Source organism: Pseudomonas sp. c313, from assembly GCF_055407145.1.
Genome location: NZ_JBUZRD010000007.1, coordinates 111803 through 227145 on the forward strand (window position 1 = coordinate 111803; position 115343 = coordinate 227145).

Sequence of the window (115343 nt, forward strand, 5' to 3'; positions counted from 1 at the left end):
AACAGTGTCGATCCGGGGTGTACATCGAAGAGATACTGTCCCTCATATCCCTGCGACGACAGTTCACGGCGAACCATGCACTGCGGTTGACACGTCCAAGTGTCGCAGGTGCATCCCGCACGCCTGCTTTTGTTACACAGCAATAGAGAATTTACCTACAGCGACGGCGCATAGGGGGATTTGCAACATTTGTTCAGATTTAGAATATCCACCGTTGGTTTTGCAAACGTACGCTGGCTTGTTGAAACTGCGGGGGCGCCTCTACGTTACGCAACCCTGCGTATCCCAGAGAGTCACCTGACTCACTGGGCATGTGCAACTCATCGAATGGAATGGGTTGTACCGGATTGCAGGCATCAACCGTTTCCGGGCCTAGGCTTGCCGCGGTGGCCATCATCAACATTGTTCCCCACACACTGACCTTCTGCATGACGACCTCTCGTCCCGACATAGCATAAAACCTGATTGCCATTGATCCTTTTCCTGAAGGTCTTGAGCCGGTATCTTTCCAGCTGGGTACTCGCGAGATTCAACTGCCTAACGGCTATTTGATATCAGCGTACCGAGAGATCCAGGGATCAGAGAATTTGGCCATAATTGTTCAGATTCAATGGTCGGCATCTGCGCAGTAGTGCCCCTCATGAAATCGAGCCGACGCCTCTGCAGTACTCTTCAAGAAGAAAGGACCCTCCCATGCGTGTCGCTATACTGGATGACGAACCTGCCGAATTACGGCGGGTGGAACAGACACTGCGACAAATCCCAAGCGCTTCGGAGCAGCCATGGACGCTGCATTGCTTCGAGCGCGGTGAAGACTTGCTACGCCAACTGCGCCGAGAAACCTTTGACTTGCTGGTGCTCGATTGGCAGCTGCCTGATCTCAGCGGCCTGGCGATCCTGCGCTGGACCCGCGAACACCTGGACGCACCACCGCCAGCCATAATGCTCACCAGCCGCGATGCCGAAAGCGACATCGTCCAAGCGTTGAACAGCGGAGCGGATGATTACGTCAGCAAACCCTTTCGTCCCAATGAACTCAAGGCACGGGTCACAGCGGTCCTGCGGCGCCACGGTTTACAGAAATCCGCAGCAAGCGAAGTATTAACCTTCAATGACCTGACGTTTGATGACGCAGAGTTGACGGTCACACGGGGCGGGAACCCTATCAACTTGACCGAGCGTGAATACCGACTGGCACGCTGCCTATTCGCTAACCTGGCGCGGCCACTGTCTCGTGAATACCTCTATGAGCGGTTTTGGACCCATGAGGAAATGGTGTCTTCACGGCCGCTTGATACTCATATCTATCGGCTGCGTAACAAGCTGGGATTGACGGCTGATCGGGGATGGCAGTTGCTGACTATCTACGGATATGGCTATCGGCTGGAGAGTGTGGCAGCCGCTAGCGCTTAAGAAGAAGGCACCTTCTCAGATGTTCCACGTGGAGCATTTAGAAAATTTGCGATTCTTTGCTCAATAAAAAAGGCCAACGCTAAGCGTTGGCCTTTTTTTGTTTTGCTTCGCAGCTGTAGGTTCGCAAAATAGATGATTCCGGACGCCCAGCAAACGCTGGAAGAAAATCATCTTTTCTGTGAGTGCCTGGCGGAGGAGTCACAGAAAAGATGAGAAAAGCCTACTGGATTAACAAAATAGATGAGCTCTCGGAACAGACACAGCTTTCTCAGCTTGGCCGCTCATCAACAAGGTTTTCGCTCTCAACAGAGGGCACCATAAACTCTGGCAGTGGAGCGCGCATGCCGGTGATGCCGTAAGGTGGGTGCCCATGCCGCCAAGCTTTTGAGCTTGGTCCTGCCAATACCATTGGTGGTGGGATAGGGTCGTGTAGACCTAAGGGGCCCGGCCTATTCTTTAAATTCAGGCAAGAAAATGCCCAACTTCACCATAGCTAGTGTTCGGCCGATATTTTGCCAATGTGGGGGCTGCTAAAGTATCCAGCTTGCTGTTACCGGCAAAAGACCAATGACAGACATCTTTGGGGTCACCTCAAGAGTTCTAATAGCACGCAGCAATTCAATCAATTCAGCATTCACTACATCTCATTCCTAGCAGGACTTCGCGCAATCGAAGTGGGGATAGGGATAGCCGCGAGAAGCTGGAAACCCTGCACCTCCCGCAAATCATCAAAAGCGATCTTCATAATGACTGCCCCGCGCACTGGATGTGCGCACAGGCTGGTTGCATAACCACTATCTGGCAGATTAATATCATACTTCGTGGTAACGTCTCGCCCATGAATTGTGGAGTAGTCCATGTCCTCATCGCTCAAAGCAACTCACGAAATAAAATATCTGGACGAAATCAAAAGTCTTTTCGCTATTGATTTTGAAGGACTATTGACCAAGGAAACATACAGCCATCCCCTGCGCTCATATCATTTGATCAGGTCAGAAGCACGGTGTCAGTTTCTCAAGAAAGGCAGCCGGTGCGGACAGGAGCATTCACATGGTTTCGCAGTGGTATGCAAAGGCGGGCAGCACGTTTTAATCGGTAAATGCTGCGCCTTTAATCACCTAGGTATCGATGACGATCAAGTTACAAATACGTTTCGCGAATTGTCCTCCGCAGAACGCATGTCCATTCGCAGCCACAGAATAAGTGAAATGCTTGGACAGAGGTCTGAACTTATTTCTCGTATTAAAGGTGCTCTCAAACAGCTGCGTTCGCTACAGCTAGACGTATATAAAATACACGACGCATTTCCACCTTCGGTTATCGAAAACCTAGTTGAGCGCTGGCGTCGTGATTCCCTCCAGGTGACATGGGAATACCAGATCACCAAAAAGGACAAAAATGCGAAAGGCAAGGATGCGACCGAACGCCGGTGGTATCCGCATATATGCGGTTTTATAAAAGGACTAGGTCTTTGGCTGGACTTGGATTCACAAAAATACCAAGAAAAATTGTATGCATTTCTACATCAGGTCGAAGCCCTACCTACAAAAAAAAACCTATCCAAGGCTGAGCTGAACGCCTCTGAGGCCGTTTTCCGAGAGCTTGGCGCAGTCTCAGTTATTGAACGAGAGATCGGTAATCAACAAAAAATGCTCGTTGATTTCCTTGAACCCACCAACCTGCTCTTGACCGTGCAGCTGGTTAAAAACCAGGCGCTGAGAGCAAAGAATGTCGAAGCGGTGCAGCAGCTCACTTCGACGTTGCACGGAATACGCCCTGACCGTTTTGTGGCGATACTTGATCAAGATCTAAAGCATCACTACGGTGCGACAGGCATACGTATCGCATCGTAATTAGAAGTACCGTCACTGCGCCAAACTAGTTAAAGAGATTTGTTTTTACGTGCATTCAGGGTTGGCGAAGTCGTGACATTGGCAAGAATTGGCCAGATGTTCGGAGCTGCGATATCAAGGCGCCGAACGTAGCGAATATATACCCGCTATCTAATTTCCAGTTGTAATCATCCGTGCCGATAACGGATGTGAAGATAATCAAAGAGGAACCTCATTCATGGCATTCGAATCACAAGACAGCGCTGCGCTAAATGCTGCAAGTCAGGCTGGTATAATTATGAAAGGCAACGACATCGTTGATCCTTCCCATATCCTCTCCACTATGATTTGTCCGCGAACTCTAAACACCAGCGAGCCAGCTACCATCTTAGCCAACGCAATTGAAGCTTTGGACAGGTTTGCGGCCGGAACGACTGTTTGCGTAGAGGTTGAGGGGTCGCAACCCGTCCCTTCATTCATTAAAGAAGCAATAGACAAACTGAATGGCTTCCCAGCAAAGGTTGTGGTCGTTTGCGACGGAGCCTCTACACACGCACCAGGTCCGCTACTAGACGATGACTTGTGCCAAGCCGTAAAAGATTCGAGCCCCGGCGGCGCATTGTGGCACCCCATAGCGAAAAAACCGGTCTGGTAATTTGCTTATAACGAGAATCGTTAGATTGTTTTCCTGAGTTTCCGCTTATACACAGGCATCTCTCGGACCGATAATAAAGGTTAGCCATCCACTCTCACGTAGAGGCGGATGCTAGCCAAGGGGGTAGCTGGAGGTTAACCGGAGCAACCACTGAGGCCTCAAGAGCTCCGGCCTATCTATTTACAAACGCTTCGACATTTATAGGATTCTGCGTTAAACCTACTTCGTAGCCTACGAAACGTCTGAAAACTGACTCCGAATACTAAAAGTTAGTCCCCAGCCTTCTTGGCCATACTCGATAGGCGCCAACCTTAATGCTTGAACGCCTTAAAGAGCTTCAGCCCGTCACGAATGAGTTGAAAAAGAGCTGAATATATTTATTGATTAGGATATTCGCCACTGTCCTCTAACCCCTTGAGAGCGACCTTACTCTCTACATCTAGGTAAGAATCTAGGTATTCGTGAGAAATCAGCGAAGCATCTTTACCAACTATACGTACGGCTTGACCCCTACTATCTTTACGGCGATGGCTAAATGCGAACAACGTAGTATAGCGAGTCGGGGAAACACCTTGAAAGTTTTCAAATAAAACTTTCCCCGAGGAGGACTCGTCCACTGAAATGGCATCGGAATGCAACTTCATCGCTAGGCTTTTCTCATAGGGCTCAATATACACTACACGCGAGATCCCAGAAGCAATGATATGTCGAGCACAATTATGGCACGGATAAGTAGTTGTATACATTACTGAACCCAGAGTAGAAACTTTTCCACTTCGAGCGATATTAAGGATTGCTTCCATCTCTGCATGAATCGCCCGAGAATACTCAATAATCGATCCAAGTGCAGTGATCTCAAGGATTTGAGTGGCTAATTTTGACGCATCTGCCGAACTTAAAAGAGATTTTTCACCGCTAATCTTTGCGGTTTCCCCGACAGCTTTGGCTGGTATGAGTACAGGCGAAGCTTCATCCACCATTTTTGTACTAAGCTTCGCACTGGTTTTTAATTTGGATAGTATCGCAACAATATCTTTAGCTAATCGTTGCTTCGTATCATCGTTGTAGCACTTTTTACCATGTACTACACAGCGTTGGTCATTTTCGGAATCTTCGTTGTAGAGCCCCCCGCCTCCAGCAGGAACGTCATTCCAACCGACAGAGATAACATCACCCGAGATATTAGCAATGGCGGCGCCGACTTGGCGGCTTAGGCATGCTGATTTTAAAGAAGCTGCATAAGCTGCGTACATACCCGCTTCGTCCCGGGTAGGTGTAATCCCATTCTCACCGTGGACCAATCCGACAAATCTTTTGCACGGCTTAGTAATATTGCCAGAGCTCTTCAAGCTATGTTTGACGAAATAATCGGATTTGTGGATCGTCTTTTCCAACTGCTGCCCATGAGTGACATTATCTTTCCGGTCACGCTCAACTAAGTTCTGCGCGTCGACGGGGCTCAAACCCTCCGATTGCAGATATTCTAAACGAGCATTCTGAGGGCTCATCACGCCTACGAGAAAGAAAGCATTTCGATAGGTGAGACGAAACAGTTCTACTTCTGCCGGGTGTTTAAGCTGATCGACGATATAGACCGCCCGAGGAGGGACTGCATCACCGCTCTCGTTCATTTTTACTTGACGATTGGCAGATATAAATTTTATGGCTTGAGTGGCTAACGTATCATCTGTGAACTTATCACGGATTGCATTACCAAGATCCTGAAGTGCGGTATAGCGTGAGAAAAAATCAAGAGCCTCAATCGATCCAATATCCGGACCAACCTCAGAAAGATTGTCATGCTTTGCTGCAAGCTCTTTGATCAGACTACTTACCTTGACAATAGTCACCTCGTAAGAGAATGCACCAAATTGATCTTTTAGTTCGGAAACTACGTCTTGCAAATTGCAACCAACTGCGCCGCACACTCCAATCACAATTTCATTAGTGCGACGAGACTTGATTTTTTCTTTTAAGTTTTGGTCCCTGTCAGCGTAATTGCTTTCTGACATCCCTGTGTTAACAATACTCTTAACTATCCCTGTCGCCATTATTTAAAACTACCAGTCAAGTTTTTTAGCGCGCTCAGCAATTTGTATGATCGCGTGTTGGTATTCTTTTTGCTTTCTACGCTGCGTGAACGCGTCCGAGAAAATTACGGAGCGGTGAGGCTCCTCACCGCGGACGACCTTGGCCACAGGTTTTTCAGCGCGCTCTTCAGTTCTCATCGGCGAAGTTTCCTTAGTTTTAGTGTCCAACTGAGCTTTCGCTATACCGACATAAACTCAAGATTAGACCATACAGAAATTTTATCTAGTCTAGCTTAGCGTTTACCGGTAGGCTGGCGCCGCAGCGCCAGCCTACCGGAAAACGCTAAGCTGTCAATGGCCGCTCATCAAACACCGCAAACGGTACCACAACCGAACCCAACACCAGGTCTTTACTAAGCCATCACACGTCAAAGTGAATTGACGGCTACAAGCCGCTTTCTAAACCTGTTTTTCAGCCGCGGTTTTGGTGCTGTGAAACCTTCGCGAAAACTCGCGTTAATCGACAGAAGATTCGTATTAAGTACCTCGACTGGGGATTCCATGCGCACTTGGACAGTGATCTCTCACTGATCCGACCCAAGCTCAGGCAGGCAGCAACACAGGATTATTCACTACCATCGACCTCTTTTCTCGAAGCTAAGAGGTCGTCGTGGAGCGTATATCCATGCGTAAAATCCGAGAGGTACTACGGGGGATGCGGACAAAAACTTGGACTGGTTATGCTGCGAAGCCCAGGCTTTCACGATACTCAATGGGACTGAGCGCGCCGAGGGAAATCTTTATACGTTTTTCGTTGTACCAGCGAATGTATGAATCCAAGGCCTGAATGAACTGCTCGATGCTCGTTGACTGCCAGTTGCGAGGATAGAACAGCTCCGTTTTCAGTCGGCCGAAGAAACCTTCACAAGCCGCGTTGTCAGGTGAGCAGCCTTTGCGCGACATCGAACGAATCAGCTTCGCATCAGCGATGCGCGATAACCAGCCGGGCCAGCGGTAGTGAGCACCTCGATCGGAGTGAACAACAGGCCGTTTATCGTTGCTGGCCACCGTTTCGACAGCGGCATCCAGCATAGTGTTCACAAGCTCGGCGTCGGGACGCGTACCGATCGACCAACTGATTACCTTCCCATCGAAGCAGTCGATCATGGGGGACAGGTACACCTTGCCAGCCGGGATCTGGAACTCCGAGATGTCGGTCAGCCATTTCTCATTCGGAGCTAGGGCCGTGAAGTCGCGGTTGAGGAGGTTTTCCGGCGCCGGACTGATCTCCCCGAGGTAGGAACCGTATCGACGCCGTTTCGGCTTGGCGACGACTAGGCACTCCTGCTTCATCAAGCGCTGCACCACCTTCTCTGAAAGGCACACACGCTGCCTGCTCAACGAAGCTCGCATCCGACGGTAGCCATAGCAACGATGATTGCGCTCGAATATGTCCGCCATGGCACGACGCACTTCGGTGTATTTTTCCGCGACCTGCATTCAGGCTCGATGATAGAAATAGGAGCTTCGGGCCAAGCCCAAAGCGTCAAGCAGCTCTAGCAAGGAGTACCTCTGCCTTAGGGCATCAGCCAGCAATGTCTTCTCCCGATTGCTCAGGACTTGCCGGTTGATGCCCGTCTCTTTTTTTATGAGTTCATTCGCCCTCATCAACAGGTCATGTTCAAGCTGCAAACGGCGAACATCGAGCTGGAGAGATTCGAGTTGCCGCTGCAACTCCTCTCGTTCCGGTGACGATGAGGGTTTAAGCCGACACTTCATGGATGGGGATACCTCTGGGCCGAGTAGCTGGTTTTTCCAGTTGTACAAGGTCGGCCTGCACACGCCCAGCTTTTGAGCCAGGGCTTTCGCACTTTCTTTTCGCGTGCACAGCGCGATGACCGCTGCCTGCTTCACCGCTGGCGGCCGGGCTAACCCGTCTGATCGACCGACAATACGCGTATACAACTCGGGGGGCATTTCGTAAATCCAGGCACGCAACGAATCCCGCGCGGGGTAGCCCAACGCCTTGATGGTAGCGGCGATGTTGCGACCGTATTCGAGATAGTGCCCGACAGCCTTTTCCCTTTGGGCCAGTGAGTACTTCGACGTCGAGTTCTCGTAGCCACGCGGCAGGTCGAGGCATCGTTCATACGATGCGTGCCAGCTCTTCAAAGAGTTCTTCGTCGGATAGCCCAACTGACGAATCGTTGTCCCGGTTCGCTTGCCCAGTTTGATGTAGAGCTTGACCGCTAGGATACGGTCTTCGTATGAATACATGAACTACCTTCAGGTAGTCCAAGACTTCCGCCGCATCCCCCCAAAAGCTCACCACTCTTATCGTTGCTATTAGTCATAAACATAACCGTTTGCCTATCCCTTATCGTAAGGGGGAAACGGTGTCCTGTCTTTCATGGGGCTCGTTCACTGCACGACCCGGTTGCCCTTGCTTCAACAAAGACAGCTCTCCACCTGCACGACTCCAAATCTCCATTTCTGACGGACCAGACGGATACAGTTCTGATAGAACGCTTTCCAAAGCACGGGGTGTTGCCGCTGACCGAAAACTGACCCAGTGGGTCAATTCGGCGTCGGCGTCAACAGCATCTCTCGAATAGTTCGCCTTGATCAAATCCTGAGCGCAGACGGGGGGCTAAGTAAGCTCGATGTCGGCATGAGCTAGATCTCATAATGCCTATCGGCCAAGCCTGACCCAACTTCTTGGGCCAAGTTGTCTGTCTGGATCTCTCAGTCCCAAAGCAGAGCAATTAGATCCTTGGCTTTGGGTGTGCCTAATAGCAGTTTGCTATGCCGGCTCTCTAATGGAGCCTGTCGCCAACGGTTCATGGTGCATGAGTAGATCGAACCTCACGTAAAACTCGACCGGCCCATCCGTCACCTTGAAACATTCTGTCAACGCCGATGGTACTGGGACAAGAATACGATTGTTGGCGACTATGGTCGTCGTGGTTAACGCACTACCACCCGCATCACCGGCGTTTCGCAGCCCTCGAAGCTCGATGTCGTAATACAGGCTTATTCCCGAATTTGCTCCCGAGAACAAGTAGACAATGCGACGCCCAGCCCATGCCACTTGGGTCGAGTGTGGCCATTTGAAGAACTCAAGCTCTTGCTGGAATAATCGATCAGACAGTGCCAAGAACATTTTGTAATTGTTGAGATGTGGCAGCTCTTGATCTGTCGTCAATAAGCGCTCATCAATGCTGGTGTCGAGTCGCAAAATTGGCGAGCCTGCGACCGGAGCCGCGACGGCTTGACCAGTCGCTGCAGGTACTGCCGCGCTTATGACATCTGGTAAAACCTTCTCAACCGTTCCTACTTGGCGCGGGGTTACATGCTGGGTCTGCACGGCCGTCGCTGCCACAGCCGCTTTCAGAACCTGGGTGATTTCAACCTTGCCGCTCAAATAATCGGCAATCAGTGGTTCTAGAGCGCCGTTATCCTCGCGATCGAGCCGGTATAGCTCTCTCTTGCGCTCCAGCGAGCGCTGCAGGGCATCAAGTCCAGACCGCTGAGAGCTGGGCACGAAAGACTGAATATGCGAGTAGATATGTACCCTTACCAGATCCTTGGTGAAGCTCTCCAAAAGGTCAAAGGATGTATGGATGTGGCTGAGTATCGCTCGCAGGGGCGCCCATTTTCTGGATAGCGTGAGTGTCACCTGATCGCCAAGAATCTTGGCGATCAGGGGCACGCCATGAGTGATATCTGCCCAAATGATCTTCACATCGTCGAGCATATAGTCGTTCCGCAGTACCTTCGCCAGAGCGAACGTCAAACTCACCTCATCACGCGTAAGCTCGCTAGGCCCGTACTCTTTCGTCACCGTTGCATGATTGGGGATGCTCGGGACTTTCAGGATCTGGCTCAGATACCGCCGCTGCAGTTCGCGACGAGGTTGATTTTGGCTGATCCGAAGCAGCGGTATATCTGAGCCTGAAAACATTTTGATCAGATCAGGGTCGGTACCTTCATAGGACTGCATCTCAATATTTGCAAAATGAGTCTGCAGCATGCCCAATTCGATCTGATCCTCCCCATCTTGCACCTGGATTTTTATCCGCGTCGCTAAATCAGTCCTGTTTGAATTCACCGCATACTGTTGAAACGCGGCCAAGCTGTCCGCTATAGGGTGGACTGCGAGTAGCTCAGTGAGATGAAGCTCCAGTGGGGGAAAGATCCTCGAAGCCTCTGCAATCGACTCGCGAGTTAACGCCTCACGGCCTGCGGTAGGCACCAGAAACGGCAAATCCGCAACCCCGCCTAATTGATAGGTGCTGGCAACAGGGAGGGGCGCAAGACCAAAGCTGGAACGCAATCCCATTATAGAACCCATGCCATTGCGAAGGCACAGCGATCCCTTGATTGGAGTACCGTCAAGGCAGAACTCAGTGCATACGACGCCAACGCCGATATTGCCTGAGATGTAAGCTTCCAGTTCGAATGTCAGCGCGTCCGCTTGCACTTTGGTTTTGCCGATGGACTGCCACCCACTGATGCCAATCGATGCCATTTGATCCTGTTGACTAACCAGCTCATCGTTGATGAAAACCGGAACAGGAAGAAATTTGACGAACTGACCTACGTACGCTTTCAATCCCAGCAAATCGAGCTGCGTGTTCCCATCCAGTGTCGCCAGGATGCTCGTACCAATCGGTGTTGACTCGTCGAGCTCCTCGAAAGTGATGCAGTCCTGGCCAATCTTGAGGTTTTGTTTTTGTGCTGTGGTGCGATAGCCAACCTCGTCGGTTGATGTGCGAGTGGTGACGCTGAGTTCAGCGCACACGCCGAAGTTGGCCATCGCGCCTATGCCAAAGGTACCAATTACGCCTGCTTTACGTGCGCTCTCTGTATTCTTGCCAGAGGAGCCAGCTCTCCAGAAGTTGTCTCGCAACACGGATTCGGACATCCCGATCCCGTCGTCGGTTATCGAAATCGTCCCGGGAGCCACCTTGACCTCGATCAGGTACTCGGTAAGCGGCCGGCCCTCTAAGTCGGCCCGCATGAGAATGGCGTCATAGCTGTTCTGAACATTTTCTCGCACCATGGCGAATGGCGAGTCGTAAATCTGCTTTGAGAGAATCTCAAGCACACGATCAGTCTCAACCTGAAAAGGAATACTCGTCGACATGTTCACTTACCTTTCAGAGTCGCTTCAGATATTTGGATACGCTGCTGAACAGCCAGCTCTGGGCATTCCCGCGCAAAGCTTGAAGAAATCAGCGCCCGAAGCGAAGCCCAATCACACAAGGCTTCGTAGGCGTCACATAGCAATAAAAAATCTGCAGTAGAGGAGGGAGGGCTAAACAGGTTGATAGCCTCTTTCCAGTTCTCTGATGCCGCTAATGCAGTAGCAGCAATCTGCCTAGCCCACGGATCACTCAGGTGCATCCGAACCAGTTCGAAGGCATCTACAGGCTGGCCTTGATGGATAAGTTGGTCTGCCTTACCGGCAGCGTCGAAGGCTGAACGCCCCTGCGCCTTCCGCTGTGCGAGCTTAAACTTCATGGAGCTGCCGCCGAATTCGGCAACATGACCTCGCTCCCAGATAGGCGAGCTGAAGTCCGAGTTGGTCATGGCCCTTACGTGAATCGTACCGACCCCTTCGTCTTGGTCCAGCACAACGAGGTTGTAGGCCCTCATCCGTCCACTGGGCAGCGAGTGGGGGCCACCGCAAAGTGTGCCAGCGCTGATCACGGATATATGGCGATGACTGTCTGCGGAGAAACGGTTTTCAAGGAGTTCAGGGCGGTGCTGGTGGCCATGCATTCCGATGGAGCAGTTCGCATCCATAAGGTGCCGCAGAAATCCGGACTCGATATAGTCATTCTCCTTGGGCCCACCCTGAATGCTGTGGTGCCAAACGCCTATGATCAGGCGACCATCCTTGACTATGGGATTGGCTTCATCCATCGCCCGCGTGATGGCTTCTACCGAAATATGGCCTGTGCGATTATAGAGATCGTTGTCATGGCAGCTCGAAAAACCCACGATGCACACCCCGAGCTTTGGGAAGTCGTGTGTCGAGTATTGCTCCTCCGGCACGAGTGAAAACTTTCGTCCCCCGTTGTAGAAGCGCTCGTAAAATTTCGCATACGGTTCAAGGCGCTGGTTGTAGAGCGTCAGGTTTGCAATCCTCAGCACCTCAAATGCATCGAGGTTTAACCTTAAAGTTGACTCGGGCTCCATCAGCTCGCGGGCAAGTTTTTTCTTCCCTTCGGCATCCTCGGGCATGGCAACAGGTACCAGAGCCCTGCTGACGTGAGGCATGCTGATGTCATGGTTGCCTGGTACCAGAATGACGCGCTCCCTGTCGCCACCAAAAAAACGATCAGCCAGCCCTGTTAACGTTTCATACGCTTCGTCGTACTGTTTTGCGAGCTGGGTATCACCGTCAGTATCGGTGCCTCTAACGCCATAAACGATATCGCCGCTGATAACCGCAAGGTCAGGCTTGGGAATCCCTTCATTAGCAGTGTACCGATCCATATCCCGGCCAAGCGAGGACAGCAACGTCGCTGTCCGGATACGGCTCTCAGCGTCCCTGTGTAAGTCCGACAAATGCATGATGGTGGTCGTAGGCATAACATTGATCCGCGATTCTAATTCAGGGGATGAGTCACAGAGTTGCAGGTTGCAGACGGTATTTTGTCGTCCGGGTTGCAGACGGGACTCGAATCTCATGCCTTCGGAGTGTTGCAATCCTACCAATCAGCTCGGTATGAACGAATGCAATATTTGGAATATTATAATCGCACGACCCGGCTCACAAATTCTGATGAGATTTCGGGGTCGAAAGGCAACGTCGTCCCTAGCGTATCCCGCTGATGCCAATGTTTGAGGACGAGGTCAAAGCTCTTTTGCTCCGCGCTATGCGAAACAACGGAATCGAGATGCCGGCGTCGGATCTTCCTTACCAAGCTGAAACTTATGAACAGCTCATTCGTGTCGTGCGTACACCACGAGAGATAAAGCGAATGATTGGGACAGCTGAAACCCAACCCCGAATCGCAAGTCTGCAGGTGGGAATTTGGTCAACAGCCGTTACGTCCCCGCGGCGCAGTTCATCACGCAAGAAACTGCCCTGACTCGTCGATGAAAAGCTCCCCTCGCACAGCTTCTACCTGGCGGATGAACCACACGGCGTTTTCATTCTTCAGATGAACCGTGTCCTTGAGTAGGTTGATCAAATCGTAACGTGGGTGCGCTCTGAGGCAATTGCCGACATAGCGATAATGGTTCAGGTTTATTTCATTCTCTAGCACTCGCTCGATCAACACGGCGTGCGCGCGACGGTGTAGCGGGTTGCTCGATTTACTTAATTGATACAGTAATTGTTCTTGGTTGATGTCTTCGCAATCTATGGCCCTGATCACAGCCGACTCAGGAAAAGACTCAAAGCTTTCGCTGAACACTCTCGGGATCAGCGCAGCTAGCTTGGGGGTCGCAACCATCTCTTCGAAAAGTTCGGGATGGTAGGATTTGACGCTTTTAAGGGCCGTTAAGACCTCTTCCTTTCGACCATCGTCAGCTGAGCAATGGTTAAGGACGAAATCGATGGCCAGTTCAGGAATCCTTGCCAGCATACCTGGAGCAAAATGACTGTCCCAATGGCGATACGCCACATGGGACACAACATAAACATCAAAAGGAAATGAGTGCGCGCCGGTATCGATCTGGATTTGCGAATGTGTTTCTCGTTGCCAGGCTGCATAGAGCCGGAGCACTTGCTCTAGGTAAATCTGCGGAAGTGAAAAAGACGCACGGCTTAAAAAATCAACGATGCTGCGCATTCCGCCTGGTTTTGCTTTGGCGACTGCAGCTAGGGCATCTTGGACTGCTTTAGGTTGCATCTGTCCTTTGAAGCGGCTCCAAATTTCAGGGATGAGCGTATCGGGCGCACTATCTAGATACGCCATGTGCTCCAGAGCAGGAATTACATGAACATTGTCGAAGGTGGGCGGTAAGTCGGCGATCAAGGCCGGCAGCATTGTTACCCCGTGGCGTGCAATGAGCACTCGCCAGCCGATGTGGTGATGGCCTGCTGCGATCCATTGTCTCGCAGTTTCATCATCAATATCGGGCGATACGACTTCTTCCAATTTGTGGTGGTGGGTTTTACCAGGCCGGGCGAAGGCGACTTTTTGGAATTCCGCGACCCATCTGTCCCCCAGATCTACGATCACGTACGCCAGCAGCTTTGAGCGTCCGGGCTCATATTGCCAAATTCTGCCAACAGAACGTCGAACGCTCGATCCTCGCCGCAGTCCAAAATCACCTGATTGATGTCGAGCCAGCCGCTGGAGCCTCGCGAAATGACTTCATCAATGATGCGGCCATAGTTTTGCGCGATCGTCATTGCCAATGCTGCGTTGGAGCGTCGCTTGGCGGCGAGCTTAAGCTTCCAGGGAGCATCTCTGTACAGATCGTCAAGTCGATGGATACCCCATCGCGGTATTTCATGGCTGCAGGCAAGCGCGGTGGCCAGTGCTTCTTCCCAGGTGATTTTGCCAGCTGACGCCATCTGCTCCAGCCAATCAACCCAGTTAGCACCGCCTGTTCTGGCAATGGCGTCAAGGAGATACTCCGTCCCTGGTGAACCTAACCATTCGCAGACGATGCCTCTCTGGGCAAACAGGTCCGTGATTTCCAGTGCGTGTACCCATATTGGCTGGGCCGCTTTTTTCCGGTATAGCTCGCTTAGAATATCCAGAGCTTGACGCAGGTACTGTGGTCTCTGGCTTAGCAAACTAGCGAGCGCAGCCCGACCTCTAACCGCCAGGCGAGGGTCCGAAAACGCTCGATCCAAGGCAGATACAATGGCCGGGTGTGGTTGCTGCAACCCAGTACTGGCATCAAACTCGGCTGCGAGACCACTACATTAGATATAGAAGGAAGCAGCGTCAGAGGGGACCAGGATCACCCAGCTCAGAAAATCGAACGCTACGAGCTTCATTCAACCAAGTTCGCTATCGTGCTGTAAACGGATATCGAGATCACCTTGCGAGGAAGACCAAGTCTCCCTCACTTACGCTCGACCCTCATATGGGGAGCATACTTTCCACCTGTGGAGGAGCGTAGATTTTCCATATAGCTTTCGAGCCCAGCTCTAACGCATGCGTAGTCATTAGGCGCAGCCCGCCCAAAAATGATGCTCAATGCAGTGTCAACCTCAGGTCTCGCTCGGATTTTTTCCGACACAACGGCGAGGCCCACACATTCCAAAATGAGAAACAGCGCTTCCTCAAGGCAAATCAAACGGGCCCAAAGCGCATCGATCACAGGCTCATCATCAACCTGGGCGAGAGCGACGAATGCTCTCTTGTCGCCACTGATTACTGAATCCTCTTCGGCTTCATGCAGCGCAGCAAACAACGCTGCTTCTCCAGAATCCAAATCAGGTCGATTCAAGCCGAGTATGGGATTCGCAGTATCAGCTACCACGATTACTTCCGATGCAGCGGCGATCAATTGGTTGGCGAGTTCAAACGCTTCAACCGAGCCCAATCTGGATAAAGCGGAAGCCGGGTTGGCCAACTTGAGTTGGAATCGAAGCTGAGGGAGGACAGCGAATCCTTCAAGCCCGCATCCCAGAGCCATAGCCAGCTCATTTAGCAGATGGTATTGGCAGATTTTGCGGGCCACGTCGCTGTCGAGTAAGTACAAGGAATACCTACCCCCCAAATCCTTGGATGAACAAAACATGTTCCTGGTTTTCTTCGCTCAGCGATTCTAAGACCGTGTTAGCCCTGAATTTTTGCTCCACAAGCTCAATGGCACCAATCGGGTTGGGTATAAAGTTGAGTGCTTGGTTGGCTCTGGCCCAGTCATCATGCTCCTTGGCGTAAGAAAGAATCAGATGACCCGGATCAATCGCGTGCGCTCGACCAACCGACATCGCGCTCGATGCGAGCGTCGCAGCAGAATCTGGACGACCCATTTCACGTACGGGGTTGGGGTGCCCGTTTCTCAATAAAGCGAGAGCAAATGCATCAGCCTCACGCTCTTCGCCATCCTTTCGAACCACCTGGCTGCCCAGGAGGGTATCGGTAACACCAGAAATGTCCTCATCAATAAGGACACCATTATCCTCAAGGTGGCCGCATAGAATGTGAGCCAACTCGTGGGCCAAAACAAAGAGCTGCCTGGAGTGCTGAGCGGTATTGAAGCCCAAAATGATTGCAGGCCGACCGTCTACGTTCACCGTCATTCCGGTCATACGTTTTGTGTTTTTTGGCATTCCTTTTAAAAACAGAACTGGAATCCCACAGAACCAACATAAGTCCAAAAGCCCCTCAAAATCGACAAAGGTTTTTTTCGACTCAGACAGCACCAGCGCACGAATAGCCAATGGATCTGCTTGTGGAGGTTCATACGGTATAGACGTGCAGAAAATTGCTAGCCTCGCTAGAGCTATGCCCAAGCTGGCAGCTATGTTCAATTCTTCTTCATGGGTGTCACTACGCCGTTTGTAGCGCGCCTGTGGCGCTGCCATTTGGATCTCCAGCGCTCCGTCTTGACCAAACTGAACGTTCAGACCCAACCGCTGCTTCAAGATCATCGCGAACTGGAAAGCGCCCGCACTCGTTTTGAAAAGACTGTTATCCCACCAATCAGGCAACAGTTTCTCTACATAGGGACGTGGGTATCCAGCTGCTTTCAAGCTATCAAACGCAGATTTCACCGTTATTGGAGTCGTGGCCTCACGCATTGCATCCTCCTATAACGCATTTTTCGAAAATCATTTTCCCATACTCGCTCGACGATGGGCGAAAAGCAGGTCCGCTAAGCGACGAGCGTGTTCTTCACTTCCGTCCCAGACAACACCTAGGGCATCCATTAGGACATGGGAAGTTGCAGGATTGACGGGATCAACCACAATTGAAACATTCGCATAAATGCATAGCTGACGGATGGTTTTCGTTAGTCTCTTGGGTTGACCGAACAGATTGCGATAGATCTGAGACTGAGAAATTCCTGTGAGCTTAGCTATCCCGGCACTGGATGTCACACCTTGGTCAGCAAAGAATTTCTGAAGATCTGAGACTACCTGCGCTGTAGATTTATGCATATTCATGCAACAATATTAGCATATTTGCATAAAATTGAAGATGCTCAGGTATCAATCAAAAATGCCTAATTGGGTTATGCTGACCCGCTTTTTTGGCGCCCTGCCAAATTCTGGGACATGAAATGCGCGAAGCCGAGATAAAACGAGCTCTGGCACTGCACCTCAACAATTTGCCGGAAAATCTTCCTGGCTCATTCCTTGAAGAGGTCGAGCTAAGCGGCGGTGAGATACGTGCCGATCTCGTGCACGTGATGGATATGCACTGCTATGAAATCAAAAGCGAAGCGGACACTCTCAAACGTTTGATTGGTCAGGGGGCTCGTTACGCACGAGTTTTCGATCGAGTTACGCTGGTAACTGCAGAACGACATTTGAAGAAAGCCCTGCCGATTCTTCCCTCTTGGTGGGGAATTCTCGTCCTACCGGACGAAACCACAGACAAATTCAAACAAATCCGATCAGCCAAACCGAACAAACGACACGAACCTGATGTGCTTGCCACACTGCTCAAGCGTGATGAGGCTCTTCACCTCCTCGATAAGCTTGGCCAGCTACGGGGATGGAAAAGTAAAAGCCTTTACCAGATTCAAGCCCATATCGCCCAGATACTGAGCCTTGATGAATTAAGGCACCATGTTCGAGAGTATCTTCTTAAGCGGGTCGGTCTTTCTCGATCTATCCACTGCCAAGAAGAGCTTATCGTCGAGCTCGAAAACCTCACGACGGATCTGCCCCCTGCCGACCTGTACGAAAAAGCCTGCACTCTTTCTATCTAAAAGGAGGGGAACACCCCTCCTTCTATATGTAAAGAACTCACCCTTTGCGCGGAAAGCTTCCAGCAGGCATAAGTCAGGAATCTGACCACAGTGCGACAACACGGTTCTTAGCTCTCGGGGAATGCGCTAAACGTATCGATCTTCGCGCCGTGTAGGCCAGGTCAGTACTGCTCCTTCACCACTACCGCAATGTGATGACTCCAACCTTCCGTGATGTGGTAATGACCACAGCGTTTCTTGGTAAGCAGTACAGTGGGGTCTGCGCGCTCAGCCAAGAGCTCGTCACCAAATGAATATGTCGGTCCTTTAAAATCAGCCGCATAAGCGTTGACCATGATTTCAGAAATAGCGACAGAGTCCGTTTTTTTTTACCGTCGGCACGCAGAATGAGCCAATCATTATTCCGCGTATAACGGATTGCCACTCGTGCGCCTCGCCGCGTTAACGCCTCTTCAGTCCAAACGGGAGAAAGAACTCCGTAATCGCTGAAGCCGATTTTCATGCCAGGAGCTGCGGCATTGAGGTCACTCCAGAACGACCAATCTCGCCGGTTAAAAACACCCACCCCTGTTTTTACCGCCGCTAGGCTTTCAGGGTAGGCACCTGATGCGACATGGATGCTGGTGAAGCCTAGCTGTTGAAACAGCGACAACTCGGTGGAAAACCGTTGAGTATCTGCGTTTGTCCATGTTTGCGGAGCGACACCGAGATCGATGATCAAACTCATCCGCAATCCATGAGCAGTTAAGGCGTTGTATGCCGTCGTAACATTGGCCAGGTGATCAGCGGTGATTGATAGCGCAGCTACCCGTAAGCGCAGTGCCGCTTCACCAAAAGAGGCTGCCAAGGTCTGGAGTGGTACACCAAGCCCTAGTACATCGTAAGGATTGAACACAGGAACGATCGGGAGGCCCAGCCCGTTTGCCGAGGCCAGAAATTCATGGAACTCACGCTTTCGGTTCGCCGTTAAGACTCCTTTAGGATCGGCATAATCGACCATTGCCGAACTGCCCCACGTGCCGTGAAATGCGCCCATGAGATTAATGTGTTGGGCAGAGTCTCTGACTTCTACGCAAGGAAGCACGTGCCTCCCTACGTCAGCAGCTACTTTTTTTAGCGCCTTCTGTTCGTAGGATTGCCATTTAATGATGGGAATATACGGGGGATGGTCAGGGAAATTTATCGCCATGCTATTACCGCTCCTTGGTGCACCTTGGTGGCAAAGAAATATCACGGCGCGCTAAACATTGCCATCGTCTGATCGTCTATTGCTCGCCCCCAAATCTAATTCTTGTGACAGTCGAATTGCACTGCTAATCAATCACGACGGCAAGAGCCCCCTATAGCCCACTTTTGTCGCTGGCAAGCGGCTCCATGTAGGCGCTTATGTGGAATTGCCCCACCTGCTGGGGCAAGATTGCCTCAACTTAAATAAGTAAATACTCAGCACAGAGCAAGAACAGAAGTTTGTGTGAAGAAGCTTTAAGCACGCCCTGATAGCAGACACATCTCACTCAACCCCCTTTGAAGCTCCGCTTGAGTCTCACGGGAGCTGAGCCCAAATTCGGGCGCACAGGCAATCAGTTTTTCCGCCAGGCCCTCGGCCCAGCCTTGCACATCATCATCCAAGGCGATCCAGTGTTGAAGCTGTGAGCGAGCAGCGTATCGACAAATCTGATCGTACCTTGTCTTCCCGTCCCACTGGATTTCGTCTACCCAGCCCTTATCCATAGAGCTGTGCCAAGTGGCGCCGATTACACGCTCTTGGAGCTCACGAGGCAGATAGCTAAGCGTGCGCTTATAGCCCAGATGCCGCACCCAACTGGTGCTTAAAACCAGCGAGACTTCCGGGAAACCATTGAGTAATTCCGCAAGAATCGGTGCCCACATGAAAAGCGCGCCGTCGGCCTTCAACGTAGGCCCTTGGCGCCTCAAATAAACCGCGTCGGGGTGCAAGACGCCGTCAAAATCTAGGAATAGTATGTGGGTACTCTTTTGCACCGAAGCTTCTCCCGTGGGGCCCATGTCTAGATCGACTTCGATGGGCAAAACATTTTCTCCCATTTCCTCTTGCCATGCATGTGCATCGATCTCAGAGCCCGACCGGCGTCCTAACGGCGGAACCGCGTCACATAATGTTAAGCGGCTCGTGCTGGAAAAGCTAAGGAGGAAAGGAGCCAGGCTATGAATGTCATTCAGCAAGCTGCAGACCTACTTCAGAAGTCTGAAAAGGTAGTGTTCTTCACGGGTGCAGGCATCTCTGCTGATAGCGGTATTCCCACGTACCGAGAAAAGCTATCTGGAATATGGTCAGGCTACGACCCTAGGGACCTGGAGACGGCTAAGTCCTTCAGACAGAATCCAGCGTTAGTCTGGGGTTGGTACCTGTGGCGACGGCAACGAGTTGCTCAGGCAGAGCCAAATGAAGGCCATCATGCAGTATCCCGCATGGCTAGCTCACACCGCCAAGTTTCTGTTATTACCCAGAACGTTGACGACCTTCATGAACGAGCAGGCTCGCTAAATGTAGTGCATTTGCATGGCAGCCTTGCAATACCAGAGTGCTATGCCTGCCATCGACACACCCCAGTGCCACCAGATCAAAAAGCATTGCCAGATGCGGGCGCACTGATCGAGCCTCCTCGGTGTCAGCGTTGTAACGGCAGAATGCGTCCTGGAGTAGTCTGGTACGGCAAGGATTTACCTCCCAAGGCTTGGAAGACAGCCGTGAATTTGGTGAAGAGTTGCGATCTTTTGATATCAGTGGGTACATCTGGGATCGTCATGCCCGCTGCCAACATTCCGGACCTTGCGTTAGGTTCCGGAGCATCAGTCATTCACGTGAACAAGACGGACGTCTCAATGGGCGAGCAAAATGAATACATGCTTGTGGGGACCGCAGCGGTAATACTGCCGATGCTTCTAGACAGCATAGCGCCGGGCACGCCGAGAGGTTCGAGCCTTGAAGCTACATGAGGGCGTCATCGACGCTGAGCGTCAGATTTCAACACCCGTCAGCCCTGCTTCTAAGAGTGAGGTCTCAAAATTGAGGACCTCAGGTGTAATTCTCTGAAGGACCACTTCAGAAAGAAGCATTGAGTTGGCTTGCACCTCTGCTGTTGGCCAGTGGAGAGGCTGGCCGGGCAAGCTCTCAGGTCTTGGTAGTTGGCCCCAGTTCTGCGAGTCCGGAGTTTCAAAACCGGCATTCTGAGCCCGCTGGAGCCAGTAGCCTTCGAAGTAAGTCGCGTTACTTTGCGTTCCTGCCGCCCAGGTGAGCACAACAGCTTGAACATCGACTTGCTCAAGCGCCGCCCACCGGAATAGCGCGTAGGAGCCGCGCCCCTCTCGTTGACTGCGAAAATGTTCTCGAAATCGTTTGGGTGGATTGGCAGCCTGTCCCACGTAGCAGGCTTTTCGCTTGCCGTCCTTGCTATGAGCAGTGAGCGCGTAGATCCAGAACCCGTCCTTAATCTTGAGAGGTTTAGGACCTTTCACCTTGGGTACTCTCGGTGGGCGGTCATTGAACTGGAAGTGAACTCGCAGCCGTTTACCACTCTCGCACTGAAAGCCAGAGTAATCGCTACCATTTCTCGTGACTGTCAAACCGTGGCTGGCCGCTACCTCCATCAGGTTCTCGCGGCTTTTGATCTCCCCCGAGTCTATCGCCGCTTGCATTAAGCTCTTCAATGCCAGTACGTGTTCGATTTCTTCTCGACTCATATCTGCTCCCTAAAGTGCTCGATGACCTCGCTACGAGCAGGCAATGCGTGAATTATTGTCCACTTCTGGCCAAAATCGGAAGCTAGTGACTGACAGCTATCGACCCAAAGGAGACGCTCAGAAGCATCTCTGGTCTCTGGGCCGTTTTACTTATCAGCAGAGTTTGTCGCCGATAATGGCCGCGCGCTCCATCTTCCGATGGCAAGGCGGTTATTGCCAAAAAATTACCGATTGCTGCCAGTCGCTACAGGCAGCATTTTTTAAAACTAAAGGTTTTCACGTTTCACAAAGAAAGCTTATTTCTCTGATTAGTTCATCATATAGCGTCTCGATTTCGCTAACAGTTAAATCTTTATTGGTTCTGTGAGCGTGAACCCAGTCAATTAAGTTTTTACTTTTGTCAATATGAGCAGTCCCCTCGTAATCGAACGCATAGGGAAGAACTAACATATCTGTTCTGTCAGACAGATGATCGACCGCTCTGGCCCAAGTTATATTGGCGGTGATTGCAAGTCTTCGATAAGACTTCCACCCTGGGAATAAACTTCTTTTGCCAATGTCAAAAACGCCATGAGGGCCAGACATGATTGATTTAAGTGTTTTTTGGTCGACAGGGAATATATCTTCATGTGACCAATGGCAGCGCTTTACAAGGTTGGAGGCTGTTTGCTGCTCTTGCCAGTAATAGCCTTTATTAGTTGCAAGTAGCTTGATCAAGTCGAGACTTGTATTTGGGCAGCCATCAATCAAAACTGCTAGCGTATCCGGCGATGAAAGTTCGGATGTAACAACGTTTTTTTGAGATCTATTATCCCTTTGGCGAACCTCAAAATCCACTAGCTCTTTCCGTTCAATACATTCAAGAATCGAGGCGAGGGACAAGGTTTCTCTGTTTTCGATATCTACCAAAAATTTCATCAACGCATTGTGATGTTTGTTCTCAAAACCTTCCTTGGTTGCATAAAGGTAATAGTATGCAGCTGCGTACGGCTGCTCAAGCTCATCCATGCTGTCAAATTTAACCCTGATGAACTCTAGCAGGGCCTTCGTTACCTTCCCAACAGCTTCGGTTTTCATATGAGGTAGGATTTTTTCTCGATTGTAAGTCAAGAAATCCATGGCTTGATATCCATAGAAATCAACCTTACCTGATACAAGAGTAGACCCCATGTTAAAATCAGTAAATTTTTGGCCTCTAAATAGAGTTCGTAGACCATCATAATCGCCATCACTAAATCTTATATGGCTAAGACAGATGTTTTCTGCGCGTGCAAAAAAAACATCTGCCCTTACAGTAGAAAGAGAGTGCTGTGCTGACGATATTTTTATAGGGCTACCATCATTAAATTCTTGGATTGCTTGAAAGATTTTTATTTGTTCATAGATTTTAAGATCAGACCCAGATTCAGTGAAATCATAATCGTTCATTTTTTTAATCAAATTGCTGCGGTCTTCACCCCAAGGAATTGAAATACTTTTCGGGAAGTCCTCAATTGTTATACCAACAGCAATTGTAGCACCGTAATCAACGGTCTCGCCGTCAAGGATTTCAATAACTACTGAGCTGCCTTTGCCCAAGTTGAACGTCAGCTTGAAAGCTTCTTGCGAATTTCTGCTTTTAGTAGTAATGGTAAAGCTATCAGAGAGTAAGCTAATGCTTTGTAGACCAATCCCAAAATTACCAGAAGGCTTAAACCACTCGGGCATATCTCGTATTAATCTTGAACGATTGCTGTTTTTGTTCGAGTTCCCAACTTTAAGCATTCTCTCAATATCTAGTTTGCTAATTCCGGTGCCTGAGTCTTTAACCGTTAACGTGAATGTCTTGGGGTTGGAATCGTTGGGCAGGAAGTCGATAATAATTGGTTTTTCGTCATAGAGGCTGAATAGCTCCATAGATGAAGGTTCGAGATTGGCTATTTTTTCTTTATGGCTTTCCCAAGTGGCTATTATTGTTGAGTCTACAGCGTTCTGTAATATCTCACGTATGCTGTCAACTTTTGAAGTGTACAGTCCTGTGCTTCTGAGTAATTTTAGAATTGCCGACTGATCCAAATCAAATGTCGGTTTCTTACCTTCATTAATAATCAGATATGGTTTTTGAAGTGATACTTTGGGTGGGGATAATGTTGGAAGTCTTCCTAATTTTTTGCTTGGTACGATTTTTGGCCAATGTTGAGATTGGCTGTGATACTCCTTCTCCAACCATTTAAACCAATCATGCGCAATTTCGTACGAGTCTGTGGAAGGGCATACAACTTCAATTTTTATACGCTCAGAGTCTAATCGAAAATGTTTGATGCCTTGATGTTTTTCTAAATGAACATGACTGCTGGCAGGCAATGATGTGCCGCACATTCTCATCATTACAGGACAAAATCGGTTGTCGTCCACGTCTAACAAATCAGCCATTCTTAACAAAAATGCGACATATCGAGGATGACAATCTTCCGTGGCCATACCTGCTTCTGAGAAAGGAAGTTCCATCACTTCATCGAAAGGCTGACCGTGAGCATTGCAGATTGCTGCTAAAGCTCCAAATAAACGCTTAGGTAGTAGTTCATTTCGAGGAGACGATAGTCCAATTTCCTCAAATGGATTTCTTATAATATTTGCCGCGTTTTCTGGATGCTTTCTTCGATACCATTCTGCCAGGATTTGTCGATACTCATCAAAAAAAACGTGAGCATCAGCGCCATTCGGAAGAGTAGCATCTCCGTTGATCCACTTTACTGAAAAGTCATGAAGTTCGTGCTCTGGTGTATTTGCTATGTCCTGAACGAAAGTATTGAATTCCGGTGAATTCATATCTTGGATTTGTTTATGTGTTATCACCATTCCAATATCATGGCTATAGGCGGATTCTAGAATCAACCACATATCTGTTGCTGTTAAATGGAGGATGCGCTCTCCCAGCATTCGTTCAATGTTTACGATTATCTGTTTGGAGTGTGACGCGTCGTGCCTACTGTAATGTGGAAATAGTGAATTTATATTTTGAAGGGCCTTCGAAATGAGTTCCTTGTCGAATCTCCACTGTGACGCTAAAAGCTTAAGGTGGTCGTGTTTGTCACATGCTTCTTCGAATATTTTTTCTAAACTTAATAGTCGCATCCGTTCGTCTCGTTAATATAATTATGAGGTGTTCACGTGTTTTTACTATATACGCTTTATCACGGATTGTATCACTTCACTATGGCAGTTCTTCTATCACACTGGGTGTACCTACCGGAAGATACCAAAAAATGAGCTTCCGGTGAATGGAACAGATCTAGTGTTTGTCTTAAGGGCGCCATCTTATGAGCCCCCTCCACGATAGCGAAGTCATCGCAATTTGGTGTGCATTTTATGAAACCCCAGCGACATAAATTTACGCTGACGATGAGAAATGGAATGAGTTCATATTTACAGTCGATCTATCCCCATTCGCACAATTTTTGCAAGCTGTATGACTGCTTAAGAGGGAGACGTGTCTGGCAGATAATTACGTTGCGGAGTCGATGTTTAGGTATCAACAGTCTGCTTCTGGCCGATTGTTGCCCGTCACGAAAGGCTGACTCCGCCCCAAAGCCGACCCATCGCTAGCAGCCTATTTTCACGAGCGACTACCAGTCTTCAGTTGAGGAGCTAAACACAGTACTAAATGCGCCTAAGCCTAGTTTTCTTGCTTCCTCTTCAATTCGGCCAGCCAGTAGAACGTCGCGCTTAGTAGGAAAATGACGCAAAAGGAATTGAGCGTTTTGTCTAATGCGCTCGGGCACTTCTGTGTCGCATGCAAGCTCCGTTAGGAAAGCGTGAGTTTGTGCGACAGATCTGGTCCGTTCAAATGGCATCGTCATTTAATCCTCCAACGGCTGTGATCATCAGTCCAATAAAAGGCAGCTAGCTTCAGACAACACTTTAACGATCCAGCCCAGCTTCTCGTCCATTAGGGGTTAGTCGCTAGCGACTCCTCTTGGCCGATTGCTGACTACCGTGAAGGTCTGAAAAGATTTCTGGTGGCCAGCCACCCACGTTGCAGATTAAGAGGCGACTCCTACGACCGGCGTAGTCGCAGGATCGCATCTGTTAGCGCCTGAGCATTTGTGTCCAGCGTTGCCATAGCCATGACAGAGTTAAGAGCGACTTCCTTTACACCATTCTCTGAAAGCCACTTCGTGAGCTCATCTATTGCCGCTCCGATCGCATGCTGGTTGTGCAGAAGCAGCGTCAGTGCATCCGCCGTGGCGATGTTGGATTCAAAGTTATCTGGCATGGGATCCGTCCTGGAACGAGGGGTTTGGAAAGCCTAGTTCATGCGGCCGGTTCAGAGTGGCCAAACGCTCATTCAGCAAGCCTATTTTTCGCACCAGAGCAGTGCGCCAGTCCCATATCAATCCCATGTGGCTGTTTTCACAACCGAGTCTCAGAGTGAAGCTGTCGAAGATAAAAAAGCTACCAGCTTCTTACTCCGTCGCCAAACATACTGCCGACAGGGTGCATCTGAAAGAGTCGGACCAACGATGGGGACAAATCGTTTTTTCCGCAAATGAGATAAGGTATTCACGACGGATATCCCTAGGATCTTCGCCACTTCCGGAGCAAGAATATAGTTACGTTTGAAGTGTTGAACTGCTCCAAGCGTTATGACCTTTGCCGCCCGCCTAGAGCATTGAACAGTTTCGCTACGAAGCCGGCCGAGACGGACGAGGGCGTAACACACTTCAGATTTTACACCCAGCATCTTCGCCGCTTCGGTGATGGACATACTCCGTGTGTGTGATGACGTAGCGTGTGTGATAGATTTTCGTTCAAGCTCGCCAGGATCAATAAGCCATTTGCCAAAACTCAAACGTTCACATTCGGTTTTGCAAAAAACTGAAATTTCCCCTGACTTAATCGCTTTAGCTAATTCTACCAAACCACCAGATGACGGAAGGTAGTATTTTGCGACTTGCGATATAGTTTTGAAGTCATCGCGTAAAAATAGTAGAAAATTATCAGGAGCTAGAGCAGCTACAGAAGCAGAGTCGATCAGCCACCTTTCACCAGCTTGCGGGACTCCACCGACAAACTTTAATAGCCTAGCGGCTATGAGTTGTTGAACACGTTTTTTGCTCAGGCACAACAAGCGAGATACCTCACGCAAGTTTAGGGGCTCACGTGCAACTGAAGAGAGATTCCGTGCCTCTTCAATGTCTACAACCGTAACTGTTTTACCACAAGAATAGCTAAATTCACGAGAGTCGAGTTCACCTGAAGAATGCATTCTCCGAAGAAAGTTTTTGGGGAGACCCGTTATTTCCGCTGCTTTATTATATGGAAGCCAGCGATGCTCAAGCAGCGTACATTCGCTCAACCTCCTATTCCTCAAAGCAAGTGGGCCCGTCCAGTTTTTAACAATGTAATTCTCGAATTCAAGACGAACAAAATCATAACATGGGTCAGTCAGTAATAAAAAAACATCACTGTAAATTGGCCCAAATGCAGCGCCTAATTTTGATGAAATATTGGATTGCCGGTATTGCATCAGATCAGTAAGCAAATCATGAAATGATTTAGGCCAGCCCATCAGAATTTGTCCAGCCGACTTGGCTAGAACAGGAACTACGTTTTGAGAAGCCATTGACGCCACTGTCATATTCATATGCAATTTACGACTTAACGCTCGCACACCAAAACGAACAGCTAAAAAATGAAGCTGACCATATGTTAAGGAGTTTATATCTATCGACTTTTCATTAGCCTTAGAATTCAAACGCGTTTTGAGCTCTTTCGAAAGCCATAGTTTCGATTCATCTACATCCGTAATAGCTGCTTTTTCTGAAAACACGGATGACCCACATTTTTCACAGGCTTTTGTATTCAGTATTTTGGGAGTTACCCTTGCTTGGCAAATAGAGCATTCATACAGAAGTTCGACTGCATGGGTTGTACAGACCGTATATAAATTAAGATCCCATAGCTCACGCCAATAACAACTAGAAGCAAGGCAATCTGGACAGTACTTAGAGTAAGCTAAAGACCAAACTTTCTGAGTGTTGAATTTTGGACTTCTGATTTCCTTAACAACATCATGCCAGCTTGAGGGCCTAGAACATTGCCCCAACCACGTACTTACTTGCTCATCTGTAAGACCTTTAAATCGCTTGACGAGCTCACCATTCCATAAGCCATTAAAAACCCCTAAGCGATACAGGTAACCCAGCAAACTTTCGTCATGCTCCGGGACAGGATTTATCAACAGGCCAAACATAGAATATTTCCTTAAACCCTATTGGCGACAAATCGTTAAACTTCAGTGCCAGAAACTAAATTCCTGGCACTGAATTCAATCAAGCTGCAATGATGTCAAAGTTCTCAAAAGGCTCACGCTGGCCAGTTAAATCTCTGAAATCAAATGCAAGATCGAATGGATTACGCTCATTCGGCGCAGAACTCCAAACCTCATCCTTAAAAGCTTCAGAAAGTATTTCTAAGTTAATACCCTCAGCATGTCGATACTGAACCAGCCATACAGAGCGATCTAAGACTTTTATTAGATAGTCAATCAATCCAAACGAACCTAGGTAGAAACGTTGAATCATTTCATTAGTTGAAAAATTAATGGACTTCACCGGCAGTAAATCGCGTATTACCCGGAGCAGCGTCGCAAATTGGGCCCAACAGGTTTCCGTGATCATGAACCGGTTATAATCGACTATGGCGGAGAATCTTCGTCGTAGTTGTTCGTTCGCCAAAAGCAGGTTTTCAGTTCGTTTTAGGCCAACCAGGACAAACGTAATGCTTGTTTCGTTCATCAGACTCTTGATCCAATCCGCCGCCTCGTATGCATCACGCTTGTAATCCACGAGATGCTGAGCCTCGTCCAAGACGACGACCTCAACGCCGAGACTCCCCAAAAGCAGAACAATCCTCGAAAATTTCGTTTCCGCAGAATGGCTACGGGAATCTGCGTAAGGATCGTTCATTGCGGTCAGCAAAGCCGTTGCCAAATTCTTCTTGGTTGGAGAGGAGGGAATTTCCACACTGAGCACAGCGCGGTGGCCAGGTTTAGGAGGGTTGGTAGATTCTAGCTCCCTGACATACTCCGTGATCAATGTGCTTTTCCCCACACCGCTTGGCCCCTGGATAACAAGTCCCTTGCTGGCACCAGTGCGACGTGTATCTCCATGTACCTCCATAAGTCTAGTCAGGGCCCGCTCCGCTTGCGGACTGACGATGAAGTGATGCCTCAAAGAAAACTGGATGTGATCTTCCTCACGACTGATCATTACTCAGTCCCCCCTAGGTTGACGATGAACAACTCTGAATGTGGGTACATCAGTTGTAATAGGCACGTCCAACCATTCCATGCTGGCCGGAGCAATTGGCAACTTAACCTTGGGGAGCTTCCAACCGTTTTTATCTAACTTGGCACGAGTTACTGATCGACGTAGCCGTAACTTCTGAGAATGGCGAGCGTAGTCAACATCTATTTCTAAATCGCGATAGCACTGATTGATCTTTTCAAGATTAGGTTTGTCCTCGCCTTTCGCACGCAATGCATTTTTTGCCGCTTTCCATAGATCCCGGCTCACTCCGAGCATGCGTTTATCTTTAATCGGCACTTGTAGAAAGACATTTCTAAAACGATCGTGTACCCAAACATTGCTTAGCTCGTCACGAAATCGGACACTGATTTTTTCTTTAGGAGCCATCCGCATACTCAACTGAGCAAGTTCAGGTGAATGATAACCGTGACCATCTATCTCAATACCGTAGTGATGGATACACACAGACCTTCGGCGCGCGAGAATGCACTCAAGTTCATCTAGATCAACAGGCAGTTTGATCAGTCGATTCTCCTCGGCCGAAGCCCAAACTTGAGAAGGCGTCCTTTCGTCAAGAGAACGATGAGGGGTTTGATGATATCCGTCGACAATCCATTTAACGACGCCGTGTTCTAGCTGAGCTAATGTCAAACAAGCATGCTTGTCCGATTCGTAATCTCCCTTTTCTTGAACATTCGAAAACGTTGTTCCAGGAAGGTTATGAATCAACCCAGTATTGAGAGTGCGAAAGAATCTTTCGACCGAGCCCTTCATCTCTGGACCTCTAGATCGAGGATACATAATCTCAATCCCAAGTTCGTTAAACCCAGCAATCAGATCGTCTGCATGGAATTCAGCCGCGTTATCAGGTACGACTCGCGAGGGTAGTCCATGTGCTCGCCACTCATCCTTTACCTCCGGAAAGCGTTTCAAAAATTCCGCTTTTGGGCGAATGGAGCGTTCGATGACACGAAGAACGGTCTCAGTGTTGGGCGCAGCTAGATGAATAACGTACCCCATAATCATCCGCGAGAATTTATCCAGTACTACAGTAATGTAAGGACGTCCAATAATTAATCCTGTTTCTTCGTCCACCAACAGTACATCCAAAAGCGTATGATCGATTTCCCATCGATCCAGAATGTCCATGACCACGAGTACTTCGGTTGCCATCCGATGTTTTTTTTTCGCTGCATGTTTGCCCAACCGATGTATATCAACCTCATAGGGGTCGAGCTTTGCGATGTACCTACGAATGGTCATACCGCTTGGTTTATTTAATTGACGTGAGGAAAGGCGAGTGGCATTTTTTTCATCCACACGTTTTTGATACTCGATGATTACCTTTGAGATATCTATACGTTCAGGCTTGAGGTAAATATCCTCAATCACACCCATCAATATCTCCTCTAGCTCATCACATATTGCCTTATCCCTCCCTTTTTTCGAATGTTTCGGAACCAGCTTTACAACGTCCCCGCCGGAAAATATTGAGTACCATCTTCTAATTGTTGATATTGACGGCGCACGAATATCTTCCAAGCCTTTTGCTATTACGTTTATTTTTTCACGTAAAATACTTAAGCTAGGTAACATGGTTTTCCCTTCTGTAAGGCTTTCTAAATACGTACGGCGACGTAAAGCCTCTTTACTGTGGCTGGTTGGAAAACAAGTTAGATCCGGAGCCACATTTTTGACAAATGGAATTTCTCCGAGATAAGGTTGATCTTCACAGATTTCTATCTCTCGGCGCTCATAACCGATATAGAATTCACTTTCCTCAAGCTTTATTGGCTCTCCGAGTTCATCAACAAAGAGTAAGCGTCTGTTCACAAGGCGTCGCTGTAAAGTCATTCTCGTGTGGTTTATAACCACAACCAACCTCAACTTAAGCGAAAATATTTGCATGGCGATGTCCTCCTGACAGAAAGACCTGTGACTCTTCGACCAAGGGTTCTTCTAGATTTATCCCAATAACGCATAGTCCCAACAAACGCCAAGCTTCCATTCGCCCGAATATTGAAATCAGGTCGTATAAAACCTGAGGTTTGTATTTGCTAAGTTTTAAGCTAACTTCCGCGCGCTCCGCCGGCGACAACAATGGTCCACGCCGGTGATATAGGATTTTTTGCAGATTTGTCGCCAATGGCTCTCGCCAAATAAGCTCGTCCGTTACAACCAAAAAATTTCGATTGGTGGCGGGAAAATGTATAGAGGCTGCACTGAGCTTTTGCTTAACACTAAGGATTGAAAGCTTGCTTGCTGGTTTGACTTCGATCCACCACTCGCTCCCATTTCCTAGAAATACACGCAGATCAGGGATGTAATCTACGAATGTATCGCCCAAAGGCAGTCGCTCCCTAGAAGGTTGCACTTCATAGCGGAGTACGAACGGGGAAAGCTCCAGCAGGCGGAACAAACCGCCCTCCAACTGGGACTCCCAGGCCACAGAATGGCCATTTTTCAGGGAAGGAAAATACCCCCTGAAATGACATGAGCTGCGGGTAACTACTTTACGTACTGCCATCGCACACCTCCACAGACGTGCACCATCGCTGCACCTAGGAAGCCAGGTACAGACCGTTGCTCGAGATCCACATCGATAGGCAACACTTTCCCGTCGAGCGGCCTCGATAAAGTCGAAATGATGGGAGGGGATTGACAGGCGCTGAAAAAAAGCCGAAATTGCGGTTCTCAAGCCAGCAATATCGCTTCAAATCTGCGCGGTCAAAACCCTTTGGTTTTGGTCGCGTTTTACATTTCACGCCTCCTACTTTTCATATTTTCTCTTCTGTGGGCTTGATAGCTTTTTAATTTAAGCTCCTTTTCATTTATAGAGTTTTGCTCTAAACCTGTAGGCTTCAACTGTTGCCAAGTCACGGTTCATGCGAGCTCCTTTAAATAACGTCTTGATTTACCTTAAAAAGACGTATTTCTAACGACAATATCGCCTTCAAATAGTATTCCACGGTACTCGTAAAATCTACGTTTTGCCAACCAAAATCCTGCACTTTTTTAGTATCAGACAGGCAACTTTTGCATTCATCCTAAGTTTGCAATGTATAATATTACTCAAAATAGCTAACTGTCTGCAGATGCTGTTTTTCAAACAAACCGAGCGCTTTTACGAGTTAATATTTTCATCTTATATATCCTTCAGTGAACTCATTGGCCTATGTAGCCAACTGATTCGGTCAGGCTTTAACTCAATCTAGATCACTAATTCTCGAAGATATCTGCTCGTTTTTTGACCTGTGGTTTTTTTACTTATTTTTGGTTCCGATACTTACCGAATCGATAGTTCCAGCTTTTAACGGAGCAAAAAAAAGCCCGCTTTCTAAGCGGGCTTCTGTTTAATGGTTACCAGACAAACCGATAGGTAAACCATCTATTTGTGAAAATAAGCAACTATTCTGTGATCCTACAGCAGCCTGATTAGAAGTCCAGGTTAGACACCGCCAAGGCATTGCTCTCGATGAAGTCACGACGAGGTTCAACCGCATCACCCATCAGGGTGTTGAAAATCTGGTCCGCGCCAATGGCATCTTCGATGGTCACGCGTAGCATCCGGCGCTGGCTAGGGTCCATGGTGGTTTCCCAGAGCTGATCCGGGTTCATTTCGCCCAAACCTTTATAACGCTGAATGGTGTGACGCTTAGTACTTTCCGCCATCAACCAGTCCAGGGCTTCCTTGAACTCCTTGACCGCTTTCTTGCGTTCGCCACGCTGAATATAAGCGCCGTCGTCCAGCAAGGTGCTCAGTTGCGCGCCGAGTGTGACAACAGTCTTGTAGTCATTGCTGCCGAAGAAGTCGCGGTTGAAGGTGACGTAGTTCGACAGACCATGGGAGATCAGTTCGACCTCTGGCAGCCAGACGTTACGCTCACGGTCTTCACGCAGACTGGCTTTGTAAACCAGGCCGGATTTTTCCACGGTGCGCAGGCGGACTTCGTACTGAGCCAACCAGTCCTGCATCGCTGCATGATCGCCCAGCTGTTCGAGGCTGACTGCTGGCAGATAGATGAAGTGCTCGGTCAGCTCCTGAGGGTACAGGCGCGACAAACGCTTGAGGGTCTTCATCACCATGCGGAAGTCGTTTACCAGGCGCTCCAGCGCCGGCCCGGAGATTCCCGGAGCTTCGTCGTTCAAGTGCAAGCTGGCATCTTCCAGGGCCGACTGCGTCATGTACTCTTCCATGGCGTCGTCATCTTTGATGTATTGCTCTTGCTTGCCTTTTTTCACTTTGTACAACGGCGGCTGGGCGATATAGATGTAGCCACGCTCGATCAGCTCCGGCAACTGACGGAAGAAGAAGGTCAGTAGCAGGGTACGGATGTGCGAACCGTCGACGTCAGCATCGGTCATGATGATGATGTTGTGATAACGCAACTTCGCGATGTTGTACTCATCGCGGCCAATGCCACAGCCCAGAGCGGTGATCAAGGTGCCGACTTCCTGAGAGGAAATCATCTTGTCGAAGCGGGCTTTCTCGACGTTAAGGATCTTACCCTTCAACGGCAGGATGGCCTGGGTGCGACGGTTACGACCTTGCTTGGCAGAGCCGCCAGCAGAGTCACCTTCCACTAGGTACAGTTCGGAGAGGGCAGGGTCCTTCTCTTGGCAGTCCGCCAGTTTGCCCGGCAGGCCAGCAATATCCAGCGCGCCTTTACGACGGGTCATTTCACGGGCTTTACGCGCCGCTTCACGAGCCCGCGCCGCGTCAATCATCTTGCCGACAACCAGCCTGGCTTCGTTCGGATTTTCCAACAGGAAGTCGGAGAAGTACTTGCCCATTTCCTGTTCCACTGCCGTCTTCACTTCTGAGGACACCAGCTTATCTTTGGTCTGCGAGCTGAACTTAGGATCAGGAACCTTGACCGAGATAATCGCGGTAAGGCCTTCACGGGCATCGTCGCCGGTGGTGGCGACTTTATGTTTCTTCGCCAAACCTTCCGCTTCGATGTAGGTGTTCAGGTTACGCGTCAGTGCGGAACGGAAACCCACTAGGTGAGTACCGCCATCGCGCTGTGGAATGTTGTTGGTGAAGCACAACAGGTTCTCGTTGAAGCTGTCGTTCCACTGCAGAGCGATTTCCACGCCGATGCCGTCTTCACGCTGTACGTTGAAGTGGAACACTTCGTTGACCGGAGTCTTGTTGGTGTTCAGGTATTCAACGAACGCACGCAAACCACCTTCGTACTTGAACAGCTCTTCCTTGCCGCTGCGCTCGTCCTTAAGGACGATGCCGACACCGGAGTTGAGGAAGGACAATTCACGAATCCGCTTGGCCAGGATGTCCCAGCTGAAGTGGATGTTCTTGAAGGTTAGGTCAGAAGGACGGAAGTGGATCTGGGTACCGGTGGTTTCGCTTTCGCCAACGATTTTCATCGGCTCCTGCGGAACGCCGTGAACGTAGGTCTGTTCCCAGATCTTGCCGCTACGACGCACGGTCAGCACCAGCAGTTCGGAGAGGGCGTTCACCACGGAAACACCTACACCGTGCAAACCGCCAGATACTTTGTAGGAGTTGTCATCGAACTTACCGCCGGCGTGGAGCACGGTCATGATGACCTCTGCTGCCGAAACGCCTTCTTCTTTATGCACATCTACCGGAATGCCGCGACCATTGTCGCGCACGGTGATGGATTCGTCCGGGTGGATGATGATGCTGATGTCGTCGCAGTGACCGGCCAAAGCTTCGTCGATCGAGTTGTCGACCACCTCGAACACCATGTGGTGCAGACCGCTGCCATCATCGGTGTCACCGATGTACATACCGGGACGTTTGCGTACGGCATCCAAACCTTTAAGCACTTTAATGCTGGTCGAGTCGTACGTATGTTCTTCGCTCATGCCTTACTCCCGATGGTCGTGGGTCTGGGTGATACGGCCTTGTTCCACGTGGAACAAAGCAACTGGCGTTTCCGTCTGCCAGCCTTCCCTCAATAATTCATGGTCTACACAGGTGATAAACACCTGGCAGCGTAAGTCTTCCAACAAGCGGCATAGCGCGCGGCGGTGCTGCTCGTCCAGTTCGGACGGCAAGTCATCCACCAGATAAATGCACTGGCCTCGCCGAGCCTGGCTGACCAGATGCCCTTGGGCGATACGCAGCGCACAGACCACCAACTTCTGCTGACCGCGAGACAAAATATCTGCGGCGTTATGTGCACCTAATCTAAGGCGCAAATCAGCCCGTTGTGGTCCGGCCTGGGTGTGACCAATTTGCTGATCCCGCTGTAGAGAGGTGGCGAGCACTGCACTCAGTTCCCGCTCTTTGTCCCAACCACGGTAATAGCTCAGCGTTAAACCTTCGAGCTCTAGCAACTCACTCAAGGTTTGTTCAAAGACTGGTTTCAAGGCTTTGATATAGGCGCGGCGGTATTCATCTATTTCAGCGCTGGCCAGGCACAGTTCCCGGTCCCAGGCCGCTTGCGAAGCGGCGTCAAGTGTACCATGCCGCAGCCACGAGTTCCGCTGCCGCAAGGCCTTCTGCAGGCGCTGCCAAGTGGCCATGAAGCGCGGTTCCACGTGGAACACTCCCCAGTCGAGGAACTGCCTGCGGATTTTTGGTGCACCTTCCAGTAACCGGAAGCTGTCGGGGTTGATCAATTGTAGGGGCAGTATTTCCGCCAGTTGCGCTGCACTGCGAGCATTTTGCCCATCAATGCGGATCTGAAATTCCCCCTGACGATCACGGGATATCCCCAGGCTGCTGTGACCGCCTTCCGCCAATTCGACCTGGCCAAATACGGTACACGCCAACTGCTCGTACTGAATCACCGGCAACAGGCGCGCACTGCGAAAGGAACGGGCAAGCCCCAGCAAGTGAATGGCTTCCAGAACGCTGGTTTTGCCACTGCCGTTGGCGCCATGGAGAATATTGATGCGGGGAGAGGGGGAGAGGGTCACCGGGTGCAAATTGCGCACCGCGGTGACCGAGACGCGACTGAGGGACATCTAGCTTCTGCTGAACATGATTACAGGCGCATCGGCATAACAACGTAAGCCGAGTCGTCGTTGTCGGATTCTTGCACCAGTGCGCTGCTGTTGGAGTCGGACAGAATCAGGCGAACCTGTTCGGTAGTCATCACGCCCAGCACGTCCAGCAGGTAGCTGACGTTGAAACCGATTTCCAACGAACCACCGTTGTAGTCGACGCCTACTTCTTCTTCCGCCTCTTCCTGCTCCGGGTTGTTGGCCTGGATCTTCAGCTGACCGTTGGCCAGTTGCAGACGAATACCCCGGTATTTCTCGTTGGACAGAATCGCCGTACGGCTGAACGCTTCACGCAGGGCCTGGCGATCGCCGATCACCAGCTTGTCGCCGCCTTTAGGCAGCACACGCTCGTAATCCGGGAACTTGCCGTCAACCAGTTTGGAAGTGAAGGTGAACTCACCGGTGGTTGCGCGGATGTGGTGCTGGCCCAGCACGATGCTGACATTGCCATCCGGCTCAGTCAGCAGACGCGCCAGCTCAAGGATACCCTTACGCGGCACGATCACCTGGTGGCGATCCGGCTGACCAATATCGGCCTTCATAGAGCACATGGCCAGACGGTGACCGTCAGTGGCCACAGCGCGGATGATGCCTTCCGAGACTTCCAGCAGCATGCCGTTGAGGTAGTAACGCACGTCCTGTTGGGCCATGGCGAAGCTGGTGCGCTCGATCAGACGGCGCAGCTTGCTTTGCCCCAGGCTGCAAGTCAGCGAACCAGGACCTTCTTCCACGGTTGGGAAATCGTTCGCCGGCAGGGTGGATAGGGTGAAACGGCTGCGGCCGGCCTTGACTACCAACTTCTGCTCATCAACCTTGATGTCGATCAGCGCGTCGTTAGGCAGGCTCTTGCAGATATCCATCAGCTTGCGCGCTGGCACGGTGATCTCGCCGGGTTCGGCGGGTTCTTCCAGCTGAACGCGACCAACCAGTTCGACTTCCAGGTCGGTACCGGTCAACGACAGTTGCTGGCCTTCGACAACCAGCAATACGTTGGAGAGCACCGGCAAGGTCTGTCGGCGCTCGACGACGCCTGCGACCAGTTGCAGGGGTTTCAACAGGGCTTCGCGTTGAATGGTGAAATGCATGGTCTAGTCCCTTGCCTTAATAAGCTGCGCTGGTGTTCATCAAGTTGTCAGTGTACGCAGCAGGTTCTTGTAGTCCTCGCGAATATCCGCGTCGGATTCCTTAAGTTCGTTGATCTTGCGGCACGCATGCAAGACCGTGGTGTGGTCGCGACCGCCAAACACATCACCAATTTCCGGCAGGCTATGGTTGGTCAACTCCTTGGAGAGCGCCATCGCCACCTGACGTGGACGTGCAACAGAGCGCGAACGGCGCTTGGACAGCAGGTCGGAAATCTTGATCTTGTAGTACTCGGCCACTGTGCGTTGGATGTTATCCACACTGACCAGTTTGTCTTGCAAGGCCAACAGGTCTTTCAGCGATTCACGAATCAGCTCAATGGTGATATCGCGGCCCATGAAGTGCGAGTGAGCGATGACACGCTTGAGCGCGCCTTCCAGTTCACGCACGTTGGAACGAATACGCTGGGCGATGAAGAACGCGGCGTCGTGGGGCAGATCGACTTTCGCCTGGTCGGCCTTCTTCATCAGAATCGCGACGCGGGTTTCCAGTTCCGGCGGTTCTACTGCAACGGTCAGGCCCCAGCCAAAGCGCGACTTCAAGCGCTCTTCCAGGCCTTCGATCTCTTTCGGATAACGGTCGCTGGTCAAGATGACCTGCTGACCACCTTCGAGCAAGGCGTTGAACGTGTGGAAAAACTCTTCCTGGGAACGTTCCTTGCGGGCGAAGAATTGAATGTCATCGATCAACAAGGCGTCGACGGAACGGTAGAACCGTTTGAACTCGTTGATAGCGTTGAGCTGCAACGCCTTGACCATGTCGGCAACGAAGCGCTCCGAGTGCAGGTACACGACCTTGGCATTCGGGTTCTTCTTTAATAGATGGTTACCCACAGCATGCATCAAGTGCGTCTTACCCAAGCCAACGCCGCCATAAAGGAAGAGTGGGTTGTAACCATGCTTGGGGTTGTCGGCCACCTGCCAGGCGGCTGCACGGGCCAACTGGTTGGATTTACCTTCTACGAAATTCTCAAAGGTAAACGTCCGGTTCAGATAGCTGGTGTGCTTGAGCGCACCTTCAACCTGCACCGTGCGCTGTTCTGCGCGAATCGGTGCCTGTTGCGAACTGGCACCTGCCATCGGATCGAAGCTGTCACGGGACGGCTCTTCGTTCCTCGGCGCGTTTTTTTGCGAAAACGACTTTGATGGGCCAGCAACAGGAGCTACCGCTGTGTGGTTGACCGGTGCAACGGCAGCCTGAGCTTGCGACGCAGCAGCAGCCAACGGCGCATTCGGCGCGGCACGAGGTACCGAGCTGCGTTTGCTGCCTATTAATAAGGAGAGAACCGGGGCTTGCCCGTTGCCATGTTCATCGAGCAATTCGAGAACGCGGCTCAGGTACTTCTCGTTGACCCAGTCGAGAACAAAACGATTGGGTGCGTAGACGCGCAACTCGTCGCCTTCGGCTTCGACCTGTAGCGGACGGATCCAGGTGTTGAATTGCTGGGCAGGCAGCTCATCGCGCAAAAGCTCCACGCACTGCTGCCAAAGTTCCACTGACACGGAGATCCCCTAAGTTGAAAGCCGGTGAGGCAAAAACAGCCGCCATTGTAGCGGCCAGCCGCCTACTTATCCACATGTAGGTTGCTCACAGGACGCCAAGAATCAATGCCTTAACCGTAAAAAAGGCGACCAATGGTCTGTGCATAAGCTCTGTGGATAAGCGCCCCTAAGCCCGTTGTACAAGTGGGGGGGAAAGTCTGTGGGTAACTGGCCTGTGGATAACTAGCCATTCCACACACAGCTTATCCGACAGTGCAGCACAGGTAGAGCACCGTTTCTCCCCCGTGTTGTCATCCTCTGTACATCAAGTAAACCGTGGCCTTAAGGTGGTTATCCACAGAAGATGGCGTCCCTAGCTTTTATAAGCTTTACAGAAAAGCTTTAAATAACTTCCTTCTTTATTTTTATATCTATGGCATTGCTCACGAAAGCCGAACGACTCGGAATAGGTCCGGATGTGTCCAGATATCTAATTGAAGGAAAAGCGGGTTGGAAATTGACCTAGAGGCTTGCTTTCTCTAGAATCGCCGGTCTCTTAAAACGGGGGCCATTCCGGCCCGTTGTGGACGAACCAGGTAACACGCCATGAAACGTACTTTCCAACCAAGCACCATCAAACGCGCCCGTACTCACGGCTTCCGTGCTCGCATGGCTACCAAGAACGGCCGTGCTGTCCTGTCGCGTCGCCGCGCCAAAGGTCGTGCGCGTCTGGCAGTTTGATAATCCGGTACTGGTGGTGAGTCAGGACTTCAGTCGGGAAAAGCGTCTGCTAACCCCCCGGCATTTCAAGGCAGTCTTTGACTCCCCCACCGGCAAGGTTCCGGGGAAAAATCTCCTGCTCCTTGCGCGTAACAACGATCTGGATCACCCCCGTCTCGGGTTGGTGATTGGCAAGAAGAGCGTAAAGCTCTCCGTTGAGCGCAATCGCCTCAAGCGTCTGATGCGCGAATCGTTTCGCCTCCACCAGGACACTCTGGTTGGTTGGGATATTGTTATCGTCGCGCGCAAAGGCTTGGGGGACATAGAAAACCCCGAATTGATTCAGCATTTCGGCAAGCTCTGGAAACGTCTGGCTCGTACTAACAAGCCAGCACCAGCAGTCGGCACCGAAACTGTAGGGGTAGACAGTACTGATGCGTAAACTGGCACTCGTTCCGATCCAGTTTTACCGCTATGCCATTAGTCCGCTGATGGCCAGCCACTGTCGTTTCTACCCCAGCTGCTCCTGCTACGCGTATGAAGCCATAGAAAATCATGGCCTTCTGCGCGGTGGCTGGCTGACCTTTCGTCGTTTAGGTCGCTGTCATCCGTGGAATCCCGGTGGTTATGACCCGGTTCCACCTATCCCTACCTCCCGTTCTTCTTCGATGGCCGAGTAATCATGGATATTAAACGCACGATCCTGATCGTCGCCCTGGCAATCGTGACCTACGTTATGGTTCTTAAGTGGAACCAGGACTATGGTCAGGCTGCCCTGCCGACTCAGAATGTTGCTACCAATCAGGCTGCGCCGGCTATTCCGGACACTCCGTTGGGTAACAATGCTTCCGCCAGTGCCGATGTACCCAGCGCAAATTCCGATAGCAGCACCCCTGTAGAAACACAGGTGATCACCAGTAAAGACCTCATTCACGTCAAAACGGATGTGCTGGACCTGGCTATCGATCCACAGGGTGGTGACATCGCCCAGCTGAAGCTGCCGCTGTATCCACGTCGCCAAGACCATCCAGATGTTCCGTTCCAGCTGTTCGATAATGGCGGCGAACGTACTTATTTGGCGCAAAGCGGCTTGACCGGCACTGACGGTCCTGATGCTCGTGCTACCGGTCGTCCGGTTTATTCGACCGAACAAAAGACTTATCAACTGGCTGATGGCCAGAACCAGTTGAACGTCGACCTGAAATTCAGTCTCGATGGCGTCAACTACATCAAGCGTTTCAGTTTCACCCGTGGTTTGTACGATCTGAAAGTCACCTACCTGATCGACAACACCAGCGCCAAAGCCTGGACCGGCAATCTGTTTGCCCAGCTCAAGCGTGATGGCAGCTCCGATCCTTCTTCCAGCACCGCCACCGGCACTGCGACTTACCTGGGCGCCGCCCTGTGGACAAGTAACGAGCCGTACAAAAAAGTGTCGATGAAAGATATCGACAAGGCTGCGCTGAAAGAAACCGTACAAGGTGGCTGGGTCGCCTGGTTGCAACACTACTTCGTGACAGCCTGGATCCCGAGCAAGGGCGAAGCCAACCTGGTTCAAACCCGCAAGGACAGCCAAGGCAACTACATCATTGGTTTCACTGGCCCAGCGGTGACCGTCGCTCCAGGTGCCAAGGCTGAAACCAGCGCTACGCTGTACGCCGGTCCGAAAAGCCAGGCTGTGCTCAAAGAGTTATCCCCAGGTCTGGAACTGACTGTGGATTACGGCATTTTGTGGTTCATTGCCCAGCCGATCTTCTGGCTGCTGCAACATATCCACAGCATCGTTGGTAACTGGGGCTGGTCGATCATCTTCCTGACCATGCTGATCAAGGGGATTTTCTTCCCTCTGTCGGCCGCCAGCTACAAGTCGATGGCGCGTATGCGTGCCGTGGCCCCGAAACTGGCCGCTCTGAAAGAACAACATGGCGATGACCGGCAGAAAATGTCGCAAGCCATGATGGAGCTGTACAAGAAAGAGAAGATCAACCCGCTGGGTGGATGCTTGCCGATTCTGGTGCAGATGCCGGTGTTCCTCTCGCTGTACTGGGTTCTCCTGGAAAGCGTGGAAATGCGCCAGGCACCGTTCATGCTGTGGATAACTGACCTGTCGATCAAAGACCCGTTCTTTATCCTGCCGATCATCATGGGCGCGACCATGTTCATCCAGCAGCGTTTGAACCCTACACCTCCGGATCCGATGCAGGCTAAAGTGATGAAAATGATGCCAATCATCTTCACCTTCTTCTTCCTGTGGTTCCCGGCTGGTCTGGTTCTGTACTGGGTGGTCAACAACGTATTGTCGATCTCTCAACAGTGGTACATCACGCGTAAGGTCGAAGCGGCTACCAAAAAAGCCGAGGCGTAACTTACTCTGTGGATAACCACTCAAGACGCCCCCTAGTGGGGCGTTTTGCATTTTGTCACTTTTGTCCGGGTACCCGTTGATGAGCGCTCCTCGTGAAACCATAGCCGCCGTCGCCACCGCTCAAGGTCGTGGCGGTGTCGGTATCGTTCGTATTTCCGGGCCGCTCGCCGGCATCGCGGCTCAAGCCATCATTGGTCGCGAACTGAAGCCTCGGTACGCCCATTACGGGCCGTTCTTCAATGACGATGAAGAAGTGCTGGACGAGGGTATCGCCTTATATTTTCCGGGCCCCAATTCCTTTACCGGTGAGGACGTCCTGGAACTGCAGGGTCACGGCGGCCCGATCGTGTTGGATATGCTGCTGCAACGCTGCCTGCAACTGGGCTGTCGCCTGGCTCGGCCGGGTGAGTTCAGCGAGCGGGCGTTTCTCAATGACAAGCTTGACCTTGCACAAGCCGAAGCAATTGCCGACCTGATCGAAGCCAGTTCTGCCCAGGCCGCGCGCAATGCCTTGCGCTCGTTGCAGGGGGCATTTTCCCTGCGTGTGCATAATCTCACCGAGCAGTTGATCAGTTTGCGGATCTACGTCGAGGCGGCGATTGATTTTCCGGAAGAGGAAATAGACTTTCTGGCCGATGGTCATGTCCTGGCGATGCTGGACAAAGTTCGTTATGAGTTATCCACAGTCCAGCGTGAAGCGGGACAGGGTGCGTTGCTGCGCGATGGGATGACAGTGGTGATTGCCGGTCGTCCCAATGCCGGTAAATCCAGCTTGCTTAATGCCCTCGCTGGCCGGGAAGCGGCGATCGTTACTGAAATTGCCGGCACCACTCGGGATATCTTGCGTGAACATATCCACATCGATGGCATGCCGCTGCACGTTGTTGATACCGCTGGCTTGCGCGATACCGACGACCAAGTGGAAAAAATCGGCGTGGAGCGGGCACTCAAGGCTATCAGCGAGGCTGATCGGATATTACTGGTAGTGGATGCGACGGCTCCAGAGGCTGTGGATCCTTTTGCCCTGTGGCCAGAGTTTCTTGAACAACGGCCGGATCCGGCGAAGGTCACGCTGATTCGTAACAAGGCTGACCTCACCGGTGAGCCCATAGCGCTGGAAGTTAGCGAAGATGGCCACGTGACCATCAGCCTTAGCGCCAAGTCCGCAGGTGATGGCCTGGAACTGCTGCGCGACCATCTCAAAGCGTGCATGGGCTATGAGCAGACCTCGGAGAGCAGCTTCAGTGCTCGCCGTAGGCACCTGGAGGCGTTGCGCCATGCCAGCACGGCCCTTGAGCATGGTCGGGCGCAGTTGACCCTGGCTGGGGCTGGAGAGCTGCTGGCCGAAGATTTGCGTCAGGCACAGCAGCTATTGGGCGAAATTACCGGGGCATTCAGTTCCGACGACTTGCTCGGAAGGATCTTTTCCAGCTTCTGCATCGGTAAATAGACCCTCGTTACTCACAGACAGGCCATTCGCGCCTGTCTGTTCTGCCCGCTTCAGGGCATTCAATTCCTACTTCTGACAAGCGCTATCGGTTGCGATGGCTTTTTCGTGGGCGCGATTTGCTGCACCAAGCGTTTTTCTGTGGATTAAGCCCTGTGAATAACAGCCCCTGTACTCGGTTGATAACCGGGCTTGAAAACTGAGGAAAACCACGCCTGTGGATAAGTAGCTGTTTAATCCACAGGCTTAAAGCACTTATCCAAGTGCCTTATCGGCACCTAACCACAGACTTTTGAATCCTTGTACATGACATAAATAAAGGCCTGTAGAAATCTATCCACAGAAAAGTGCCTCAGTATTAATAAACATAAAAATAAAGATTTAATATATTTCTCTCTTTTAATTTCTATTGTCTGTGATTCATCCACAGCTGGTTAAATTTTGTGCAAAGGGTTCTTTAGGAAGGGCTAAGTCCCTATACTTGCCGGCAGAGTTAGAAAACCTGAGCTCAACCCTTTCCTAATTACCCAACTGAAGCAGGCACGAGGTGCGTGGTGGATTTCCCTTCCCGTTTTGAAGTGATCGTCATCGGCGGCGGTCATGCCGGTACCGAGGCAGCACTGGCGTCAGCACGTATGGGGGCAAAGACCCTGTTGCTGACGCATAACGTGGAAACCCTCGGTGCCATGAGCTGCAACCCCGCCATTGGTGGGATTGGCAAAAGCCATCTGGTCAAGGAAATCGATGCCCTAGGCGGCGCGATGGCCATGGCCACCGATAAGGGTGGTATTCAATTTCGCGTGTTGAACAGCCGCAAAGGCCCGGCCGTGCGAGCCACTAGGGCTCAAGCCGACCGGATTTTGTACAAGGCCGCTGTCCGCGAAACCCTGGAAAACCAGCCCAACCTGTGGATATTTCAGCAAGCCGCTGATGATCTGATCGTTGAACAGGACCAGGTACGTGGTGTTGTTACCCAAATGGGTCTGCGTTTCTTCGCAGAATCTGTTGTATTGACCACGGGTACCTTCCTCGGCGGACTTATCCACATCGGGCTGCAGAACTATTCAGGCGGCCGCGCCGGTGATCCGCCTTCAATTGCCCTTGCGCAGCGTCTTCGTGAGTTGCCATTGCGGGTCGGGCGTTTGAAAACCGGTACACCACCGCGTATCGACGGCCGTTCCGTGGACTTCTCGGTGATGACCGAGCAAGCCGGCGACACGCCGATCCCGGTGATGTCGTTCATGGGGTCCAAGGAACAGCATCCGAAACAGGTCAGTTGCTGGATTACCCATACCAACGCCCGGACTCACGAAATCATTGCCGCGAACCTCGATCGTTCGCCGATGTATTCCGGGGTGATCGAAGGCGTTGGCCCGCGCTACTGCCCGTCGATTGAAGACAAGATCCACCGCTTTGCCGACAAGGAAAGCCATCAGGTCTTTATCGAGCCGGAAGGTCTGACCACTCACGAGCTGTACCCGAACGGGATTTCTACTTCCCTGCCGTTTGACGTGCAAATACAGATCGTGCAATCGATTCGCGGCATGGAAAACGCCCATATCGTGCGTCCGGGCTACGCCATCGAGTACGACTACTTCGATCCGCGTGACCTGAAATACAGCCTGGAAACCAAGGTCATCGGCGGTCTGTTCTTCGCCGGGCAAATCAACGGCACCACCGGTTACGAAGAGGCTGGTGCCCAGGGTTTGCTGGCCGGAGCCAACGCGGCCCTGCGTGCACAGGGCAAAGACAGCTGGTGTCCGCGTCGCGATGAAGCGTATATCGGGGTGTTGGTCGATGATCTGATCACCCTGGGTACCCAGGAACCGTACCGAATGTTCACGTCCCGGGCCGAATATCGCCTGATCCTGCGCGAAGACAACGCCGACCTGCGCCTGACCGAAAAAGGTCGCGAGCTGGGTCTGGTGGATGACGCGCGTTGGGCTGCGTTCTGCAAAAAACGCGAAAGTGTCGAACTGGAAGAGCAGCGCCTGAAAAGCACCTGGGTTCGCCCTGGCACCGAACAAGGCGATGCCATTGCCGAGAAATTCGGTACGCCGCTGACTCACGAATACAACTTGCTGAACCTGCTGTCCCGTCCGGAAATCGACTACGCTGGTCTGATCTCGGTGACTGGCGGTGGTGCAGAAGATCCACAGGTCGCCGAGCAGGTCGAAATCAAGACCAAATACGCCGGTTACATTGATCGCCAGCAAGACGAGATTGCGCGTCTGCGGGCTAGTGAAGACACCAAGCTGCCTGTGGATATCGATTACACGAACATCTCGGGTCTCTCCAAGGAGATCCAGGGCAAGCTGGGGATAACTCGGCCGGAGACCCTGGGCCAGGCGTCCCGTATACCGGGCGTCACCCCGGCAGCTATTTCGCTGTTGATGATTCATTTGAAAAAACGCGGCGCGGGCCGTCAGTTGGAGCAAAGCGCTTGAGTTCGTTGGTCACCCTGCAACACGCCGAAGAGTTATCCACAGGTGCTCGCCAATTGGGCGTTGACCTGACAGAGGCCCAGCACGAATTGCTGTTGGGTTATCTGGCCCTGTTGATCAAATGGAACAAGGCTTACAACCTGACGGCGGTGCGCGATCCCGACGAAATGGTTTCCCGGCATTTGCTCGACAGCCTCAGCGTCATGCCGTTTATCGAAAACGGCCGCTGGCTCGATGTCGGCAGTGGCGGCGGTATGCCTGGCATCCCTATGGCGATCCTGTTTCCCGAGTCGCAAGTGACCTGCCTGGACAGCAACGGCAAGAAAACCCGCTTCCTGACCCAGGTCAAACTCGAACTCAAACTCGACAACCTGAAAGTTATCCACAGCCGCGCCGAAACCTTCACGCCTGAACAGCCATTCAACGGAATCGTTTCGCGGGCGTTCAGCAGCATGGAGAACTTCAGTAACTGGACCCGCCATCTTGGCGACCGCGATACCCGTTGGCTGGCAATGAAGGGCGTTCATCCAAGCGACGAGCTGTTAGCATTGCCGGCAGACTTCCACCTCGATAGCGAACACGCCTTGGCCGTACCCGGTTGCCAAGGCCAACGCCATCTGCTGATACTGCGCCGCACGGCATGATTGGGAACACAAGCAAGAATGGCTAAGGTATTCGCGATAGCGAACCAGAAAGGTGGCGTGGGCAAAACCACCACCTGCATCAACCTCGCAGCATCCCTGGTTGCTACCAAGCGTCGGGTGCTGTTGATCGATCTCGATCCACAAGGCAACGCCACCATGGGTAGCGGTGTGGATAAACACGGCCTGGAAAACTCGGTCTACGACTTGCTGATTGGCGAGTGCGACCTGGCCCAGGCCATGCACTATTCCGAGCACGGCGGTTACCAACTGCTGCCGGCCAACCGCGATTTGACGGCGGCGGAAGTGGTGCTGCTGGAAATGCAGATGAAAGAAAGCCGTCTGCGCAGCGCCTTGGCGCCGATTCGCGAAAATTACGACTACATTTTGATCGATTGCCCGCCGTCGCTGTCGATGCTGACGATTAACGCATTGGTCGCCGCCGATGGGGTAATTATCCCCATGCAGTGCGAGTACTTCGCCCTCGAAGGCTTGAGCGATCTTGTGGATAACATCAAGCGCATCGCTGAATTGCTCAACCCGAACCTGAAAGTCGAAGGTTTGCTGCGGACCATGTATGACCCGCGCCTGAGCCTGATGAACGACGTGTCAGCGCAGCTCAAGGAACACTTTGGCGACCAGCTTTACGACACGGTGATTCCACGCAATATTCGCCTGGCCGAAGCGCCAAGCTATGGCATGCCCGCGCTGGCGTACGACAAGTCATCTCGTGGTGCTCTTGCTTACCTCGCCTTGGCGGGTGAGATGGTTCGTCGCCAACGCCGCAACTCACGCACCGCTGCAGCCCAGCCAACTTAAGGAATCCTCATGGCCGTCAAGAAACGAGGTCTCGGACGTGGACTGGATGCACTGCTGAGTGGTCCGACTGTTACTTCACTTGAAGAACAAGCGGTGCAGGCTGACCAGCGTGAGCTGCAGCACCTGCCGCTGGACCTGATCCAGCGCGGCAAATACCAGCCACGCCGGGACATGGACCCCCAGGCACTGGAAGAACTGGCCCAGTCGATCAAGGCCCAGGGCGTGATGCAGCCGATCGTGGTGCGCCCGATTGGCGGCGGCCGCTTTGAAATCATCGCCGGCGAACGCCGTTGGCGCGCCAGCCAACAGGCCGGCCAGGAAACCATCCCGGCGATGGTTCGCGATGTGTCGGATGAAACCGCCATTGCCATGGCGTTGATCGAAAACATCCAGCGCGAAGACCTAAATCCCATTGAAGAGGCGGTGGCCTTGCAGCGTTTGCAGCAGGAATTCCAGCTGACTCAGCAACAGGTCGCCGACGCGGTGGGTAAATCTCGCGTTACCGTCTCCAACTTGTTGCGCCTGATCGCGCTTCCGGAAGTGATCAAAACCATGCTTTCTCACGGCGACCTGGAAATGGGTCACGCTCGTGCTTTACTCGGTTTGCCGGAAAATCAGCAGGTTGAAGGGGCGCGACACGTTGTCGCACGAGGGCTCACCGTTCGTCAGACCGAGGCCCTGGTTCGCCAGTGGCTCAGTGGTAAACCAGAACCTGTCGAAGCCGCCAAACCTGATCCGGATATCGCACGCCTGGAGCAGCGCCTGGCGGAACGCCTAGGCTCTGCGGTACAAATTCGCCACGGCAAGAAAGGCAAAGGTCAATTGGTCATCGGATATAACTCTCTCGATGAGCTTCAGGGCGTACTTGCCCACATCCGCTGAAACATTTGCTTATGTAGCGCACAGTCGGAAATCACTACCTGGCTGTTGAATAGGGGCAGAACCGCCCCTATACTCTGCGCGCATTTTGTCGGCACAAATGATGCCAAGTTATTGATTTCCGGCAGCCGACTATTGGGGAGCAAGAGTGATGGAAAACCGCACGCCAAACACGTTGCCGTTCCATCGCTTGGCCGTTTTTCCGGTGTTATTGGCCCAATTTGTCATTTTGCTGATCGCCGCATTGGCGCTTTGGTATTGGCATGGGGTCGTAGCCGGATACTCAGGACTCTGCGGAGGGCTGATAGCCTTGCTGCCCAATATGTATTTTGCTCACAGGGCCTTTCGGTTTTCCGGCGCCCGAGCAGCCCAAGCCATCGTCCGGTCTTTTTATGCCGGTGAGGCGGGCAAACTGATTTTGACGGCAGTGCTCTTTGCGCTGACGTTTGCAGGTGTAAAGCCATTGGCGCCGCTGGCTGTATTCGGCGTCTTCGTGTTGACCCAACTGGTCAGCTGGTTTTCGCCCCTGCTGATGAGAACAAGATTTTCGAGACCTTAGGGCGTTTGAGGCAACCATGGCAGAGACAACCGCTTCGGGCTATATCCAGCACCACTTGCAGAACCTGACCTTCGGTCAGCTACCCAATAGCGGCTGGGGCTTTGCTCACACCGCAGCAGAAGCCAAAGAAATGGGCTTTTGGGCTTTCCACGTCGATACCCTCGGCTGGTCGGTCGCATTGGGTCTGATTTTCGTCCTGATTTTCCGCATGGCGGCAAAGAAGGCGACTTCCGGTCAGCCAGGTGCTTTGCAGAACTTCGTTGAAGTATTGGTCGAATTCGTCGATGGCAGCGTGAGAGACAGCTTCCATGGCCGTAGCCCGGTGATTGCACCGCTGGCACTGACCATCTTCGTCTGGGTGTTCCTGATGAACGCCGTCGACCTGATACCGGTCGATTGGATTCCTCAGTTGGCCATCCTGATCACCGGCGATGCGCACATTCCATTCCGTGCCGTATCGACCACTGATCCTAACGCCACCCTGGGTATGGCCCTGTCGGTGTTTGCGTTGATCATTTTCTACAGCATCAAGGTCAAGGGCATCGGCGGCTTCATCGGCGAACTGACCCTGCACCCGTTTGGCAGCAAGAACATTTTCCTGCAAGCGCTGCTGATCCCGGTGAACTTCCTGCTGGAATTTGTCACCCTGATCGCCAAGCCAATCTCATTGGCACTGCGACTGTTCGGCAACATGTACGCCGGCGAACTGGTCTTCATTCTGATTGCTGTGATGTTCGGCAGCGGTCTGCTCTGGCTTAGCGGCCTGGGCATTGTTCTGCAGTGGGCGTGGGCTGTGTTCCACATCCTGATCATCACCCTGCAGGCGTTTATCTTCATGATGTTGACCATCGTTTACCTGTCGATGGCGCACGAAGAGAACCATTAAGACCAGTCTCGACTAGTCTGATGTCCTTCCCGGTGAAACGGGAAGGTGGCCCTTCAGGGCTATGAAACGATTTGTTTTACCGCTTTAAAATCTAAAAAACCTAAACCATACGACGTAAAAGTCGGGAGGAAAGATGGAAACTGTAGTTGGTCTAACCGCTATCGCTGTTGCACTGTTGATCGGCCTGGGCGCCCTGGGTACTGCCATTGGTTTCGGCCTGTTGGGCGGCAAGTTCCTGGAAGGCGCCGCGCGTCAGCCAGAAATGGTTCCAATGCTGCAAGTTAAAATGTTCATCGTCGCCGGCCTGCTCGACGCCGTGACCATGATCGGCGTTGGTATCGCTCTGTTCTTCACCTTCGCGAACCCCTTCGTTGGTCAACTCGCTGGCTAATCACTCGAATTTTCGAGTTGATTAGAGTGATGGACAACGAACGAGCGAGGTGTTGGCGTGAACATTAATGCAACCCTGATTGGCCAGTCCGTTGCGTTCTTCATTTTTGTACTGTTTTGCATGAAGTTCGTGTGGCCTCCGGTCATCGCGGCTTTGCACGAACGTCAGAAGAAGATCGCGGATGGACTGGACGCTGCCGCCCGAGCAGCTCGCGACCTGGAATTGGCCCAAGATAAAGTGGGTCAAAAACTGCGCGAAGCAAAAGCTCAGGCAGCCGAAATCATTGAGCAAGCCAAGAAACGCGGTAACCAGATCGTTGAAGAGGCTGTTGAAAAAGCCCGTATCGACGCTGACCGTGTGAAGGTTCAGGCTCAGGCCGAGATCGAGCAGGAACTGAATAGTGTCAAAGATGCGCTGCGTGCCCAACTGGGTGCTCTGGCCGTCGGCGGTGCCGAGAAGATCCTGGGTGCCACAATCGATCAAAACGCGCACGCGGAGCTGGTTAACAAACTGGCTGCTGAAATTTAAGCGAGGGCGATCATGGCAGAATTGACCACGTTGGCCCGACCTTACGCTAAGGCAGCCTTCGAGCACGCCCAGGCCCACCAGCAACTGGCCTCTTGGTCAGCCATGCTCGGCCTGGCTGCAGCAGTGTCGCAAAACGACACCATGCAGCGCGTGCTCAAGGCCCCGCGACTGACGAGCGCAGACAAGGCCGCCACGTTTATTGACGTGTGCGGCGACAAGTTTGATGTGAAAGTGCAGAACTTCATCCACGTCGTTGCCGAAAATGACCGTCTCCCGCTTTTGCCGGAGATCGCCGCTCTGTTTGACCTGTACAAGGCCGAACAAGAGAAATCGGTAGATGTTGAAGTCATCAGTGCTTTTGCATTGAACCAAGAACAGCAAGACAAACTCGCCAAGGTTCTCAGTGCACGACTCGACCGGGAAGTGCGCCTGCAAGTTGCGGAGGATGCCACCCTGATTGGTGGTGTCATCATTCGCGCCGGCGACCTGGTTATCGATGGCTCGATTCGCGGCAAACTCGCGAATCTTGCCGAAGCATTGAAATCTTGAGTTTGAAGGGGCAGCAGAGCAATGCAGCAACTCAATCCTTCCGAAATAAGTGAAATTATCAAGGGCCGCATCGACAAGCTCGATGTGACCTCCCAAGCCCGTAACGAAGGCACTGTCGTCAGCGTATCTGACGGCATCGTGCGGATTCACGGTCTGGCCGACGTTATGTACGGCGAGATGATCGAGTTTCCGGGCGGCGTCTTCGGTATGGCTCTCAACCTGGAGCAAGACTCTGTAGGTGCCGTTGTATTGGGCTCCTACCAGACTCTGGCCGAAGGCATGAGCGCCAAGTGCACAGGCCGCATCCTGGAGGTTCCGGTTGGTAAGGAACTGCTGGGTCGCGTTGTCGACGCACTGGGTAACCCAGTTGACGGCAAAGGTCCGCTGAACAACACCGAGACCGATGCGGTCGAGAAAGTTGCTCCAGGCGTGATCTGGCGTAAGTCGGTAGACCAGCCTGTACAGACTGGCTACAAGGCTGTTGATGCCATGATTCCTGTCGGCCGTGGCCAGCGTGAGCTGATCATCGGTGACCGTCAGATCGGTAAAACCGCTCTGGCGATCGACGCGATCATCAACCAGAAAAACAGCGGGATCTTCTGCGTCTACGTAGCTATTGGTCAGAAACAATCGACCATCGCCAACGTGGTTCGCAAGCTGGAAGAAAACGGCGCCTTGGCTAACACCATCGTCGTGGCCGCCAGTGCTTCCGAATCCGCTGCACTGCAGTTCCTGGCACCGTACTCCGGTTGCACCATGGGCGAGTACTTCCGCGACCGCGGTGAAGACGCGCTGATCGTTTATGACGATCTGTCCAAGCAAGCAGTGGCTTACCGCCAGATTTCCCTGCTGCTGCGCCGTCCACCAGGCCGTGAAGCTTACCCAGGCGACGTGTTCTATCTCCACTCCCGTCTGCTGGAGCGCGCATCCCGCGTTTCGGAAGAGTGGGTAGAGAAGTTCACCAACGGCGCAGTGACCGGCAAAACCGGTTCCCTGACCGCACTGCCGATCATCGAAACCCAGGCTGGCGACGTTTCCGCGTTCGTTCCGACCAACGTGATTTCCATCACCGACGGTCAGATCTTCCTGGAATCGGCCATGTTCAACTCCGGGATCCGTCCTGCAGTGAACGCCGGTGTTTCGGTATCCCGTGTGGGTGGTGCCGCTCAGACCAAGATCATCAAGAAGCTCTCCGGTGGTATCCGTACCGCTCTGGCTCAGTACCGTGAACTGGCGGCATTCGCCCAGTTTGCTTCTGACCTGGACGAAGCGACCCGTAAGCAACTTGAGCATGGTCAGCGCGTTACCGAGCTGATGAAGCAGAAGCAATACGCACCAATGTCGATCGCTGACATGGCGCTGTCGCTGTATGCCGCTGAGCGTGGGTTCCTGACCGACGTTGAAATCACCAAGGTCGGCAGCTTTGAACAAGCGCTGATTGCTTACTTCAACCGCGATCACGCCGAATTGATGGCGAAGATCAACGTGAAAGGTGACTTCAATGACGACATCGACGCTGGCATCAAAGCCGGTATCGAGAAGTTCAAGGCCACCCAAACCTGGTAAGCCGCAGCGGGGGCCGTGAGGCTCCCGCTTGCTAACCTGATAGGTGTTACATGGCAGGCGCAAAAGAGATTCGCAGTAAGATTGCGAGCATCAAAAGCACGCAAAAGATCACCAGCGCCATGGAAAAAGTGGCGGTCAGCAAAATGCGCAAGGCACAAATGCGCATGGCTGCTAGCCGTCCCTACGCGGATCGTATCCGCCAGGTTATTGGTCATCTGGCCAACGCCAACCCGGAATATCGCCACCCGTTCATGCTCGACCGCGAAGTAAAGCGTGTCGGTTATGTTGTGGTGAGCAGTGACCGTGGTTTGTGCGGTGGTTTGAATACCAACCTGTTCAAGGCCCTGGTCAAGGACATGGCGGTAAACCGCGAAAACGGCGTCGAGATTGATCTGTGTGTGATCGGTAGCAAGGGTGCGGCCTTTTTCCGCAACTTCGGCGGTAACGTCGTTGCAGCTATCAGTCACCTGGGTGAAGAACCGTCGATCAATGACCTGATCGGCAGCGTCAAGGTGATGCTGGATGCTTACCTGGAAGGCCGGATTGACCGCCTGTCCGTGGTATCCAACAAGTTCATCAACACCATGACGCAACAGCCTACCGTGGAGCAGTTGATTCCATTGGTGGCGACCCCGGAACAAGAACTCAAGCACCACTGGGACTACCTCTACGAACCAGACGCCAAAGAGCTGCTTGACGGCTTGATGGTGCGCTACGTGGAGTCGCAGGTGTACCAGGCGGTGGTCGAGAACAACGCGGCTGAACAAGCTGCGCGGATGATCGCGATGAAGAGCGCTACCGACAACGCCGGTGATTTGATCAGCGATTTGCAGCTGGTCTACAACAAGGCGCGTCAGGCTGCGATCACCCAAGAGATCTCGGAAATCGTCGGCGGCGCTGCCGCGGTTTAACGGTTCAAATATTCAGAGGATCCAGCTATGAGTAGCGGACGTATCGTTCAAATCATCGGCGCCGTTATCGACGTGGAATTCCCACGCGACAGCGTACCGAGCATCTACAACGCTTTGAAAGTCAAAAGCGATGCCGGCACCACCCTGGAAGTTCAGCAGCAGCTGGGCGACGGTGTGGTTCGTACCATTGCAATGGGTTCCACCGAGGGCTTGAAGCGCGGCCTGGAAGTCACTGACTCTGGCGCTGCCATCTCCGTACCGGTCGGTAAAGCGACCCTGGGCCGGATCATGGACGTCCTCGGTAACCCGATCGACGAAGCCGGTCCAATCGACACCGAAGAGCGCTGGGGCATTCACCGTCCTGCGCCATCCTTTGCGGAACAAGCGGGCGGCAACGACCTGCTGGAAACCGGCATCAAGGTTATCGACCTGGTTTGCCCGTTCGCCAAGGGCGGTAAAGTCGGTCTGTTCGGTGGTGCCGGTGTAGGCAAAACCGTAAACATGATGGAACTGATCCGTAACATCGCCATCGAGCACAGCGGTTTTTCCGTGTTCGCTGGTGTGGGTGAGCGTACTCGTGAGGGTAACGACTTCTACCACGAGATGAAGGACTCCAACGTTCTGGACAAAGTGGCACTGGTTTACGGTCAGATGAACGAGCCGCCGGGTAACCGTCTGCGCGTAGCACTGACCGGCCTGACCATGGCCGAGAAGTTCCGTGACGAAGGTAACGACGTTCTGCTGTTCGTCGACAACATCTATCGTTACACCCTGGCCGGTACTGAAGTATCCGCACTGCTGGGCCGTATGCCTTCCGCAGTAGGTTACCAGCCGACCCTGGCCGAAGAGATGGGTACTCTGCAAGAGCGTATCACTTCGACCAAAAACGGTTCGATCACCTCGATCCAAGCGGTATACGTACCTGCGGATGACTTGACTGACCCGTCGCCAGCGACCACCTTCGCCCACTTGGACGCTACCGTCGTACTATCCCGTGACATCGCCTCCCTGGGTATCTACCCAGCGGTCGATCCACTGGACTCGACTTCGCGCCAGCTGGATCCGAGCGTGATCGGCCAGGAACACTACGACACCGCTCGCGGCGTTCAGTACGTGCTGCAGCGTTACAAAGAACTGAAGGACATTATTGCGATCCTGGGTATGGACGAGCTGTCGGAAACCGACAAGCAGTTGGTATCTCGCGCTCGTAAGATCCAGCGCTTCTTGTCGCAGCCGTTCTTCGTGGCTGAAGTCTTCACCGGTGCCTCGGGTAAATACGTTTCCCTGAAAGACACCATTGCTGGCTTCAAAGGCATCCTCAACGGTGACTACGACCACCTGCCAGAACAAGCGTTCTACATGGTCGGCGGCATCGAAGAAGCGATCGAGAAAGCCAAGAAACTGTAATCCTGGCGCCCGGCAACGGGCGCTACTCAGGTTGAGGCAAGCAGATGGCTATGACAGTCCATTGCGATATCGTCAGCGCGGAAGGGGAAATTTTCTCCGGTCTGGTTGAGATGGTAGTAGCGCACGGCGAACTGGGTGACCTTGGTATTGCCATGGGTCACGCACCGTTGATCACCAGCTTGAAGCCAGGTCCGATCACTCTGACCAAGCTAGGCGGGGAAAAGGAGGTGTTTTACATCTCTGGTGGTTTCCTCGAGGTTCAGCCGAACATGGTCAAGGTACTTGCCGATACCGTGCAACGTGCCGCCGACCTGGATGAAGCCTCCGCTCAGGACGCCGTCAAGGCTGCCGAGAAGGCCCTGAATGAAAAAGGCGCAGATTTCGACTACGGTTCTGCTGCTGCACGTCTGGCCGAGGCGACAGCTCAGCTGCGCACCGTCCAGCAGATCCGCAAGAAGTTTGGCGGCTAAGCCGTCACGCCTCATGTGTGATTGATTAAAAAGGGTAGCCTCGGCTACCCTTTTTCTTTATTTGCAAAACACTTCTTTGGTCTGAAGTCTGACCGCCCAGGATTGGTAGCCATTCATGTCTCTCGAAATCGTAATTCTCGCCGCAGGCCAAGGTACTCGCATGCGTTCGGCGCTGCCCAAGGTGCTGCACCCGGTCGCCGGTGACTCCATGCTTGGCCATGTTATCCACAGCGCCCGGCAACTGGCCCCCCAACGTATCCATGTAGTGATTGGCCATGGAGCTGATGTGGTGCGTGAGCGGCTGGCGGCGGACGATTTGAATTTCGTATTGCAGGACAAGCAACTGGGTACCGGTCACGCCACCGCCCAAGCCGTGCCTTTCATTAAGGCTGACACGGTGTTGATCCTTTACGGCGACGTGCCGTTGATCGAGGTGCAAACCCTACAACGCCTGCTCAAGCACGTGGTGCCCGGTCAAATGGGCCTGCTGACCGTTGAGCTGGATGACCCAACTGGCTATGGTCGGATCGTGCGCAATGCCGATGGCAAGGTCACTGCGATCGTCGAGCATAAAGACGCAAGCGAAGCCCAACGTGTCATCACCGAAGGCAACACCGGTATCCTCGCTGTACCTGCTGATTGCCTGGCGGACTGGATGAGCCGCCTGTCCAATAACAACGTCCAGGGTGAGTACTACCTGACCGACGTGATTGAAATGGCTGTTAGCGATGGCCTGCTGGTTGCCACCGAGCAGCCCCACGACCCCATGGAAGTGCAGGGCGCCAACGACCGCAAGCAACTGGCCGAACTGGAGCGTCACTATCAGCAACGTGAAGCCCGTCGCCTGATGGCGCTTGGTGTCACCTTGCGTGACCCGGCGCGTTTCGATGTGCGCGGCGATGTCACTGTGGGCCGCGATGTGCTCATCGACATCAACGTGATCCTCGAAGGCCGTGTGGTTATTGAAGATGACGTAGTCATCGGCCCGAACTGCGTGATCAAGGACAGCACCCTGCGCAAAGGCGTGGTGATCAAGGCCAACAGCCATATCGAAGGCGCAGTGATGGGTGAGGGTAGCGATGCCGGCCCATTTGCCCGTCTGCGTCCAGGCAGCGTGCTGGGTGCCAAAGCCCATGTGGGTAACTTCGTCGAACTGAAAAACGCCAATCTGGGTGACGGCGCCAAGGTAGGTCACCTGACCTACCTAGGTGATTCGGTGATCGGTGCTCGCACCAACATCGGCGCTGGCACCATCACCTGCAACTACGATGGCGCCAACAAGCATCAGACGACCATCGGCGAAGACGTGTTTATTGGCTCCAACAACTCTCTGGTGGCCCCAGTGACCATTGGCGATGGTGCCAACACCGCTGCGGGTTCGACCATCAATCAGGATGTGGATAAGTCCCAACTGGCCGTAGCCCGCGCCCGTCAACGCAACATCGACGGCTGGAAACGCCCGGTCAAGACCAAGAAGACCTGAGTTATCCACAGCCCCGCAAACCTGTTGGTCCGGTACGTCGGTCCAACAGGTTTTTTTATGCCTTGTGCTTGACGATTTCTCTCCAATAGGTTTTTATTGCCTTCGTTATCTTTCGAAACGAAACTTATCATCACCATGTCGAAACGAAATACACCCCAACGACGCCACAACATTCTTGCCTTGCTCACCGAGCGGGGTGAAGTCAGCGTGGACGAACTGGCCAAGCGTTTCGAAACTTCGGAAGTGACCATCCGCAAGGATCTCGCTGCGCTGGAGAGCAACGGCTTGTTGCTGCGACGCTACGGCGGTGCGATCACCATGCCCCAGGAGTTGGTGGGTGATCCCGCCCAGCCTATCTCGGTCTACAAACGCGCCATCGCCCGTGCGGCTGTGAATCAGCTGCGTGAACATGCGCGGATCATCATCGACAGTGGCAGCACCACCGCCGCCATGATCCCCGAACTGGGCCATCAACCCGGCCTAGTGGTAATGACCAACTCGCTGCACGTGGCCAGTGCCCTGAGCGAATTGGAACACGAGCCGGTGCTATTAATGACCGGCGGCACCTGGGACCCCCATTCGGACTCGTTCCAGGGCCAGGTCGCCGAGCAGGTATTGCGCTCCTACGATTTCGACCAACTGTTCATCGGCGCCGACGGCATCGATCTACAGCGCGGCACCACCACGTTCAATGAGTTGCTGGGGCTGAGCCGGGTTATGGCCGAAGTCGCCCGTGAAGTGGTGGTCATGGTCGAGTCCGACAAGATTGGCCGCAAGATCCCCAACCTGGAACTGCCCTGGAGCAGCGTCCATACCCTTATTACCGATGATCGCCTGCCGCTTGAGGCCCGCGACCAGATTCAAGCCCGCGGCATTACGCTGATTTGCGCGGCAGTCATCTAGGAGAGAAACCATGTGTGGAATTGTTGGCGCAGTCGCTGAACGAAACGTCACCGCCATTTTGCTTGAAGGCCTCAAACGTCTTGAATACCGTGGCTATGACAGCGCTGGTGTGGCGGTTTTTTCCAACGCCGGCAAGCTTGAGCGCATGCGTCGCCCGGGCAAGGTTGCTGAGCTGGAACAAGCCCTGGCCGGCGAGCCTCTGGTCGGCCGTCTGGGCATCGCCCACACCCGTTGGGCAACCCACGGCGCACCGTGCGAACGCAACGCCCACCCGCACTTCTCCGGTGACCTGGCGGTGGTTCACAACGGCATTATTGAAAACCACGAAGGGCTGCGCGAACAGCTCAAAGGCCTGGGCTATGTGTTCACTTCGGACACCGATACCGAAGTCATCGCCCACCTGCTGAACCACAAACTCAAGGACCACAGCGACCTGGCCACCGCCCTCAAGGCTACCGTCAAGGAACTGCATGGCGCCTATGGCCTGGCCGCGATCAGCGCCAGCCAACCGGATCGCCTGGTCGCCGCCCGCAGTGGCAGCCCGCTGGTGATCGGCTTGGGCCTGGGCGAAAACTTCCTGGCCTCTGACCAATTGGCCCTGCGCCAGGTCACTGACCGCTTCATGTACCTGGAAGAAGGCGATATCGCCGACATCCGCCGCGAAAGCGTGGCGATCTGGGACGTTAACGGTCAGCCGGTCGAACGCGAAGCCGTGCAGTACCGCGACGGTGCCGAAGCCGCCGACAAGGGTGAGTTCCGCCACTTCATGCTCAAGGAAATCCACGAGCAACCATCCGTGGTGCAACGTACCCTGGAAGGCCGCCTGAGCCACAATCAGGTACTGGTCCAGGCCTTCGGCCCGCAAGCCGCTGAACTGTTCGCCAAAGTGCGCAATGTGCAGATCGTCGCCTGCGGCACCAGCTACCACGCCGGTATGGTCGCCCGTTACTGGCTGGAAGAACTGGCCGGCATCCCGTGCCAGGTGGAAGTGGCCAGCGAGTTCCGCTATCGCAAAGTGGTAGTGCAACCGGACACCCTGTTCGTCACCATCTCCCAGTCCGGCGAAACCGCCGACACCCTGGCCGCCCTGCGTAACGCCAAGTTGCTCTCTACAAAAGAAGGGGGCTACCTCGCCAGCCTGGCGATCTGCAACGTCAGCATCAGCTCCCTGGTGCGCGAGTCCGACCTGACCCTGCTGACCCAGGCCGGTCGTGAAATCGGCGTGGCGTCCACCAAAGCCTTCACCACCCAGCTGGTCGGTCTGTTGCTGCTGACCCTGTCCCTTGGCCAGGTTCGCGGCACACTCGCCGAAGGCGTCGAAGCCACCCTGGTGGAAGAGCTGCGCCGCTTGCCAACCCGTCTGGGCGAAGCCCTGGCCATGGACAGCACCGTGGAGAAAGTCGCCGAACTATTTGCCGACAAAAACCACACTCTGTTCCTCGGCCGTGGCGCGCAATACCCGGTGGCGATGGAAGGCGCCCTCAAGCTCAAGGAAATTTCCTATATCCACGCCGAAGCCTACCCGGCCGGTGAGCTAAAGCACGGCCCGTTGGCCCTGGTGGATGACGATATGCCGGTGGTCACCGTTGCGCCAAACAACGAGCTGCTGGAGAAGCTCAAGTCCAACCTGCAGGAAGTCCGCGCCCGTGGCGGCCAACTGATCGTCTTTGCTGATGAGAAGGCAGGCATGACCAATGGCGAAGGCACCCACGTCATTAACATGCCGCACATCCACGACATCTTGTCGCCAATCCTCTACACCATCCCGTTGCAACTGCTGTCGTATTACGTCGCCGTGCTCAAGGGCACTGACGTTGACCAGCCGCGCAACCTGGCGAAATCGGTGACAGTGGAGTAAGCCATTCAGGGATTACCCATACCCTTGTGGGATGCAAATAAAGGTTCATCCGTATAAATAAAGTATCATCCGTATAAATAAAGTTTCATCCTGAGCCTGCATCCGCTATGTTGAGGTCATCGACACAGCGGGGGCAGGCTTTCTCATGTCTGGAACATTCAAGGGGCTGACCCAGGCCCAGATCGATAGAAGGCTCAAGGACGGGCGTGGCCAAGGCCAGGGATCAGACTACAAGCCGTTCATCTACACTAGGGACGTGTCCTCGCTGGGGCGCTCCCACCGCCTGCCTGGCAGCAAGACCCGGCGTTTACACCATCTTCTATCCGATCTTGAACTGGCCATCTTCCTGACCTTGGATCGGTCTCCCCATGTCACCGATATCCGTGAACAGTTTCCGATGCGGGTCGAAGATACGGTGCGCATCGCCGAGGAGCTTGGCCTGCCCCACGGGCGTTACAAGGGCACCCCGCAGGTACTGACCAGCGACTTTCTGGTGGATTTCGAAGATCCTCAGCGCCCGAGCATCGCGATTCAGGCCAAGTACAGTACCGACCTGCAGAAGCCTGAAGTTATCGAGAGGCTTGAGCTTGAAAGGCGCTACTGGCAGGAAAAAGGTATTCCCTGGGCCATCGTCACGGAGCGCGAGGTATCCAAGGTGGCATTTGCCAATATCCAATGGCTCTATCCTGCCCATGCTGAAGACGACATCGCTCAGGACGATCTCGCCCATTACCAGCAGCTGTTTCTGCTCGAGTTTCAGCGTCACCCAGACCGGAAGCTGACCGCTATTGCCCAAGGACTGGATACCTCCGGCCAGCTGGAGGCCGGTCAGGCGCTCTATTGGCTACGCCAGTTGTTGGCCCGGCACTGTTTCCTTTTCGATCTTGACACTCCTTACCGGGAGCTGAAGCCGAAAGACCTTGTTGCCAACTCTCATCAAATGCATCAGGAGCTGAGCAGTGTTGCCCGTTAATCAGGTGTTCAGGATGGGGGAACTGCGAAAGCGCCTGCTTTGGTCCGGTACCGAGCAGGCAATCTGGATTGATATCGATTCGGACACGGCGTTGCCCGAACCGATATCGATTGCAGAGTTGGAGCGTCTGCTCATGGAGCGGGAGCTGGAGAGCATTGCCGATCCCTTCGAGGAGACAGTCCTACGGGAGGTGGAGGAAGGTTCCCTTGATCAGCAGAAGCGTGATGAAGCTTGGGCAATGCTGGCGAATTTTGTGCACGATCCCCAGCTTTTCGTGCGGCGCCCCAGAGGGTTCATTGTTAGAGGCATCATGGAGCGCCATGGTGTCACCAATCAGACGGTGTATAGGTTACTGAGGCGCTACTGGCAGCGAGGCATGTGCAAGAATGCCCTCTTGCCGGACTATGTCAACTCGGGCGCCCGTGGCAAGCGCAGAAAGCCGAACCAGGCCAAGCTGGGCAGGCCCAGAGTGGTGATGGAGGGGAAAGGGAGCAATGTCACGCCGGACATCGAGCGCATTTTTCGCCGTGTCATCGAGGAACGCTTGCTCAAGGAAAAACATCCGTCCATTCCTGATGCCTACGCCTCCGGGCTGAACCTGCTCCGTGCTGTTCTGCCGGAGCTGCCGACCTCCGAACTGCCTACATTGGGGCAGTTCCGTTACTTCTATGGGCGCGAATATCACTTCACCGACACCTTGCCATGCAGGGTGTCCGCAGTGGATTTTGCCAAGGACTTCCGACCGCTCAGCAGTACATCGACGACCGAGGCACTGGGGCCTGGATACCGCTACCAGATAGATGCCACCATCGCCGATATCTATCTGGTTTCAGAACATGATCGCAGCCTTATCGTCGGCAGGCCTGTCGTTTACATGGTGATCGACGTGTTCAGCCGCATGGTCGTTGGTATGTACGTCGGATTCGAGGGGCCCTCCTGGGTCAGTGCCATGGTGGCATTGGCCAACACGGTCGCCGACAAGGTTGAGTATTGCCGCCAGTATGGCGTGGAGATCGATGCCAGCGACTGGTCGGTCAAAGGCTTGCCGGATGTGGTGCTGGCCGATAAGGGCGAACTGAATGGCACCAAGGTGGAAGCATTTTCCCAAGCCTTCGGCGTTCGCATCGAGAATGCACCGGCCAGGCGAGGAGATGCCAAGGGGATCGTCGAGCGTTATTTTCGGACGGTGCAGGAGCGTTTCAAGCCCTATGCCAGCGGTGTGGTCGAGGACACCACCAGCCGGAAGCGGGGTGGCCACGACTACAGGCTTGATGCCAGTCTGACCTTGCCCGAGTTCACCCAGATCATCATTGCCGGCATCCTCTACCACAACAACTTTCACACCTTGAGCAAATACGACAGGACCTCTGGTATGCCGGGCGATCTGCCAGCCATCCCGGTCATGCTGTGGAACTGGGGCTTGGCCAACCTGACCGGCCGGTTACGTACTGCGCCCGAGGAGCTGGTGCGGATCAATCTTTTGCCCCATGAGTCGGCCACGGTTTCGGAGCTGGGAATCAGGCTGTTCGGCTGCTTCTACACCTGCCAGGAAGCAATCAGGGAGGGTTGGTTTCACCGAGGCCAGGGGCGCCGGCCGACGGGGGTAACGGTCGCATACGATCCGCGTAGCGCCGACCACATCTACCTACGGCCGTCCAATAGTCTCAAGGACTACTGGGTTTGCGATCTTGCCGACCGCAGTCGACGCTTCAGGGGGATGACCTTCTGGGATGTCTGGCTGCTGTCCAGAGAGGAACGGCGTAGCGATACCAACGCGGCGGCGGAAGCTTTGGTAGAGAGAGGCAATCTTCTGAAGCAGATCGAGTCCATCGTTGCCCAGGCAGAGGATGCCAGTCCCGTCAAAACGGGTATGACCACGAAGGATCTGGGAACCCAGATCCGCGAGAACAAGCAGCAGGAAAAGCGCCAGGAACGCCAGAAAACAGCATTCAAACCGGAGAAAGCACAGCAGGAAAAGCCAGCCGAGGTGATCCCACTGCGGGGCGAGAAGCAGGAAGATTATGCCTTCCCAGATCTCAGTGACCTGATATTCAAGGAGGAAGAGGGTGACTGAAGAATTCCAGCGCGGAGTCATTCCCCTGGCGCGTTACCAGGAGCAGCAGCTTCCCGAGTATCAGGACAATCCGCTCATCAGCGCATTGCCTCCGATTCCTGATCTGCAGGAGGTGGTCGGTCTATTGCAGCAGCTTCCCGGTTTCGAGCCGCAGGAGGCGCTTCTGGATGGTCGGCTCAGGGCACATGCGATTGCCCGCCTGTTGCACGGCTTCTTCCAGCCGCTGAGCCATCACTTGGAGCTGGAGAGCAAGATCAGCCTGATGATCCGTCAAGGGTACATCGGTCGGAATCCGGTCAGCGGTGCTTGGTATGCGCACCTGCAGAATGGCTATCGCCGTGTCGAGGAGGAGGATCTGGATGCGGCGGTGTACCAGAGTGTCTCCTCTACGGCCAACAGCCTGTCGCTGTTCGGCTGCTCCGGTTGCGGCAAGACGCGCACGCTGGAGCGGATTCTGGGCATGTACCCCCAAGCTCTCCATCACCCTGATTACAACATCACCCAACTGGTCTACCTGAAGATCGACTGCCCAATTGACGGTGACTTGGATGAGCTGTGCCTGAGCTTCTTCAACGAAGTAGACAAGATCCTGGGTACCCACTACAGCCGTAGCCACGGACGCAAGAAGCTGGGTACCAAACGTCTGCTGGCATCCATGTGCCAGGTGGCCAATCTGCACACGCTCGGAGTGCTGATCATCGACGAGGTTCAGAACCTCAACGAGGCACGCTCCGGTGGTGCCGAAAAGATGCACAATTTCTTCGTGTCGCTGGTGAACACCATCGGTGTTCCGATCATTCAGGTCGGCACCCATCGGGCCAGCAAGTTCTTCCAGCGCACGTTCCGGGCTGCTCGGCGGGTCTCCGGGCTGGGTAGCATCCGCTGGGATAGGTTGCCTCGGGACGAGCACTGGAAGCGCCTGTTGAAGCGGCTCTGGAAGTACCAGTGGCTGCGAAATGCAGCGCCGCTGGACGACGAGCTGGAATCGACCATGTACGACCTCACCCAAGGGGTCATGGACATCGTCATCAAGCTGTTCGCGCTGGCGCAGATCCGGGCGATAGTGACAGGCGTCGAGTGCATCAAGCCGCTGTTGCTGCGCAAGGTTTTCGAGGACGAGTTCAAACCGGTCCATCCGATGCTGGCGGCCTTGCGGAGCGGTAGGCCCGAACTGATCGCCAAATATGACGACCTGCTGATGCCAGAGATCGAGGGACGGTTGCTGACCCTGACGCGCGCTCTGGGTAACGTCCCCCAACCGAAACCGCCGGCCCCTCCGGCTGATGACAAGGCGAAGCGGCTGGCCACCCTGCTCGAAGATATGGAAATCCCGAGGGACATCGCCATTCCCATGGCCGACGAATTGTTGGCGGAGAATCCGGACATCCCGCTGGCGGCCCTGATTCACAAGGCCACGGCCTACCTCGCGCAGGACGCTCCCAAGAGGCCCGGCATTTCCAGAGTTAAGCGGACGGAGTGGGGATGCCTGTCCGAGGAGGATCTGCGCCGACGTTATGCCGATGGGCCGGAAAGCGAGGCCTATGACAAATTCAAGCAGGCTGGCTTGATCCTCGATCTACGGCCTCTGCTGAAGGCAAGCTGACATGTACTTCCCCAGGCTCTACCCGGATGAACTGCTTTACAGCGGTATTGCCCGGTGCCGGGTACATCTGGGGATCGGCAACCACAAGACCTTGCTGCACATGCTGTTCGGTGACAGCAAGGTCGCCGCGATCACCGATCTGCCCACACACCTGACTGCGTTGGCGAACAACACGGGCTTGGATGCGGAAGGCATGATCCTGAATCACACGCTGTTCCCGCTCTATGCCCCTTTCATTCCGCCGGAGCGCCGTACCGATCTTTTTCAGGCCATGCTCGCTTCCAACCGGCCGACGATTGGTTTGTCTGGGGCCTCGACGGCATTGGTCAAGTGGCCCGATTGGCTGCGTTACTGCCCGATCTGCTTTGAAGATATGGCTGCACGCTACGGTGAACCCTACTGGCAGCGTAGCTGGCAGATCCAAGGGATAGATGCCTGTCCCGAGCATGGCTGTCAGCTCCTGAACTCACCTATCCTGTTCCGTCGAGCGCAGCGACATGAGTTTCATCCAGCCTCCCCACTGTTTCTTCCCCCTGATCTTCGCGTGAGTCCTGCGGGCGAGGAGGCTATCAGGCTCGCCAAGGCTGCTATGCAGCTGCTGGCGCTCGAAGAGGTGCAATCGCCTGGCTACGGACGCTGGACCAACCTGTACCGGTACCTGGCAACAGAGTGCGACGCCAGGCGCGGCCGTCAGGTCAGGGCTGAAGTCATCTGGGAGAAGATCCTGGCATCCCATCGCAGGGACTGGCTTGCTGCGAACGGTCTGCTGACATCCGGAGAGCCTCCGCCCTGGTTGTTGGCGATGTTCAGGAAGCATCGCAAGGGATTCAGTGCGCTGCAGCATCTGATCGTTTGGACCAGCCTGCGCCCCGGCCAGCACGCTGGCGAACTGATCGGCGAGGCGAAGACTCGCCAGGTTGACCGTTCCACCGAACAGTTGGTGCCGCTGCTCCCTGCAGAGTTTGAGCAAAAGCAGCAGTACCGAGCCATTTGGCTGCAGACACTGGACAATCACGGTGGAGCCAAGGCTGCCAGGCAAAACGGAGGAGAGGCATGTTATGCCTGGCTCTATCGTCATGACCGAAGCTGGCTGATGGCTGCGAATCAGGCTAGACCGCGCCGACAGGGCAACAACAGCCATGTTGACTGGCAAGCGCGGGACAGAAAGCTGGTACGCCTGCTGATCCGAATTGGTAGAGACAGTGAAGAAGACCTGAGCCTGCCTCGCAGGAGTCGCAATTGGTTCCTGAAGCAGCTCCCCCATCGTGCATCAGTCGAGCATCATCTCGCTCAACTGCCCCTGTGCCGCACTTTCCTGGATCGCTATGCCGAGTCTGTCGGGGAATATCAGATCCGTCGCCTGACTGCAGCAATGCTGGAGGATGTACAGACTGGCATAACGTCCAGGCGCTGGGAGCTGGAAAAGCGTTGTGGGTTAGAAAAGAGCAAGATGGCACCTCTGACCACTGAATTCATTCGATTGGTAGGAAGTTGGATTGAATAGGACAGTATTTCGTCAGATCCCGAACGGATCCAGGTTGCTGGCCGTTGGAAATTTTTTCAGGGCCCCGACTTCGGCGGCCGAGTGGCGCTTGGCGGCTCTCTTTGAGCGTAACGGTCAGCTGCAGCTGCAGCGGTTCGCACCGGAGATGTCGTGTGTCTTGGCCGTTGGTCGCGAGTTTCTTGGCGAAGAAGGGGCTCCTTATCGTCCCAGTGGTTTCAAGAAGACGGTGGTGATTCCTGCAATAGATACCTGGCGGGAACGGCAGTTGGGTGAGTGCCCACGTCTGGCCAGAAGGCTTGCTGCAAATCCTGAGATATCTGGACAGCGATGCTTTGTGTTCGAGGTCGATGGTCTGACCGTCTGGTTGCCGAAATTCGAGCTGGCGCGAAAAATGTTCTTTCACGCTGCCTTCATCGTTCGTGCAGCCTTCGCACCGAATGGCTTGGACATGGCCTTCACGCTCTACAGAGAGGGCGATGTTGTTCATATCCATACGCCCCCGAAGACAGGTGCGCCAAGTCAGCTTCTTAAAATCAAGGGCTACAGAGACCATTTCAGTTGGCTGCTGCTGAATCAGGATGTGAAGCGATCCTTCGAGTCAATCTGGCAAAGCCTCAATCACAGGCAAGAGCGGGTACCGCAAGGTTCGGCGTATGCCAGGTGGCAGTTCGACTTTCAGGCACCCCCTTCCCTCGCGGGTACCACCATGGACGTGCGAGGCCCCTTTGATCCGGAAAGCAACGAATTGCTGGTCTGGGAGATCGAAAAGCTTCAGGGGCTCCGGTTTAGCCATCGCGGTGATATTTTTTTCCACCACCCTGCTCTCAAGTTACCCGTCAGGGGAGATAGCACAGGCTGTGTATCCGTGCCATCGGGAGCCAAGGAGTTGGAGGTGGATGCTGACGAAGAGCCGACTGCTGCCAAGGAGCAGAGGTTGATTCACCTGCCCGTTGAGGGAGTCACGTTTGATGCTCAGCTGCACACCAAGATCGCCTACAACGGGGAGCGTGCCAACGGTTACGGCAAGAAGCTCGACGACGAGCAATGCCCGAGCAGAGAAAGCCAACTCTTTGGCGTGGCTGATCCTGTGAGCGGGGGCAGCATAGCGCCAGGAGAGTTCCAACAATTGGGTGAGGGAGAGGGTGATGGGGACGAGCATGAGCGGCTTGCAGATCGCTTCTCGCTGCTCCGAGAGATTCTTGAACAAATCACCCAAGAGTCTGGAGTTGCGCTGGTAGCACTGGAGGTGAGGCCTCTGCCGCCCGTTCCACGTTGCAGCTACCACATGATCGATCACGAAAAATCACGCTGTTATCTGCTGGCAAGGTTCAAGCTGCAAAACGGCGATCAACGCTACCTTCTAGAAATAGATACCTCAGACAACCGGAAGACCATGTCAACGCGGATCATGGGCTTCAAAGCAGGTGTTGAGGCAGGAAAATGCATAGACAGGATCTTGAGGGATACAGTGAAAGGCTCGTTGCGCTGGCCAGGCACCATGGCGAAGTACTGTGAGCCTTTGCACTCTGTGCATCACCCGAAAGAAAGCTCATCTGGGGCCAACCATGCCAGGGTGTTCGACTGGAAGCAGCGCATACGCGCTGCCCTGAACTGATCGCAAACGCTGTTAAACGGCGAAAAATCTTGTCGCGAGCTGCGTGTAGTCAGTAGAGATAGGACGGCGGATGTGAATCCGCCTCCTGGGACACGATCACGTTCGGATAAACACCTGCGTATATCCAAGGTCAGTAAGCGTCCGCCGAACTCACCTTGCGCGACTCAGGCCGGCGCCCACTGATGCGGCAGCAGTTGGCCGACCTCACTCGCCCGCTGCGTCGGCAGGCGTGTCAGCACGTCCTTGAGATAGGCATACGGATCATGCCCGTTCATGCGGGCCGACTGGATAAGGCTCATGATCGCCGCCGCGCGTTTGCCGCTGCGTAGCGACCCGGCAAACAACCAGTTCGAGCGCCCCAGGGCCCATGGACGGATCTGGTTGTCGGGTAGTCAGACGCGGTTGCCCGCGTCCAACCCCCTAAGAACCGTGCATGCGAGTTTCCCAGCACACGGCTCAAGCCTCCGCTAAGGCACCTCTAGGCACCCGGTTGTACGTCATCGGCATAGGCAAATTGCACATCCCTCGGGCAGCGCAGGTGGTATATCTCAAGATTAGCCGCCGCGTCCGTTCCGCCATGACCTAGCTTCACAATATGGCGACTATGCCACGGTGTGTCTTTGGTCACCGGCTTGAAGCAGACGCAGCACCGACCGCCCTGTTGCACCCAAATCCGGTACAGCTTGGCTCGACCTTTCGCGGAAGTGAGCATCCTCTTGCCCCAGCGGGACTCGAAGTATTCATCCCAAGCGGGGTCGTGTGGGTTGGCAGCGGCCTTGATCTTGATATGTCGCACAATTGGCGTGTCCGAGGCGTCCAATAACGTGTACTGACGCTTCCGACCATCGGCGGATTTTTCAGCACATGAGAACACCCATCGACGCCCCCCTTGTACTTTGAAATACCGATCCTTCACCCATCGGCGTGTCTTACGAGGGTGGCGACGTACCGCCCATCGCCAGAGCATTTCCCACACTGCACTGTCCACCTGGTTGAAGACCTTCTTGGCGACGACATGACTGTGATAGTTCGCCCAGCCCCGTAGAACCGGGTTGAGCAAACCTATCAGATTGGTCTGCCGTATCGTTTTGTTGGCCTTGATCAACTCTCGTAGCTTGGCAAGGTGAGCGCTGATATTCGCCTTGGAAGGCTTGATCAAGAGCTTGCCGTTGTACTTGCGCACGTTCCAGCCGAGAAAGTCGAACCCGTTTCCGCAATGGGCTCCAAAGCCAGCAGATGGAGTGCCTGCATGGCCCTGCATTTCATGGCGGGTATTCCGAGAGGTCTCGTCTTGCCGTTTTTCTTCGGGATAAGAACTCGCCGAAGCGGAAGCGGCGAGTAGCCTCGCCGCTTCAACGACTCTATCGCACCGATCTTGGCCCTAGGCGTATTCCAAGTAACCTTGTCCACACCTGGGGTATTTTTGCCTTTGTTTTCAGACACCCGTTTCACGGCCAATGCCTTACCGCTGAACGAGTGAGTCAGCAGCCATTGCAGGGCTTTCACCTTGTTATGTCTGCCGTCTTGTACAGCCTTCACAATACGCGCTTGCAGCCCTCTGACACGACGTTGTACGGCAATCCAATCGATGGCTTCCCACGACGTGCCGGAAGGTGCACACGCCAATGCTGCTGCGTTCATTTGCTCTCCTTCCGTTGAAAGGGTTCTACCTACTCTCGTGTGAAGAGAGACCATGAGGACGTCTGCCCGCTTTCGCGTGAAGTGATGTTTCAACTCCTATCCAGCCCATTACAGGATGGCGTTCGCTTTTTCCCCGTTCCTTCGCCCGCACCGCCATGGGCAGTTTTTACAAACGGCTTTCCCTGGCGGGAGCGATACGGGATTTCCACGTTCCGCTTATTGAAGTGCGTCGGGTTAGGTGCCTGCTATCGACCGGGAGGCATGTGGGTCACGAATGCGTAGTCGAAAGACGCGATTCCCACCTCCGTTACCTTTTGGTTCGAGCGTATAAGCCATTTCCGCTCGTTCAACTTAACGATCGTTGCGCAGATTCACATGTGTTCACCATACCAACTATCTAGCCCTTGTCCGGCCATGGCTGCCAGAAGGGTACGCCTCTCACGATTGGTACCCCGCACCTTGCGATGCCTCGTTCCATTGTCGAAGGCGCTCTTGATTCAGCCTTCTAGATTCACCCGGTGACACGGGTGGTTCCCACCAAGGGGAACAACTTCATTAAGCGACTTCGTGTCGCACTTCGACCTGGTTGTTGTCGATGGGCACAGTTCCATCTTCCAGGTAGCGCGTCAGCGCTACCCAGCGTTTTAGGCTGTAATCCAAGGCTTTCGCCGTGGCCGATCCGTTGGGCACAAGATCACGCTGGGCCAGCATCCAGTCATGCAGTGTATCGAGGATCGGTGAAGCCTTTTCCTGTCGTATTCGCCAGCGTTCTTCATCGCTCATGTCCCGTGCCTGCCGCTCGATTTCGTATAAACCGCCCATCGCGTGCAGTGCCTGTTCAGCCAACTGGCTTTTGTTCGCCGCGTGAAGATCGAAGAACTTGCGGCGGGCGTGGGCCATGCAGCCAATTTCGGTGATGCCTTGCTCGAAGCTGGCCTTGTAGCCAGCGAAGTCGTCGCAGACCAGCTTGCCATTCCACTGACCAAGAAAATTGCGCGCAGGCTCGCCGGCACGGCTGGGACTGAAGTCGTACACCACGGCCTTCAGATCGGCGAAGGGCGTGGTGCTGTAGGCCCAGACGTAAGCCCGATGGGTTTTCTTCTCGCCTGGGGTGAGCATTTGCACCGGGGTTTCATCAGCGTGGATCACGCCTTGGGCCAGCACGGCTTCGCGCAGGGCATCGACCAGCGGCTGGAGCTGAACGCCGGTTTGTCCGACCCACTGCGCCAGTGTCGAGCGGGCGATGGCCAGGCCGGCACGGGCAAAGATTTTCTCCTGCCGGTACAGCGGCAGGTGGTCGGCGAATTTGGCCACCATCACGTGAGCCAGGAGGCCGGCGGTGGGGATGCCCTTGTCGATCACCTGGGCCGGCACAGGGGCCTGGATCAGGGTTTCGCACTGGCGACAGGCCCATTTGCCACGCACGTGCTGCTCAACGGTGAACACGCCCGGCGTGTAATCCAGCTTTTCGCTGACGTCTTCACCGATGCGTTGCAGCTGGCAGCCGCAGGCGCACTGGGTGTTCTCCGGCTCGTGACGAATCACGGTTCGCGGAAATTGCGCGGGCAGCGCTGTGCGCTTGGGTTGTTGGCGCGGTTCGGCTGGAGCAACCGGGGGATTGACGGCTTTCAGCTCCGCCTCGATGGCGGCGATGTCAGTGTCGAGCAGGTCGTCCAGCAAGCTACCCTGGTCAGGGCTCAGTTGCTCGCTACGCTTGGCAAACTTGTGCCGTTTGTACCAAGCGATTTCGTGTGTGAGCTGCTCAATGATGGTTTGATCACGGTGGATTTTCTTGCCCATCACGTCGACCTGCGTCAGCAACTGCGCGGCCAGTGTGCGCAGTTGCTCAGCTGTCAGTTGGTCGAGATTGGGCGAGGAGTTCATGCTGCTGATTGTGCCAGAACAGACGCTCTGCGCAGATACACCGATGGGCTAATGGCCGGTGCTACAGCACTGTGATCGCGCCGCCCGCACCGACCCGCTGCCAGGGCAGCCCCAGTACCAACGCCTGAAGTTGCTCGGTGTCGAGTTCAACTTCCGAGCCGTGGCGGATGCCTGGCCAGTGAAACTTGCCCTGGTTCAATCGCCGCGCGGCCAGCCAGATACCCACGCCGTCATGCACCAGGACTTTCATCCGGTTGGCGCGGCGATTTGCGAAGAGATAGGCGCAGTGCGGCTTCGCCGCACCGAACACCGCCACCACGCGGGCCAACGCGGTTTCAGTGCCCGCGCGCATATCCATGGGTTCGGTGGCGAGCCAGATACTATCGATACGGATCACTGGGCGAGCCCCCGGACAAAGCGGGCGCATCCTTCAGGATCGGAAGCTGGCCATTTCACTGTGATCGATTGCTCGCCCAGCGGTAGCTCGATAATCACAGCTGGTTCAACTGGTCGTTTGGGCGTAACTCTCGCAGGAACGAACGCCGGCAACGCCGCTGGCAGTTGATCTCGATAAAGCGGTAGCCACTTGCGAATGACGTTGGCATTGATGCCGTGGCGGATGGCAACGCTGGAAACGGTCGCACCGGGTTGCAGGCACTCCTGAACAACCTGGGCCTTGAACGGTTTGGGGTAAGAGCTTCGTTGGCGCATGGAAATCCCGGCGATAAGGGCTATCGCGTCCGCTTAAAAATACGCGGACACCATCGCCCTTAATGCTGGAGTTCGGAAGGTGAGTTGGCCGGACGCTTACCAAGGTCAGTCGAAACGATATTGACTTTCAGATGGTTCAAAGCCTCTCCCTGCGCACTAGGATCTGCCTTGAAATTGAACGCATTTAGGTAGGATTGGCCGGGGGTTCGATCCGCGCGCCAGTAGGACATGCCCTGGTCCAGGCGAATCCGGACTTGGTGCCCCGATTCGAAAGTCAGGCGCAACATGCGCCCATGTTCGATCGCAGCCTCGCTATAGACGTCTGCGTTGAATCCAACGTACTCGAGAGCGGCCAAAAGGGCTGCGTCGCGCTGTTCGTGATCTGCCCAGTCATGCCAGAGAAGGCTCGGCCCCTGGAAGTTCGCTTGGTAGTGTTGGCCAGTGACTGCGACTTTCGGATTTGCCGCCGCGTTCGCGACCGTCTTCTTCAGCGCATCAAGGACCTCGACCAGCAGGGCGACAGTGAACGGATTGCGAATGTACCGATCCGTGTACTCGATGCTTTCCAGGGTATCGTTCCCGGCCAGCACTGCTTTCAGGGCAGGGGCATGCTCGGTGAGCAGCACCCACCGCTTCGGAAGGGAGAAGAATATCGGTCAAATCGAGTTCCCAGCCGCGACTCGAAAGCACTGGTTCGCGGATGCTCCCCGGCAGGCAAACCGCTACGCAGTCAGTGGCGCGCCTTCACTCAGCAAAGATCGCAGGTGAGCAAGCCCAAAACCATCATCGCTAGTGGATGATGAGCAGACATTTACCTACCCATCACTCCATTACTTAGGAGATGCGGTTAGACATACTCAATGAAGCTGCACCGCCGAATTATCTTCCTGAGCCTTGTTTTTCAGGAAGTTGTCGAACAACTGATTGGCATTGCCCAGCGACATCAGGTGAGCATAAATCCAGCCCAAAACTCCTTTCTTGTGCAATTCTAGTACCTGCTCGTCAGTGAGTTCGGCAAAGCGCGTTTCATCAACGGCCTGAAAGTCTCGCAGCACAAAGCTCTCGCCACTGGAGTGAGTTAGCTGCAAAGTCCGGGGAACAAGCAACTGCAGCTCGTTCAGGGCCTTGACCAGATCACGAGTGCGCTCCATTTCATGGGTGAAGTTTTGCAAAAACTGAATCATTTCATTGAGGTATTCGGTGTTCTCGCCCTCGCCGTTGAACAGCTCACGGCCTTCTTCCTCATTCCAGCCGGCGTAAGCGGCATCGAAACAGACGGTGAAGTTGTCCGTCTCGTCCTGGGCGAGCACGAACGGATAGCGGCGTACAAACGCCGGCACATAGGTGTTGGCCTGCCACTGGCCGGATGCATCTAGGTAGCTGTTCTGGCCTTCGGCCATACCCAGCAGGGCAATCGGCATCAGCTGCTCGTCTGAACCGATGAAGACGATCGGGTAATGTCGCGCCGCCTGGAAGAATTCCAGGCCCGCCAGCGGCACCAGATGGGTACTCGCTGCAAAAGCGCAGTCGGTCGCCGGCTTGATTTTCAGGCCCTTGTGCTCGTCGCGGTTGAGCGCCTTGATTTCCTTATAAAGCAGCATCGTGGTCATTACCTCTTGTCTCCCTATTTTGATTTTTATCGAATGATCAATTGCGCCAGAACCTGGCCGCTATCCTGATCTGGTGTTACATCTTTAAGAGTGTTGGCCGCGACCAGGCTCAGGCTGACATGCCGCCCCCAATTGAAGTTCAGCCCAATACCCACGCTCATCAGGTCAACATCAGCCGTACCAAGCTCCATCGCCCGACCGTAATCGAAGAACACGAATGGTTGTAAATTGTCATTGAAACGCCAGTAGGCTTCAGTGTTAAGGGTTATTCCCTGGGGCGAAGCAATCACCCCGGACTCATAACCCCGCACACTGCTGATGCCGCCAAACTGATACAGCAGCGCGGAAGGAAGACTCTCTGTGTCGGTGGCGAACTGCCAAGACAATCGGCTAACCAGTTGATAGTCGGTTTGGATGTCGCGGCTCAAGTAGCCAAGACCATTGAGCAACTGGTAGCTATCACCTTCGCCGTTCACGGCATTGTCCGCCGAAGCCTGGCGCAGGCGTTGCTCATAGCGGCCATACCAGGGCCCGTCACGGTATTCGACCTGCCCCTTGAGGATCACATCATCAATATCCACCTCGCTTAGCAGCAGGCCATCTATGGTCGATTCGGAGGTCTGGTGGCTGTAAGCCATACCACCCAGCAAGGTCCAGTTCTTATCGACCCACCAGGGCTGGTCGTAACCCAGTCCGTAGGAGGTCGAATCACCCTCGATATTCAACGCAGCGAAGGGGCCCTTCTCAATGCTCATGGTGTTGGTGCCGGCCTCGAAATAAACAACACCGTTGTGACGGTTGATTGGACGGCTGTAGCGCAGGCTGCCATATTCCGAACCAGAAGTGGCGACCACTACGGCATTCAACGCATCGGCGACGCCGGTCGGGGAAAACCAGGTCAAACTGCCGCCATACTGCTCGCGGCCAGTGCCTTCGCTGCCGTAGTTGTTGAGAAACACTGACCACTGCCACGGATCGGGTTCGAAGGCCTGCAGATCGACCCGGGTGGTACCAAAGCCCTGACCCGGCACCAGACTGGCACTGACCTGCGGCCCCGGTGAAGTGCTGTTGAAACGCGAAATAGCAGCCATCAGCGCAGGGCTGTCCAGTGTTTCCCCCGGCGTCACTTCGATGCGTTCCCGATAGAACGCTTCATCTACGTACTCAGGCGCTTTCTGCCAGCCGAGCGAATCAATCTTCGCCTCGACCAGTACGATGCTAAGCACCCCATTGCTGATACTTTGCGGTGGCACCACAGCACGCGCGGTCAGTTGTCCGGCCGACTCGTAGATCGTATTGATCTTTCGTAACAGCTCGTTGATGTCTTTGAAGCTAATGCTACGACCCACATAGTCACTGGCTAATGCCTGCAACCGCGCCTTATCAATGAAGACCGAAGGGTTGAAGTGAATACCGTGTAACACAAAGCTTTCATCACCCGAGGGCAACTCCTGCGATGGCGCTATCTCACCCTGCAGCGCCGGCACCTCAATACGCCGGGCACGCTCCTCAATTTCACGCTGACGCTGGATCTGCTCCTGCTGATTACGCTGCAGACTTGGATTGATCTGCCCCGGCACACCCGCGGGAATAAGTGTGGCCGCCTGGGCCTGCGCAGCGACCAACAGTCCGACAACGCTCAGCCCGGCCCAGTGACCCTTGATCAAATTTCCCACTTGCTAACCTCTTCACTGGTCGACGGCTGTTCTGGCAGGTCGAGATTGATGCGTAGCTCAGCAGGTTGGAGCTGCCAATTGGCGACCCAGCCACCGCCGGGGACGCGCAATGCAGCAGCATCAAGTAGCGATGCCAGTCGCGCTAAGGTGAACCCGTTGGAGAGGAACTGCTCGCCATAGCGTGCCGCGGTCATGCCCTGGTACTGAATGCCACCGGCGCCTTCGTGATCTTCCATGAAGTTCGGCACAAGTACTTGGTGCGTGTAGGCACGGTGCAGTACATAGGCGTTGGTAGTACTGGTCAGTTGGTTCTGCGCGAAGCTGAAGGCACGATCCTTCTCGTAGAGCTGGATGTCAGCGCCGCCCAGATAAGCCGGGCTGGCGTTGTTCATCAGGATTATCGCCTGCGAGGTTTGCAGACGCATGCGATCCACGCCTTGGGCATCGTCGATCGCCAACTGGGCACCACTCATCTGCACCTGGCTGTCCGAAACGTGTAATTGGGCGATCTGCACCTGGCCAGCCTGCAAGCCGAGAACCAGACGATTGGCGATGGCATCGCCGCTGCCGGTGATATCCAGGTTCAACTGGCCTGCACCGGTATGCTGGCCATACAGCTCGATATCCTGGCCATGTAAATCGGCGCTCTGGCCGATGCCGGCACCCGCTACCCGGATCAGATTGCCCGCCCACAGGCTCATGGTCGGCGCCTGCATCCGGTCGACGTCGATGCTGCCCGGACCGGCCATAGCATTGCGCCAGCCGGCATTGATGGTCACGCCCTGATCTGCCACCAGCTCATTGCCGCGAGTGTCGAGGATGCTGTCGAGCAGCACCTGACCGGCCGCCAGCAGACGGGTGAAGCCAATGTCCTCGTCAGCGAACCAGCTCTGATTGCCGCCGCTCTGGCTGGTGCCGACGCGGATGGCGCCGCTGGCCAGCAGATCGATGTCGTGGCTGGCATTGAGCTGATTCAGGCTGAGGTCCTGGCCGGCGACCCTGATCAGGCCGTTACCGGCGAAGATGCTCGGTACGCTGACGTCGCCCGCCGCACTGAGCAACACGTCGCCATTCACTGCCGCACCCTCGAACAGGCCGCTGGAATGGATGCCGGTACCCATGGTGATGCCACCACCGGAAGCGGTGATGGTCACTGTCCCGCCGGCATCGACGCCCTGGGTCAGGTTGACCGCGCCTCCGGAGGTGACCAGCACATTGCGGCCGGCACGGATGGCTTCCAGATCGATCTCGCCGCCGACGGTGAAGGTGAGGTCGCGGCCTGCTTCAGCTACACCGGTGACGTTCAGGTCGCCGCCGACACCCACGGTGAGGTCGCGACCAGCGCGCAGGGAGTAGGTGCCGCCGAAATCGACGTTGACCACGCTGAGGTTGCCGGTGGCGACGATACCGACGTCGTTTGCAGCGTCCACCTTGAGCGCATCGATGTTGCCGTGGCCCAGGCTGGCGTCACCGTTGGTTTGCAGGAAGACATCACCCTGCAGACTCTGGGCACGCCCAAAGCGCAGGTTGCGGCCAAACATCTGCAGCAGCCCTTCGGCCTCGGCGTTGCCGCCGAAGACGTCGCCGTCGGCACGCACCAGGATGTCCGCACCGGACTTCAGGTGCGACGGCACCAGCACGTTCGGCGCGGCCGGATCGGCCAGCGGCCCAAAGTGAATGTCGGCCAACGACCCGGCCAGCGTGGTCAGGGTGAGGTTGCCGCCGCTGGTGCCGGTGCCGATGCGCAGCGCATTGGTGGTGGCATGCACGTCCAGCGTAGTGGCCGCGGTGACGTTGCCCAGGTCCGTGCCGCCGGCGTCGATCCACACGGAACGCGTGGCGCTGTGCAGTTCGTCGGCACTGACCGCACCGCTGAAGTCGATCCGTACGTCACCCAGGGCGCTGTTAGCGGCGCCCAGGCTCAGGCTGTCACCGGACAGGTCCAGATCCTGGCTGGCGTTCAGGCTGTCGATGGCCACGGCGCCGACACCGTCAAGCACAACCTGCGCGTTGCGGCTGGTCACCGAATCCAGCGAGACGTTGCCGGCGCTGGTGAGGAACTGCGCCAAGGCGCTGGTCAGCGAACCTTCCTGGATACCACCCAGCAGGGTCAGGTAGAGCGCTCCCTGGCTGCTGGTGATGTCCAGATCGAGACCACCGACGCCGACTTTCCAGGTCGGGCTGCCGATATCGCCATGGCTGAGCAGGGTCAGCTGGTTGGCAGCGGTCCAGGTGCGGCCGGCCGCATTGGCCTGCAGCTGGTGTGCCTGGATATCGATATTGGCGCCGCTGGCGGTGGCGGACAGGTTGCCCAGGGTGGCCCCATTGCTGACCCGCGCGAAGATGCCATTGCGGGTTGCCAGGCTGGTGCCGCTGGTCATGTTCCACTGGTTAGCCAGGTTCAACACCAGGCTGCCCAGGTTCCAGTCAGCGGTCTGTTGCAGGTCGCGGGTCTGACCGATATCGAGCAGGCCGCCGACCGTGGCGGAGCCCACCGTCAGCACGCCAGGCGCACTGGCTGCGCCCTGCAAGCCGCCCAGGTAGGCGTCGCCACCGATATCCAGCGTGATCTGCTGGCCGATGCCGGAGGTACCGAGCTGGACACGGTCACTGAAGCTGCCGACATCGCCGGACACGGTCAGGGCGATGTCGCCGCCCAGCAGATTCTCACCCATCTGGCTGGCGGAGGTCAGGTTGCCGCCGGTCACACCCAGGGTGATGCCGTTAAGGCCGGTCAGACGCTGGATGCTCAGGTTGCCGTGGGCCACCAGGTTCAGCAGCTGAGCACGGGCAGTCAGGTCACCGGTAATGCTGATATTGACCGCGCCGTTGCCACCGATCGAGCCGGCCGAGGATTCCAGCAGCACGTCATGACCGCGCAGCACCACGTTCTGGCCATTGGCACTTTCGATGTTGCCGTTGGTTTTGATGTGAATGGTGTCGCCCTGCACGTTGTACAGGTTGAGATCGCGTTCGCCGCCGAGGAAGACATCGCCGGTGGCGGTCACAGACAGATTGCCGCGTGCCGCAATGTTGACATCGTCACGCTGGACGATACGCAGCTTGGTTTTGTCGTTGATGTCATCGAAGTAGACGTCGTCGTGCTCGGCACCTGCCAGCGCTGCCAGTTGCGCGGTGGTCAGGTTGCCGATGCCGGCGCCCAGGTCCACCAGCACGTCGGCGTCCAGCACCTTGCCGATGCGCCGTGCTTCAAGGATGACGTTGTTGCCTTCGATGTTCAGCTGCTCAAGCTTGACCTGGGTGTTGGTGCCGCGGTTGAGCAGTGCCGAGGAGATCGAGAACTGCAGCTGATCCGGCGTCCATTCCGCGGTGCCATCGAGCTTGGCGAGTTCTGCCGTGCTCAACTGGTAGCGGAAGCTTGCGTCGTAGCCGTTGGCCGAGTCGAAGCGGTCATGCAGCGCGCTGTATTCATTGACCCGGCGCAGTTGCTCCTGGGCAATCTGGTCATCGCTCCAGCCCAGTACCTTGAGCTGTGCAACCTGGTTGGCACCCAGCAGCGCCTGGCTTTCGTCGAAGACCTGGACGTTGCCGAGGCCGTCGGTACGCATCTGCCAGTAGCGCTCGTAGCTGCGCTGACCGCTTTCCTCCAATACACGCTTCTGCTCGTCCAGTGCAGCCTGCGCAGCGGGGCCGGTGAGGCCCATGTCGGCCCAAAGGGCCTGCATTTCGGCAAGGGTACGGGTGTCGTAACTCAGCGTGGTGTTGGCATCCAGCAGGTCGCCATTGGTGACCCGCAGGTGCACGTCGCCGCCAGCGATGACCCGGTCCACCGCCAGGTCGCCGCTGACTTCGTTGAGGAAGATGCCGCCCACTGCGCCGGCATTCAGCGCCGCTGCGCCAGCCATGGCGCCGGTGGAATAGCCGGTGTCGATGTTGATCAGGCTGCCACTGCTACCAATGCTGCCGTGGCTGGATTGCAGGTTGATGGCATGACCCTTGATGGTCACGCCGTTGCCGGCAGTGATATTGCCCTGGGCACTCAGGCTGATGTTGCCGCGGCCGGACTCCAGTTTGGACAGGTTTACGCCACCACCCAGTGCGCGCAGTACCAGATCGCCCTGTGCCGAAGCAGCCGAGAGCGTGTTGCCCACCTGCACCGCGAAGCCCTTGCCATCGTTACCAATGCCGTAGCCCGCTTGCAGGGTCAGATCCCGCGCAGCAACCACGACCTGGTCGGAGTTCTGCAACAGCTGGCCACCGGTGGTAATGCTGGTGCTGCCGCTCTGGTTCAGGATCGAGCCCAGCAGCGTAACGTCACGGCCCGAGTTGATGTTGACCAGGCCGGTGTCGCTGCCGATGAAGCTGATATTGATCGGCCGGTCGGCACGCACCTGATTGCGATGAATGACCTGCTCACCCTGGACGCTGGTGGTTTCGTTCCAGCTGCGTTTTTCATGGCACCACAGGAACCAGGCTTCACAGGTGGTCCAGGTACGTGTTTCAACGCGCGGATCACCTGAGGGGAAGGTGGTGCTGGTGCTGTGGATGTCCCCGGGCGTGCCGTAGAACCCGGTGCCCATGTAGTCGGCACCGTCGATGGGTACCTTGGCCGGATCGGTCCAGACTTTTCTGTCCCAGAGCGTACCTTCACCGGAATTGAAGAGTCCCCAGACCTTGTCCTTGTAGTAGGTCTCAACGGTGGTGGTGGCCTGTTTCTGACCGGTCAGCCAGACGTAGCTACGCCCTGCGACCGGGTTGTAAACCGCGTTGCGGCCCGTTGCCACGTAATTCATGGCTGCGTCCAGCACACCCTGGCTGTATCCCTCGCGCTTGTTGACCACATAAGCATTGCGCGCCGCATCGAAATCACGGGTGTAAACCGTCGACCAGACATACTGCTGGTTGCCCGAGGTGCGCACGTCGTTGATGCGCAGCGTGCCGTGGGTCTCCATACCGATGTCGATGGTGTTGAGACTCAGCTGATAGCTGCTGTTATTGGTGATGCGCACCTGCGAATAGCCGTCCAGCACGTTGAGCTGGCCGTTGCCGGTGCTGAGGATGTGGCCGGTCAGCTCCATATAGCCGCCGGACACCTCGACGCTGTCCATCACCAGGCGTTCGTTCAGGAAGTCGTAGCTATAGCCCAGCCGGCCGGTGCGTGCATCGGTGGTCGACAGTTGCAGGTAACGCGCGCCGCCGCGGTTGTAGGCTGCGCGGCCGTTGCTGATGCGGTTGGCCAGGCTGACGCTGTCATCGATGGTCGCCGCCCAACTGGCTGCACCGCTCTGGATGGTGCCATTGATGTTCAGGTACTGGGCGCTGATCACCACGTTGTTGGCTGCCACCGTGGATTTGGTCGGCGCCTGCAGGGTGGTGCCGGTGCTGCCCGCCGGATCACCACCGGCGTGGTAGAACGGCGTGCTCGAGTTGAGCACGAAATCACGACCGGCGCTGATGGCGATGGTCTTGCCACGCACGTCGGCGTTTGAATAGATGCTGCCGTAGGAGGCGGTAACACTCACTTCGCCGCGCTGGTTGAAGATCCGTCCGTTGATGTAGATGTCCGGCGCCGGGGCACGCAGGCCATCCACACCCACCACCCCATGCTGCGGGTTGTAGGTGTTGATCACGCTGATCACCGGCTCGGGCGAAGTGGCCGAAACGGTCAGACTGAAATTGGCACTGCCCTGGCGGTTGGCGGCGTTGATTTCGCCGACGGTGGTCAGCGAAACGTTGTTGAACAGCAGCTGGCCACCCTCATGGTAGGGGATTTCCAGACCGCGAATGTCCAGGAACGCCGAGCTGTTGTTGACCACGCGAATCGAGGCATCGCCCGGCGCGCTGAGTTTGCCGCTGCCGACCAGCGAGTCGCCAACCACCCGCACGTTGCCCGGTTTGGCCAGGATCGGGTCGAGCTGGAAGATGTAGATCTTCTGGTCTTTGGCCAGGCTCGCAGTGCCGGTGCCACCCATTTCCCGATACAGCTTGGTCAGGGTCTGCTGCAGCAGGTTGCGCTCGGCCTGCATGGCCGTGCGCTCGATCTCGGAGATGCCGTAGTCCACCAGCTGCTTGTTGATCTGATCGATCCGCGCACTGATGTATTGCGAGTAGGTGCCCTCGATCAACCGGTAGGTGATATTGGTGTCGCTGGTGGTGACGACCGGACGAACTTCGATGGTGTCGCCCGGGGCCGGCGTCCGCGAAGCAAGTTGTTGCAGGGTCATTTCGACGCCGTTGACCCAGTAGCTGAGGCCTTCGACGGTGACCGAACGATTGTTCAGGTAACCGGTGTTGAGGTTGCCATTGACCGTGACCACCGCCGAATGGACGTTCACCGCCGAACCGCCGGAGCGCTCCACGGACAGGCCGATGGCGTTCAGCGCCTCGGTGTAGAGATCCTTGGCGATGCCCTTGCCGAGCAGATTACCGTAGCCCTTGTCGGCGTGCGCATAGATATCGCCCACGCTGTTGACGTTCGCCCCGCCGTCCACCGTGACCCGCGCATCGCGCTGGTAACGGGCGTCGGCACCCGGATCGTTCACCACCGGGAAGGCGGTGTTGTTCCACAGGTCGGTGCGCGCCACCAGGGTCGCCTGGTTGGAACCGCCGGCGAGGTCCTGACCGGCATACAGCTTGACGTCGCCATAGCCGAGCATACTGCTGCCAGCCTTGACGTTGACCGCATAATTGGCCACCACGCGCGACAGGCTGTCGCCCATCGCGGCGCCAGCCAGGCCCCAGGTCTTGCCGGCGCTGTGGGTGTCGATGTCGTACACGCCACTGGCACTGAGGATGATGTCGCCAATGCTCTGCAGCTTGGCGCCGCTTTCGATGTCCACGGTTGCGTTGGCGCGGGTGACATCGACCTTGGAGTCTGCCTTGGCGATGGCAATAGCACCGCCGCTGTCGAGTTTGACGCGGTCACGGGCGAAGACATCATTGAACGCCGAGACACGCAGATGCTCGGGCGTGCGGAAGTCGCCGACCAGGTTCACCTGGGCATTGCTGCCGACGCGGCTGAGGGTGGTCAGGCTGATGGTCGAAGTGCTCAGCGCGGCCGCCGCATCCAGCACGCCGCCGGAGCCGGACTTGACGTTGTAATCGCTGCTCGCCGCCTTTATCACCTTGGCCTGGGCGCTCTGATCGTAGCCATAGCTGTCGATCTTCGAACCGGCCGCCAGCAGGCTTTCGGTGGTCAGGGTCAGGGTGTTCTTGGCGTGGGCACCGCTGGCGCCCACCAGGGACGCATTGACGCTGTCGACAAAGGCGTTGAAGCGCGAGGTGTGCAGCGCGCTGAGCTGCAGGTTCTGCAAGCGCGCCGCGCTGCCGCCACTGCCCACTGCCAGCAGCTGCGCGCGGGTAGTGCCGGTATCGCGAGTATTGGCGATCGACGCCGCGCCACTGACCAGGCCACCCTGGCCGGCCTGCGAGCGCGCCTCGTTGTCCACCAGGCTGGTGGCCGACACGCGCAGCAGCTGGATATCGCCGTTGAAAACGCCGTTGACCAGCGCCTGGGTACGGGTATCCGACAGTGCTTCGGAAACGTGCGCGCCGACGGTCAGCAGGCCGCCGGCATAGCCTTGGGTCTTGGCCCGCTGGTGTACGTCGCTGGTGGCGCGCAGTTCCCAATCACCACCGGTACCGTTGAAGCGGGTGCTGCTGGCACTTTCGACCAGGCTCGTGCTTTCGTTGACGGCGCGCGCCACCACCGCATTGGCGGAGACACCGAAGCCACCGGAAATGCCCAGCGCATCAACCTCGGCACTGCTGGCCCCGTCCTGACGAGCGATGTTGGCCGAGATATCGGCACTGCGTGCCGTCAGCAAGGCATTAGCGCCCAGGCTCAGAGCAGCGCTGGCCTTGGCCAGCGCATCGACCACCGACGCCCCGGCGGCGACATAACCACCCAGGGCAATACCCTGACTGCTGGCCTTGATTTTCGGACTGGCCGTCGCGCTCAGCGTCAACAGGTTGGTTGCCTTGAGGCTGGCGCCGTTGCCCACGGTGAGGTTCGCCCGGCTCTGGTCGCGAGCGATCAGCACGGTGGCGTTGATGCCTGCCAGAATCCCGCCGGCAGCGCCGCGGCCGATCAGCTCAACGGCACCCTGCGAGGTGCTGGTCAGATCCAGGTCGCTACCGGCTTCCAGTGCAGCACCGGCGTCAACGTCCAGGTTGACCCGGCTGTCATGCGCCGCGACACCCAGCACCAGGCCGGCACCGGCACCGGCACCCACCGCCGCACCCAGCGCCTGCACCTTGAGCGACTGGCTGTCTTCGGCCAGGCCCTTGAGCAGGCCGCTGGTCTTGACTGCACCGTCCAGACCGACGTTGACCTGATTGTTCATCACTGCCACGCCAACCGCCGCGCCGAGGCCCGCACCGAAGCCGGCCACGCCACTGAGGCTGTGCACTTCCACCGCGGGACTGCCGGCACGCAGATTGCCGGACTTGGCCGACAGATCCAGCGAAGCAGCGTTGAGGCTGCCATTGAGCAACTCGGCAGTGACCCGGGCATTGGAGAGGGTCAGGCCGAAGGCGCCGCCCACTGCGGAAACACCGGCTACCGCGGCGCCGGTCAGGTTGCGACTGAAGAGTTTGTCCTCGGCCTTGACGGTGCTGGCGCCGGTGGTGGTGATGCTGCTGTCGCTGACCCGGGCCAGGGTCTCATGCTTGCGCAGGCTGCCTGCGTCAAAACGATCGCCCAGGTCGGTTTTGTTGCTGTTCACGCGATTCTTGGTCGCCGAATCGGTTTTGCTCACCAGCTCGTACTTTTGCGTGCTGTCGTTCCACTCGTAGGCGTCGTAGGTCAGATCGCCGGTCTTGTCGGCCTGGCTGATGCTGTTGGCCTGGCTGAGGCTGCCGTTACCACCCTTGTCCAGCTCATCCATGGCGTTGAAATTTTCATCACCAGCGCTCACGGAGGTCGCGCCGGAGCCCAGCAGTACCAAGCCCATGCTGCCGCCCAAGGCGCTGCTGCCGACCGAGCCGGTGACGGTGTTCAGGCGGATGTCGCCCTCGCGCAAAGCGCTGAGGGTGAACTGGTTGCCGACCAGGGTTGAGCGATCGAACAGTGCACGGGTGGCGCTGTTGGCCACCAGCACGTTGGCGCTGCCGCCAACGCTGCTGCTGCCCGCCACCGCCGCACCGACGGTGTTGCGGACATTCAGGCTGTCCTTGGCGCTGATCGACAGGTGGCCAAGCGGCCGGCCGCCCTGACCAAAGTCAACCTGACTGGCGCCGGCTTCGGTGGTGGTTTCCACCACTGCGATGCCAATCGAACCCCCGACTGCCATACCGCCGCCGCCGGCACTGGCCACATTCATGGCGATGCCAGTGCTGTTGTTGGCCGTCACCTCGGTGCCGCCGCTGAGCACGCGAGTGCGGGCAGCAGTCGCAGCGTTCAGGTCTGCGCCCAGCCAGGCGCGGGTGACGCTTTGGTTGTAGAGGGTCGCCAAGGCGCCGGACACCGCCACTGCACCTCCGGTCAGGCTGGTGGCATTCGGTGCCAGGCGCTGCAGGGCGCTGGCGCTGACCTTGAGCGAACCGACATCCAGCTGGCTGGCGCCATTGACCAATGCCTCGGTTTCACCCTTGAGGATGACCAGGCTGGAAGAGATACCCGGGGCCACGATGGCGCCGGAAATGCTGGCGATGATGGTCGAGACATACTGGCCCGAACCGGCCGATACCTCGGTCAAGCCCCGGCTGTTCAATTGCAAGCCGCTCAGGCGCGCCTGGGTCAGGCGGCTGATGATCGTGTTGTCGACACCCGCACCGACTGCCGCAGCACTCGGGCCGCCGGCCACGGCAGCCAGGTAGCCAGCCGTGTAACTGTGGCTGTTGGCACCGACGCGGACATTCTGGGCGGTACCCGCGCCTGCGGCCTGGTTGATCCGCGCGCCGTCGATATAACCCAGGGTGCTGCCGCCCAGCACGGTGGTGTTGACCACGCCGGAGACTGCGGCACTGGCCAGCGGCACCACTGCCAGACTGGCGGACAGGGCGATCTGGCCGACCTGTTGAACCGAACTGGCCTGCACTGCCAGACCGGTAATTTGATGCTGACGGATCGACAGGTTCGGGTAAGGGTTGAACTGTTCGGCCTGGATCCACTCGTAGTCATCGCCCGGGGCGTTGTTCAGCGCCCCGCTGTCCACAAGCAGCTTATCGCTGGCATCCGCCGCCTGTGCGCTGACGGAAGTGCCCGAACCGTCGATAAACGCCTTGGTGTTGGTCTCCACCACGTTAACCGTGGCCAGGGCAGCAATGGCCGCGTTGCCGGCGCCGGCAGCAGAGACCGCCGAGCCGAGGATGCTGTCGAGGTTGCGCGCACTGACCGCGATATTGTTCTGCGCCAGCACCTGCGCCCCGCCGCCGATACGTGCCTGGGTCAGGGTCTGGATGATGTTGGTGGCCGCCACGGTGGAGACCGCTGCAGTGCCGGCCCCGCCGCCAGCGAGGATGCCGGCGATGATGTTGGCCTTGGAGTTGGCGTCGACACGCAGATTACGCAACGCCCAGCCGGCACCGAGGTTGCCGGTCAGGCTTGCATGGATCTCGCTGTCGACGCGGTTGATCGCGGTACCCACACCCACTGCGGCGCTACCGGCACCGGCCACACCGCCGGAGCCTGCGTGGATGCTTGAGGTGTCGCTGGCCAAAATCTCGAAGTTGCCGGCCGAGCCGCCACTATCGGTAACCTCGGCACGGGTCTGCGCTGCAATGTTGTTGCTGGTGTTGGAGAAGGCGACACCTGCACTGCCACCACCCACGCCAGCAACCGCCAGGGTCAGGATGTTGCCGTCGGTGGCGGCCTTGACCAGCGCATTGCCGGCGCCCAGCAGCAGACTGCTGTCGACAATCCGCGCGATACGCTTCTGGTTGATGGTGCTGACTGCAATGGCCGCGCCTACAGCCGCAGTGCCAGCGCCCTGGGCGTTGCCGGCCAGGGTCTTAACGTCGGCGGCGCCGCGGCTGACGTCGACCAGCACCGATCCAGCCTCAACGTCGGATTCCTTGATCTCGGCGCGCTCTTCGCCTTCGATCACGTTGATCGCAACCGAGCCACCGACTGCCGCAGTACCGGCACCACCGGCACCGACTGCAACCGAGCGGATGTTCGAAGAACCACCGCTGGCCAGGGTCAGGGGGCCTCCGACGGTCAGGTCGCTGTCGATGACCTCGGCCAGGCGCTTGGAAAGGATAATGTTGTTAGTATCGGCGATACCCACCGCCGTGGTGCCCGCACCACCGAAGGCACCAGCCAAACTCCAGATGGTCCGATCGCCAATGGCCGCCGACAGATCCAGCGCGCCCACATTCAGGGTGCTGCCTTCGATGGCTGCACGTTCGGTGCCCTGCAACACGTTGCTTGTGAAGGAGCCGTTGACCGCCACGGTGCCGGCACCGCCACCCGCCAAGGCGATGGCATAAATGTTCTGCTTCGCGCCGCTGTGCAGGCTGGCATGGGAGAAACCGCTGATCTCGCGGCTGTTGCGGATCAGAGCTATGCGATCGGCGCCGATCCGATTGACGGAAATCGCGCCACCCACCGCAGCAGTACCGCCACCCTTCACCGAACCGGTCAGCGAGGCGATGGTCAGTCCGTTGCCAGCGCTGACGTCCAGATCCAAGGTCTTGCCGATTCCAGTGGTCACCAGACGGCTGTTGTCGATCAGAACCTTGTCTTCACCGTCGATCACATTGACCACGATGGAGCCACCGACACCGGCCGTGTTGCCACCGGCAGCGTCAATACCGACACCCCAGATTTCGCCATCCAGGGACGATCTGAGGTCGGCCGAGCCGCGCAGTTCAACGTCACTGTTGGTCAGACTGGCGCTGCGCTCGGCATCAATCAGGTTGACTGCAACGGCACCGCCCACGCCGGCCTGACCGCCCGCTGCGGAGAGGTTGAAAGCGATCGACCAGATGCTAGCGCCCAGGCCCGGCTGGCTGGCACTGATCGATAGATCACGCGCCGTCATGCTGGCGTTGTTCAACAGTGCGGTGGTGGTGTCGGCGATGCGGTTGAAGGTGATCGCACCACCCACCGCCGAACCGCTGCCGGACACTTGGCCGGACAGTGCCGCGGTCATGATGCGGCTCTGCAGGGCGGCGCCAATGTCGACGTCGCCGGTCAGGGTGTAATTGCCGTTGTCGACGGTCGCGGCAGCGGTTTGCTGCATGTCGCTGAGGCTGATCGCACCGCCCACCGAGGCGTTGCTGGAGCTGCCCGTGATGTTACCGGCCAGCGAGTAGGCGCCACCGCCCTTGGCGGCCTTGACCGTCAGGTTGTTGGCCTTGAGGGTCTTGCCGGTCATGTCGACGTTGGCATTGATGCTGCCACGCGCCACCACTGCGGTGGCGGAGCCCGACACGGCGTTTTCCTTGGCACCCGCAGCACCGATAGCCGCGGCCAGTACCTCGGTGCTGTTGCCAGCGTTGACGCTCAGGTCGCCGATCAGATCCACCGCGGTGTTGGCCAGGCTGGCCGTGTAATCGCTGCCGGTATAGACCACGCTGACTGCGCCGCCTACCGAGGTTTTGCCGCTGCTGGCGGCCACGTTACCGGCGATCGCCAGCACGGCTTCACCGGCAATCTGCCCGCTGAACAGTTTCTGTTCGGTGGTATTGCCGGTGGTCGAACCGTCTTCGGCAAACAGATCATCCTGGGTATCGATCCCACCGTCGATTTGCTGGGTGGTCTGCGCGCCATCCAGGTCCAGTTCGGTATGGCTCAGGGCGGTCAGTCCGGCCTGGGAGAACAGGCCGTCCAGCGCGGACAGGCCGGTAACGCTCTGGGCGTTAACGTTGACGTCACCACCTCTCAGGGAGGAATCGCCTGTGTCGGATTTGTCGACCTTAGCACGCACGTCGTTATCGACGATCACCAGGGAAATCGCGCCCGAGGCAGAATTGCTGTTCTGTCCAGTGGTCACCGCGACGGCAAGGGCACCTGCCAGCAAGCGCGCGGCACTGTTAGCCGAGACATCCAGGCGATTGAAACCGGTTGCCGTGCTGCCGAGCCAATCGGCAGACAGCTTGTTCTTCTGTACCGCCAGCACCAGGGAGCCGCCGACACTGCTGGCGCTGCCGTTGGAACCGGTGGCCAGTGAGAAGGAACCGCCACCCAGCAGGGTACGACTACGGTCGTAGGCTGTGACGGCAATACCCTGATTCAGCCCGGTACGCTGTTTGACGATGCTGTCTAGCACCAACGCCGCGGTAGTGTTGGTGATCACCCCGCCGGAGACCGACATGGCCACCGAGGTATTGTCATTGCCGGCGGTAGCCGCTGCGATACCCAGGCCCATGGCGACCTGATCACCGGCGCTGGCAGCCTGGATCTTGAGCAGGTCATTGTCGTTGAGCGTGGCGTTCTTCAGTTGCGCCTGGGTCAGGTTATACAGGTGGTTGTAGGCGATCGCACCGGCAATGGCCGCGCTGCTCTGGCTGCGCTGGCCACCGGCGAGGGTGAAGGCACCACTGCCCGAGCCGCTGAGCTGGTTGGTCTGATTGAGTGACAGTACCGTGACCTTACTGCCCTTACTTGGCGGATCGCGCGGATCAAGGACGATATCACCCAGCTGAGCGCGGGTCTTCTGGCCCACCACGTTGACGCTGGCCGAGCCAGCCAGCGCCAGCGACTGCTTGGTCTTGCCGGTGCCAGGGTCAGGCTTGTCGTCGAACAGGCCCTTGATCTTGTCAACCACCTCACCGATCTTATCGGGGACGCTGACGATGGTGTCCTTGATGCTGGTGGCTCCGCCCTTGGCACCGGCGATGCCGTTTTGCAGACCCGCCGACGCATCGCCAAAGACCATCTGCAGCAGGCCCTTGCCAATCTCCTCGACCGCGCCCATCACGCCCTTATCGGCGCTCTCGGCATCAGCCTCATCCTGCTTTGCCTGCTCCTCGGCCGTACGCGCCACAGCGCCAGCGACACTAAAAGCGCCGACCTGACCAGTGCTCTCGGCATTCACCAGCAGCTCGTCGACCACCCAGCGGGCATTACTAATGCCTGCGGCACCCGTACCCAAGGCACTGCTGCGCAGACTGCGGTTATCGCCAACCAACGCCTGCACATCGGTGTGCAGCACGTTGACTGCGACCCCGGCGCCGATGCCGGTTTCATTGGAAACCGCCAGCGCACCGGCAGCGCTCCACAGACCCAGCTTGTGATCAGCTGTAATGCCTACTTGCTCGGCATCAACACGGGTGCTGTTGTGAATCGAAGCGTTGATGTCGGAATTAACTACGCTGACCACCACCGCGCCTGTGCCGGCGACACTGGCGCCCTTTCCAGCCGAGGGTGTGATGCCGATGATCAGTTCTTCCTGGGTGGCGGTCACATCCACCCGCTTGCCCTTGACCGTGCCGTTGGCGCCAATACCGGCGCTGGCCTGGTTGTTACTGACCTGTACGTTAACGCCGCCACCGACAGCCTTGCCATCGGAGCTGTTGCCGAACAGGGCTAATGAAATGTTGCCGGCAATCGCCAGCTGCTGGATCTGATTGGCGGCACTGACATCCACGGCCGAGTCCCAGGCCCAGACAAACTCACGCAAGGCCTTGCGTGCCTTGTCTTCGTTGTTGTCCTTATCCCTAATGACCGGGAGGAAGCCATAGGGATTGGCCTGCCAGTTGTTGTCGGTCGCGGTTGCGGTCAGGGTGACGTTGTCACCGACCCAGGCAATGGCATCGATATCGGTGTTGAGCACCGCCACCGAGCCGGCCAGACCGGTTTCCTCGGAATTGCTGGTGGCATTGGCATAGACGCTGGCGATCTTTCCCGGGATAGCCGCAGCGCCCGGGACATGCGTCTTGAGATTCTCAAACACCTGGTCCAGCGAGTTCCAGCGATCCAGGCCGGCGAGATCCAGCGCCTGCATATTGCGCGCGGCAACGCCGATATGGCTGGCGTTGACACTGGTGTTGTCCGCGATCAGCGCCCGGGTGTGCTGGGTCAGCTGGTTGTAGGAGGCCGCGACACTGATGCCGATCTTGGTGCCGTCGTCCTTTTCGGCGTCGGCCAGCACCTTACTTTCGGCGCCATTGTGCAGGCTGCGCTGCTGCTGTAATGCGGTGACCGCCAGGTCGCCGTCCAGCGCCAGCCTCTGCGGCAGCGCCTGATTGCCACCGCCAATACGTGCCTCGACCTGATGATTGGCAATCCCCACAGCCACGGCAGAGCCGAAGCGCAGCTGGCTTTCAACCGGCCCCGCATCGGGCTTGATTTCCATACCCAGGAAGGTCTTGACCTTGTTACCAATGGCAGTGGTGAATTTCTTGAAATCTTCCTGCGACAGCACCTTGGCTTTCAGGCTGTCGAGCGTAGTCTTGCCTGCCTGAACGCTGGCGCTGTTGGATTGCTCGGACACCACGTTGGCCGCGTTGACGCTCAGGGAATGAGCGCCCAGATCGGCGTCAAAACGGGAGCGGGTGTCGCTGTTGAACAACGTCAGGGCCACCGCCGGGCCACCCATGGCACCCTGGCCAACGCTTTTGGAAGACGCGCTATTGCTCAGGCTCTGCTCGGTCAGGGCAGTGACGCTGACATCCCCGTCGACCTCATCCAGGTTCGCGTTACGGGCGACGCTGGCAATGGTCTTCAGGTCGGTATGGGCCATACTGAAGGCCGCCGAGAGCGTGGTGGCATTGCTGCCCCCGCCATCGCGCGTGGTGGCAGCAGTGCCTTCGACTTTCAGGCTGTCCTGGCTGTGGGCCAGCAGACTCAGGTCCTGGGATTCAATGGTGGCATCGTCGAGAATCTCGACCTTGGTCTCGCCAGCCAGACGGCCATAGGCGATACCGGCGTTGAACGGCAGTTTGCTGGTGATCACCGGCAGCGAGAAGTTCGCCGTGTCGACGTTGCGGGTGGTTTCAGCGCCCAGGTGCAGATCACCCGAAGCCCGGATGTTTGCCGTACTGGCAACAGTCACGCGCGAAGTACCCTCAGCCACGGCAAAGTTGGCATAAGGCAGCAGGGTGATGAATTCGCTGTAATTCGACGGCGGTACTGTGCCTTTGTCGTGGCTGCTGTCTATTGCATCAACCAACAGGGTGTAGACGTGCTCGGCGGCGCGCTCATCGGTCCAGCCAGCGTTCAGCAGCTTCACTTTTGCAATGATGGATTCCAGCTCGCCAACGCTGAAGAACTCGCCAAGCAGCCCGGAGTCAACGCTGACCTGGGTGACTGAACGCGCCGTGATGTCCTTAGCGATAAGGCTGCCGGCGATGTCAACGGAAGAATGCGCCTGAGCATAGCCGCCCAGCTGCCTGTCCACAGCCAGGGCTTCGACGCGGATATTGCCGGCCTTGCCGGCATCGGCGTGACCGGCATCCAGCACTGCTCCGGCCTTGATATCGAGCTTCGCGACACTATGACTGGAACCCAGATTCGGCTTGCTCTGGCGCTTAATGGCTGCTTCCAGCTGGACAACATCACTGATCGTGCTGCCATCGGCGTTGACCGCACTGAAGCTCAGGTCACTATTGGCCTGCAGGCTGATGTTGCCGGACTTCTCCTGGGAGCCGGCCAGGGCACGGGTGTTGATCTTGCCGGTGGATTCAACGGTGAGTTCCGGTGCGTTGACCTGCACTCCGCCACCACCGCCGTTGGCCATCAGCGCACTCAGCTCGCCGGAGATGGTTACATCGTCCTTGCCGACGATCAGGATGTTGCCGTCCTGACGCAGCGCCGCCGTGACGTTGACCAGGCCGATGGTGTTCACGGTTGCCTGGAACACCTGGGCACCGGCATTCACTTGTCCATTGCTAGCCACCATAGCGCTGGCGGCAAACAGATTGACCGAGCCAGCACTGTTGACCCGGCCCTGGATGCTGATATCGCCGGCGCCGGCGTTGTACTTGCCAGCCATCAGGTCGGCAGCCAGCGCAGTGCCCTCAGCGTCGCTGCCGTTGGTCATGGTGGCAGCCAGCTGGCTCATCTGCGCAGTACTGGGGGTGGTGACCGTCAGGCTGCCGACGTTGACCACACCGGAGGCACCCACCACCAGACCATGGGGGTCGGCAAAAATGATGTTGCCGCCGATGGAGCCGTCCTTGAGGCCGTTCAGGGTACCGTTGATCACCGTGCGCGAGTCGTGCACCAGGTTGACCAGATTGGCCTTGCCTGCGGGCACGTGCAGATTGACGGTATTGCCGGCGTTGACGTTAAAGTGGCCGAAGGAGTTGAAGCCAGTATTGCCACGCACCGTGCTGGTGGTGATGTCGGTCACCGTGCCGTTGGTCACCATGCTGGTGGCGGTGGGCATTCCCGTATGCAAGGTGATGGTATTAGTGCCGGCGTCCGCTGCCGCCCAGGCCGGGATCCCACCGATCGCCATGAGCAACGCTGCAGTGATTCGATTCGGACGAAAGGCCTCAAAGGAGTCAACCTTTTCCAAGGGTTGGACCACTGCATTCGAGCGACTGTTTACCGGCATATCAAAGCACCTTCCCTTTCACTTCGTAACGGCATCCACAAAGTCAATACCGCTGCACGTCATAAATGACGACCTCGCAGACTTTGATGGCTTTTTTTGTAAAAATCAGATTAGCGCCGACTGGTCATTTGGCAAATAGTCCATTTGGACTGATTACTTGCCAAGGCTCACAAGTACGCGATTGAATGAGCATCATGACAACTCATCTAATGCTGATCGATGACCATGCACTGTTCCGATACGGAGTCGGTATGGTCTTGGCTGCAGGGCTGGTTGATATCGATATTACAGAAGCGGCCTCACTTGAGCAAGCACTGCTGCAATCTGATGATGCTTTTGACTTGGTCCTGCTTGACCTTCAACTTCAAGGGCTGAATGGTTTGGACGGCATTGCGTTGATCAAGCGCAAATGGCCTCACTCCAAAGTCGTAATAGTTTCCGCGAATCAGGATAAGCACATTCAGGACGAAGCTTTAGCACGCGGGGCGCATGGTTTCATCAGCAAATTAGAAACGCCCAGCCGCATGCTTGAATTGGTCGGCCAAGTACTTGCCGGCCAACTGCCAGCAAGCACCCCAGTACCCAACCCAGACAAGAAGCCAAGGCTTAGCCCACGGCAATCCGAAGTCCTAGAGCTGTTGTGCTTGGGCTTGCCCAACAAGCTGATTGGTCGGCGCCTGAATCTGTCGGAAAATACTGTACGCGGTCACGTCCAGGCCATCCTTCAAACCCTGCAGGTGTCTAGCCGCTCGGAAGCTGCATTCGTGGCCCGTCGTCAGGGATTGATCAATTGAGAGCAGCGCCACTCCCTAGCAATTTGGAACAGGACATCCGCACAGAGCAGGTGCGGCTGGTGTTCCGCAGCATGAAGAGCTCGCTGTATCTGGGCAGCGCACTGGCACTGACTCTCACCCTGGTTTTCCACAGCGAGGAGAACCACAACGCTGTACTAAGCTGGCTTGCAGCGGTCATCGTGAGCCGCGTAATCAGTGTTGGTTATGCACGCGCTGCTTTACGCCGCGGGATAAACGCGGAAAACACATCTCGGCACATCCATTACATGTGTGTCATCAAGATCCTTGAAGGCGTGGCCTGGGGATCGCTGGTATGGATTGTGATGGGTCATACCAGCCTGGCCGAGCAACTACTGGCTATGGCCTCGCTGGCCGGGGTCAGCGGCAACGCCGTATCGCTGCTAGCCCCCGTATTTCCCTTATTCCTAAGCATGCAGCTCGCCCAACTGGCCGCCATGAGCAGTAGGCTGCTGACACTGGAAGATTCCTCCTTCGCCATTCTCAGTGTCGGCTGCGCGCTGTTCGTAGCCGGTCAGTCTGCCCAGGCTATGCTGGCCCAACGCACCTCCCGGCAATCATTAATACTGCGCTTCGAGAACCTCGATCTGATAGAACGTCTTAAGGTGGAAAGCGAGAACGCCGAACTGGCACGCGGCAAGGCAGAAGAAGCCAACCTGGCGAAATCAAAGTTTCTCGCTGCAGCCAGCCATGACTTGCGTCAGCCAGTACATGCCCAGGAACTGTTCCTCGAAGTGTTGACCAGGAGCGATCTGTCAGACTTTCAACACAAAATCCTTAACAATGCCCGCGCCGCCAGCCAAGCCTCGGCGCAGATGCTCAACACCTTGCTGGACTTCTCACGCATCGAAGCCGGGGTAATCGAGCCACAAACACGTTCTTTCCGCCTGCAACCACTACTCCACAAGCTCGAAAACGAGCTCGGCGGTCAGGCCGACAACAAGAAAATCGTTTATCGCTGCCGGGAGACCCAGCTGGCGGTGTATTCCGACGAGAACCTGCTGGAATTGATGCTACGCAACCTGATCACTAACGCGATTCGCTACACCGAAACAGGTGGCTTGCTGGTCGGGTGCCGCAAACGCGGCAAAAAAGTCGTGATTGAAGTATTCGATACCGGTATCGGAATCGAACCTTCGCAGCAGCGTGAAATATTTCAGGAGTTCCATCAGTTGGGTAATCCCGAGCGTGACCGGCTCAAGGGTCTCGGTCTGGGTCTTGCAATTACTCAAGGCCTGGCTCAATCGCTTGATCACAGCGTGACGTTATCGTCCCGCCCCGGACGCGGAAGCGTATTCCGCATTAGCCTGCCGTTAGCTACATCTGGTGAAACTAGCGATACATTCGCCTCTCCCAAAGACTCTCAGTTTCAAACTGGGCTGTTACAAGGCTTACGTATTCTTATCATTGATGATGACGAGATGGTACGCGAGGCCATGGTACATTTACTTTCAGACTGGGGATGCGATTGCAAAGCAGTAGAGCACACTAGTGGAGCGTTGGAACTTGTCGAGCAGTGGCCAGCAGAGGTGCTCATCAGCGATTATCGCTTGCGTGAAAATCATACCGGCGCAAATGCCATTGCCCAGATACGGGAAGTAATGGGCACCATCATTCCAGCCTTGATCATAACTGGCGATACAGCTCCAGAACGCTTACGTGAAGCGCTACAAAGCGGTTTGAAACTGCTTCACAAACCGATATCGCCGACTGATCTCTATCAGGCACTAGCCAAAATAGCGCCTGCAAATAGAATCGAATGAATTACACCTGCACGGCCGTACCCTAAATATTCCCATCGTATGTGGCCAAGTTATCTCAACAGCAGAGATTTACTGCTCTGCTGACTTTAATTTTCTATAGGGCTGACTGCTTTAGATAACGATTCCATTTGCCATCTAGGCAGGCCCTCCAGAAGATGTCGATATGCGGGGATGTAACAATCTATCAGCATGATCGCGCGAAAATACCAAACTCGTGCACGCTACTTTTATCGGACTCGCTGCGGTGAGGATGATCCCACTTCAGCGCAGATCTGCGAGGCTTTACTTGCAACACCCGGATGCCCAGCAGGTGATCAATGCGTTCAGGCACAGTGATTGCCGCTGGATCGTCGCCGTAGGGATGATCAGCGAAGGCACGGACATCCCTCGCCTGCAGGTGTGTTGCTACCTCAGTCGCATCCGTACCGAGCTGCACTACCGACAGGTGCTGGGACGAGTTCTGAGGCGCATGGGCGAGCCCGATGACCAGGCGTGGCTGTTCATGCTGGCGGAGCCAACGCTCCGGCGATTCGCTGAGCGCATTGCAGATGATCTGCCGGATGATTTGGCGGTGCTGAGCCGGGTGCAGATGCCCGTTGCCCCTGCTGGCTCGATGGCTGGTGGGATGGGGGCTGGCAGCGAGGCCGATGGTCGCAGTGGTGGCGAAGCTGGGCGGCCTCCAAGGGCTGGTGCGGCGGGCGGCTACTCTCTGGGGGATTATTCTGCCGAGCCGAGCTATCAGGTCAGTTTTTCTCAGCACTACCGGCAGCTGTTGTTGGCTTGCTTTTGAGGAGCGAGCGCCATCCATTGTTCAGGTTGGCGCCGGAGTAGATCCATCGATGAAACCACGGGCCAACAAGTCATCTAGGTAGTAGCCAATGCGCTCAAGGTAATCGAGCGCCCTAGCCTGGTCGGTGACGTCCATACCCCGTCCGATCAACTGGTCGAGTTGAGCGGCATAGCTTTTCTATGGGTTGGGGTAGCTGACTCAGCCTGCCATTCCGTTTGCGTGCAAATCAAGTTTCACTTTTGCGTCACCTTGCGGAATTTGGCGATGGAATATCCCTCGGGTACCGGCTTGTATGGGTCATCCTCACGCGGCCAGCGCTTTTCGCGACTTTGGAAGGCCCGGAGGTTGGCAATGTCCAGCTCCACGACCACCACATGCTCGTTTTGCCCACCGCGCAGTCGGCAGGCATCGCGCATGAAGTCCTTCTTGGCGGGGCTTCTGACTCGACTGTCGCCATAGCGCCTATTGTTCACAAGGGCGATGTGTGCATGAACATCCAGGCTCGCCGACTCGACCAGAGCTGCAAATGTCTCCAGATCCTGATTCCAGGAAAGCACCATCATGCAATCTACATAGCCCTGGAACTGCTGGCGGTGCGCAATGTTCTGCAGCTCGGAGCAGACCAGTACACCAAAGCAAAAACCGCCGTGGTTGTACACGGGCTTGCGTTCGCCGGCCAAATGCGCCGGCCATTGCAGTCCAAACAAACGTAACAATGTTTCCTCCTCACCCGCTGCGGGCAGGGACTTCGCTTGTCGGATCTGCACAGAAGACAGAAATCCAAGGCGATCATCAGCAAGCACCAGCACTGCCTCGCTGTGGACATTTGGAGGAGCGCCCCGGTGATAATCGAGCCCGGCGATCAGGCTGATTCCGGCGTCCTGAAGCAACCGGGATACGGTATCGATCCAGCGCTCAGGCAAGGCCAATTCAGGCAACAACAGGTGTGTTGGTCGCGGATTAGCATCAATGGCTTGATTGACCAGTCGTTCGATGCGCTTGTAACGGTCACGAGACAGGTCGGGCCGGCCACTCGCGCCTGCGCTGAAGCTATCGTCCGTGGTCAGCAGGCTACTGATGCCCAACCTCACTTTTGGTGTTGCTTTTCCCACCCCAATTCGTGCGAGGCGGGGTGATCCTGAGGCTCCTTCATCCGTACCCCCACCTTGAGCATTGGGTTCGTGGTCGGACTGAACCAACGAGCCCCACACCCATACCCCCCGCATCGCGCGTACATATCTTGCCCACCCTCGTGCCGGCGCGTTGCTCAGCCCGTCGAAGACGCACTCTTCCGGCAAGAACAACGACACTTCCTGTGTGGTGTAGGGCCGGGTGGGCAGCAGATATGGCAACAGCGATGGCGCCAAAGCATCGCCTGCCGTATCAGTACAACGCGAAGAAACACGCGAGGCGCCTGTGCCGTTGCCCGCATGGATAGATTTGTCCAGAAATTCGCGCAGGTCAGCTTCGTGTGGATAGAGGCCGTGCAGAAGCTGCTCCTGTTGAATAGCGGGGCGCTGGCGTTTCGAGTGGCGGCGCAAATGATCTTTGTAGGCGGTTTTTGCCCAGTCGGTTTCACGCAGCATGAGTGCCTGCATGGCAATGGCCTCAACACCTTTTCCAAGGCCGACCAGCTCGCAGACAGCAAGTGCGGTGTCGCCGAGCGGCCGCATCTCGCCCTTGCTGTGACTCCAGCGTAGCGCTCGAAGAACGGCGTCCCGCGCCAAGTCCAGCGTGGTCTGCCGAAGGCCGTTCCACAGGCTTTCGGTGACCTTATTGGCTTTAATTCCGTTGACCTTGACCGTTCTAGACTCTGTTCTGGCTTGCAGTGCGTTGAGGGCGCCCATGGTTGACTCAATCAGTCGCCGCGCATCCGGCCAGTCCATGAGGGCAACGGCCAGAGACAGCAAGCGTGGCAGGTAGTCCAGGTGGTCAAGGATCTTGTCCGGACGCAGGATGTGGCTGTGCGCAAACGCATAAAACTGCTTACGCTCTTGTTGCCAATCGTCTTCGCGCAGGTCGCGGGCCAGGGTCTCGACCGCTCGCAGCTGCACAGACCAACCCAGCCGCCGCACAGACAAGCCGTCTGCACGGCGCAGCGTATCGGCCTCCTCGGCTGCGTGGCCAGCAGCCGTCAGCACCTTGGCAGACGCCATGGACTCCAGCCGATCCGGTGACGGCATCAGCCTGCGCTCGCTGGAAACACTGCGGATCTGCGACTCGATATTGCTCAGCAAGTCGATACCACCGTGCCCCTGCAGGAAAAAGGCCTTCTGTTTACTCTGTTGCAGCAGCAACTTGGTCTTGCCTTGAAATCCACCGGGCAGGCTCAACAAGATCTGGCCGTTTTTGACCGCGCTAGGGGCCGGAAAGCAGCGTGTTCGCGCAGCGAAGTAGGCCAGTAAATCCTCAGCCGACACCAGATTGCCGGGGTCGCGCAGTACCAGAAATAGGTCATCCACGTAACGCCCGTAGTAGACCGGCGTCAGGCCGTGCTCTATGTCCCGGTCCAGGCCAACCAGCAGGGTGTTGGCTACCACACGCGAAATGGACAAGCCAATGGGCAGGCCGCCAACCGTGACCTCTCGTTTGCTGCAACCCAGCGCGTGCATCTGGGCCGCGATACGTTTGGACCACTCCACCAGCCCGGCAGTGAACGCCTTGGTGAAGTCGAGCTCCCATTCCGACAGTTCGATGCCGCTTTCGGCGAGGAAACGACTATCGGCTATAAAGGCAGGATCGATCCGGTGGTAATAGCTGTTCAGGTCCATCGAAATGGCAACCACCGCGTTGCCAGCTTCTAGCTCGGTGCGCAAAGCCTTCAGGCCTCGACTGCGCCATTCCTTGTAAGGGCCGAAGTAAGGCTGGAAGGAGCCCACCGCTTCCAGATGGTAATCCCCCACGCTGCCTTTGGGTGCACCAGGCTCGGGGCGATAGCGGCGCAGCCGCGAACCATAGGCTTATTTGGGCAGCACTGCGTCGAACCTGTGGCCAACCAGGTTGATCCACAGCGCTGATAAGACGTGCATATCGACCGGGAAATCGCCAATCAGTCGAAACTCCGGCGTCAGCTCATGCGAGGCACACAAGCGATCAAAAGCACGGGCAGGATCAGAGAAAAAGCCGTGTCCGTCGGGTGCCGCGCCCTTCATCGGCGCAGTGACCAGCTTCTTGGCCACCACCCGCGTTATCCCCAGGTTCTGTATCAGTACCTCAGCCACCTGCCCGGCCTGCAAGCTGGCAAGCAAGGCCGTCAGCCTGCTCGCTAAGTCCTGCTCATACTCGGCAAACTGGCTGGCAATGCAGATGGATCGCTCGAAAAAGCAATCAGCCTTGGCCTTCCTGAATGCAAAAAACAGATCCGCCAAGGTCACATGCTGCCAAGTGCCGATTGCTTCCTGTTTCATTGCGTGTAGTCCTTAAATTGTTGTGTACAGGCCGATTGCGACCAGCATCAAGGCAGCTCGCCGACTGGCGGGGTGCGATCTCGTTGTAGGTCGTCTCGCGGCAGACGTATGCATCTTTGAAGCTGGGTGGTGAGGCGAAGCTTGCGGGCAATCTGCTCGGGTGAAAAGCGTTGCCGCAGCAGATAGGCGACCAATTCAAACCGTTCACTTCCGGGAGCCAACTTCTTTCGGGGCCGGCAGGGCAATCGGTGCCTGCGCATGGTCCGCTGGGCATGTAGGGTGGTGTACGTACCTTGGGCATCGCGATTGCGCCGGATCTCGCGGCTGATCGTCGAAGAGCGGTTGAGCATTCCGGCCATGGCACGTAGGTTGCTGCCTGCGTAGCAGGCCGACCTGAAGGGTGGAGCGTTCTTCGACGCTGAGTTCGTAAAACATGGCAAAACCGCACCGGAAAGGTCGGGTGTTGCACTCAGTTTTTGCGGTCGCCCATGGAAAGGATGAAACTTTATTTTCACGTTTTCGGCGTTTTTCGAGGTTGGCCGAAAATTAGGATGGTACTTTAAGGCTTTTGGTCGTCACCCTAGCAAAGACTTAGCGAAGTACCTTCTCATGTTTTTAATCCGCTTAAGTGATTGAATTTTAAAGATTTTTATAGTGATTAGGCGCGCGTCGTAGTTTCCTTCTGCTCTCAGTATTAGGATGAAACTTTATTTTCATCCCACAACCCTGGCTACTAACAATAAAGATTGACACTTAACAATAAAGATTGACACGCCGTAACATAGATTGACACAAGGCCGAAACCCCCGTATTTACGGGGTTTTCCATTTTTTGGCTGAGCCATCGGTCTAGATTCTCCGCTTCGTTCCGCTCCGGGAGTAGGCTAAAGAGGGCTGTACCATGAACAGGTGGTGGGCGATTTTTTCCTATAACTATTTTTCAGGGCGAGGAGAGGCGGTCCCGGCGGACGAAGGAGGTAGCATTGCGCGGTCGTAGGTTTTCGTCTGAGACAGATATTCAGCGGCATATTTCGAATGGATTCGGTAGCGGAGCTGGTGCCAGTTATCTGCCGTGGCTGCGCGTCCAAGACGTGCCTTCCAGAGGACGCTCCCACAAGATCCAAGGTGTGAAGATCGATCGCCTCCATCACCTCTTTTCCGACCTAGAGCGCGCCTATTTTTTGGTATGTGAATTTTCGGAAAATGTTGTGGATATACGCGAGCAGTATCCATTGCTACCGCGAGAAAGTGCTCAAGCAATCGCGAGCTCTATGGGAGTGCGATACCCGAAGTATCCGAAGACAGTGCTTCCTTACGTTATGACCACGGATTTTTTATTAACGATAAAAAAGCCCGATGGCAGCTTTAAATCCGTAGCCAGAACAATTAAATACCGCACTGACCTCGAAGGCAAAAAAGCCAGGAGGACGTTGGAAAAATTTGAGATCGAAAAGCGTTTCTGGACTGGCCAACACGTTGATTGGGCCATTGTCACTGAAGAAATGTTCAGCCCCGATTTGATCAAGAATTTAGGCTTACTCAGGAAGTTCGCTCAACTGCCGCGCGCCTTGGCAGAGCCATCATTACACACAGATTTTCTGGGGCACTTAGCGAGCTGTCGTCCCTACCCGTGGAGTACTGCTGAATCTCTGCGAAAGATTGCCGCACGTTTATTTATCTCCTATCAAGACTCTCGGGCTTTATATCATCACCTGATATGGGCTAAGTCGATCAAGGTAGATTTGGTTGGTACTCCCATTCAAATGACTGCGCCACTACCAACATTTGAAATCATTGAGAAACCAATGAAAATTTCACTGACGGCGGAGGGCCTATCATGAAAGTCCAAGTCAATGATTGTTTCGAACCGCTTACTGAGTTTTCCGTCGTGCCGGGCTTCGTTAGGGTCTTGTACCTCAATGAGCGATACGATGCGGTCGTTTTGATCCAATTAACGGATCCGCCCCGCCAGCCGATTGGTTTAGGCCTGGAGGAGCTTCGCGGATCCGTCATTGCAGGTGATACGAAGCTAGCCAAGGTCGTTACGCCTGAGTTTCTCTTAGTGTTAGAGGATGACTTGGATGAGAAAAAGAAGCGGGAAAGGGATGAAAAGTGGAACATCATCGCACCCCTGATCGACTCAGATTATCCAGGTCAGATATTCGCTCCTGGTGAGATGGGTCAAATGGTCGGCGCTAGAGCTGTTGAGCTCGGTATACAGCGCAAGAGCATCTATCGACTTCTGTACCGTTACTGGATCAATGGCCAAGTTCGAAATGCGCTCTTGAAAAACTATGCGGGCGTCGGAGTTCCTGAGCGCAAGTATGATCCCGCAAAGCCCCCAGGTAGGAAGCCAAGGTATCAAGGTATTGCCGTTTCACCGACCAAGGTTATCGATGCCGTGGATAAGCGCTGTATCCGTATCGGCTACTCGTTATTTGTCGGGGATAAGACTTCTACGATAACCAACGCCTATGTTGAGATGCTCAGGAGGTTCTATACCGCGAAAGACCTGTCGAAAAATCCAGAATCAGGCGGTCGTTTGCTACCCGAATCGGAAATTCCTTCCTTTAGACAGTTCGATTATTGGGGAAAGCAATATTTCGACGAGGTTGAAACTGAACGTGGCCGTAAGGGAATGCGTAAGTGGCTAAAAGATTGCCGCCCCCTTTCTGGAACCGTCCGTGACTGGCTTCGTGGCCCCTGCCATCAGTTTGAGATCGATGCCACCATTGCGGACATTTATCTCGTGAACGGATACTCCAGGCGAATGCTCATTGGACGGCCGGTTGTGTACGTCGTCATTGATAGCTTTTCCGGCATGATCGTCGGTCTCTACATCGGATTAGAGGGCCCGAGTTTGAACGGAGCCAGGCAAGCGCTTTTCAACGCTTTCACTTCGAAGGTTGAGTTTTGCGCTACCAATGGGGTCACAATCGATTCAGGGGAATGGGCCTGTCATCACCTCCCACATCACATCTACGCTGATCGAGGCGAGATGTTGGGGAAAGCAGCTGAGGGTCTTGCCACTGGCCTGAATATCGAGCTGGGAATCGCTCCGCCTTACCGCCCTGACTGGAAGTCGATGGTTGAGAGCCGGTTCGGTATCCTGAACAACCTGACAGGCATCAGGTGGCTTCCTGGTGGTGTAGCTGCTAGGGAGAAGGAACGTGGCGAGCGAGATTACCGACTCGATGCAACGCTGAGCATTAAAGAGTTCACCAAGATTATCATCCAGTGTGTCCTTCACTATAACCGCTTCAACAGGCAGCCCGACAGGCTCACTCAAGAGATGATGAACGACGGTGTCGATCCGACGCCGTCAGGTATCTGGACTTGGGCATTAGAAAATGGTCATGTCGAACCAAACAATCATCCCGACGAGCTGGTCTATCTCCATTTGCTTCCGCGCGAGCAAGCGACGGTGCAAAAGGGTGGTGTGCTATTCCGAGGGATGCACTATGTCTGTGATGTAGCGATCGAGAACAACTGGTTTGCGAAGGCCCGTAGCCGCGGGGTTTGGTCGATAGAGTGTTGGTATGACCCAAATTCCTCAGCACATATCTGGATTCGGGGAGACAACAAACAGTTCATCCGTTGCGATTTGCGTAAGTCTGATAGCAAGTATGCTGGTTATCGATCCGATGAGATTTTCGATCTGCTCGAAGCTTACCGCCAGACTCCACCGACTCATAAACGCGCTGAGTTGGAGAGTCGGATTTCGCTGCTGGAGGAAGTTAATCAAGTCGTCAGCGGTGCGATCGCTGAGCGAAATGATGAGCCAGCGCCTGCGACCAAAGCTGAGATGATTGGAAATATTCGTGAGAATCGCGCCGTTGAGCGCCTCAAGGAGCGTGAGACCGCCCATGTGCCAGAGGGTGTAAGGATTGAATCGCCTGTGCTCAAGACAGAGATCTCCCAAGATCGCTCAGAAAACTTTGCCGGCCCTCGCAGCGCTCAGGTTATCGATATGCTCAAACGCCTGCGCCCAGGACAAAACTCATGAAAGGCGCCCAAGTTTTCGCAAGCTACACGAAGCAGGCGATAGCGGACTACGCGGGAAATCCACTCATCGAAGCGCTGCCACCGATCTTCTCAGAAGAGGTGGCAATGCAACTAATCTCGAACTTCCCCCGTCCTGTTGATCCAGAAGAGCTGACCCTCGACCGATCGACTCGGGTTCACTGCATCGACCGGTTGAGAACGGTGGTCCAGCCTTTGTTGGTCCACATGGATCTGGAGTCCGTATTTTCATTGCTGGTACGACGTGGGTACGTCGGACGCAACCCGACCTCTCCAGACACTGTCAGACATCTTCACTCACTTTCGGGCGCACAGCGCTACCACGATGGATTTAAGTCCACTGCCGAAACGTTCAGTCTGGTTGGCCTTAGTGGCATTGGAAAGTCCACCGCACTCGAAGCCATTTTGAGTCTCTACCCTCAAACGATTCGCCACGAGCGTTATGAAGGAAAGCAGTTCGTTCATACCCAGATCACCTGGCTCAAGCTTGACTGCCCCCGAGATGGTTCGCTGGCAGGCTTCTGTCAGCAATTTTTCTATGCGGTCGGGCGAGCTTTAGGTGATGAGGATTACTACAAGCGGTATAGGGCTCGGAACATCAATGACTCGTTGCAACAAATGGAACAGGTTGCGAGTACATTTTTCATCGGAGCTTTGCTGATCGACGAACTTCAGAACCTGCACCTCGCGAAAACTGGGGGCAAGGACAACATGCTGAATTTCTTCCTCCATCTAGTGAACAACATCGGAATTCCTGTGGTGTTCATCGGGACAAATTCGATGATCAGCCTATTTTCGGACGTCATGCGCAACGCAAGGCGTTGCTGCGGCGTCGGGGTACTCGAATTTAAACGTTTTGAGAAGGACGATGACGAGTGGCGCATGCTTGTTGAAAACCTCTGGAGCTATCAGTGGTACCAGCAGCCGGTCGAACTGACAGAGGATGTGTTTGATGCGCTGTATGAGCATACACAAGGGGTCACCGACTTTTTGGTGAAGCTTTTGGTGCTCAGTCAAAGGTATGCGATCCAGAGTGGTTCGGAATGCGTTACCGCCGAGACAATTGCGTTGGTGAGCAACACCAAGATGCAGATATTGAAGCCAGCTTTGTCCGCTCTGCGAAGCCGAGATCCGAAACGGATGCGGCAGTTCGATGATTTGCTTCCGATTGAAGACCAACTAAGCGACATGATGGCGTTCGATGGTGTGGCTCGGCCGGAGCGACTGGCATTGCTGCGCAGTGTCATCAGTCGCAGCGACAATAGTGCTACCAAACCTAATGTGGCGGCCGTTAACCAAGTCAAATCGCAGTCACCTGCGGCGGTGGCGGTTGAGACCTCAGAGGCACAGGCGCTAAGTGAAAGTGAAGACTCCATTGAGGCGTTGAAGAGCGCCGGTTGGATAAGCAGTGATCTCTTTGAGTTTTCTCCGTTGTATCGGAAGGGGTGAATTAAGGGTGACGAAATGGGGCTCAAATTCCATTTCTTTCCGGCCGTTTTCCACGATGAGACGCTTCACAGCGTTCTCTCAAGATACGCCCGGCTCTGTGGCGTACGTAGTTGCGCAGCAGTTTTCGATGGAGCGCAGTCCGCGAAATGCTTTTCGCAGAACGTTGCTTTTCCATGTCGACTAGCTGAGCTTGTCGAGGCGCTGCCGTGTGATACAGGCTTATCGCTAGCCGCTGTTATAAAGCGCCATACGCAACTGCCCTACTACGAACCTTTTTTGACCCCGCAACAGGTGGACGACGCCAATATCTTGATGGCGGGAAACGGCAAGGGGTTGATGCTAAGGTTGGGGTTAATCGCGAGCCGACTCGAGTTTGCTTCGAGAGTGCGATTTTGCTTCGACTGTGTCCAACAGGACATGGCCTGTGTGGGAGCAGCGTACTGGCACCGTGTGCATCAGCTTCCAGGCGTTTTGATCTGTCCCCACCATGGAACCCCGTTGAGGTTCCTTGATTACCGCTGGTTGAGCAGAAACTCTCGAAGAATGCATTTACCGGACGATGAGGACGTTCAGTCTCACTCCATTTCGCTAGACATCCCTCAAAATCTACAAAGTGCTCTGCAAGAAATAGCGCAGCGTTCGATGCAGGTGCTTGAGACCGATGTTCCGCCATTATGTCCTGATGCGATTCGCTCGGTGTTTCTGGATAGCGCTATTGCCTTGAAAATGGCTTCCGATACTGGTCGGCTGCACTTAGGCATTTTGGCGCGACACATGTCTGCGTTCTTTGAGGCGCTCCCCTCCTCAGGGGAATACTCGATACTGAGCAAGTCGTCTGCGGATATACCGGCGGCCTGGATTGTGAAGCTTTTGCGTAAGCCGAGGGGCACCCATCATCCGCTGAAATTCATCCTGCTGGCCTGTGCGCTCAAGGTCGATATGGAAAGGATACTGCGGCCAAACGGGCCTATTACCGAGTCGCTTAGTCGAACAGCCAATAGCGAAACTCCTGGTGGACGAGCTGCCAACAGATCTCCAACCAATCGCTCAAGCACCAATGAGTATATGAGTGAGGCATCTGAAACGATCTGGACGCTGGCGCTCATGGGGGCTAACGCTAAGACCATAGCGTCAGAAACAAGGAGCTCGGTTACATGCGTCTACCGAATGATACGCGCGATTTCGTATGGACCTGACCTATGGAAAGAGGCGAGGCTTTCGAAACTGCTGGTTGATAGGAGGAACCGATTTGACGGGGAATACAGAGCTCGCCTAGCTCATGAGTGTCGAGATTATGTGTGGCTTCATCGAAACGATCGGCAATGGCTGTCCGAGCTTACACAAGAGCCAGGAAAAGCCCACAGACCGCGCGGACAGCAGGCAGAAAGATTCAAAGACCTCGACCTTGACCTTGCCAACGAAGTGGTTCAATGCGCTGAAATGTTACGAGCGCTTCCAGGTAAACCTGTCCGCATCTCACGGACAAAAATAGGCAGAGAGCTTCATGTGTTATCTAGGTTTGAAAAGCAGCTCAACAAGCTGCCGCACTGTGCGGCTGCACTGGCAGCCGAATGCGAAACCCTTGATGCATTCCATCGGCGGCGCCTGAGCTGGGCCGAGCGGAAGCTAAAACTTGACGGCAAGCCAATCACTCAATCAGCGCTGTATCGAACAGCGTGTCTCAGAAAACTCCAAATATGAGTGAAGGCACCCTGATCCGCGTATGAATATTGCTCTGTAACGCCGTCGGCACAAGCCTCTATATATATGAGCTGTGCGTGGATTCGATGTGTGAATTTTGACGAGGCGTGCAGTGAAAGTATTTATATGTGTGGTGTATTGTATTTGTAACCGTCCGGCCAGCACCCTCTCCTGACAGCCCTCCAAATTGGCCAAGATAGTGGACACCATTTTTTAGTGGACACTATCTTGGATACAGTTGCCCCAGCCCGTCGAGCCGGTCGCCGCCCCAACTTTCCGCTGGACTTTAAACGCCAAGTCGTCGAGGCCACCTTCCAGCCTGGCGCCTCCGTGTCATTGATCGCTCGCGAACATGACGTCAATGCCAATCTGGTCTTTCGCTGGCGGCAGCAATACCAAGAAGGGCTATTCGGCCCGGTCAGCCAGAGTGCTTCGTTTTTGCCAGTCCAGGTGATCGAGGCGCCAATGGATCTGCCGCCAGTCTTCCAGCCACAGGCAGAGTGTCATTCCGAGATCGCAGTTGAGGTAGGAAAAGCCAAGTTGCGTATCACCGGAGCACCAGACCCGCAGACGCTGCAACTCGTCTTGCAGCAGTTAGTGCGATGATTGCCCCTCCCGCTGGAACCCGTATCTGGATCGCCGCTGGCGTCACGGACATGCGTCGTGGCTTCGACGGTTTGGCGGCCATGGTGCAGACTCAACTGGAAGCCGATCCCTTCTCCGGTCAGATCTTCGCCTTTCGCGGACGGCGTGGTGACCGGATCAAACTGTTGTGGTGGGATGGCGACGGCTTGTGCCTGTTTTGCAAACGGTTGGAGCAAGGACGCTTTGTCTGGCCGCAAGCAACCAGCGGCAGCGTGTCGCTGACGACCGCGCAGTTGTCGATGCTGTTGGAGGGCATTGATTGGCGCCGGCCAATTCGTACAGCACCCGTCCTCGCGGTCTGACTTGCCGCGCTGAAAAAATCCCCAGTAATATTCGGGCATGACCCTCGTGACCGACTCCCTGCCGAATGATCTTCAAGCCTTGAAGGCGCTGATCGCTGCCCAGCACGCAGAGATTGAGCGCTTGAAGATGATGATCGCCAAGCTGCGTCGTACGCAGTTCGGTCGCAGCTCCGAGCAACTGGAAGCGATGATCGACCAGCTCCAGTTGAGCCTTGATGAGCTGCAAATCAGCCAAGCCGAAATGACACCTCCAGTCGAGCCGGCACCTCGCGCAGTTTCGCGCCGTAAACCATTGCCTGAACACCTACCTCGCGAAACCCACGTTCATCAGCCCGAGTCGCAATGCACTGGCTGCGGTGGGACGCTTCGCCATTTAGGTGAGGATGTGTCCGAAGTGCTGGAGTACGTTCCGGCACGTTTCAAAGTCATTCGCCATGTCCGTCCGAAGTGGGTTTGCCGCTGCTGCGAGCACTTCGCCCAGGTGCCGGCACCGAGTCGCCCGATCGCCCGAGGTCTTGCCGGCCCAGGGTTGTTGGCCCATGTGCTGGTCTCGAAGTTTGTCGATCATTTGCCGTTGTATCGGCAGTCCGAGATCTACGCCCGTGAGGGCGTGGAGCTGGAGCGCTCAACCCTGGCCGACTGGGTTGGCCAGAGCAGTCAGTTGCTGCGACCACTGATCAACGCCCTTGAGCACCACGTCATGAGCGGACACAAAGTCCATGCCGACGACACGCCGATTGGCGTGCTCGCGCCGGGCAACGGCAAGACCAAATCGGCGCGCCTGTGGACGTACGTGCGGGACGACCGACCTACGGGGGACGCGACACCGGCGGCGGTCTGGTTTGCCTACTCGCCGGATCGCAAGGGGCAACATCCCCGCGCGCATCTCAAGCGCTTCAGCGGGATCTTGCAGGCGGACGGCTATGCCGGTTTTGCTCAACTATATGCCACGGGCACCATTGAGGAAGCGGCGTGTTGGGCTCACGCCCGGCGCAAGTTTTACGAGGTCTACAAAGACCTGGCTTCACCACTTGCCGCCGAGGCGCTGCAACGGATTGCGGCCCTGTATGCCATCGAAAGCGAGATTCGAGGGCAACCGCCCAACCTGCGAAAAGTGGTTCGGCAAAGCCGAGCCAGTCCGCTGCTGGAACAACTCCACGCGTGGCTCAACCAGACGCTGACTCAACTGTCGAAAAAATCGGCATTGGGCGGTGCGATTCTCTATGCCCTCAATCGGTGGCAGGCCTTGGTGCGCTATTGCGATGACGGGCGAATTGAGATCGACAACAACGCTGCCGAACGCGCGCTACGTGCTGTCGCGCTAGGCAGAAAAAATTATCTGTTCGTCGGTTCCAACGCCGGCGGCGAACGAGCGGCTGCGATTTACAGCCTGGTGGGTTCAGCCAAACTCAACGACCTGAACCCGCAAGCCTATTTGACACACGTGCTGGAGCGCATCGCCGACCACCCGATCAATCGGGTCGACGAACTGCTGCCCTGGAACGTTTCTCTCGCCTCCACGGAACTCTGCGAGGCCGCCTGATCCATGGTCAAAACTGTTCGCTTGCCAAAACCCGAACCTGATTTGTTGCTACTGCACATTGAATTGAAGTGGATCGAACCTGCCATCTGGCGCCGTGTGGCGGTGCCCGAGAACATCACCTTAGGCAAATTGCACGCGGTGATCCAGATCGCAATGGGCTGGCACGATGACCATCTGCATGAGTTTGAAATAGCTGGTGAGAGTTACGGTATTCCCGACTCCGATGGATGGGGGCCTCCCGTGAACTCGGAGACCCGCAAGACTCTGATCAAAGCGTTGAACGGGAAAAGGACATTCCGCTAGGTCTATGACTTTGGCGATGGCTGGGATCACCGGATCAAAGTCGGAAAGAGAAATCCGATGCCCACTCCGTAGGACATTGAGTCGAAATCCAATCACGATGTTCTCATTGGAAGGGTCTGCAACAGATGTCGATTAAGCTCCTGGCCCACGCCGAACGCCTCTTGGACGCTTACGATAGTCAATCCTTGATGCTTGGAGGCCCAATCTTCTGCCGCTGGGATAGATGCGAAGAAATGCACATGGCAACAGAAGGACTGACGAACGTCGGCCGCCTCCTGCGGCAATACCAGTGACACTGCCACGTCGGCAGGTTCAACAGCCTGTATCTCGCTGGGTGAAACCGTAAGCGAAACGGGTGCTCCAGTTGCAGCGCAATGCGACGAGACGCGAGCTGTACGGCCGATTAACGCCGGGAGCATCAGGGTGTCCAGCGCGCACCAGGCATACAGCCGGCGGTTGTCAATTTCCAAGACATGCGACGTCTCGCGCAAGGTGAGGACATAGCCGATGATGTTCCCATCGTTGTCGTATTCGGTACTGGTGGCTTGTTCGAGCACAGCCGCCACTTGCTCAGCGGGCCAGCCAAGAGTCCTGGCAAGCGTAGTTCGCGAAATCGGGCGTCCCTTGGCAAGTTCACCCAGTAGCGCGACCAAGAACTCCGCAAAACCTTTGGGCCGGTTGGTCGGGGTGAGACGTTCGGCGATCTCGGTAATGTAGCGGGCAAATTTCATGGTGCTCTCCATTCATCCAGCGCAGCAGGACAATTGCTTTACGTCCTTGGTGAAAGTCTGCGCCGCGAGCTTCAGGCCCTCGACCATGGTTAGGTAGGGGAACAACTGGTCGGCCAGCTCCTGCACGGTCATGCGGTTGCGAATAGCCAGCACCGCCGTCTGAATCAGCTCGCCCGCTTCCGGGGCCACCGCCTGCACGCCGAGCAACCGACCAGAACCCGCTTCGGCGACCAGCTTGATGAACCCTCGCGTGTCGAAGTTGGCCAGCGCACGCGGCACGTTGTCCAGGCTCAGCGTGCGACTGTCGGTTTCGAGGCCTGCGCGCTGTGCTTCCGCTTCGCTGTAACCGACGGTGGCCACCTGCGGATCGGTGAACACCACCGCCGGCATGGCATCGAGATTAAGCGTAGCTTCGCCGCCGGTCATGTTGATCGCCGCACGGGTGCCAGCCGCCGCCGCGACGTAGACGAACTGCGGCTGGTTGGTGCAGTCGCCGGCTGCATAGATATCCACTGCGCTACTGCGCATGCCCTGATCGATCTGAATGGCGCCGCGTTCATCCAACAGTACACCCGCCGCTTCCAGGTTCAGGCTTTGGGTGTTGGGCGTGCGGCCGGTGGCGACGAACAGTTGGTCGGCGCGCAGTTCACCGTGGTTGGTGGTCAGTACGAATTCGCCGTTGGCGTGGGTCACCTGACTGGCTTGTGTCTGCTCAAGCACGTCGATGCCCTCCATGCGGAAGGCTGCGGTCAGCGCCTCGCCGATGGCCGGATCTTCGCGGAAGAACAGCGAGTTGCGCGCCAGGATGGTGACGCGGCTACCCAGCCGGGCAAAGGCTTGCGCCAGCTCCAAGGCCACCACGGATGAGCCGATCACGGCGAGCCGTTGCGGAATACTGGCGCTGGCCAGTGCCTCCTCCGAGGTCCAATAGGGGGTGTCTTGCAGCCCGCGAATCGGCGGCACGGCCGCACCGGCGCCGGTAGCGATCAGGCAGCGGTCGAACGCGACTTCGCGCCCGCCCCCCTCGACCAGTTCGACGCTGAGCGTGTGGCCGTCCTGGAAGCGAGCGGTGCCACGCAGCACGGTGATGGCTGGTGTGCTCTCCAGAATGCCTTCGTACTTGGCGTGACGCAGTTCGTCGACAAGGCCTTGCTGTTGCGCGAGCAGCCGCTCGCGCAGGACGGTCGGCGGCGTGGCGGGCATTCCGTCATCGAACGGACTCTCGCGGCGCAAATGAGCCACATGCGCGGCGCGAATCATGATTTTCGACGGCACGCAGCCGACGTTGACGCAAGTGCCGCCGATGGTGCCGCGCTCGATCAGAGTGACGCGGGCGCCGGCTTCCACCGCCTTCAAGGCGGCCGCCATTGCCGCACCGCCGCTGCCTATGACTGCAATGTGTAGCGCGTCGCCGTTTTTGCCGACCTCGGTGTCGCTGCGCAACCAGCCCAGCGCCTTATCGAGCTGGCCGGGGCGCGGTTGTAGCGAGGCGACTTCGAACGACGCTTGATACCCAAGGGCCTCGACGGCGGCTTGCATTTGTTCACGGCTGACAGCCGCGTCGGCCGTCATTTCGGCCTTCCCACCGGCGTAGGAGACGTCCGCCCGGTGCACGCCGGAGATTCCCTCCAGAGCATCTCTGACGCGGTCGGCACAGGAGGCGCAGGTCATACCGTGGATTCGCAGTGTGGTCATAGCGTTTACTTCCTCAAATGGGTCTCTTTGCGGCATTACTGTTTTGGCTGTGGTGGGCAGGCACCCGGGGCGCAACGGGGGTGGGCGGGCGACACGAGATCCCAGATCGAGCCCCCAAGCATGAGGGCCAGACCGATATAGAGCAGCCAACCGCTCCGCCAGCCATAAGCCCGCATCAAAAACACCGCAGCCAAGACCAGGACAGGGCCTATCAGGCCGAGTGCAGTTCGCTGCCACTGCCGATGTTTGAGCCAGCCAAGGGAATTGACGAGCAGCGCCAGGGCCGCAAACAAGGGCAGTAGCGTGGTGATGAACAGGCCTTCCCACTGGCTCAAAAAGCCCAGACCGATTGCAGCGCCTAAGCTAGCCAGAGCAGGAAAACACGCGGCGCAGCCTAGGGCTGAAACCAGCACACCGACGGAACTGGCTTTGTCACCGATCCGCGTGAACAGATTGAGAGGATTTCTCATTGGTATTTCCTCCTATTGCTTGATGGTAGATGGATAGCCGGCATCCTCGGTCGCCTTGGTCAGGGCCTCGGAGTTGGTCTTGGCATCGTCGAAGGTCACGATGGCTTCGCGTTTCTCGAAACTCACCTCGGTCTTGGTCACGCCCTCGACCTGGGTCAGCGCTTTCTTGACCGTGATCGGACAGGCGGCGCAGGTCATGCCCGGTACCGACAGGGTGACGGTTTGGATGGCGGCCCACACCGGGGAAACCACGGCAATGAGCGCGAGAGCGGCAAACAGCTTTTTCATGGGAGACTCCTGCCTGATCAGTAAAACAACGGGAGGATGTAGGGGAAACCGAGCGCGACCAGCACGAGTGCCATCACGAGCCAGAAAATGAACTTGTAGGTAGTTCGTACCTGCGGAATTGCGCAGGTCTCACCGGGTTTGCAGGCTTGAGCCGGGCGGAAAATGCGCCGGTAAGCGAAGAACAGCGCCAACAATGCCGCGCCGATGAAAAACGGGCGGTAGGGCTCCAGAACGGTGAGATTACCGATCCAGGCGCCGCTGAAGCCCAGGGCAATTAGCACCAGCGGGCCCAGGCAGCAGGTGGACGCAAGGATCGCCGCCAGACCTCCAGCGAGGAGTGCACCACGGCCCTTTTGTGATTCAGACATGGGTTCAACCTTTCGAATGTTTGATCGATGGGTTAAGGTTATTTCCGTAGTCAGGTACGGAGTCAAGCGGTATGAAAAACACTGCGGAAAGCCTGACCATTGGCGTCTTTGCCAAGGCAGCCGGGGTTAACGTGGAAACCATTCGGTTCTATCAACGCAAAGGGCTGTTGCCCGAACCGGACAAGCCCTACGGCAGCATTCGTCGCTACGGCGAGGCGGATATTGCACGGGTGAAATTCGTGAAGTCCGCACAACGGCTGGGCTTCAGCCTCGATGAAGTGGCCGGACTGTTGCGGCTCGATGACGGTACGCACTGCAATGATGCGCGTGTGCACGCCGAGCAGAAGCTCGAAGACGTGCGGGGGAAACTTGCGGATCTGCGGCGGATCGAGTTGGTCCTGGCGCAGTTGGTTGATGACTGTTGCGCGAGCCACGGGACGGTTAGCTGCCCGCTGATCGATTCGCTGCATGGAATAGATAGCCACGAAAACTTCGCGCCTTAGCCTACGATTTCCCGTTTCATTGCCCCCCTGTTTGTCGGCTTGAACAGGAAAAGAGCGGCGCTCAATGAGCCCCGTTGACTGGCCAAACCTACGGTCTGCTTTTAGCCACGCTCTTACCCTACAGAGCCGAGAGTCCTGATCACTTCGAATGCAAATGATTGGTCAGTTGCAACGCAAATGGGTGGTCAAGTGGGGTGCAATTTCGCAGTTTTTGAGTGTGAGCGCGTCAATCAGCGGTTAAAGGGGATTAAGGTCTGAGATGCAAGGCGGTGTAGTTCGGACGCTTACTTGTATTTTGACTTTGGCGTAAAAACTGCTGTTTTCTAATAAAACAGTTGCTGGCTGTTCGCTACTGTATGGCGTTCATTTTTAAAATCCTTACCCGGGTACACGGTGATATGTGATAAAAGAACACCATCCACAGGACTCGCGTCCTACCAGACCCACGCTAGAAAGTCGGCTACTCATGTCCAGTATTCTGTTTTTCCCAATGTCTATGCCAGACGAGACACTATTATCTCGTATTACGAGATACCATTTTTTGTCCGGAAACAAAACCGAGGCAGAAACTTTCCGTGATCTTTTTGGCGTTGCGCCATTCCAACTATCTATCATACCAAAGCAATTAGAAAACCTTGCTTCTCGATTGCCGGGAGTTAAAGAAGGCAACTTGGCTGAGTTGCTTGAGATTAACACTACGTTCCCAGCCTACAAACCTTTTATAGGATTATCAAAAGAATCCTCTAAGGAATTTGACAAGGTTTTATCTGATGTCGCTCGAGTGCCTAGGAGAGAAGGTACGAGGAATAGCAGAGCTAAAATTTGCTTGGCCTGTGTGCAGGCCGACCTCATAGAGTGTGGCTACGCATATTGGCACCGAGCTCATCATGTACCGGGCGTTACAGCGTGCTGGCGACACGGTGAAGAACTTCTTAAATCTTGCCCTAATTGCTCTCACCCTTTCTATCGTAAAAACCGATTGTTACCGGGGTTGACCGATGATTGTGCTTGCGGGTGGAACGCTGTTAAACCTACGAACCGCTCACTCGCCTCAAATGAAGAGCGCGAGTTTGCAGTTTTTGTAAATGATATTCTGCAACGCAATCTGCCATCGATAGAATATACGGTTTTGGCTGCTTGTTATCGGCGTCAAGCAAAGAAGCAAGGGTTTGTTCATGGGAACCTAATTGGCACAGCTAAATTATTTAGCAGTATTCGTGATAAGTTCAGCGATGAAATTATTTCGAAAATTGATTTGGCATACGCAGCTGGAATTCGAAGTCAATGGATTAGGCTATCGACAACAAGAGGTCAAATTGATATGCCGTTGGCAAGGCATCTTTTAATATCTCTCCATCTTTTTGGATGTGCAGAAAAGTTTGAGAAATGCTTGGCAGAAGAGTCTCTACTTGCTAGCTCGGCAAACCCGACGGTCCGTCTTAAAGAGAAAACTTTGCCAGAACATAAGAAAAAGGCTTATCGAGAAAAAATCTCAATGCTACTTGAAGTGAAGCCAGGCATTGGTATGGACTATCTTTGGGTAAGTGCTTATCAAGTAACCCGTTGGCTCAACGAAAACGATAAGGACTGGTTGTTGAGTAAAATTACAGGGAACTTAATGCAGAAGAGTAGTGTCGAGCCGGTGGTAAATGATGAGGACGAAAAATACGCAACTATTCTTATAGAGGGCGTTGAGAACTTGTACCGCATCACCCAAAAACAGGTGCGAGTAAATATCAGTAACATGCTTGCACTTTTGCCGCGAAAAGTAAGTAGGGAGCGTGCGACTCGTAAGTCTTTCCCATTGCTGTCAGCTCAACTTGAACTTCATCTTGAGTCTCTTTGGCATTTTAGGTTACGGAGATTTATATGGACGATGTCGGAGATCGCGAGGCTTAAGTTACCCCCAAACAACTCCAGCTTGAGATTATTGACAACAGTGCCTCATGTGGCCTGCCAGGCTCTCATAAATCACTTCGAGTGGGATTTAGACAGCATGGTTAAGGACGGCATTAAGGTTGACGTTATGCTTAGAAATACCGGTGTCTCGCGGCAATGGGAAGGGCCACCAGGTTATGATATTCCCATGGGTGGCAATGCATACATGGAGATGATCGCGTCCAATTCAAAGCTCCAGTAGATATTTTTATGGCGTGGCGCAGTTGCTCTGGATCCGGTGATTTTTGTGGCTTATTGCTGGGCGTTGGATGTCATTGTTAATACCGACGCCTATTGCGTATTGATCGGGCATTGGATGTGCACCGATAGCAGCGGTTTACGCATATACGGGATTTATGCCGCAGAAGCAGATATCGCTCACGTACCGCAGACACCGGCATCTATTTTGACGTCGGATTCAAGCATGAGCAATGGCATAAATCAGACCATAGCTAAAGGGCTAAACGTTAGCTTTTGAGCAGATGAGCCAAGTTTTGCGTGCTGTTCATCGGGGTTTAAGTCGGGCGATTTACGGGCAGCTATGCTGACTGGTGTGATTAATCATTCGACTCGATTTATGAAGTGGGTCGGAGGGATGAATGAATCTGGCGGGCCTAGCAGAACTGGTTTCTGGTGGTGAAAAAATACCTGGATG

Annotated in this window: 79 protein-coding genes and 8 pseudogenes (1 of these 87 cut by a window edge); 46 read left to right on the forward strand and 41 right to left on the reverse strand. The window is 55.4% G+C overall.

Going from position 1 to position 115343, the window contains the following annotated elements:
• The first annotated feature begins 693 nt into the window (after window positions 1–693).
• From ACZRKZ_RS19575 to ACZRKZ_RS19585, 3 genes are all read left to right on the forward strand, one after another.
• Window positions 694–1413: a response regulator transcription factor gene (locus tag ACZRKZ_RS19575; protein WP_463967511.1), complete on the forward strand. Its 720-nt coding sequence runs from the start codon at window positions 694–696 to the stop codon at window positions 1411–1413.
• 857 nt (window positions 1414–2270) lie between these two features.
• On the forward strand, window positions 2271–3266 hold the full coding sequence (locus ACZRKZ_RS19580) for a hypothetical protein (protein ID WP_463982479.1): 996 nt from the start codon (window positions 2271–2273) through the stop codon (window positions 3264–3266).
• A 217-nt stretch (window positions 3267–3483) separates the two neighbouring features.
• The gene (locus tag ACZRKZ_RS19585) at window positions 3484–3900 is read left to right on the forward strand and encodes a hypothetical protein (RefSeq protein ID WP_463982480.1); all 417 of its coding nucleotides are present in this window, start codon (window positions 3484–3486) and stop codon (window positions 3898–3900) included.
• Between the two features lie 377 nt (window positions 3901–4277).
• Here the strand turns inward: ACZRKZ_RS19585 and ACZRKZ_RS19590 are convergent, their stop codons facing one another.
• The 9 genes and pseudogenes from ACZRKZ_RS19590 to ACZRKZ_RS19630 form a co-directional block, all read right to left on the reverse strand.
• Window positions 4278–5912 carry an anti-phage dCTP deaminase gene (locus ACZRKZ_RS19590; RefSeq protein WP_463982481.1) on the reverse strand — a complete coding sequence of 545 codons (1635 nt, stop codon included), beginning with the start codon at window positions 5910–5912 and terminating at the stop codon, window positions 4278–4280.
• Window positions 5913–5960: 48 nt separating this feature from the next.
• On the reverse strand, window positions 5961–6128 hold the full coding sequence (locus ACZRKZ_RS19595) for a hypothetical protein (protein ID WP_463982482.1): 168 nt from the start codon (window positions 6126–6128) through the stop codon (window positions 5961–5963).
• A 540-nt stretch (window positions 6129–6668) separates the two neighbouring features.
• Window positions 6669–8207, reverse strand: a pseudogene (locus ACZRKZ_RS19600) (IS3 family transposase).
• 526 nt (window positions 8208–8733) lie between these two features.
• Entirely contained in the window at window positions 8734–11079 is a 2346-nt protein-coding gene (locus ACZRKZ_RS19605) for an ATP-binding protein (protein WP_463982483.1), read from the reverse strand.
• A gap of 2 nt (window positions 11080–11081) precedes the next feature.
• Complete coding sequence (locus tag ACZRKZ_RS19610) at window positions 11082–12533, reverse strand: metallophosphoesterase family protein (RefSeq protein WP_463982484.1); 1452 nt, start codon at window positions 12531–12533, stop codon at window positions 11082–11084.
• Window positions 12534–13015: 482 nt separating this feature from the next.
• Complete coding sequence (locus tag ACZRKZ_RS19615; RefSeq protein WP_463982485.1) at window positions 13016–14134, reverse strand: hypothetical protein; 1119 nt, start codon at window positions 14132–14134, stop codon at window positions 13016–13018.
• The gene (locus ACZRKZ_RS19620; protein WP_463982486.1) at window positions 14131–14697 is read right to left on the reverse strand and encodes a hypothetical protein; all 567 of its coding nucleotides are present in this window, start codon (window positions 14695–14697) and stop codon (window positions 14131–14133) included. The genes ACZRKZ_RS19615 and ACZRKZ_RS19620 overlap by 4 nt, the downstream gene beginning before the upstream one ends.
• 275 nt (window positions 14698–14972) lie before the next feature.
• Window positions 14973–15593, reverse strand: a complete 621-nt coding sequence (locus ACZRKZ_RS19625; protein ID WP_463982487.1) for a hypothetical protein — start codon at window positions 15591–15593, stop codon at window positions 14973–14975.
• A gap of 28 nt (window positions 15594–15621) precedes the next feature.
• Window positions 15622–16659, reverse strand: coding sequence for an ImmA/IrrE family metallo-endopeptidase (locus ACZRKZ_RS19630; protein ID WP_311097043.1), 1038 nt, complete (start codon window positions 16657–16659; stop codon window positions 15622–15624).
• A gap of 482 nt (window positions 16660–17141) precedes the next feature.
• Here ACZRKZ_RS19630 and ACZRKZ_RS19635 point away from each other — a divergent pair, with 482 nt between their 5' ends.
• Entirely contained in the window at window positions 17142–17795 is a 654-nt protein-coding gene (locus ACZRKZ_RS19635; protein ID WP_311097041.1) for a sce7726 family protein, read from the forward strand.
• Between the two features lie 181 nt (window positions 17796–17976).
• Here ACZRKZ_RS19635 and ACZRKZ_RS19640 read toward each other — a convergent pair whose 3' ends face one another.
• Window positions 17977–18984 carry a beta family protein gene (locus ACZRKZ_RS19640; protein WP_463982488.1) on the reverse strand — a complete coding sequence of 336 codons (1008 nt, stop codon included), beginning with the start codon at window positions 18982–18984 and terminating at the stop codon, window positions 17977–17979.
• A 293-nt stretch (window positions 18985–19277) separates the two neighbouring features.
• The gene (locus ACZRKZ_RS19645) at window positions 19278–19997 is read right to left on the reverse strand and encodes an HAD domain-containing protein (protein ID WP_463982489.1); all 720 of its coding nucleotides are present in this window, start codon (window positions 19995–19997) and stop codon (window positions 19278–19280) included.
• Between ACZRKZ_RS19645 and ACZRKZ_RS19650 the strand changes: the two genes are divergently transcribed.
• Window positions 19980–20771, forward strand: coding sequence for an SIR2 family NAD-dependent protein deacylase (locus ACZRKZ_RS19650; RefSeq protein WP_463982490.1), 792 nt, complete (start codon window positions 19980–19982; stop codon window positions 20769–20771). The genes ACZRKZ_RS19645 and ACZRKZ_RS19650 overlap by 18 nt on opposite strands.
• A gap of 21 nt (window positions 20772–20792) precedes the next feature.
• Here the strand turns inward: ACZRKZ_RS19650 and ACZRKZ_RS19655 are convergent, their stop codons facing one another.
• From ACZRKZ_RS19655 to dnaA, 12 genes are all read right to left on the reverse strand, one after another.
• On the reverse strand, window positions 20793–21515 hold the full coding sequence (locus ACZRKZ_RS19655; RefSeq protein ID WP_463982491.1) for a GIY-YIG nuclease family protein: 723 nt from the start codon (window positions 21513–21515) through the stop codon (window positions 20793–20795).
• 276 nt (window positions 21516–21791) lie between these two features.
• Complete coding sequence (locus ACZRKZ_RS19660) at window positions 21792–24629, reverse strand: HD domain-containing protein (RefSeq protein ID WP_463982492.1); 2838 nt, start codon at window positions 24627–24629, stop codon at window positions 21792–21794.
• Window positions 24630–25120: 491 nt separating this feature from the next.
• Window positions 25121–25354 carry a BPSL0761 family protein gene (locus ACZRKZ_RS19665; RefSeq protein ID WP_314641357.1) on the reverse strand — a complete coding sequence of 78 codons (234 nt, stop codon included), beginning with the start codon at window positions 25352–25354 and terminating at the stop codon, window positions 25121–25123.
• Between the two features lie 197 nt (window positions 25355–25551).
• Window positions 25552–25770, reverse strand: coding sequence for a hypothetical protein (locus ACZRKZ_RS19670; RefSeq protein WP_463982493.1), 219 nt, complete (start codon window positions 25768–25770; stop codon window positions 25552–25554).
• A 150-nt stretch (window positions 25771–25920) separates the two neighbouring features.
• On the reverse strand, window positions 25921–27750 hold the full coding sequence (locus tag ACZRKZ_RS19675) for a TniQ family protein (RefSeq protein ID WP_463982494.1): 1830 nt from the start codon (window positions 27748–27750) through the stop codon (window positions 25921–25923).
• 79 nt (window positions 27751–27829) lie between these two features.
• Window positions 27830–28768 carry a TniB family NTP-binding protein gene (locus tag ACZRKZ_RS19680; RefSeq protein WP_463982495.1) on the reverse strand — a complete coding sequence of 313 codons (939 nt, stop codon included), beginning with the start codon at window positions 28766–28768 and terminating at the stop codon, window positions 27830–27832.
• Window positions 28769–28771: 3 nt separating this feature from the next.
• Window positions 28772–30715, reverse strand: coding sequence for an integrase (locus tag ACZRKZ_RS19685; RefSeq protein WP_463982496.1), 1944 nt, complete (start codon window positions 30713–30715; stop codon window positions 28772–28774).
• On the reverse strand, window positions 30696–31334 hold the full coding sequence (locus ACZRKZ_RS19690; RefSeq protein ID WP_463982497.1) for a TnsA endonuclease N-terminal domain-containing protein: 639 nt from the start codon (window positions 31332–31334) through the stop codon (window positions 30696–30698). Before ACZRKZ_RS19690 ends, ACZRKZ_RS19685 begins: the two co-directional genes overlap by 20 nt.
• Window positions 31335–32242: 908 nt before the next feature.
• Window positions 32243–34660: a DNA topoisomerase (ATP-hydrolyzing) subunit B gene (gene gyrB, locus ACZRKZ_RS19695; RefSeq protein WP_149412822.1), complete on the reverse strand. Its 2418-nt coding sequence runs from the start codon at window positions 34658–34660 to the stop codon at window positions 32243–32245.
• 3 nt (window positions 34661–34663) lie between these two features.
• Window positions 34664–35767, reverse strand: coding sequence for a DNA replication/repair protein RecF (gene recF / locus ACZRKZ_RS19700; protein WP_133100632.1), 1104 nt, complete (start codon window positions 35765–35767; stop codon window positions 34664–34666).
• 20 nt (window positions 35768–35787) lie between these two features.
• A complete protein-coding gene (dnaN, locus tag ACZRKZ_RS19705; RefSeq protein WP_149412823.1) occupies window positions 35788–36891 on the reverse strand; it encodes a DNA polymerase III subunit beta in 1104 nt (367 codons plus the stop codon).
• 39 nt (window positions 36892–36930) lie between these two features.
• Window positions 36931–38451, reverse strand: a complete 1521-nt coding sequence (gene dnaA / locus ACZRKZ_RS19710) for a chromosomal replication initiator protein DnaA (protein WP_463982498.1) — start codon at window positions 38449–38451, stop codon at window positions 36931–36933.
• 585 nt (window positions 38452–39036) lie between these two features.
• On the opposite strand from dnaA, the gene rpmH reads away from it, so the two are divergent.
• The 26 genes from rpmH (at window position 39037) to ACZRKZ_RS19840 (ending at window position 67025) form a co-directional block, all read left to right on the forward strand.
• Entirely contained in the window at window positions 39037–39171 is a 135-nt protein-coding gene (gene rpmH, locus ACZRKZ_RS19715) for a 50S ribosomal protein L34 (protein ID WP_003213577.1), read from the forward strand.
• A 13-nt stretch (window positions 39172–39184) separates the two neighbouring features.
• Window positions 39185–39592 (forward strand): ribonuclease P protein component, encoded by a 408-nt coding sequence (gene rnpA, locus ACZRKZ_RS19720; protein ID WP_371923895.1) that lies wholly within the window; start codon window positions 39185–39187, stop codon window positions 39590–39592.
• Window positions 39585–39830: a membrane protein insertion efficiency factor YidD gene (gene yidD, locus ACZRKZ_RS19725; protein ID WP_010465488.1), complete on the forward strand. Its 246-nt coding sequence runs from the start codon at window positions 39585–39587 to the stop codon at window positions 39828–39830. The genes rnpA and yidD overlap by 8 nt, the downstream gene beginning before the upstream one ends.
• 2 nt (window positions 39831–39832) lie before the next feature.
• Window positions 39833–41515 (forward strand): membrane protein insertase YidC, encoded by a 1683-nt coding sequence (yidC, locus tag ACZRKZ_RS19730; RefSeq protein WP_463967514.1) that lies wholly within the window; start codon window positions 39833–39835, stop codon window positions 41513–41515.
• 79 nt (window positions 41516–41594) lie between these two features.
• A complete protein-coding gene (gene mnmE, locus ACZRKZ_RS19735; protein WP_463967515.1) occupies window positions 41595–42965 on the forward strand; it encodes a tRNA uridine-5-carboxymethylaminomethyl(34) synthesis GTPase MnmE in 1371 nt (456 codons plus the stop codon).
• A gap of 551 nt (window positions 42966–43516) precedes the next feature.
• Window positions 43517–45409: a tRNA uridine-5-carboxymethylaminomethyl(34) synthesis enzyme MnmG gene (gene mnmG / locus ACZRKZ_RS19740; RefSeq protein WP_463967516.1), complete on the forward strand. Its 1893-nt coding sequence runs from the start codon at window positions 43517–43519 to the stop codon at window positions 45407–45409.
• On the forward strand, window positions 45406–46050 hold the full coding sequence (rsmG, locus tag ACZRKZ_RS19745; protein WP_463982499.1) for a 16S rRNA (guanine(527)-N(7))-methyltransferase RsmG: 645 nt from the start codon (window positions 45406–45408) through the stop codon (window positions 46048–46050). The genes mnmG and rsmG overlap by 4 nt, the downstream gene beginning before the upstream one ends.
• A gap of 18 nt (window positions 46051–46068) precedes the next feature.
• Window positions 46069–46866, forward strand: a complete 798-nt coding sequence (locus ACZRKZ_RS19750; protein ID WP_133100640.1) for a ParA family protein — start codon at window positions 46069–46071, stop codon at window positions 46864–46866.
• Window positions 46867–46875: 9 nt separating this feature from the next.
• Window positions 46876–47748, forward strand: a complete 873-nt coding sequence (locus ACZRKZ_RS19755) for a ParB/RepB/Spo0J family partition protein (RefSeq protein ID WP_149412830.1) — start codon at window positions 46876–46878, stop codon at window positions 47746–47748.
• A gap of 148 nt (window positions 47749–47896) precedes the next feature.
• Window positions 47897–48304 (forward strand): F0F1 ATP synthase subunit I, encoded by a 408-nt coding sequence (locus ACZRKZ_RS19760; RefSeq protein ID WP_463967518.1) that lies wholly within the window; start codon window positions 47897–47899, stop codon window positions 48302–48304.
• Window positions 48305–48320: 16 nt separating this feature from the next.
• On the forward strand, window positions 48321–49190 hold the full coding sequence (atpB, locus tag ACZRKZ_RS19765; protein WP_149412832.1) for a F0F1 ATP synthase subunit A: 870 nt from the start codon (window positions 48321–48323) through the stop codon (window positions 49188–49190).
• Between the two features lie 133 nt (window positions 49191–49323).
• Complete coding sequence (gene atpE / locus ACZRKZ_RS19770) at window positions 49324–49581, forward strand: F0F1 ATP synthase subunit C (RefSeq protein WP_002555987.1); 258 nt, start codon at window positions 49324–49326, stop codon at window positions 49579–49581.
• Window positions 49582–49638: 57 nt separating this feature from the next.
• Window positions 49639–50109, forward strand: a complete 471-nt coding sequence (locus tag ACZRKZ_RS19775; RefSeq protein ID WP_149412833.1) for a F0F1 ATP synthase subunit B — start codon at window positions 49639–49641, stop codon at window positions 50107–50109.
• Window positions 50110–50121: 12 nt separating this feature from the next.
• Complete coding sequence (locus tag ACZRKZ_RS19780) at window positions 50122–50658, forward strand: F0F1 ATP synthase subunit delta (protein ID WP_149412834.1); 537 nt, start codon at window positions 50122–50124, stop codon at window positions 50656–50658.
• 21 nt (window positions 50659–50679) lie between these two features.
• On the forward strand, window positions 50680–52224 hold the full coding sequence (gene atpA / locus ACZRKZ_RS19785; protein WP_133100646.1) for a F0F1 ATP synthase subunit alpha: 1545 nt from the start codon (window positions 50680–50682) through the stop codon (window positions 52222–52224).
• A 50-nt stretch (window positions 52225–52274) separates the two neighbouring features.
• Window positions 52275–53135, forward strand: coding sequence for a F0F1 ATP synthase subunit gamma (atpG, locus tag ACZRKZ_RS19790; RefSeq protein WP_463967520.1), 861 nt, complete (start codon window positions 52275–52277; stop codon window positions 53133–53135).
• Window positions 53136–53162: 27 nt separating this feature from the next.
• Window positions 53163–54542: a F0F1 ATP synthase subunit beta gene (gene atpD / locus ACZRKZ_RS19795; RefSeq protein ID WP_149412836.1), complete on the forward strand. Its 1380-nt coding sequence runs from the start codon at window positions 53163–53165 to the stop codon at window positions 54540–54542.
• A gap of 44 nt (window positions 54543–54586) precedes the next feature.
• On the forward strand, window positions 54587–55012 hold the full coding sequence (locus tag ACZRKZ_RS19800; protein WP_463982500.1) for a F0F1 ATP synthase subunit epsilon: 426 nt from the start codon (window positions 54587–54589) through the stop codon (window positions 55010–55012).
• 115 nt (window positions 55013–55127) lie between these two features.
• Complete coding sequence (gene glmU / locus ACZRKZ_RS19805; RefSeq protein ID WP_463982501.1) at window positions 55128–56495, forward strand: bifunctional UDP-N-acetylglucosamine diphosphorylase/glucosamine-1-phosphate N-acetyltransferase GlmU; 1368 nt, start codon at window positions 55128–55130, stop codon at window positions 56493–56495.
• Window positions 56496–56630: 135 nt separating this feature from the next.
• The gene (locus ACZRKZ_RS19810; RefSeq protein ID WP_463982502.1) at window positions 56631–57398 is read left to right on the forward strand and encodes a DeoR/GlpR family DNA-binding transcription regulator; all 768 of its coding nucleotides are present in this window, start codon (window positions 56631–56633) and stop codon (window positions 57396–57398) included.
• A 10-nt stretch (window positions 57399–57408) separates the two neighbouring features.
• Window positions 57409–59256 carry a glutamine--fructose-6-phosphate transaminase (isomerizing) gene (gene glmS / locus ACZRKZ_RS19815; RefSeq protein WP_463982503.1) on the forward strand — a complete coding sequence of 616 codons (1848 nt, stop codon included), beginning with the start codon at window positions 57409–57411 and terminating at the stop codon, window positions 59254–59256.
• 145 nt (window positions 59257–59401) lie between these two features.
• Entirely contained in the window at window positions 59402–60229 is an 828-nt protein-coding gene (locus ACZRKZ_RS19820; protein ID WP_463982504.1) for a TnsA endonuclease N-terminal domain-containing protein, read from the forward strand.
• Between the two features lie 13 nt (window positions 60230–60242).
• Window positions 60243–62303 (forward strand): transposase, encoded by a 2061-nt coding sequence (locus ACZRKZ_RS19825; protein WP_463982520.1) that lies wholly within the window; start codon window positions 60243–60245, stop codon window positions 62301–62303.
• Window positions 62296–63906, forward strand: a complete 1611-nt coding sequence (locus ACZRKZ_RS19830; protein WP_463982505.1) for an ATP-binding protein — start codon at window positions 62296–62298, stop codon at window positions 63904–63906. The genes ACZRKZ_RS19825 and ACZRKZ_RS19830 overlap by 8 nt, the downstream gene beginning before the upstream one ends.
• A gap of 1 nt (window position 63907) precedes the next feature.
• Window positions 63908–65410, forward strand: a complete 1503-nt coding sequence (locus ACZRKZ_RS19835; RefSeq protein ID WP_463982506.1) for a TnsD family Tn7-like transposition protein — start codon at window positions 63908–63910, stop codon at window positions 65408–65410.
• On the forward strand, window positions 65403–67025 hold the full coding sequence (locus ACZRKZ_RS19840) for a Tn7-like element transposition protein TnsE (RefSeq protein WP_463982507.1): 1623 nt from the start codon (window positions 65403–65405) through the stop codon (window positions 67023–67025). Before ACZRKZ_RS19835 ends, ACZRKZ_RS19840 begins: the two co-directional genes overlap by 8 nt.
• Window positions 67026–67189: 164 nt before the next feature.
• Here the strand turns inward: ACZRKZ_RS19840 and ACZRKZ_RS19845 are convergent.
• From ACZRKZ_RS19845 to ACZRKZ_RS19890, 10 genes and pseudogenes are all read right to left on the reverse strand, one after another.
• A pseudogene (locus tag ACZRKZ_RS19845) lies at window positions 67190–67411 on the reverse strand (transposase domain-containing protein); the annotation flags it as partial.
• A gap of 92 nt (window positions 67412–67503) precedes the next feature.
• Window positions 67504–68208, reverse strand: a complete 705-nt coding sequence (locus ACZRKZ_RS19850; RefSeq protein WP_463982508.1) for a group II intron maturase-specific domain-containing protein — start codon at window positions 68206–68208, stop codon at window positions 67504–67506.
• Complete coding sequence (locus tag ACZRKZ_RS19855) at window positions 68181–68666, reverse strand: reverse transcriptase N-terminal domain-containing protein (protein ID WP_463982509.1); 486 nt, start codon at window positions 68664–68666, stop codon at window positions 68181–68183. The genes ACZRKZ_RS19850 and ACZRKZ_RS19855 overlap by 28 nt, the downstream gene beginning before the upstream one ends.
• A gap of 576 nt (window positions 68667–69242) precedes the next feature.
• Window positions 69243–70550: pseudogene (gene tnpC / locus ACZRKZ_RS19860) on the reverse strand (IS66 family transposase); the annotation flags it as partial.
• A 61-nt stretch (window positions 70551–70611) separates the two neighbouring features.
• The gene (tnpB, locus tag ACZRKZ_RS19865) at window positions 70612–70947 is read right to left on the reverse strand and encodes an IS66 family insertion sequence element accessory protein TnpB (protein ID WP_003282984.1); all 336 of its coding nucleotides are present in this window, start codon (window positions 70945–70947) and stop codon (window positions 70612–70614) included.
• Window positions 70944–71261 carry an IS66-like element accessory protein TnpA gene (tnpA, locus tag ACZRKZ_RS19870; RefSeq protein WP_003282986.1) on the reverse strand — a complete coding sequence of 106 codons (318 nt, stop codon included), beginning with the start codon at window positions 71259–71261 and terminating at the stop codon, window positions 70944–70946. Before tnpA ends, tnpB (ACZRKZ_RS19865) begins: the two co-directional genes overlap by 4 nt.
• A 59-nt stretch (window positions 71262–71320) precedes the next feature.
• The gene (locus ACZRKZ_RS19875) at window positions 71321–71887 is read right to left on the reverse strand and encodes a hypothetical protein (RefSeq protein WP_463982510.1); all 567 of its coding nucleotides are present in this window, start codon (window positions 71885–71887) and stop codon (window positions 71321–71323) included.
• Window positions 71888–72118: 231 nt separating this feature from the next.
• Window positions 72119–72871, reverse strand: coding sequence for a SapC family protein (locus tag ACZRKZ_RS19880; RefSeq protein WP_274087432.1), 753 nt, complete (start codon window positions 72869–72871; stop codon window positions 72119–72121).
• Window positions 72872–72897: 26 nt separating this feature from the next.
• On the reverse strand, window positions 72898–74547 hold the full coding sequence (locus ACZRKZ_RS19885; RefSeq protein ID WP_463982511.1) for a ShlB/FhaC/HecB family hemolysin secretion/activation protein: 1650 nt from the start codon (window positions 74545–74547) through the stop codon (window positions 72898–72900).
• A complete protein-coding gene (locus ACZRKZ_RS19890; protein ID WP_463982512.1) occupies window positions 74535–91958 on the reverse strand; it encodes a leukotoxin LktA family filamentous adhesin in 17424 nt (5807 codons plus the stop codon). Before ACZRKZ_RS19890 ends, ACZRKZ_RS19885 begins: the two co-directional genes overlap by 13 nt.
• Window positions 91959–92167: 209 nt before the next feature.
• Here ACZRKZ_RS19890 and ACZRKZ_RS19895 point away from each other — a divergent pair, with 209 nt between their 5' ends.
• The 3 genes and pseudogenes from ACZRKZ_RS19895 to ACZRKZ_RS19905 all read left to right on the forward strand — a co-directional run.
• On the forward strand, window positions 92168–92752 hold the full coding sequence (locus ACZRKZ_RS19895) for a response regulator (RefSeq protein WP_463982513.1): 585 nt from the start codon (window positions 92168–92170) through the stop codon (window positions 92750–92752).
• 71 nt (window positions 92753–92823) lie between these two features.
• Complete coding sequence (locus ACZRKZ_RS19900) at window positions 92824–94533, forward strand: ATP-binding response regulator (protein WP_463982514.1); 1710 nt, start codon at window positions 92824–92826, stop codon at window positions 94531–94533.
• A 295-nt stretch (window positions 94534–94828) separates the two neighbouring features.
• Window positions 94829–95129: pseudogene (locus ACZRKZ_RS19905) on the forward strand (helicase-related protein); the annotation flags it as partial.
• Between the two features lie 427 nt (window positions 95130–95556).
• On the opposite strand, the gene ACZRKZ_RS19910 reads toward ACZRKZ_RS19905, so the two are convergent.
• The 3 genes and pseudogenes from ACZRKZ_RS19910 to ACZRKZ_RS19920 all read right to left on the reverse strand — a co-directional run.
• A complete protein-coding gene (locus tag ACZRKZ_RS19910; RefSeq protein WP_463982515.1) occupies window positions 95557–98226 on the reverse strand; it encodes an RNA-directed DNA polymerase in 2670 nt (889 codons plus the stop codon).
• Window positions 98227–98283: 57 nt separating this feature from the next.
• Window positions 98284–98730, reverse strand: a complete 447-nt coding sequence (locus tag ACZRKZ_RS19915) for a hypothetical protein (protein ID WP_463982516.1) — start codon at window positions 98728–98730, stop codon at window positions 98284–98286.
• Window positions 98731–98806: 76 nt separating this feature from the next.
• Window positions 98807–99165, reverse strand: a pseudogene (locus ACZRKZ_RS19920) (transposase); the annotation flags it as partial.
• A gap of 547 nt (window positions 99166–99712) precedes the next feature.
• On the opposite strand from ACZRKZ_RS19920, the gene ACZRKZ_RS19925 reads away from it, so the two are divergent.
• From ACZRKZ_RS19925 to ACZRKZ_RS19965, 9 genes and pseudogenes are all read left to right on the forward strand, one after another.
• Window positions 99713–100570, forward strand: a complete 858-nt coding sequence (locus ACZRKZ_RS19925; RefSeq protein ID WP_032857196.1) for a TnsA endonuclease N-terminal domain-containing protein — start codon at window positions 99713–99715, stop codon at window positions 100568–100570.
• Window positions 100567–102735, forward strand: coding sequence for a Mu transposase C-terminal domain-containing protein (locus ACZRKZ_RS19930; RefSeq protein WP_463982517.1), 2169 nt, complete (start codon window positions 100567–100569; stop codon window positions 102733–102735). Before ACZRKZ_RS19925 ends, ACZRKZ_RS19930 begins: the two co-directional genes overlap by 4 nt.
• Window positions 102732–104201 (forward strand): ATP-binding protein, encoded by a 1470-nt coding sequence (locus ACZRKZ_RS19935; protein WP_032857199.1) that lies wholly within the window; start codon window positions 102732–102734, stop codon window positions 104199–104201. The genes ACZRKZ_RS19930 and ACZRKZ_RS19935 overlap by 4 nt, the downstream gene beginning before the upstream one ends.
• A 15-nt stretch (window positions 104202–104216) precedes the next feature.
• Window positions 104217–104690 (forward strand): annotated as a pseudogene (locus tag ACZRKZ_RS19940) (TniQ family protein); the annotation flags it as partial.
• Window positions 104691–104744: 54 nt separating this feature from the next.
• Window positions 104745–105902, forward strand: a complete 1158-nt coding sequence (locus tag ACZRKZ_RS19945; protein WP_306108736.1) for a TnsD family Tn7-like transposition protein — start codon at window positions 104745–104747, stop codon at window positions 105900–105902.
• A gap of 309 nt (window positions 105903–106211) precedes the next feature.
• Window positions 106212–106508: pseudogene (locus ACZRKZ_RS19950) on the forward strand (transposase); the annotation flags it as partial.
• On the forward strand, window positions 106505–106849 hold the full coding sequence (gene tnpB, locus ACZRKZ_RS19955; protein ID WP_003425037.1) for an IS66 family insertion sequence element accessory protein TnpB: 345 nt from the start codon (window positions 106505–106507) through the stop codon (window positions 106847–106849). The pseudogene ACZRKZ_RS19950 and the gene tnpB (ACZRKZ_RS19955), both read left to right, overlap by 4 nt.
• A gap of 37 nt (window positions 106850–106886) precedes the next feature.
• Window positions 106887–108392 carry an IS66 family transposase gene (tnpC, locus tag ACZRKZ_RS19960; protein ID WP_003425038.1) on the forward strand — a complete coding sequence of 502 codons (1506 nt, stop codon included), beginning with the start codon at window positions 106887–106889 and terminating at the stop codon, window positions 108390–108392.
• A 3-nt stretch (window positions 108393–108395) separates the two neighbouring features.
• Window positions 108396–108695: a plasmid pRiA4b ORF-3 family protein gene (locus ACZRKZ_RS19965; protein WP_003425039.1), complete on the forward strand. Its 300-nt coding sequence runs from the start codon at window positions 108396–108398 to the stop codon at window positions 108693–108695.
• A gap of 92 nt (window positions 108696–108787) precedes the next feature.
• On the opposite strand, the gene merB is transcribed toward ACZRKZ_RS19965, so the two are convergent.
• Genes merB through merT form a run of 5 tightly spaced genes read right to left on the reverse strand, consistent with a single transcriptional unit; the run spans window position 108788 to window position 112247 of the window.
• On the reverse strand, window positions 108788–109426 hold the full coding sequence (gene merB, locus ACZRKZ_RS19970; RefSeq protein WP_003425042.1) for an organomercurial lyase MerB: 639 nt from the start codon (window positions 109424–109426) through the stop codon (window positions 108788–108790).
• Window positions 109427–109438: 12 nt separating this feature from the next.
• Entirely contained in the window at window positions 109439–111121 is a 1683-nt protein-coding gene (merA, locus tag ACZRKZ_RS19975; protein ID WP_003425044.1) for a mercury(II) reductase, read from the reverse strand.
• A gap of 35 nt (window positions 111122–111156) precedes the next feature.
• The gene (merC, locus tag ACZRKZ_RS19980; RefSeq protein ID WP_003425046.1) at window positions 111157–111591 is read right to left on the reverse strand and encodes an organomercurial transporter MerC; all 435 of its coding nucleotides are present in this window, start codon (window positions 111589–111591) and stop codon (window positions 111157–111159) included.
• A 12-nt stretch (window positions 111592–111603) separates the two neighbouring features.
• Window positions 111604–111879 (reverse strand): mercury resistance system periplasmic binding protein MerP, encoded by a 276-nt coding sequence (merP, locus tag ACZRKZ_RS19985; protein WP_003425048.1) that lies wholly within the window; start codon window positions 111877–111879, stop codon window positions 111604–111606.
• Window positions 111880–111896: 17 nt separating this feature from the next.
• Window positions 111897–112247 (reverse strand): mercuric ion transporter MerT, encoded by a 351-nt coding sequence (gene merT / locus ACZRKZ_RS19990; protein ID WP_003425049.1) that lies wholly within the window; start codon window positions 112245–112247, stop codon window positions 111897–111899.
• Window positions 112248–112318: 71 nt separating this feature from the next.
• Between merT and merR the strand changes: the two genes are divergently transcribed.
• The 3 genes and pseudogenes from merR to ACZRKZ_RS20005 form a co-directional block, all read left to right on the forward strand.
• Window positions 112319–112750: an Hg(II)-responsive transcriptional regulator gene (merR, locus tag ACZRKZ_RS19995; protein ID WP_003425050.1), complete on the forward strand. Its 432-nt coding sequence runs from the start codon at window positions 112319–112321 to the stop codon at window positions 112748–112750.
• A gap of 466 nt (window positions 112751–113216) precedes the next feature.
• Entirely contained in the window at window positions 113217–114890 is a 1674-nt protein-coding gene (locus ACZRKZ_RS20000) for a TniQ family protein (RefSeq protein WP_080761983.1), read from the forward strand.
• A 397-nt stretch (window positions 114891–115287) separates the two neighbouring features.
• Window positions 115288–115343, forward strand: a pseudogene (locus ACZRKZ_RS20005) (DUF6957 family protein) (it continues 337 nt past the right edge of the window).

Excerpts from the sequence above, each read along its gene's own strand:
- atpE (WP_002555987.1), top strand. The coding sequence starts at position 49,324 with ATGGAAACTGTAGTTGGTCTAACCGCTATCGCTGTTGCACTGTTGATC.
- ACZRKZ_RS19575 (WP_463967511.1), top strand. The coding sequence starts at position 694 with ATGCGTGTCGCTATACTGGATGACGAACCTGCCGAATTACGGCGGGTG.
- ACZRKZ_RS19855 (WP_463982509.1), bottom strand. The coding sequence starts at position 68,666 with ATGAACGCAGCAGCATTGGCGTGTGCACCTTCCGGCACGTCGTGGGAA.
- merR (WP_003425050.1), top strand. The coding sequence starts at position 112,319 with ATGAAAAACACTGCGGAAAGCCTGACCATTGGCGTCTTTGCCAAGGCA.
- merB (WP_003425042.1), bottom strand. The coding sequence starts at position 109,426 with ATGAAATTTGCCCGCTACATTACCGAGATCGCCGAACGTCTCACCCCG.
- merT (WP_003425049.1), bottom strand. The coding sequence starts at position 112,247 with ATGTCTGAATCACAAAAGGGCCGTGGTGCACTCCTCGCTGGAGGTCTG.
- ACZRKZ_RS19900 (WP_463982514.1), top strand. The coding sequence starts at position 92,824 with ATGAAGAGCTCGCTGTATCTGGGCAGCGCACTGGCACTGACTCTCACC.
- ACZRKZ_RS19630 (WP_311097043.1), bottom strand. The coding sequence starts at position 16,659 with ATGCGTGAGGCCACGACTCCAATAACGGTGAAATCTGCGTTTGATAGC.
- ACZRKZ_RS19800 (WP_463982500.1), top strand. The coding sequence starts at position 54,587 with ATGGCTATGACAGTCCATTGCGATATCGTCAGCGCGGAAGGGGAAATT.
- ACZRKZ_RS19880 (WP_274087432.1), bottom strand. The coding sequence starts at position 72,871 with ATGACCACGATGCTGCTTTATAAGGAAATCAAGGCGCTCAACCGCGAC.
- ACZRKZ_RS19890 (WP_463982512.1), bottom strand. The coding sequence starts at position 91,958 with ATGCCGGTAAACAGTCGCTCGAATGCAGTGGTCCAACCCTTGGAAAAG.
- ACZRKZ_RS19690 (WP_463982497.1), bottom strand. The coding sequence starts at position 31,334 with ATGGCAGTACGTAAAGTAGTTACCCGCAGCTCATGTCATTTCAGGGGG.
- ACZRKZ_RS19650 (WP_463982490.1), top strand. The coding sequence starts at position 19,980 with ATGAATGTCATTCAGCAAGCTGCAGACCTACTTCAGAAGTCTGAAAAG.
- ACZRKZ_RS19810 (WP_463982502.1), top strand. The coding sequence starts at position 56,631 with ATGTCGAAACGAAATACACCCCAACGACGCCACAACATTCTTGCCTTG.
- mnmE (WP_463967515.1), top strand. The coding sequence starts at position 41,595 with ATGAGCGCTCCTCGTGAAACCATAGCCGCCGTCGCCACCGCTCAAGGT.
- ACZRKZ_RS19610 (WP_463982484.1), bottom strand. The coding sequence starts at position 12,533 with ATGCCTACGACCACCATCATGCATTTGTCGGACTTACACAGGGACGCT.
- ACZRKZ_RS19825 (WP_463982520.1), top strand. The coding sequence starts at position 60,243 with ATGGGGGAACTGCGAAAGCGCCTGCTTTGGTCCGGTACCGAGCAGGCA.
- rpmH (WP_003213577.1), top strand. The coding sequence starts at position 39,037 with ATGAAACGTACTTTCCAACCAAGCACCATCAAACGCGCCCGTACTCAC.
- ACZRKZ_RS19580 (WP_463982479.1), top strand. The coding sequence starts at position 2,271 with ATGTCCTCATCGCTCAAAGCAACTCACGAAATAAAATATCTGGACGAA.
- merC (WP_003425046.1), bottom strand. The coding sequence starts at position 111,591 with ATGAGAAATCCTCTCAATCTGTTCACGCGGATCGGTGACAAAGCCAGT.
- ACZRKZ_RS20000 (WP_080761983.1), top strand. The coding sequence starts at position 113,217 with ATGTCCAGTATTCTGTTTTTCCCAATGTCTATGCCAGACGAGACACTA.
- dnaN (WP_149412823.1), bottom strand. The coding sequence starts at position 36,891 with ATGCATTTCACCATTCAACGCGAAGCCCTGTTGAAACCCCTGCAACTG.
- ACZRKZ_RS19760 (WP_463967518.1), top strand. The coding sequence starts at position 47,897 with ATGGAAAACCGCACGCCAAACACGTTGCCGTTCCATCGCTTGGCCGTT.
- ACZRKZ_RS19685 (WP_463982496.1), bottom strand. The coding sequence starts at position 30,715 with ATGCAAATATTTTCGCTTAAGTTGAGGTTGGTTGTGGTTATAAACCAC.
- ACZRKZ_RS19930 (WP_463982517.1), top strand. The coding sequence starts at position 100,567 with ATGAAAGTCCAAGTCAATGATTGTTTCGAACCGCTTACTGAGTTTTCC.
- ACZRKZ_RS19640 (WP_463982488.1), bottom strand. The coding sequence starts at position 18,984 with ATGGCGATAAATTTCCCTGACCATCCCCCGTATATTCCCATCATTAAA.
- tnpC (WP_003425038.1), top strand. The coding sequence starts at position 106,887 with ATGACCCTCGTGACCGACTCCCTGCCGAATGATCTTCAAGCCTTGAAG.
- ACZRKZ_RS19820 (WP_463982504.1), top strand. The coding sequence starts at position 59,402 with ATGTCTGGAACATTCAAGGGGCTGACCCAGGCCCAGATCGATAGAAGG.
- ACZRKZ_RS19780 (WP_149412834.1), top strand. The coding sequence starts at position 50,122 with ATGGCAGAATTGACCACGTTGGCCCGACCTTACGCTAAGGCAGCCTTC.
- ACZRKZ_RS19595 (WP_463982482.1), bottom strand. The coding sequence starts at position 6,128 with ATGAGAACTGAAGAGCGCGCTGAAAAACCTGTGGCCAAGGTCGTCCGC.
- yidD (WP_010465488.1), top strand. The coding sequence starts at position 39,585 with ATGCGTAAACTGGCACTCGTTCCGATCCAGTTTTACCGCTATGCCATT.
- ACZRKZ_RS19835 (WP_463982506.1), top strand. The coding sequence starts at position 63,908 with ATGTACTTCCCCAGGCTCTACCCGGATGAACTGCTTTACAGCGGTATT.
- gyrB (WP_149412822.1), bottom strand. The coding sequence starts at position 34,660 with ATGAGCGAAGAACATACGTACGACTCGACCAGCATTAAAGTGCTTAAA.
- tnpB (WP_003425037.1), top strand. The coding sequence starts at position 106,505 with ATGATTGCCCCTCCCGCTGGAACCCGTATCTGGATCGCCGCTGGCGTC.
- ACZRKZ_RS19590 (WP_463982481.1), bottom strand. The coding sequence starts at position 5,912 with ATGTCAGAAAGCAATTACGCTGACAGGGACCAAAACTTAAAAGAAAAA.
- ACZRKZ_RS19665 (WP_314641357.1), bottom strand. The coding sequence starts at position 25,354 with ATGACGATGCCATTTGAACGGACCAGATCTGTCGCACAAACTCACGCT.
- atpA (WP_133100646.1), top strand. The coding sequence starts at position 50,680 with ATGCAGCAACTCAATCCTTCCGAAATAAGTGAAATTATCAAGGGCCGC.
- ACZRKZ_RS19750 (WP_133100640.1), top strand. The coding sequence starts at position 46,069 with ATGGCTAAGGTATTCGCGATAGCGAACCAGAAAGGTGGCGTGGGCAAA.
- ACZRKZ_RS19660 (WP_463982492.1), bottom strand. The coding sequence starts at position 24,629 with ATGCGACTATTAAGTTTAGAAAAAATATTCGAAGAAGCATGTGACAAA.
- atpB (WP_149412832.1), top strand. The coding sequence starts at position 48,321 with ATGGCAGAGACAACCGCTTCGGGCTATATCCAGCACCACTTGCAGAAC.
- merP (WP_003425048.1), bottom strand. The coding sequence starts at position 111,879 with ATGAAAAAGCTGTTTGCCGCTCTCGCGCTCATTGCCGTGGTTTCCCCG.
- ACZRKZ_RS19915 (WP_463982516.1), bottom strand. The coding sequence starts at position 98,730 with ATGAAACAGGAAGCAATCGGCACTTGGCAGCATGTGACCTTGGCGGAT.
- ACZRKZ_RS19670 (WP_463982493.1), bottom strand. The coding sequence starts at position 25,770 with ATGCCAGATAACTTTGAATCCAACATCGCCACGGCGGATGCACTGACG.
- merA (WP_003425044.1), bottom strand. The coding sequence starts at position 111,121 with ATGACCACACTGCGAATCCACGGTATGACCTGCGCCTCCTGTGCCGAC.
- ACZRKZ_RS19755 (WP_149412830.1), top strand. The coding sequence starts at position 46,876 with ATGGCCGTCAAGAAACGAGGTCTCGGACGTGGACTGGATGCACTGCTG.
- yidC (WP_463967514.1), top strand. The coding sequence starts at position 39,833 with ATGGATATTAAACGCACGATCCTGATCGTCGCCCTGGCAATCGTGACC.
- ACZRKZ_RS19895 (WP_463982513.1), top strand. The coding sequence starts at position 92,168 with ATGCTGATCGATGACCATGCACTGTTCCGATACGGAGTCGGTATGGTC.
- ACZRKZ_RS19945 (WP_306108736.1), top strand. The coding sequence starts at position 104,745 with ATGCATTTACCGGACGATGAGGACGTTCAGTCTCACTCCATTTCGCTA.
- recF (WP_133100632.1), bottom strand. The coding sequence starts at position 35,767 with ATGTCCCTCAGTCGCGTCTCGGTCACCGCGGTGCGCAATTTGCACCCG.
- ACZRKZ_RS19680 (WP_463982495.1), bottom strand. The coding sequence starts at position 28,768 with ATGATCAGTCGTGAGGAAGATCACATCCAGTTTTCTTTGAGGCATCAC.
- ACZRKZ_RS19935 (WP_032857199.1), top strand. The coding sequence starts at position 102,732 with ATGAAAGGCGCCCAAGTTTTCGCAAGCTACACGAAGCAGGCGATAGCG.
- atpD (WP_149412836.1), top strand. The coding sequence starts at position 53,163 with ATGAGTAGCGGACGTATCGTTCAAATCATCGGCGCCGTTATCGACGTG.
- glmS (WP_463982503.1), top strand. The coding sequence starts at position 57,409 with ATGTGTGGAATTGTTGGCGCAGTCGCTGAACGAAACGTCACCGCCATT.
- ACZRKZ_RS19585 (WP_463982480.1), top strand. The coding sequence starts at position 3,484 with ATGGCATTCGAATCACAAGACAGCGCTGCGCTAAATGCTGCAAGTCAG.
- ACZRKZ_RS19965 (WP_003425039.1), top strand. The coding sequence starts at position 108,396 with ATGGTCAAAACTGTTCGCTTGCCAAAACCCGAACCTGATTTGTTGCTA.
- glmU (WP_463982501.1), top strand. The coding sequence starts at position 55,128 with ATGTCTCTCGAAATCGTAATTCTCGCCGCAGGCCAAGGTACTCGCATG.
- ACZRKZ_RS19675 (WP_463982494.1), bottom strand. The coding sequence starts at position 27,750 with ATGTTTGGCCTGTTGATAAATCCTGTCCCGGAGCATGACGAAAGTTTG.
- atpG (WP_463967520.1), top strand. The coding sequence starts at position 52,275 with ATGGCAGGCGCAAAAGAGATTCGCAGTAAGATTGCGAGCATCAAAAGC.
- tnpA (WP_003282986.1), bottom strand. The coding sequence starts at position 71,261 with ATGCGCCAACGAAGCTCTTACCCCAAACCGTTCAAGGCCCAGGTTGTT.
- ACZRKZ_RS19605 (WP_463982483.1), bottom strand. The coding sequence starts at position 11,079 with ATGTCGACGAGTATTCCTTTTCAGGTTGAGACTGATCGTGTGCTTGAG.
- ACZRKZ_RS19655 (WP_463982491.1), bottom strand. The coding sequence starts at position 21,515 with ATGAGTCGAGAAGAAATCGAACACGTACTGGCATTGAAGAGCTTAATG.
- ACZRKZ_RS19635 (WP_311097041.1), top strand. The coding sequence starts at position 17,142 with ATGCGCGAAGCCGAGATAAAACGAGCTCTGGCACTGCACCTCAACAAT.